At 55.1% G+C, this 115343-nt stretch carries 87 protein-coding genes, 1 tRNA gene and 1 pseudogene (2 of these 89 running past the window's edge); 40 read left to right on the top strand and 49 right to left on the bottom strand.

The genetic code is table 11. The features are described 5' to 3' along the window. The 12 genes from GGE09_RS07060 to GGE09_RS07115 all read left to right on the top strand — a co-directional run. Nucleotides 1-494 carry the end of a VWA domain-containing protein gene (locus GGE09_RS07060; protein WP_309745310.1) on the top strand. The gene continues 691 nt to the left of window position 1, outside the view, so 494 of the gene's 1185 nt are visible here — the last part of the coding sequence; its start codon lies off the left edge, out of view; its stop codon occupies nt 492-494. Nucleotides 495-563: 69 nt separating this feature from the next. After that, nucleotides 564-1136: a hypothetical protein gene (locus GGE09_RS07065; protein ID WP_309745311.1), complete on the top strand. Its 573-nt coding sequence runs from the start codon at nt 564-566 to the stop codon at nt 1134-1136. Between the two features lie 96 nt (nt 1137-1232). Beyond that, nucleotides 1233-2393 (top strand): cytochrome P450, encoded by a 1161-nt coding sequence (locus GGE09_RS07070; RefSeq protein WP_309745313.1) that lies wholly within the window; start codon nt 1233-1235, stop codon nt 2391-2393. 33 nt (nt 2394-2426) lie between these two features. Continuing rightward, nucleotides 2427-3104 (top strand): M48 family metalloprotease, encoded by a 678-nt coding sequence (locus GGE09_RS07075; RefSeq protein ID WP_309745315.1) that lies wholly within the window; start codon nt 2427-2429, stop codon nt 3102-3104. Between the two features lie 76 nt (nt 3105-3180). Continuing rightward, nucleotides 3181-3741: a BLUF domain-containing protein gene (locus tag GGE09_RS07080; protein WP_309745317.1), complete on the top strand. Its 561-nt coding sequence runs from the start codon at nt 3181-3183 to the stop codon at nt 3739-3741. Between the two features lie 298 nt (nt 3742-4039). Beyond that, entirely contained in the window at nt 4040-5590 is a 1551-nt protein-coding gene (locus GGE09_RS07085) for a 2-isopropylmalate synthase (RefSeq protein WP_309745319.1), read from the top strand. Nucleotides 5591-5810: 220 nt separating this feature from the next. Next, nucleotides 5811-6851 (top strand): rod shape-determining protein, encoded by a 1041-nt coding sequence (locus GGE09_RS07090; RefSeq protein WP_309745321.1) that lies wholly within the window; start codon nt 5811-5813, stop codon nt 6849-6851. Nucleotides 6852-6869: 18 nt separating this feature from the next. After that, nucleotides 6870-7763, top strand: coding sequence for a rod shape-determining protein MreC (gene mreC / locus GGE09_RS07095; protein ID WP_309745323.1), 894 nt, complete (start codon nt 6870-6872; stop codon nt 7761-7763). Beyond that, complete coding sequence (locus GGE09_RS07100) at nt 7753-8295, top strand: hypothetical protein (RefSeq protein ID WP_309745325.1); 543 nt, start codon at nt 7753-7755, stop codon at nt 8293-8295. Before mreC ends, GGE09_RS07100 begins: the two co-directional genes overlap by 11 nt. Next, nucleotides 8292-10190: a penicillin-binding protein 2 gene (gene mrdA / locus GGE09_RS07105; protein WP_309745327.1), complete on the top strand. Its 1899-nt coding sequence runs from the start codon at nt 8292-8294 to the stop codon at nt 10188-10190. Before GGE09_RS07100 ends, mrdA begins: the two co-directional genes overlap by 4 nt. Further along, nucleotides 10187-11326 (top strand): rod shape-determining protein RodA, encoded by a 1140-nt coding sequence (gene rodA, locus GGE09_RS07110; RefSeq protein WP_309745328.1) that lies wholly within the window; start codon nt 10187-10189, stop codon nt 11324-11326. The genes mrdA and rodA overlap by 4 nt, the downstream gene beginning before the upstream one ends. Nucleotides 11327-11335: 9 nt before the next feature. Further along, the gene (locus GGE09_RS07115) at nt 11336-12271 is read left to right on the top strand and encodes a glyoxylate/hydroxypyruvate reductase A (protein WP_309745330.1); all 936 of its coding nucleotides are present in this window, start codon (nt 11336-11338) and stop codon (nt 12269-12271) included. A 100-nt stretch (nt 12272-12371) separates the two neighbouring features. On the opposite strand, the gene GGE09_RS07120 is transcribed toward GGE09_RS07115, so the two are convergent. Further along, complete coding sequence (locus GGE09_RS07120) at nt 12372-13154, bottom strand: SseB family protein (RefSeq protein WP_309745332.1); 783 nt, start codon at nt 13152-13154, stop codon at nt 12372-12374. Further along, complete coding sequence (locus GGE09_RS07125) at nt 13151-13738, bottom strand: uracil-DNA glycosylase family protein (protein WP_309745334.1); 588 nt, start codon at nt 13736-13738, stop codon at nt 13151-13153. The genes GGE09_RS07120 and GGE09_RS07125 overlap by 4 nt, the downstream gene beginning before the upstream one ends. A 116-nt stretch (nt 13739-13854) precedes the next feature. On the opposite strand from GGE09_RS07125, the gene GGE09_RS07130 reads away from it, so the two are divergent. Then, nucleotides 13855-14208, top strand: a complete 354-nt coding sequence (locus tag GGE09_RS07130) for a metalloregulator ArsR/SmtB family transcription factor (protein ID WP_309745336.1) — start codon at nt 13855-13857, stop codon at nt 14206-14208. Next, a complete protein-coding gene (locus tag GGE09_RS07135; RefSeq protein ID WP_309745338.1) occupies nt 14201-15229 on the top strand; it encodes a permease in 1029 nt (342 codons plus the stop codon). Before GGE09_RS07130 ends, GGE09_RS07135 begins: the two co-directional genes overlap by 8 nt. 110 nt (nt 15230-15339) lie before the next feature. Here the strand turns inward: GGE09_RS07135 and GGE09_RS07140 are convergent, their stop codons facing one another. From GGE09_RS07140 to GGE09_RS07190, 11 genes are read right to left on the bottom strand one after another with little or no spacing between them, the layout of a single operon-like run. Further along, entirely contained in the window at nt 15340-17034 is a 1695-nt protein-coding gene (locus tag GGE09_RS07140) for a Na(+)/H(+) antiporter subunit D (RefSeq protein WP_309745340.1), read from the bottom strand. Beyond that, nucleotides 17027-17455: a hypothetical protein gene (locus GGE09_RS07145; RefSeq protein WP_309745342.1), complete on the bottom strand. Its 429-nt coding sequence runs from the start codon at nt 17453-17455 to the stop codon at nt 17027-17029. The genes GGE09_RS07140 and GGE09_RS07145 overlap by 8 nt, the downstream gene beginning before the upstream one ends. 3 nt (nt 17456-17458) lie before the next feature. Beyond that, nucleotides 17459-17788 (bottom strand): hypothetical protein, encoded by a 330-nt coding sequence (locus tag GGE09_RS07150; RefSeq protein ID WP_309745344.1) that lies wholly within the window; start codon nt 17786-17788, stop codon nt 17459-17461. After that, complete coding sequence (locus tag GGE09_RS07155; RefSeq protein WP_309745346.1) at nt 17789-19252, bottom strand: monovalent cation/H+ antiporter subunit D family protein; 1464 nt, start codon at nt 19250-19252, stop codon at nt 17789-17791. Between the two features lie 9 nt (nt 19253-19261). Next, entirely contained in the window at nt 19262-20830 is a 1569-nt protein-coding gene (locus GGE09_RS07160) for a monovalent cation/H+ antiporter subunit D family protein (RefSeq protein ID WP_309745348.1), read from the bottom strand. Further along, the gene (locus GGE09_RS07165) at nt 20830-21267 is read right to left on the bottom strand and encodes a cation:proton antiporter subunit C (protein WP_309745350.1); all 438 of its coding nucleotides are present in this window, start codon (nt 21265-21267) and stop codon (nt 20830-20832) included. Before GGE09_RS07165 ends, GGE09_RS07160 begins: the two co-directional genes overlap by 1 nt. 6 nt (nt 21268-21273) lie before the next feature. Continuing rightward, complete coding sequence (locus tag GGE09_RS07170; RefSeq protein WP_309745352.1) at nt 21274-21717, bottom strand: Na(+)/H(+) antiporter subunit B; 444 nt, start codon at nt 21715-21717, stop codon at nt 21274-21276. Continuing rightward, nucleotides 21714-22307 carry a DUF4040 domain-containing protein gene (locus GGE09_RS07175; RefSeq protein ID WP_309745354.1) on the bottom strand — a complete coding sequence of 198 codons (594 nt, stop codon included), beginning with the start codon at nt 22305-22307 and terminating at the stop codon, nt 21714-21716. The genes GGE09_RS07170 and GGE09_RS07175 overlap by 4 nt, the downstream gene beginning before the upstream one ends. Then, the gene (mnhG, locus tag GGE09_RS07180) at nt 22307-22666 is read right to left on the bottom strand and encodes a monovalent cation/H(+) antiporter subunit G (RefSeq protein ID WP_309745355.1); all 360 of its coding nucleotides are present in this window, start codon (nt 22664-22666) and stop codon (nt 22307-22309) included. The genes GGE09_RS07175 and mnhG overlap by 1 nt, the downstream gene beginning before the upstream one ends. 17 nt (nt 22667-22683) lie before the next feature. Continuing rightward, complete coding sequence (locus GGE09_RS07185; protein WP_309745357.1) at nt 22684-22971, bottom strand: monovalent cation/H+ antiporter complex subunit F; 288 nt, start codon at nt 22969-22971, stop codon at nt 22684-22686. Next, nucleotides 22968-23447, bottom strand: coding sequence for a Na+/H+ antiporter subunit E (locus tag GGE09_RS07190; RefSeq protein ID WP_309745359.1), 480 nt, complete (start codon nt 23445-23447; stop codon nt 22968-22970). Before GGE09_RS07190 ends, GGE09_RS07185 begins: the two co-directional genes overlap by 4 nt. Before the next feature lie 328 nt (nt 23448-23775). Here GGE09_RS07190 and GGE09_RS07195 point away from each other — a divergent pair, with 328 nt between their 5' ends. The 5 genes from GGE09_RS07195 (at nt 23776) to GGE09_RS07215 (ending at nt 29864) form a co-directional block, all read left to right on the top strand. Further along, a complete protein-coding gene (locus tag GGE09_RS07195) occupies nt 23776-24429 on the top strand; it encodes an ATP-binding cassette domain-containing protein (protein WP_309745361.1) in 654 nt (217 codons plus the stop codon). 88 nt (nt 24430-24517) lie between these two features. Further along, nucleotides 24518-26065 (top strand): capsule biosynthesis protein, encoded by a 1548-nt coding sequence (locus GGE09_RS07200; RefSeq protein ID WP_309745363.1) that lies wholly within the window; start codon nt 24518-24520, stop codon nt 26063-26065. Beyond that, nucleotides 26065-26898, top strand: a complete 834-nt coding sequence (kdsA, locus tag GGE09_RS07205) for a 3-deoxy-8-phosphooctulonate synthase (RefSeq protein ID WP_309745365.1) — start codon at nt 26065-26067, stop codon at nt 26896-26898. Before GGE09_RS07200 ends, kdsA begins: the two co-directional genes overlap by 1 nt. Before the next feature lie 24 nt (nt 26899-26922). After that, nucleotides 26923-28419, top strand: coding sequence for a phosphomannomutase/phosphoglucomutase (locus GGE09_RS07210; RefSeq protein ID WP_309745367.1), 1497 nt, complete (start codon nt 26923-26925; stop codon nt 28417-28419). Between the two features lie 131 nt (nt 28420-28550). Continuing rightward, on the top strand, nt 28551-29864 hold the full coding sequence (locus GGE09_RS07215) for a mechanosensitive ion channel family protein (RefSeq protein ID WP_309745369.1): 1314 nt from the start codon (nt 28551-28553) through the stop codon (nt 29862-29864). On the opposite strand, the gene GGE09_RS07220 is transcribed toward GGE09_RS07215, so the two are convergent. Beyond that, nucleotides 29865-31052 (bottom strand): NAD(P)/FAD-dependent oxidoreductase, encoded by a 1188-nt coding sequence (locus GGE09_RS07220; protein WP_309745797.1) that lies wholly within the window; start codon nt 31050-31052, stop codon nt 29865-29867. Nucleotides 31053-31151: 99 nt separating this feature from the next. Between GGE09_RS07220 and GGE09_RS07225 the strand changes: the two genes are divergently transcribed. Beyond that, nucleotides 31152-31226: transfer RNA gene (locus tag GGE09_RS07225), tRNA-Gln, on the top strand. A gap of 1016 nt (nt 31227-32242) precedes the next feature. Here GGE09_RS07225 and GGE09_RS07230 read toward each other — a convergent pair. The 3 genes from GGE09_RS07230 to GGE09_RS07240 are packed head-to-tail and all read right to left on the bottom strand — an operon-like array spanning nt 32243 to nt 36854. Next, nucleotides 32243-33886 carry a sulfatase-like hydrolase/transferase gene (locus tag GGE09_RS07230; protein WP_309745372.1) on the bottom strand — a complete coding sequence of 548 codons (1644 nt, stop codon included), beginning with the start codon at nt 33884-33886 and terminating at the stop codon, nt 32243-32245. 54 nt (nt 33887-33940) lie between these two features. Continuing rightward, a complete protein-coding gene (locus GGE09_RS07235) occupies nt 33941-34972 on the bottom strand; it encodes a TAXI family TRAP transporter solute-binding subunit (RefSeq protein ID WP_309745374.1) in 1032 nt (343 codons plus the stop codon). A 19-nt stretch (nt 34973-34991) separates the two neighbouring features. Then, nucleotides 34992-36854, bottom strand: coding sequence for a TRAP transporter fused permease subunit (locus tag GGE09_RS07240; RefSeq protein WP_309745376.1), 1863 nt, complete (start codon nt 36852-36854; stop codon nt 34992-34994). 128 nt (nt 36855-36982) lie between these two features. Here GGE09_RS07240 and GGE09_RS07245 point away from each other — a divergent pair, with 128 nt between their 5' ends. Continuing rightward, complete coding sequence (locus tag GGE09_RS07245; RefSeq protein ID WP_309745378.1) at nt 36983-37765, top strand: helix-turn-helix domain-containing protein; 783 nt, start codon at nt 36983-36985, stop codon at nt 37763-37765. Between the two features lie 379 nt (nt 37766-38144). Next, nucleotides 38145-39335, top strand: a pseudogene (locus tag GGE09_RS07250) (IS3 family transposase). Between the two features lie 116 nt (nt 39336-39451). Here GGE09_RS07250 and GGE09_RS07255 read toward each other — a convergent pair. The 4 genes from GGE09_RS07255 to GGE09_RS07270 form a co-directional block, all read right to left on the bottom strand. Further along, nucleotides 39452-41038 carry an acetolactate synthase large subunit gene (locus GGE09_RS07255; protein WP_309745380.1) on the bottom strand — a complete coding sequence of 529 codons (1587 nt, stop codon included), beginning with the start codon at nt 41036-41038 and terminating at the stop codon, nt 39452-39454. A 16-nt stretch (nt 41039-41054) separates the two neighbouring features. Then, nucleotides 41055-42623 (bottom strand): class I adenylate-forming enzyme family protein, encoded by a 1569-nt coding sequence (locus GGE09_RS07260; RefSeq protein WP_309745382.1) that lies wholly within the window; start codon nt 42621-42623, stop codon nt 41055-41057. Between the two features lie 12 nt (nt 42624-42635). Beyond that, nucleotides 42636-44615 carry a TRAP transporter fused permease subunit gene (locus GGE09_RS07265; protein WP_309745384.1) on the bottom strand — a complete coding sequence of 660 codons (1980 nt, stop codon included), beginning with the start codon at nt 44613-44615 and terminating at the stop codon, nt 42636-42638. A 79-nt stretch (nt 44616-44694) separates the two neighbouring features. Beyond that, nucleotides 44695-45831 (bottom strand): TAXI family TRAP transporter solute-binding subunit, encoded by a 1137-nt coding sequence (locus tag GGE09_RS07270; protein ID WP_309745387.1) that lies wholly within the window; start codon nt 45829-45831, stop codon nt 44695-44697. Nucleotides 45832-46295: 464 nt separating this feature from the next. Here GGE09_RS07270 and GGE09_RS07275 point away from each other — a divergent pair, with 464 nt between their 5' ends. Genes GGE09_RS07275 through GGE09_RS07285 form a run of 3 tightly spaced genes read left to right on the top strand, consistent with a single transcriptional unit; the run spans nt 46296 to nt 48480 of the window. Then, on the top strand, nt 46296-47048 hold the full coding sequence (locus tag GGE09_RS07275; RefSeq protein ID WP_309745389.1) for an amino acid ABC transporter substrate-binding protein: 753 nt from the start codon (nt 46296-46298) through the stop codon (nt 47046-47048). Between the two features lie 5 nt (nt 47049-47053). Next, nucleotides 47054-47728, top strand: coding sequence for an amino acid ABC transporter permease (locus GGE09_RS07280; RefSeq protein ID WP_309745391.1), 675 nt, complete (start codon nt 47054-47056; stop codon nt 47726-47728). Then, nucleotides 47725-48480, top strand: coding sequence for an amino acid ABC transporter ATP-binding protein (locus GGE09_RS07285; protein WP_309745393.1), 756 nt, complete (start codon nt 47725-47727; stop codon nt 48478-48480). Before GGE09_RS07280 ends, GGE09_RS07285 begins: the two co-directional genes overlap by 4 nt. A gap of 74 nt (nt 48481-48554) precedes the next feature. Here GGE09_RS07285 and GGE09_RS07290 read toward each other — a convergent pair whose 3' ends face one another. Continuing rightward, a complete protein-coding gene (locus GGE09_RS07290) occupies nt 48555-48941 on the bottom strand; it encodes a response regulator (protein WP_309745395.1) in 387 nt (128 codons plus the stop codon). Nucleotides 48942-48980: 39 nt separating this feature from the next. Further along, nucleotides 48981-50366: a HAMP domain-containing sensor histidine kinase gene (locus GGE09_RS07295; RefSeq protein ID WP_309745397.1), complete on the bottom strand. Its 1386-nt coding sequence runs from the start codon at nt 50364-50366 to the stop codon at nt 48981-48983. 461 nt (nt 50367-50827) lie between these two features. On the opposite strand from GGE09_RS07295, the gene GGE09_RS07300 reads away from it, so the two are divergent. The 7 genes from GGE09_RS07300 to GGE09_RS07330 all read left to right on the top strand — a co-directional run bounded on the left by GGE09_RS07300 (nt 50828) and on the right by GGE09_RS07330 (nt 59071). Further along, nucleotides 50828-51574 (top strand): acyl-homoserine-lactone synthase, encoded by a 747-nt coding sequence (locus GGE09_RS07300; RefSeq protein ID WP_309745399.1) that lies wholly within the window; start codon nt 50828-50830, stop codon nt 51572-51574. A 237-nt stretch (nt 51575-51811) separates the two neighbouring features. Continuing rightward, nucleotides 51812-54001 carry an NADP-dependent isocitrate dehydrogenase gene (locus GGE09_RS07305; protein WP_309745401.1) on the top strand — a complete coding sequence of 730 codons (2190 nt, stop codon included), beginning with the start codon at nt 51812-51814 and terminating at the stop codon, nt 53999-54001. A 177-nt stretch (nt 54002-54178) separates the two neighbouring features. Then, the gene (locus tag GGE09_RS07310) at nt 54179-55837 is read left to right on the top strand and encodes a phosphoethanolamine--lipid A transferase (RefSeq protein ID WP_309745403.1); all 1659 of its coding nucleotides are present in this window, start codon (nt 54179-54181) and stop codon (nt 55835-55837) included. 3 nt (nt 55838-55840) lie between these two features. After that, nucleotides 55841-56233, top strand: a complete 393-nt coding sequence (locus GGE09_RS07315; protein WP_309745405.1) for a diacylglycerol kinase — start codon at nt 55841-55843, stop codon at nt 56231-56233. Nucleotides 56234-56302: 69 nt separating this feature from the next. Continuing rightward, nucleotides 56303-57055 (top strand): phosphatidylcholine/phosphatidylserine synthase, encoded by a 753-nt coding sequence (locus GGE09_RS07320; protein ID WP_309745406.1) that lies wholly within the window; start codon nt 56303-56305, stop codon nt 57053-57055. Nucleotides 57056-57074: 19 nt separating this feature from the next. Continuing rightward, nucleotides 57075-57731 (top strand): response regulator transcription factor, encoded by a 657-nt coding sequence (locus GGE09_RS07325; protein WP_309745408.1) that lies wholly within the window; start codon nt 57075-57077, stop codon nt 57729-57731. Beyond that, the gene (locus tag GGE09_RS07330) at nt 57728-59071 is read left to right on the top strand and encodes a HAMP domain-containing sensor histidine kinase (protein ID WP_309745411.1); all 1344 of its coding nucleotides are present in this window, start codon (nt 57728-57730) and stop codon (nt 59069-59071) included. The genes GGE09_RS07325 and GGE09_RS07330 overlap by 4 nt, the downstream gene beginning before the upstream one ends. A 25-nt stretch (nt 59072-59096) precedes the next feature. Here the strand turns inward: GGE09_RS07330 and ilvA are convergent, their stop codons facing one another. Beyond that, a complete protein-coding gene (gene ilvA / locus GGE09_RS07335; protein WP_309745413.1) occupies nt 59097-60338 on the bottom strand; it encodes a threonine ammonia-lyase IlvA in 1242 nt (413 codons plus the stop codon). A 189-nt stretch (nt 60339-60527) separates the two neighbouring features. Here ilvA and GGE09_RS07340 point away from each other — a divergent pair, with 189 nt between their 5' ends. Then, nucleotides 60528-61214, top strand: a complete 687-nt coding sequence (locus GGE09_RS07340) for a GntR family transcriptional regulator (RefSeq protein WP_309745414.1) — start codon at nt 60528-60530, stop codon at nt 61212-61214. A gap of 9 nt (nt 61215-61223) precedes the next feature. Here the strand turns inward: GGE09_RS07340 and GGE09_RS07345 are convergent, their stop codons facing one another. From GGE09_RS07345 to GGE09_RS07385, 9 genes are all read right to left on the bottom strand, one after another. Beyond that, nucleotides 61224-61688 (bottom strand): type II 3-dehydroquinate dehydratase, encoded by a 465-nt coding sequence (locus tag GGE09_RS07345; protein WP_309745416.1) that lies wholly within the window; start codon nt 61686-61688, stop codon nt 61224-61226. A gap of 11 nt (nt 61689-61699) precedes the next feature. Then, nucleotides 61700-62995 carry a TRAP transporter large permease gene (locus GGE09_RS07350; protein WP_309745418.1) on the bottom strand — a complete coding sequence of 432 codons (1296 nt, stop codon included), beginning with the start codon at nt 62993-62995 and terminating at the stop codon, nt 61700-61702. Beyond that, entirely contained in the window at nt 62992-63510 is a 519-nt protein-coding gene (locus tag GGE09_RS07355; RefSeq protein ID WP_309745420.1) for a TRAP transporter small permease subunit, read from the bottom strand. The genes GGE09_RS07350 and GGE09_RS07355 overlap by 4 nt, the downstream gene beginning before the upstream one ends. A gap of 61 nt (nt 63511-63571) precedes the next feature. Next, nucleotides 63572-64558, bottom strand: coding sequence for a TRAP transporter substrate-binding protein DctP (gene dctP / locus GGE09_RS07360; protein ID WP_309745422.1), 987 nt, complete (start codon nt 64556-64558; stop codon nt 63572-63574). Between the two features lie 393 nt (nt 64559-64951). Then, a complete protein-coding gene (locus GGE09_RS07365) occupies nt 64952-65746 on the bottom strand; it encodes a lytic murein transglycosylase (protein ID WP_309745424.1) in 795 nt (264 codons plus the stop codon). A 91-nt stretch (nt 65747-65837) separates the two neighbouring features. After that, a complete protein-coding gene (locus GGE09_RS07370) occupies nt 65838-68909 on the bottom strand; it encodes an efflux RND transporter permease subunit (RefSeq protein ID WP_309745426.1) in 3072 nt (1023 codons plus the stop codon). Beyond that, on the bottom strand, nt 68906-69970 hold the full coding sequence (locus GGE09_RS07375; RefSeq protein WP_309745427.1) for an efflux RND transporter periplasmic adaptor subunit: 1065 nt from the start codon (nt 69968-69970) through the stop codon (nt 68906-68908). Before GGE09_RS07375 ends, GGE09_RS07370 begins: the two co-directional genes overlap by 4 nt. Further along, a complete protein-coding gene (locus GGE09_RS07380) occupies nt 69967-71022 on the bottom strand; it encodes an efflux RND transporter periplasmic adaptor subunit (protein WP_309745429.1) in 1056 nt (351 codons plus the stop codon). The genes GGE09_RS07375 and GGE09_RS07380 overlap by 4 nt, the downstream gene beginning before the upstream one ends. Nucleotides 71023-71214: 192 nt before the next feature. Continuing rightward, on the bottom strand, nt 71215-73569 hold the full coding sequence (locus GGE09_RS07385; protein WP_309745431.1) for a hypothetical protein: 2355 nt from the start codon (nt 73567-73569) through the stop codon (nt 71215-71217). A gap of 298 nt (nt 73570-73867) precedes the next feature. Between GGE09_RS07385 and GGE09_RS07390 the strand changes: the two genes are divergently transcribed. From GGE09_RS07390 to GGE09_RS07410, 5 genes are all read left to right on the top strand, one after another. After that, nucleotides 73868-75580: a hypothetical protein gene (locus tag GGE09_RS07390; protein ID WP_309745433.1), complete on the top strand. Its 1713-nt coding sequence runs from the start codon at nt 73868-73870 to the stop codon at nt 75578-75580. Nucleotides 75581-75695: 115 nt separating this feature from the next. After that, complete coding sequence (locus GGE09_RS07395; RefSeq protein ID WP_309745435.1) at nt 75696-76928, top strand: glycosyltransferase; 1233 nt, start codon at nt 75696-75698, stop codon at nt 76926-76928. A 60-nt stretch (nt 76929-76988) separates the two neighbouring features. After that, nucleotides 76989-78389 carry a hypothetical protein gene (locus GGE09_RS07400; RefSeq protein ID WP_309745437.1) on the top strand — a complete coding sequence of 467 codons (1401 nt, stop codon included), beginning with the start codon at nt 76989-76991 and terminating at the stop codon, nt 78387-78389. Nucleotides 78390-78510: 121 nt separating this feature from the next. After that, complete coding sequence (locus GGE09_RS07405; protein WP_309745439.1) at nt 78511-80706, top strand: polysaccharide biosynthesis tyrosine autokinase; 2196 nt, start codon at nt 78511-78513, stop codon at nt 80704-80706. Then, nucleotides 80696-81886 carry a glycosyltransferase gene (locus tag GGE09_RS07410; protein WP_309745441.1) on the top strand — a complete coding sequence of 397 codons (1191 nt, stop codon included), beginning with the start codon at nt 80696-80698 and terminating at the stop codon, nt 81884-81886. The genes GGE09_RS07405 and GGE09_RS07410 overlap by 11 nt, the downstream gene beginning before the upstream one ends. An 82-nt stretch (nt 81887-81968) precedes the next feature. On the opposite strand, the gene GGE09_RS07415 is transcribed toward GGE09_RS07410, so the two are convergent. Beyond that, nucleotides 81969-83780 carry a CocE/NonD family hydrolase gene (locus GGE09_RS07415; RefSeq protein WP_309745443.1) on the bottom strand — a complete coding sequence of 604 codons (1812 nt, stop codon included), beginning with the start codon at nt 83778-83780 and terminating at the stop codon, nt 81969-81971. A gap of 35 nt (nt 83781-83815) precedes the next feature. Between GGE09_RS07415 and GGE09_RS07420 the strand changes: the two genes are divergently transcribed. Continuing rightward, on the top strand, nt 83816-84553 hold the full coding sequence (locus tag GGE09_RS07420; protein ID WP_309745445.1) for a 4'-phosphopantetheinyl transferase superfamily protein: 738 nt from the start codon (nt 83816-83818) through the stop codon (nt 84551-84553). Here the strand turns inward: GGE09_RS07420 and GGE09_RS07425 are convergent. From GGE09_RS07425 to GGE09_RS07440, 4 genes are all read right to left on the bottom strand, one after another. Further along, the gene (locus GGE09_RS07425; RefSeq protein ID WP_309745449.1) at nt 84536-87283 is read right to left on the bottom strand and encodes a condensation domain-containing protein; all 2748 of its coding nucleotides are present in this window, start codon (nt 87281-87283) and stop codon (nt 84536-84538) included. The genes GGE09_RS07420 and GGE09_RS07425 overlap by 18 nt on opposite strands. Then, nucleotides 87280-95550, bottom strand: coding sequence for a non-ribosomal peptide synthetase/type I polyketide synthase (locus GGE09_RS07430; protein ID WP_309745451.1), 8271 nt, complete (start codon nt 95548-95550; stop codon nt 87280-87282). The genes GGE09_RS07425 and GGE09_RS07430 overlap by 4 nt, the downstream gene beginning before the upstream one ends. Nucleotides 95551-96092: 542 nt before the next feature. After that, nucleotides 96093-97052, bottom strand: coding sequence for a glycosyltransferase (locus GGE09_RS07435; protein ID WP_309745453.1), 960 nt, complete (start codon nt 97050-97052; stop codon nt 96093-96095). A gap of 225 nt (nt 97053-97277) precedes the next feature. Then, a complete protein-coding gene (locus GGE09_RS07440; protein WP_309745455.1) occupies nt 97278-97979 on the bottom strand; it encodes a sugar transferase in 702 nt (233 codons plus the stop codon). Nucleotides 97980-98340: 361 nt separating this feature from the next. Here GGE09_RS07440 and GGE09_RS07445 point away from each other — a divergent pair, with 361 nt between their 5' ends. Further along, a complete protein-coding gene (locus GGE09_RS07445; protein ID WP_309745457.1) occupies nt 98341-99828 on the top strand; it encodes an oligosaccharide flippase family protein in 1488 nt (495 codons plus the stop codon). A 53-nt stretch (nt 99829-99881) separates the two neighbouring features. Here GGE09_RS07445 and GGE09_RS07450 read toward each other — a convergent pair whose 3' ends face one another. The 11 genes from GGE09_RS07450 to GGE09_RS07500 form a co-directional block, all read right to left on the bottom strand. After that, entirely contained in the window at nt 99882-100844 is a 963-nt protein-coding gene (locus GGE09_RS07450; protein WP_309745459.1) for a dipeptide ABC transporter ATP-binding protein, read from the bottom strand. Then, nucleotides 100841-101818, bottom strand: a complete 978-nt coding sequence (locus tag GGE09_RS07455) for an ABC transporter ATP-binding protein (RefSeq protein ID WP_309745461.1) — start codon at nt 101816-101818, stop codon at nt 100841-100843. Before GGE09_RS07455 ends, GGE09_RS07450 begins: the two co-directional genes overlap by 4 nt. A 3-nt stretch (nt 101819-101821) precedes the next feature. After that, complete coding sequence (locus GGE09_RS07460; RefSeq protein ID WP_309745463.1) at nt 101822-102733, bottom strand: ABC transporter permease subunit; 912 nt, start codon at nt 102731-102733, stop codon at nt 101822-101824. After that, nucleotides 102733-103740 carry an ABC transporter permease subunit gene (locus tag GGE09_RS07465; RefSeq protein ID WP_309745465.1) on the bottom strand — a complete coding sequence of 336 codons (1008 nt, stop codon included), beginning with the start codon at nt 103738-103740 and terminating at the stop codon, nt 102733-102735. Before GGE09_RS07465 ends, GGE09_RS07460 begins: the two co-directional genes overlap by 1 nt. Continuing rightward, entirely contained in the window at nt 103734-104843 is a 1110-nt protein-coding gene (locus GGE09_RS07470) for a Xaa-Pro peptidase family protein (protein WP_309745467.1), read from the bottom strand. The genes GGE09_RS07465 and GGE09_RS07470 overlap by 7 nt, the downstream gene beginning before the upstream one ends. Before the next feature lie 78 nt (nt 104844-104921). Continuing rightward, complete coding sequence (locus GGE09_RS07475) at nt 104922-106511, bottom strand: ABC transporter substrate-binding protein (protein ID WP_309745469.1); 1590 nt, start codon at nt 106509-106511, stop codon at nt 104922-104924. Nucleotides 106512-106585: 74 nt separating this feature from the next. After that, nucleotides 106586-107236 (bottom strand): XRE family transcriptional regulator, encoded by a 651-nt coding sequence (locus GGE09_RS07480; protein WP_309745470.1) that lies wholly within the window; start codon nt 107234-107236, stop codon nt 106586-106588. 190 nt (nt 107237-107426) lie between these two features. Then, nucleotides 107427-111041, bottom strand: a complete 3615-nt coding sequence (locus GGE09_RS07485) for a translocation/assembly module TamB domain-containing protein (RefSeq protein ID WP_309745472.1) — start codon at nt 111039-111041, stop codon at nt 107427-107429. Further along, nucleotides 111038-112819, bottom strand: coding sequence for an autotransporter assembly complex family protein (locus GGE09_RS07490; RefSeq protein WP_309745474.1), 1782 nt, complete (start codon nt 112817-112819; stop codon nt 111038-111040). Before GGE09_RS07490 ends, GGE09_RS07485 begins: the two co-directional genes overlap by 4 nt. 241 nt (nt 112820-113060) lie before the next feature. Further along, entirely contained in the window at nt 113061-114230 is a 1170-nt protein-coding gene (locus tag GGE09_RS07495) for an HPP family protein (RefSeq protein ID WP_309745476.1), read from the bottom strand. A 141-nt stretch (nt 114231-114371) separates the two neighbouring features. Further along, nucleotides 114372-115343, bottom strand: the 3' portion of a protein-coding gene (locus tag GGE09_RS07500; RefSeq protein ID WP_309745478.1) for an FAD-binding oxidoreductase. Its footprint extends 330 nt past the window's final position; the window shows 972 of its 1302 coding nt (coding positions 331-1302); its start codon lies off the right edge, out of view — the gene reads right to left on this strand; its stop codon occupies nt 114372-114374.

Genomic DNA, 115343 nt, shown 5'->3' on the forward strand with positions numbered 1-115343 from the left:
GCAACGCTGTGAAAGTGCTGTTGTTTCTGGATGTTGGCGGGTCAATGGACAGCTATATCAAGCTGATCGAAGAGTTGTTTTCTGCGGCCAAGACCGAATTCAAACACATGGAATATTTCTACTTTCACAACTGCCTTTACGAAGGAGTGTGGAAAGACAACAAACGCCGCTGGACCGAGCAAACTTCGACCCATGAAGTTTTACGCACCTACGGGTCCGACTATAAATGCATCTTCGTGGGCGACGCCGCCATGAGCCCCTATGAAATCGTCTATAAAGGCGGGGCGAATGAACATTGGAACGAAGAACCGGGCCAGGTCTGGCTGGAACGCGCCCAAGAACAGTGGCCGGGGTCTGTCTGGATCAACCCTGTGAAGGAACAATACTGGCAATACACCCATTCAACGGTTCTGATGCAGGAAATCTTCAAAAACCGCATGTATCCGATGACCCTGAAAGGGATTGAGGCCGCGATGAAAGAACTGGGGCGCTAGGCCCTGCCCTGATCCGCTACACAGTTTGGTGAATTGACAGGCCACATCCTCTGCAGGCAGGTTTGGCGTATGAAACTCCTGTTCACCAAAGCCCTGTACACAGTCGTTTTATGCGCAATGCCCCATTTGGCGATGGCCGAATGCCCTGCATTTGTTGCGCAAACAGAACCGCGCCAATCGCTGCTAGAAAACCTGGCCCGGTCCACAAACCAAGCGCAAGGGCGGGACGCCGCAAATGCGCTGTGGCAGTACTGGCACAAAGCCCCCGATGAAACTGCCCAGGAATTGTTGAACGCAGGCGTCACCGCAATTCGCTACGGCGATTACCTAAGGGCCGAAGACGTTTTATCCCGTCTTGTCACCTATTGCCCGACATACAGTGAGGGCTACAACCAACTGGCCTTTGCCTATTTCCTGCAACGGCGGGACGCCCCGTCCTTAGACTTGTTGGAAAAAACCCTCGCCTTGGAACCAGCCCATTTCGGAGCACTTTCCGGCATCGGCCTGATCCATATCCGCGCCGGTAAACCCGCGCTTGGCCAGATATTCCTGCGCCGCGCGGTGGCTATTAACCCTTGGTTGAACGAACGTAGTCTGTTGGAACAATCCGTCGAAGGCGGCATGAATAATAACGAGTTGTGAGCTTCCAGCAAAAAGAGCATGTGCGGATTTAATCTTGTCAAACAGTATGGCAAGGCTGTTAATGTGTTAACGACACAAAGCAGACACAGGTGCAGAATGTCTACGGCCCCAAAGTTTGAAATTGATCCTGTTGCATTTAAGGCAGACCCTTATCCCACGCTCGCTGAATTGCGCAAAAACGGTGGAATACATTTTGTGCCTCAACTGGGCGCGACCCTGTTTACCAAACGTGCGGACATTTTCACCTGCGAAAAGAATATTGCGGTGTTTTCCAGCGTCCAGCCCGAAGGATTGATGAACAAACTGATGGGCCTGAATATGATGCGCAAGGACGGGCCCGAGCATGCGGCCGAGCGTAAGGCCACCTTCCCAGCCCTTAGCCCGCGCACGGTGATGGACGCTTGGCTTCCCGAATTCCAAGCCGCCGCTGATGCGTTGCTAGACCAGCTTGAACCGATAGGCCAAGCGGATCTGGTGCGTGATTATGCACTGCCCCTGTCTGGTGCGGCGCTTGGCGTGATCACCGGGCTGACCAATATGACCCCGCAGGAAATGGATCGCACCAGTCAGGGCATGATCGACGGCATCGCCAATTACGCAAATGACCCCGCGGTCGAATCCCATTGCCATGACTGCACTGCCAGCATTGACCGTCACATCGACGCGATGAAACCTGTACTACAGGCATCCCCGAACAAAAGCCTGCTGTCGGTACAGATGCAGGCAGGTCTGTCCGACGCCACCACCCGCGCCAATGTGAAACTGGCTATTTCAGGTGGGCAAAACGAGCCTCGCGATGCCATTGCAGGGGCTGCTTGGGCTTTGCTGTCCCATCCTGATCAGTTGGCCATGGTGCAAAACGGAGATACCGATTGGCGCGCCGCATTTGAAGAATACGCCCGCTGGATTTCACCTATTGGCATGTCGCCGCGCCGCATTGCCGAAGCATTTGATTATAATGGAGTAAACTTCGCCCCAGAAGACCGCGTCTTTTTCATGTTCGGGTCCGCCAACCGCGACGAAACGGTGTTTGATGCCCCCGAAGATTTCGACATTACCCGCAACACCAGCCCCGCCATCGCCTTTGGAGCAGGCCCGCATTTCTGCGCAGGCGCTGCCGCAAGCCGCGTACTGATCGCACAGGTCGCCCTGCCCCGCCTGTTTGCGCGCCTGAAAAACCTGCGCGTCACCCATCCCCCTGTTTTCACCGGTTGGGCTTTTCGCGGACCATTGCACCTGAACTGTCGCTGGGACTAGATTTACCCAAAGTTTACCCCCATATCCTAACCTATGCTGAAACTGACCCCAATCCTTTTGGCCGTGCTTTACGGTCTTATCTATTACCGGTTTTCCGTGTGGCGCACGCAGGCGGAACTGGATGAAAAATCGACCGAGTTGGCCGACCCAAAGTTGCGCAAATTATGCACCCAAATGGCAGATGTGCTCGATCTGGCGCAGGTGAAAGTGCATATCTACGAAATTGAACCGGTAAATGGACTGGCCGCACCGGACGGGCGGATTTTTATCACCCGCGGTTTTTACCAAAAATACCGCGATGGTGACGTCAGTGCCGAAGAAATTGCCAGCGTTATCGCCCATGAACTCGGCCATGTGGCGCTGGGGCATTCGCGGCGGCGGATGATTGATTTTTCAGGACAAAACGCCATTCGCGTGGCTCTGGGAATGATTTTGGGGCGGATTATTCCCGGAATTGGAGTCTGGATTGCGGGGATGCTGTCAGGCCTGTTGGCTGCGCGCCTATCGCGTCAGGACGAGTATGAGGCTGACGCCTATGCCGCCGCGCTGTTAACCAAGTCTGGAATTGGTGCTGGCCCGCAAAAATCCCTGCTTTCAAAACTAGAGACTCTTGCAGGCAGCAATGGCCAACCCTTTGCATGGTTGCTAAGCCACCCGAAAACCGCCGAACGTATTGCCGCCATTGAAAAACTAGAATCCCGCTGGCAATAATCCGACCCTCTGTTTACCCCGCGTTTACGATCTGCCTGTTAAGGTTCTGGCAATCAGACCTTGAAAGGCAGGGTGAATGTTGAATCGGATCTATTACGAAAGCCGGATCACCGGACGATTTGGGCCACTGGCATTGTTGGCGCTGCAAAAAAGATGTGTTCGGCGCAACCTCGAAGCCAATATCACCAGCTTTATGTTTTTTGACAAAACCCGTATCTTTCAGGTGCTTGAAGGGGATGCAGCGGCCATTGATGCCACAATGAAACGTATTGTGGACAATAAGATGCACAGCGACGTGAAAATTCGCGCCATTATGCGCTGCCCCGAACGCCAGTTCGCCCATTGGCCTTTTGGTGCCACCACCGTGCATGACGCTGATTTCAAACGGGTAATGAATGCCAGTCAGCAAAACGATTTCTTTGCGCTTGATGTATTACAGGCCGAACGGTTCCTGGGAATCATAGCCTCCCGCAAACGTCGCGCGGTTCGAATGGACGAATTCACCGCGAAGTCTCGTAATTTCTGCTCGCCTAAAAAATCCAGTAAGTTTTTTTCCAAGCCAGATAAGGGCACCATTCAAAATAAGGGATTGGTTCACATCCCGGGTATGCTCCGCTCCCAATCTGCAGACGCATAAATTAAGGTCTTTTGCCTCGGTGGAAACACATGGGGGATCCGTCGGAAATGGTATCAAACGCCCGTTGGACAGCGCTGCAGCTTTTTTGCCTTTTCATAGCCAAAAAACTGCGTATAAAGACAGCATGAACACGCACAAGCATATCCCCACACACGCCACCTCTTCAGGTGCGATTGCTGCTGCGCTTCTACTACTTAGCCGCCTCTGAGCGTGTCGGGGTCCGGCGCGTGCGCTCAGGGGAGTGAAATTCGCGCTGGAATGAACCCCAAAAGCTAGGTAAATCAAAGAGATCCAGAACATGACCAATACAGCCAAACAAGACCGCGTCTTGATTTTTGACACAACCCTGCGTGACGGAGAGCAATCCCCCGGCGCGACTATGAGCCATGACGAGAAACTGGAAATCGCCCAGTTGCTTGATGAAATGGGTGTGGACATTATCGAGGCGGGCTTTCCGATTGCCAGTGAAGGTGATTTTAATGCCGTCAGCGAAATCGCGGCACGGTCCAAAAATGCGGTAATCTGCGGGCTCGCCCGTGCCGATCTGCGCGACATTGACCGCTGCTGGGAGGCGGTAAAACACGCCAGACAGCCACGGATTCACACGTTTATTGGCACTTCGCCGCTGCACCGCGCGATCCCGAACCTGACCCAAGACGAAATGGTTGAACGGATTCACCAAACCGTAACCCATGCACGCAACCTGTGTGACAACGTGCAATGGTCCCCGATGGATGCCACCCGCACCGAGGAAGATTACCTGTGTCGTGTGGTCGAAGTTGCGATCAAGGCAGGTGCGACCACCATCAACATTCCCGATACTGTTGGCTACACCGCACCGCGCGAGAGTGCGCAGTTGATCCAGACCTTGCTGGAAAAAGTACCCGGCGCCGATGAAATTATCTTTGCCACCCATTGCCACAATGACCTTGGCATGGCGACCGCCAACTCGCTCGCCGCGGTAGAGGCTGGCGCCCGTCAGGTGGAATGCACCATCAACGGGCTGGGGGAACGGGCCGGCAACACAGCCTTGGAAGAAGTCGTGATGGCGCTGAAGGTGCGCAATGACATCATGCCATATCGCACCGATATCGACACCACCAAGATCATGAACATCAGCCGCCGTGTGGCGACTGTTTCAGGATTTCAGGTGCAATATAACAAAGCCATCGTCGGCAAAAACGCCTTCGCCCATGAAAGCGGCATCCATCAGGACGGTATGTTGAAGAATGCCGAAACCTTCGAAATCATGCGCCCCGAAGACGTGGGTCTGTCTGAAACAAACATCGTGATGGGCAAACATTCAGGCCGCGCCGCGCTGCGCTCCAAGTTGAAAGACCTCGGGTATGAACTGGGCGACAATCAGTTGAAAGACGTGTTTGTCCGCTTCAAAGCGCTGGCTGATCGTAAAAAGGAAATCTACGACGACGACCTTTTGGCGCTGATGAATGATGAGGGTACAAATGCCGCCAACGACCGGATTCAAGTGAAATCTTTGCGGGTAGTCTGTGGCACTGAAGGCCCGCAAGAGGCCGCTTTGACCCTGTCGATTGACGGCACCGATCACAGTGTCACCGCGACAGGTGACGGACCGGTTGATGCTTCCTTTAACGCGGTAAAAGCACTGTTCCCCCACAGTGCCACATTGCAATTGTACAACGTGCATGCCGTCACCGAAGGCACCGATGCGCAGGCAACTGTTTCCGTGCGAATGGAGGAAGCGGGCAAAATCGTTGTGGGTCAATCCGCGGATACAGACACAGTTGTGGCCAGCGCCAAAGCCTATGTTAACGCGCTGAACAAGCTGTTGGTCCGGCGCGAAAAAACGGCACCTGCTGCGACCAGCTGATTCTGTTACAGACAACGGGTGGAAATTAATTTTCTGCCCGTTGTTCGATATGTGCAAGTAATTAGTGAAAGAACGGCCCTGTGCCCCCCTTTCTTGGCGCGATAACGCCTATTTATTTTTGCCCCCACCTTTACCCTTTGCCTGCAAGGTCGCTATAACACGAGCTTCTGAACCGTGTATTCAGACGGTTCCAATTCGTGCAAGCAAAAGGCGGCAGCGCATGTTCGGAAAAATCAAAGGTCTCTTTTCTGTAGATATGGCAATCGACTTGGGCACAGCCAACACGCTGGTCTATGTCAAAGGCAAAGGGATCGTTTTGAATGAACCTTCTGTGGTCGCCTATCATATAAAAGACGGTGTCAAACGTGTGCTTGCGGTCGGCGAAGATGCCAAGCTGATGCTGGGCCGTACCCCCGGTTCGATCGAGGCAATCCGCCCGATGCGCGACGGTGTGATTGCCGATTTTGATGTTGCCGAAGAAATGATCAAACACTTTATTCGCAAGGTACACAAACGCTCTACCTTGACCAAACCGCGGGTCATTGTTTGCGTTCCTTTCGGGGCGACTCCGGTAGAAAAACGGGCCATTCGCCAGTCGGTTCTGTCCGCTGGGGCACGCAAGGCAGGGTTGATCGCCGAACCCATCGCTGCGGCCATTGGCGCTGGCATGCCGATCACCGATCCTACAGGCAGCATGGTTGTGGACATCGGCGGCGGTACGACCGAAGTTGCGGTTCTGTCGCTGGGCGACATTGTTTATGCCCGCTCGGTTCGCGTTGGCGGGGATCGCATGGATGAGGCGATTATTTCCTATTTGCGCCGGCAGCAGAACCTGTTGATCGGTGAAAGCACCGCCGAGCGGATCAAAACGACTATTGGCACAGCGCGGATGCCCGAAGACGGCCGTGGCACGTCGCTTGAAATTCGCGGGCGAGATCTGCTGAACGGTGTGCCAAAGGAAATCGAAATTACTCAGGCCCAAGTGGCCGAGGCCTTGGCCGAACCCGTGCAGCAAATCTGCGAAGCGGTAATGACGGCGCTGGAAAGTACACCGCCTGATCTGGCCGCAGATATTGTGGATCGCGGCGTAATGCTGACAGGTGGCGGCGCGCTGCTGGGTGAACTTGATCTGGCACTGCGGGAACAAACAGGTCTGGCGATTTCCGTAGCCGATGAAAGCCTGAATTGCGTTGCTCTTGGCACAGGCAAATCGCTGGAATATGAAAAACAACTTCTTCATGTTATTGATTTCGACAGCTAAACCCAGTGGCGGACGTAAATGGCTCAACAAAATGACAGCGAGGTCTATTTTCGCCGTGTCGTAAGGCGCGTGTTGATCTCTGTCTTGTTGGTCTTTCTGGTCGCTACATTTATGATATGGCGCATAGATAACCCCCGTGCGGAACGGTTTCGCATGGCGGTCATTGACAGGGTTGTGCCCAATCTGGAATGGGTTTTTGCGCCCGTCGCCCATATGTCGAATATGATTTCAGATTTTCAATCCTATTCCCGTATTTACCAACAAAACCAAGAGCTTCGTCGCGAATTACAGCAGATGAAAGCCTGGAAAGAGGCGGCAATCCAGCTAGAACAAAAGAACGCCAAGCTGCTGGATTTGAACAACGTCAAACTGAACCCGAAACTGACCTACACCACAGGTGTTGTATTAACGGACAGCGGCAGCCCGTTCCGCCAATCCGCCCTGATCAACATCGGCAAACATGACGGTGTGGTTGATGGCTGGGCGGCCATGGACGGTTTGGGCCTTGTCGGGCGGATTTCTGGTGTCGGCAATAACTCCGCCCGTGTTTTGTTCCTGACCGACAGTTCCAGCCGCATTCCGGTTGAAGTCACGCCCGCTGGCCAGAAAGCCATTCTAGCAGGGGATAACACGCCCCTGCCCCCGCTGGAATTCATTGACGGTGTCGATCAGGTCCGCGCGGGCGACCGCGTTGTCACAACAGGCGATGGTGGTGTTTTCCCGCCCGGCTTGCTGGCAGGCACGGTTTTTCTAAGTGGTGACGGACGCTTACGGGTCAAACTGGCCGCAGACTACCGCCGGCTAGAGTTCCTACGGGTGATCCGCCACCTCCCCTCAGCCCCCATATCAGAGCCAGGGCGCTTGGTCGGCCCGACCCTGCCCGGACAAGTCAGCGCGGGCAATGATGGATGACATCGCGCCTTTTCGCCTTTGGCTGTGCCGTGCCTATTATTTGGGCATTGGATTGCTGTTGGTGTTGTGGTCAATCGTTCCGTTTGATCTAACCGCAGGGTCTTGGCCAAGACCCGATATATTTTATTGCATTACAATAGCTTACGTGGTGCGCAAACCCGAATGGGCCCCCGTTTGGGCCGTGTTCTTTGTGTTCTTCATGCGCGATGTTCTAACGCTCGCCCCACTCGGCTTGTTCACCCTTTTGATCGTTCTAGGGAGCGAGGTCGTGCGCGGAAACATACAGGCTTTCCGCGAATATAGTTTTGGACTGGAATGGTTGTGGATGGGTGCTATCTTTACAGCCATCACCATCGTTCAACAGATCTTGCTGCTTTTGATGCTGGCGCAAACACCAAGATTTGTAGAGCAAATCTATCTAATCGTTTTCACCATCATGGCCTATCCTGTTATTGTGGGGGCGATGAAATACGGATTTGGCTTCACGCGCCCGCGCCCGGGCGAGCTTGACGCCTGGGGGAAAAGGCTATGAAACGCCCTGTTAAACCTGCACGTCTGCGTAAACTGCTTACACGGCGGACCATTTTTCTGGCTGGGTTACAGGCCGGTATAATTGGCACGCTTGGGGTTCAAATGCGGCGGATTGCGGTGGAACAGAACCAGTCTTTCCGCCTGCTGGCCGAGGAAAACCGCGTCAACATCCGCCTGATCCCACCTGTGCGCGGCCTGATTTTTGATCGCCTTGGCAAACCATTGGCCTATAACGAACCGAACTATAAAATCGACATGGTGCGTGAACAATCCGGCGACCCCGAGGCTGTTTTACGGCGTTTGGCCACGATCATTCCCATTACCGAAGACGGTATCAAAGCCGCCTTGGAAGAGATGAGCAAACGGCGTGGTTTTGTCCCTGTGACCGTGGCCGAGGATCTGGACTGGGAGCACATCGCCGCAGTCAGCGCCAACGCCCCTGCATTACCCGGGATCACACCAGAGTTGGGGCACTATAGAATCTACCCGCAAGCCGATGATTTTGCACATATTATCGGGTTTGTTGGCCCAGTATCCGATTACGATCTTAGCCAGATAGACGACGATGACCCCCTGCTGTTGATCCCCCGATTCCAGATCGGTAAGAACGGAATCGAACGTCGGATTGAGCTGCCGTTGCGCGGGAAGTCCGGCATAAAACGTATTGAGGTCAACGCTATCGGGCGCGTCATGCGTGTTCTTGGCCGCGAGGAAAGCCACCCCGGCGCAAACGTGCAACTGACCATCGACAACCGTCTGCAACGCTACGCAATGGAACGCCTTGGCGACAATAGCGCGGCGGCTGTGGTGATGGATGTGCGCAACGGCGATATTCTGGCACTGGCTTCAGCCCCCAGCTTTGACCCCAATAAATTTGTGCGCGGCATTTCGACCACCGACTGGACTGCACTGAACACAGATGACCATAAACCGATGCTGAACAAGACGGTGACTGGCACCTATCCTCCGGGGTCAACGTACAAACTGGTCACGGCTTTGGCAGCCCTAAAAGGCGGCTTTGTCACCCCGAAAGACAAAGTTTATTGCGGTGGCTACACTGAAATTTACAACAGGCGGTTCCACTGCTGGCGCAGGGGCGGGCATGGTAAAGTCGATCTGCACAACAGCCTGAAACAATCCTGCGATGTCTATTACTACGAGATATCCCAAGACGTTGGCATTGAGAATATCTCGGAAATGGCCAAGGAACTGGGTATTGGTGTGCAGCACGATCTGGAACTTCCAGCGGTGCGCGAAGGTCTGGCACCCACCAAACAGTGGAAGAAATTGCGCAAGGATGCAGATTGGGTGATCGGCGATACGTTGAACGCGTCAATCGGCCAGGGTTTTGTACTCGCCTCGCCTATGCAACTGGCGGTAATGGCAGCACGGGTCGGCTCTGGCACCAAGATTTCCCCGAGGCTGGTCAATGCCGTTGACAACCGCCCCAACCCTGTCAAAGGCCGCGAACCGCTTGATATTGATGTAGAACACCTGAATGCCGTGCGCAGCGGAATGTTCGGTGTGGTCAATGAACGGGGGGGCACTGCCGGTGGGTCAGCCATCCGTCACAAAGGTTGGGAAATGGCTGGTAAAACCGGCACCAGTCAGGTGCGCTTTATCACCAAAGAGGAACGCGCCCGCGGCGTCACCCGCAACGAAGACCTGCCATGGGAACGGCGCGACCACGCTCTCTTCGTCGCCTACGCCCCTGCGGATAACCCACGATTCTCAATCTCGGTGGTGGTGGAACACGGCGGCGGCGGCTCCTCGGTTGCGGCCCCGATTGCACGCGACATCATGTTAACCGCGCTCGAGTTGGCCGAGGATATGGACTACCGCGCCCTGCCCACAGATGCGCGCGCAGCCCGCAGCCAACCGGACGACAAAGCATGAGCTATCTTGAGCAGAACATCCGCACTATTCCCACCGGCCTGTCCAAAGTGCTCTATTTCAACTGGCCCTTGGCGCTGTTGTTGACGGCAGTGGCAAGCACGGGTTTTTTGATGCTGTATTCTGTGTCAGGCGGGGATATCCACCGCTGGGCACAACCCCAGATCATCCGGTTTTGCCTTGGCATGGGTGTGATGATCTTCATGGCCTTTATTCCCATCAATTTCTGGCGCGAAATCAGTGGGATAGCCTATCTCGCGGGGATAGCCATGCTGCTGGCCGTACCCTATATCGGGCAAACCCGTGGGGGGGCACAACGCTGGATCGACCTGAAATTCATGACGCTACAGCCGTCAGAACTGATGAAAGTCGGCGTGGTTATGGCCCTTGCGCTCTATTATGACTGGCTCGATGAACGTCGCGTCTCGCGCCCGTTGTGGGTGGCGATACCGATTGCTCTGATCCTGCTGCCGACCTTCCTTGTTCTGGGCCAGCCCGACCTCGGCACCGCCCTTTTGATCACCGCAGGGGGCGCAATTATGATGTTCATCGCGGGGGTCAGTTTGTGGTATTTCGGGGTGGCTTTCCTGTCGATTGCCCTGCTTCTTACGGGGGTATTTGCGTCGAAAGGCACTGAATATCAGATGCTGAAGGATTATCAGTACAAGCGGATTGAAACCTTTATGGACCCGTCGTCCGATCCACTGGGATCAGGCTATCACATCACCCAATCCAAAATTGCTCTCGGGTCTGGCGGGCTGACCGGGCGCGGCTTTATGCAAGGCACTCAGCAACGGCTGAACTTTCTGCCTGAAAAACACACCGATTTTATTTTCACCACCTTGGGGGAAGAATTCGGCTTTGTCGGCGGTATCGTCCTGTTGGTGCTTTACGGGCTGATCCTGATATTCTGCTATGTTTCAGCCCTGTCCAACAGGGATCGATACGGATCTTTGGTGACAATCGGCGTGGGAACCACGTTTTTCTTCTACTTCGCGGTGAACATGTCCATGGTGATGGGCCTCGCCCCTGTGGTGGGCGTGCCATTGCCGCTGGTCAGTTACGGCGGATCGGCCATGATGGTCTTGCTGATGGCGTTCGGACTGGTACAAAGTGCCCATGTTCACCGTCCAAGATAAGGTTTCCCCATGATCAATGCCCTGTTTTCCGCCCGCGAGGCGCTCTGGCCCGTCTATCGCCCGATCCTCGAATCTGCTTTTGCCGATCAAGGCCTGGAAGTGGCACTGACAAACAAAACCGACCGCCCTGAAACCATGGACTATTTGATCTACGCCCCTGCACGCGAAGACGACGACCTAAGCATATACCCCAACCTGAAGCTGATCCAAAGCCTGTGGGCTGGCCCCGATAAATTGATGCGGAACAAGACTTTAACCAAGCCAATGGCGCGGATGGTAGACCCTGGTATGACACAGGGCATGGTGGATTACGTGTTCGGCCACATCATGCGCCACCACCTTGATGTCAACCGTTTCAGCAATGCAAAACCCGGGGAATGGCTGCTGGACTGGGGCCCCTCCCTGCCCGCAGATCGCACAGTTGCCGTGCTGGGTATCGGCGCACTTGGCATGGCCTGCGCACAGGCCGCCCATGATTATGGCTTCAAGGTTCTCGGCTGGAGCCGCACACAAAAAGACGGCGCGCCCTTCACCTGTTATGCAGGCCAAGACGGCCTGAAAACAGTATTGGAACAAGCCGATATTGTGGTGACTTTGCTGCCAAACACCCCCGCTACGGAAAACCTGATCGACGGTGAAACCCTATCTATCATGAAAGATGGCGCGGCCTTGATCAACCCTGGCCGTGGCCAACTGATCGACGATGACGCGCTGCTGGCAGCCCTGAACAGCGGCAAAATCATCGGCGCGACATTGGACGTGTTTCGCATTGAACCCCTGCCTGCCGATCACCCCTATTGGCACCACCCCAATGTACTGGTCACACCCCATGTGGCGTCAGAAACCCGCCCTTCGACGGCTTGCATTGTTGTAGCTGACAATATGGCCCGTGTTGAACGGGGCGAAACCGCCCTGCACCTGATCGACCCCGACCTGAAATACTAACTCGGCATCGGGGGCGGCCTGCCCCCGACCTCCCAAACTCATCGCCCGACACCATTTTGTTTTCCCAATATCCCCGCCGGAGGCTAACTTCTTTTGCACGCTAGCGCAAAATTGGCGGCTTATCGGGATCAGACCCTGGGATTTCCACACGGCGCTCTTTTTGTTTGGGCGGTTCGGGTAAATCAAATCGCAGCCCGTGTTTTGCCAATGACCCGCTGAGCGGGTTTTGTGCCGTCAGGAAAATTACATCCAACGACCCAGCCTCAATGCCTGAAAACGTCAAAGCCTCGGATATGGCCGAGGCCATGGCAGATTCAGCCTCGGGGATTGCGGCGATAAACGCGAGCACATGGCTACGGGGGCGGTTTTCATATTCGATTTGCGCCAGATAGGCGTATTTAGCCATGCCAGCCATTGTTGCCATCTTCGCATCTAACGCGGAAATTAAGGTTTCAGGCAATTGCCCCGGAGGGTAAATCGCACTTGGGGTGGCTTCTTGGGCCTCTGGCCCCGCGCCCAAGGTCTGTTGCAACCAGTCAACGGCAGTCGCTGGCAGTAACATGGACGACGGTGCCACAGCGAGGTTCACACCAAGACCAATCCCTTTTCCTGCCAACATCGCAGTGATTTGACGCCCCGAGGCCGCCAGATAAGGCGTCGCAGCCTGTGTAAATTCGCTCATCCGCGCGTCAGTATCAAACACCAACGCATATTTTTCAGCCTCTACTTCAAAAACTGCGGGGATGAATTTATCGTCAACGGGTTCGGTTTCAAGCACTAGAAACAGTTCGCTGTCGGTAACGCGTTCATAAAACGCCATGCGTTTTGTGGTGTCTTCGGGCGCGGCCTCCATGGCGGCATGGGCGGTGTCTAAAAGGGTCATATATGCTCCGATATGCGGTTGCGCAGATGGGGGATCAGGTCGGTTTCAAACCAAGGGTTTTTCTTGATCCAACTGGTATTGCGCCAGCTTGGATGTGGCAACGGGATAATGTCTGGATCGTATTTCTGCCAGTTTTTTACCGTATCAGTCACGTTTCTCGTCTTTAAATGCCAGCTTTGTGCATATCCGCCGATCAACAAGGTCAACCGTATCTGCGGCATCAACGCCAATGTAGAGGCTCTCCATGTGGTCGCACAAATCTTTGGCGGCGCCAGATCGGAGCCTTTGGCATTATAGCCCGGAAAACAAAAGGCCATTGGAAAGATCGCCAGCCTGCTGCGATCGTAGAATTTGGCCTCGTCTATCCCCATCCAGTCACGCAATCTGTCACCCGATGGGTCGGTAAACGGTCGTCCGCTTTCGTGTACCCGCGCGCCCGGAGCCTGCCCGATGATCATGACTTTTGCGGTTTGGGACAACCAGACAACAGGTCTAGGGGCATGGGCGGTCTTGGTCCTTGCAAAGCGATCTGCACACAGTCTGCAGGCGCTGATCTGATCCATATGGGTTTCAAAAGCTGACATGAAATAGCGTCTATCAAGGATAATGACTGAGGCAAAGTCTGCTGTTCAACCAATCATTTCGATGATTGTCGAAATAATCGATTGACTCATTTCTATAAATCTAGAAATATAGTTACATGACACATACACCAGAAAAACAGATAAGCATCGAGGACGCAGCGCAAGCCTTTGCAGCCCTCGGATCGGAACAACGCCTTGGCGTGTTACAGGTTTTAGTCCGCGCAGGGCCGAAAGGTCTTTCCATGGGGGAATTGGGCAAACGCACAGGTGTTCCCGGATCGACCCTAAACCACCATCTGCGGTTTCTGGTTCATGCGGGGCTGGTGGAACAGGCCAAACAGGGGCGCAGTATCATCTGTTCTTCGGTGGCCTATGACATGACGCAGGCTCTTTCGAATTTCATCCTGAAAAACTGCTGTGCTGATGCACAACAAACTGATGCAAACCATAAGGAAATATCCGATGACTGACCTCTCCTCTCGCCTTGATCCGTGGAAGGGGCGCAAGATTGATAAGGCTTGGCTGGCCATAATCCTGGTCTTTGTGGCGGTGGCAGCCCTTGTGCCGCAAGATTTTTGGGAGGTAGGACAAGCAACCGTTCGATCTGTCCTAAGCACCGCACCGTTTATCGCTTTTGCTGTGGCAACGGTGGCCTATCTAAAAGCCACAGGGGCCGAGGGCATTGTAGCGCAGGCCTTTAAAGGCAGCCCCGTGCGGATGATTGTTCTGGCAGCAATGGTGGGCGGGATCGCCCCGTTTTGTTCGTGCGAAGTCATCCCTTTTGTTGCCGCTTTGCTGGCCATGGGCGTGCCTTTGGCGGCGGTGATGGCGTTTTGGTTATCCTCGCCCATTATGGACCCGCCGATGTTTATCATCACCAGCAGCGCGCTGGGGGTGGATTTTGCCATTGCAAAAACCATCGCGGCAGTCTGCTTCGGGTTATTCGGTGGATTTGCTGTCATGGCGTTTAACCGAACCACCCTTTTCACCGATCCCCTACGCGAAACCGCGCAAGAGGGGGGCTGTGGCTGCGGCACAAATCCCTTTACTGGCAAACCCGTCTGGGCCTTCTGGAGCGATCCTGAAAGGGTGCAAATGTTCCGCACAACGGCCGTCAGCAATGCGCTGTTCCTGCTAAAATGGCTGACGCTGGCTTATACCATTGAGGCCGTGATGGTGCGCTATGTCCCAGCCGAATGGATCGCCAATATTCTGGGGGGGGAAGGGTTCGGACCGATCCTGCTGGGTGCTTTGGTTGGGGGGCCAGCCTATCTGAACGGCTATGCCGCCGCGCCGTTGGTGGGGGGACTGATCGGTCAGGGAATGAGCCAAGGCGCTGCCATGAGCTTTATGATGGCGGGGTCGGTCAGTTGCATTCCTGCGGCCATCGCAGTTTGGGCGCTGGTTAAGCCCAAGGTATTCTTGGCTTATATCGGCTTTGGCTTTACCGGATCGTTAATGGCTGGTTTGCTATGGGCTGCTTGGGTTTAATAGGAGTGTGTATATAGCGGTGTATTCCCGCAAGGGGTGTTTTGGGGGCTTCGCCCCCGCACCTGCGGCGCTCCCCCAAGGTATTTCACCTCAAAAGAAGGGCATTCTGGTTAGAAGAAGTTGACCAGTAGGGCTGCGGCCAGAAGGGCAGCGATCCAGAGCACCATTGAGCCTGTGGGCCAGACGCGGGCAATGCGCCCCTCTGGTCCATAGGATTTATACAGGCCAGTGGTTATTTCCTGAAAGCGGTTCAGGCCGAAGGTCAACAACCTGTTCCAAAGAGTTGCCACAACCCACGCGCAGTATGACAGAACGGCAGGCAAAGCCCTGCGATAGCTCCAGTCCGTATCCAGAATGACCGATTTAATAACCTGCGGGTAAATTCCAGACTTCATCAGCACGACAAAGGCCAAGGCCGCAAAGAACAACAGTTGAATCTGGGTGATGACGTGGGTGGTCGTGTAAGGCACATAATCCACATCAAACGGCAACAACCCATAGAGCATGCCCGGAAATACACCGATAAAAATACACAGGAAAGATGTAACTCCCATGGCCAGCAGCATATGAAAAGGTGCCTCTTTGGGCCGCAGACCACTGTCTTTGGCAAAGAATGCAAAATACGGAACCTTGATGCCCGTGTGCAAAAACACCCCGATAGACGCAAACAACAGGATGCCCCAAACAACGTAATACCCGTCATGGGATGCCGCCGATAGGATCAGCGACTTTGAAATGAACCCCGAAAATAGCGGAAATGCTGAGACCGATGCCGCACCGATCACGCAAAAGAGCATGGTCTGCGGCATAGTTTTATAAAGCCCGCCAAGTTCGGATGCTTTGGAAGTGCCAGTCCGGAACAAAACCGCGCCAATGCTCATGAACAAAAGCTCTTTATAAAGGATACCGGCAAGCGCATAGGCTGCAGTACCGTTCAGCGAAAGTTCGGTTCCAATGCCGATTCCCACAACCATAAAGCCCAGCTGGGTGTTCAGCGAATACGTCAAAACACGCCGCAAATCATTCTCGATCACCGCAAAGAAGAGCGGGAACAGGGTCATCACAGCGCCGATATAGATCAAAGCCTCTGTGCCCGGAAAACCCCGCGCCAAAGCATAAATCGCCAGTTTCGTGGTGAAAGCCGATAAAACCACCGATCCCGTGATAGTGGCCGCAGGGTAAGAATCTTGCAGCCAGTTGTTAAGCAGTGGAAAGGCAGATTTGATCCCGAACGCCAGAAAAATAAGCCATGTGCCAAAGCTGCCCAAGGTCATTTTATCAAAGGTCAACGATCCCGTTTCACGCCAGAACAGCACGGCCCCAGCCAATAGCAGAACACCTGACGTAATCTGGATAATAAGATAGCGCATGCCAGTGTGATAGGCGCCTTCGGTGCCTCTGGCCCAGATCAGAAACACAGATGTGATTGCAGTGCCTTCCCAGAACAAAAACAGCGTGATCAAATCCCCCGCAAAAACCGCGCCAATCGCGGAACCTGCATATACAAGGGCTGCGATCTGTTGCACAGAGTCCTTAACGTGCCACGCATAAAGGTTGCCCAGAAACGCCGCGACACAGAAGATCAGTCCGAAAATGCGGGACAATCTGTCCACACGCATAAAGTCCAGATCCAGCCCCATCAGGTTGACCGACCACAAGTTTCCCTCGGGCAAATACCAAATCACAACCAATGTGATCAGCGGCGCGATCAACAGCAAACCTGCGCGGATCGGGCCGCGTGGCAGTGCCATCAGCAGGATTGCTGCGGCAAAGAACACAAAAGCGACGGGGAAGAACTCAGGCATTATGGGACTCCCGATCCAAATCGTCTTCGGGGTAGGCTTCGGCTTCTACATCGTAAGGGGCGTAATAATCTGCGCCCCGTTTCAGGAAGATCCGCATGAGTTTGGCACAGACAACCAAAGCGGCGCACATGAAGAACCCGTAAAGCGCGTAAAAGCCCGGAATGTCTTCAATCGCGACATAGGTGTGTTTGTGATAGAGGAAATCCGCAAGAAACAAGCCCGCACACAAAATACAAAGGCCGTAAACAATCTTATCGACGTTTTTAGGGTTATCCACAAACATCATCCGCCGCCCCAATGCAGGATAGGTCGAAGTATCTTCGCCTCCCTTGTTCGCAACCTGATCCCCTTGGGCAAGAGTCGCGTCAGGGTTTGAGGACACAGATTTCTGCGATGTCGATTGTTTCTCTTGCTCGGACATATGTCAGTCCTCTGTTTCTGCGGCGAGGATGGTCTGAGACCAGACCAGCGCGTCTTCTTTGGAAATGGTCAGGGATTTGGTGATCCGCCAGGCAAATCGGTTTTCGTTCAGATCCGGAAACCGTTGGCGCAGAGCAACCAATTCGCGGTGACGGGCTTCGGGGTAGTTGCTGCCAGCGTCGATCACTTCGGCCAAGGTCAGGTCGAAATGGGTGCGTAGGGCTTTGCGCAAATACAGCTCGCGCGCGCCCTCATGTTCCAGTCTTGCACCGTATTCAACCGAGGTTTCCCCCTTTTTCGGTGTTTCTTTAGCAAAGTCAGCGTGGATAGCCATCTAGCTGCCCCCTGTTATGGGCATCAGGAAGTCAACCAATGCACCGGCGTAAAAGAAAAGCACCAGACAGCCGAGCGCTGTCAATGCAGGTGGAAGATAGCACATCAGCGGCGCCTCTTTGACACCGGTATAGGGGTTTTGATCGGAGGACAGGAAAAAGCCCTTGCCAACGATGGGCAACAGATAGGCGACATTCAAAAGCGATGACAGCATTAACACGGCAATCATGATCTGTTGGCCAGCATCCGCCGCCCCCACCATCAAAAGCCATTTTGACCAGCTGCCGCCAAGGGGTGGCAGGCCGATAATGCTGAGCGCAGCAATGCCAAAGGCCGCGAATGTGATCGGCATGGTGCGGCCAAGGCCGGTCATCTGGCTGATATCTGTCTTATGGGTGGCCACATATATTGCGCCTGCGCACATGAACAAGGTGATCTTACCCATTGCGTGCATCACAATATGCACCCCGCCACCAATCGCGCCCATTTGGGTGGCCAGCGCCACCCCAAGCGTGATGTACCCCAGTTGCGACACGGTGGAATAGGCCAGACGCCGTTTCAGATTATCCTGTTGCAGCGCAATGATCGAGCTGGCCAGAATAGTATAGGCCGCAACCCACATCAGCCATTCCGACGCGCCGGTTTCAGCCAGAAAATCTATGCCAAAGATATAGATCCCCACCTTCAGTATGGTGAATACACCCGCTTTTACCACCGCAACCGCGTGCAACAAGGCTGACACAGGTGTGGGCGCGACCATCGCGGCAGGCAGCCAGCGGTGGAACGGCATCAGCGCCGCTTTACCGATACCAAAGGCAAACAGACCCAGCAGGATCGCAACCAATGCGCCCTCGACTTTACCTTGCAGAATACCGCCCGGAACAAAATCCAGGGTGCCTGCCAAAGTGTAGGTCCAGATGATCGCCGTCAGGAACAGCGCGATTGAGGTGCCGATCAGCACGCCCAGATAGGTGCGCGCGCCACGGATCGCTTCGGGTGTGCCTTTATGGGCAACCAGTGGATAGGTAGAAACGGTCAGGATTTCGTAAAACAGGAACAATGTCAGCAGGTTGGCGGAAAATGCAATACCGATGGCTGCGGAAATGGCTACGGAAAAACACGCAAAGAAACGGGCGTGATGTTTTTCATTGTTGCCGCGCATATAGCCCAGCCCATAGACGTGGGTGACGATCCACAGCCCCGATGCGACCATGGCAAACATCAGGCCAAGCGGTTCCACCTGAAGTGCAATCCGCAGACCGGGCAGTATTTCCAGCAGCACGATTTCCTGGGAAGTAGTGTTGCCAAGGTTGGCCAGTATCCCCAGCACCGCGCCAAAGGTCAGGATGGCACAGACAAAGGTAAACCCGTCGCGCAGATTGGGCTGGCGGGCGAAAGCCATATTGCCTGTCATCGCCAGCGTTGGCAGCAACAAAGCTAGAAAGATCAGTGTATTTGTGTCCATGATCCTACCCTAATGCCCCGCGCCAAAAACTGTGCCCGCCGTGGGCGTTAGTGCCATTCCCGCAGAGCCGTGCATCAGCCCCTCAGCCGCTGTTGTGGATGCGCCCAGCGTCAGGCTGGTATCAAAGCCGAACCAGATACAGGCCGCCGCTGCGATCCACATGGGGATCAACATGCTGATGGGCGCCTCTTGTTTGGTGGCTTCGGGGTGGGGTTCGCGTAAGTAAAGAACCTCTACCACACGCCAGACGTATAGAACCGCCAGCAGCGAAGAGGCGACGATCAGCAAGGCAACCCACCACAGGCCCGCCTCGAATGCGGCCTGAACCAGCACCCATTTAGAAATGAACCCCGCCGTGCCCGGCACACCAATCAGTGACAGGCCCCCGACAACAACTGCGGCCCCCGTGAAGGGCATCACGCGGCCCATGCCTGCTATCCGGTCATAGAAAGTGGTTCCTGCCCGCAGTACCAAGGCCCCAACCGCCATGAACAACGCCGCTTTGGTGATGCCGTGGTTGAACAGATGCACCATTGTGGCGGTCAGCCCTGTTACGGAAAATAGCGAGATCCCCAGCAGCATATAGCCGATCTGCGCAATGGAACTATAGGCGAGCATCCGTTTGAAGTTGGTCTGGAACACCGCAATCAGGCTGGCCGCGAACATGGCCAGCAGCGCGAAAGGTGCAAAAATCCACAACAGAATGTTGGAATCAAAAACGAATTCCGGCTGGAATACCGAAAACATAAACCGCAGCAGCACATAGACCGCCGCCTTGGTCGATGTGGATGCCAGAAACACCGTCACAGCCGAAGGCGCATAGTTATAGGCCGCAGGCAGCCACAAATGCAGAGGATAGATCGCCACTTTCAGACCCATCCCCACAACGATAAAGGCAAACGCCGCCTGAACCGTGCGATTGCCGCCCTGCCCTACAAGCCGATCCGCCATATCCGCCATATTCAGCGTGCCCGTGGTCATATACAAAAGGCCGATGCCGATCACAAAGAATGTGGCCCCGATGGTGCCCATGATCAGATAATCATAAGCCGCCGAAAGCGCCCGTTTGTCGCGGTAGCTGCCTTGGGACACCAGAACATAGGTGGACAGCGAAGACACTTCTAGAAACACAAACACGTTGAAGGCATCTCCGGTGATCACAACCCCCAGCAGACCAGTGACACACAGTATAAAGCAGGCGTAAAACAGCGTGTGATTGCGTTCCGGAATTTCCGCTGCGACCGAGCGGAGGGCAAAGGGCAAAACCAGCGTGGCGGTGGCCGAAATCAGCAGCAACACAAAGGCATTGGCCGCATCAACACGGTATTCAATCCCCACAGGTGGTGCCCAGCCCCCCAGATGATAACTGATATAGCCGCCATCCATCACCTGCATCAGCAGGGCAAAGGAAATAACCAGCGACAAAACCGATGCGGCAAAGGCCAGCGGCCATGCCAGCCGACGCCCGCCCAGCAGAACGATCAGCGGTGCGGTACAAAACGGAATGATAATTTGCAGGATCGGTAGTTGATCCCGCAGGGTCAGTGCGATGTGTTGCACCTCGGTCGCGGTCGCCATTATGCGCGGCCCCCCATAGCTTCGCCGTACTCGGCATTCTCTTTGCGGGCCATTTCGGCGTCTATGGCTAGAATATCATCTTCCTCGATGGTGTCGTATTCTTCACGGATGCGCACGATCAGGGCCAACCCCAGGGACGTGGTGGCAATGCCAACCACAATAGCCGTCAGGATCAGAACATGGGGCAGCGGGTTGGAATAGACGATGTCAGGATCAGCTTTGATCTTGCCTAAACTATCGGTCGGAAAAATAGGCGCAGTGCCGCCCGTGACCTTGCCGATGGAAATATAAAGCATAAACACCGCCACCTGAAAGATATTCAGGCCAACGATCTTTTTCACCAGATTGCCGCAGGACACCACAATGTAAAAGCCCGTCATCATCAGCACGATGAACAGCCAGTAATTGATGTGGCCAATAAAAAATTCGAGTGTCATTGCGCGCTACCAGTCATCATCGCCAAGACGCGGTGTGCGCCCAGCGAATGCATAATAAATGGCGACCATAACGCCGGTTACGGTGATGCCGACACCAGCTTCGACATAAAGAATGCCGCTGTGTTGGCCGTGGGACATATGTTCGGGATTAAAGCTGCCGTAATGCAGGAATTCATACCCCAGCATCATGTTCCAAACGCCCGTGCCCGCATAGACCAGCACCCCTAGGGCGACCAGTTTGTGAACAACCCAAGGCGGGAACACGCGCTGGACTTCGTCCAGACCGAAAACGATACCGTACAGGATAAAGGCCACAGCCATGATTACGCCCGCTTGAAAGCCGCCTCCGGGCGAAAAATCCCCGTGGAACTGCACATAAAAGGCGAACAGGATGATTGTGCCGACCAAAAGCTTGGTCACGACACGCAGGATCAGGTGATGCTCCTTCATGCGTCTTCTCCCTCTGCGCGTTTTTCCTCTGTGTCTTTTTCTCTGCTTAAAACCTTGCGGCGGCGGCGATGCAGCCCGGACAGGATCATCAAAACGCCAATACCTGCCGCAAACACAACAGCGGTTTCCCCCATGGTATCAAAGCCCCGATAGCTGGCCAGAATGCTGGTCACCACATTGGGAACGTCGATTTCTTCTATGGATTTGGTAAGGTAATGGGGCGCAAGATGCACATTTGCAGGGGCCGCCGGATCACCGAAATTCGGCATATCTAGCGTGCCATAAACCAGCGCCGCCCCCGTAATCACCACCATCAACAAAGGCAGCGCATTTGAACGTGACGTAGGTTTCGTCCCGCGCGAGGTCAGCGCGATGGTGCCCAGCATCAGCACAGTCGAAATACCTGCGCCTACAGCGGCTTCGGTAAAGGCCACGTCAACCGCATCAAGGGTAACAAACAGCATGGCCGTCAGCAGGGAAAACACGCCTGACAGCATGATGATTGTGAACAGGCGGTCCTGCCAGACAATTGCAAGGGCCGTGGCCACCAGCATGGAAAACAGGGCAAAATTGATAATTGTTTCAATCATTAGCCGCGCACCGTTGGTTCAGGAAGATTGGCATAAGGCACACCGTCTTCTGGTTCCAGATCAGGCGCGGTTTTTGGCCGCCAGCCCGTAACCAAAGCCGCATTGGCCACCGCATGTGTGGCGGTTGGGCCTGTGATAAACAGAAAAGCCCCGATTATGATCAGCTTCACAGTAACCAGCGTCAGCCCGGATTGCAGGCACATCCCCAGAATCAACAACAGCATCCCCCCGCTATCCCCGACCGAGGCCGCGTGCAGCCGGGACCAGAAATCAGGAAACCGCAGGATACCAATCGCACTGACGATCATCAGGAAACTGCCCACAACAATACTAACCCACGAAAGAATCTCTATAATCATATCAACCGCTCCCATGCTCAGCGCTCCTGCTCTGGGACTTGCCCAATGTCGCCAAGCCCGCGGTAGCGGAAAAACTTTAGGATGGCGATTGTGCCCACAAAGTTGATCAACGCATAGAGCAGAGCAATATCGAGAAAATCAGGCCGTTCCGTCAAAAACCCCAGCACGGCGATGAACAAAACTGTGGCCGTGCCGAAAAAATTCACCGCCAGAACGCGGTCATAGACGATAGGGCCTGCGTAAAGCCGCACCAGCACCAAAACCATCGACACAAACAATGCTATTGCCGCAACCAGAAACATCATGCCGCCCCCGTTTCCAGCGCAGTGACGCGCCGATCCATATCCGCCAAGGCCTCGTGGTCGCTTTCATCATAGCTGACCGCATGCACCCAAAAAGCATCACTTTCCGTTTCAACGGTAATTGTGCCCGGGGTCAAAGTGATGGAATTGGCGAAAATCACCTCGGCCAGTTCGGATTTTTGAGTGTTGGGAACATGAAAGATATGTTGCCGCACACCCATCCTCGGGGACAGAATCATCTTGGTTACCGTGATGTTGGATTTCACGATCTCCCACATCAACCAAAGCAGATACCCTAATAATTTCAACGGGTTCAGCGGGATCTTTAAGTGATCCTGATCCACTTGATCCATCCGCCGCACCACCAGAACCGCAATGAGTGCAGAAACCAGACCAAAGCCGACGATCATCGGCTTATAGATGCCGGACATCAGCAACCACAGTGCAAATAAGGTCAGAACAGACAAAAGTATGCGCATGTATGTTCCAACTCCCCAGTGGTATTTTCCCAATGGGTTATAGCAACCGCTTGGCCCAAGGAAAACCGTAATAGGTACGCAAGCGTGATGGAAAAATGCCGCACCACCTATCACAGGCCCTGAACCAAGCCCCCAATCGCCTTTATATAGGGGGTATATTTGCCTTTTCAGCAACGTTGCGCCTTATTCTTCCCCAAAATTAACCATATTTTATTGCAATCCCGTATTAGTAGCGGGCATATTGAGCACCAAGTGGCACCGAGCAACCTTGTGCCCGAACAAGTACGCCCAAGCGTCGTTCAATTGAGGTAATCAGGGGCATCCCCGGATGATTGAGTTTAGAAATGTAAGCAAGTCCTTTTGGACGGGCACACAACGCAAGGTCATTCTGGATCAGGCGTCATTCCGCATCAACCTTGGTGGGTCGGTGGGCATACTTGCACCCAACGGCACCGGTAAAACCACGTTGATCAACATGATGTCGGGCTTGGAAAAACCGGATGAAGGCGAAATCGTCCGTTCTTCGCGGATTTCTTTTCCGCTGGGTTATATGGGCGGTGTTTTGCCCAAACTGAATGCGGTTGAAAATTCCCGTTATATCGCACGACTTTACGGGCTAGACCCCGATTACATCGAAAGTTTTTGCCGCTATATCTGTGGCTTGGACGAATATTTCGAAATGCCGATTGCCACTTATTCCAAAGGGATGCGCGCACGGTTCATGATGGCGTTGTTGCTGGCACTGGAGTTTGATATCTACCTGATTGACGAAGGAATGCCCTCCTCTACGGATGCTGAATTCAATCGTAAGGCGGGATCGGTGCTGCGCCAAAGATTGCAAAGCGCCACAGTTGTCATCGTGTCGCATCAAGTCGGCATCCTTGAAAAATTCTGCCAAAGTGCAGCGGTGCTGCGTAATGGCCGGCTGACAATGTATGACACCTTGGAAGAGGCAAAACAGGTTTACAATTATGCCCAGTAGTCCAAAAAACTTTCGAATTTTGCGAAGCAGCGCACAACCAGCCCCGCCTTCTGCGCCAGAGCCGGAAACCACCCCGCAACAGCCGCAAATGTCTCATCAAAGACAGGCCGAGGTGCGCCGTCACACACAGCAAGTGCAAGATCACGAACCAGACGCTGCTTCACCTAGTGCATCGAATGGCGGAACCGTGACCAATCAGCTCACCGCCCGCGAAGAAATCGAACAGATCAAGAAAGAAAACCTGACAGGGCGTCAATTGCGCATCGCACGCCGATTGGCCCAACGCAGCAACCTTTCCCCCACATCCGATCTGGATGCGGTCCGCCTGTTGCGCCGCCAAGGCATTGATCCCTTTGGTAAACAAGACATCGGAAACGTTCTGACCCCCGTGGATGCAGACAGCGAGCCCGGAACTGGCGTGGCCCTGCCCGCAACCGTACGCAAAACTGCGGTGTCCGATCACAAACCCCAAGTGATCGACGACGACAGCCGCGAACGTGAAGTGCGCAAAATTCAGCGCGATCTTGTGAAACGCCGCCGCAAACGGCTGGGCATTCTGATCCTCAAACTTGCCTGTTATGTAATGCTGCCCAGCATCATCGCAGGGTATTATTTCTATAAAGTGGCGACACCAATGTATGCCACCTACACCGAATTCGTCATCCAAAGCGCGGACGCCCCCGGTGTGACAGGCGCGGCAGGTTTGTTTTCAGGCTCGCCCTTGGAAACTGTCACAGACAGTATCACGGTTCAGGGCTACCTGACGTCGCGCGATGCCATGTTGCGACTAGATGAACAGCCTGGTTTCCGCCAGTTGTTCCAAGACAAAAGCGTCGATGTTCTGCAACGTCTTGACGAAAACGCAACCAACGAAGATGCCTATAAAATCTACAAAAAACGGGTGATTATCGGCTTTGATCCCACCGAGGGCGTCATCAAAATGGAGGTCGTGGCCCCCTCACCCGATGCGTCTAAAGCGATTTCACAGGCCTTGATCAGCTACGCCGAAGAACAAGTAGACCAACTGACCGCCCGCCTGCGCGGCGACCAGATGACGGGTGCGCGCGAAATCTATGAAGAGGCTGAGGCTAAGATGGAGGCCGCTTATGACGAGGTTGCCCGCTTGCAACGCCAGACAGCCACGCTGGACACAGCAGGTGAAAACGCGTTGATCATGGGCCAAATCGGCGAATTGGAAAGCCAGATCACATCAAAACAGCTGGAACTGGCGCGGCTTAGGGCGAACACACGTCCAAACGTGACCAAAGTGCGTGTTCTCGAAGAAGAAATCCAACTTCTGCAAGGTAAAGTAGACGAGAAACGCAGCGATGTTTCCCAAGGCTCTGGCTCCAACGATTCCCTTGTGGATATCAACGCGGATCTGAACAAAGCCCAAAGCAAGCTGCTGGTGCGCCAGCAATTGGTGGCCGCAGCCTTGCAAAATCTGGAAAGCGCGCGGATCGAGGCCAGTCGCCAAACCCGCTATATTTCACGGGGTGTGTCCCCTGTGACACCAGATAAGGCAACCTACCCTCGCGCGTTTGAAAACACCCTCTTGGCGATCATCGTTTTCGCCGGGATTTATCTGATGCTGTCCCTGACGGTCAGCATCCTGAAGGAACAGGTAACGACATAATGCAAAGTTTTGACATCGGAAACGTCACCGTTGGGAATGACCAACCCCTTGTGGTGATCGCTGGCCCCTGTCAGTTGGAAAGCAGCGACCATGCCTTGATGATTGCCACAGAAATGGCGGCAGTCTGTGCGGCAGTTGGTGCTGGATTCATCTTCAAAGGATCTTTTGACAAAGCAAACCGCACTTCCCTTAGTGGCAAACGGGGTTTGGGCATTGCCGCAGGCTTGCAGGTGATGGCCGATGTAAAATCCAAAATCGGCTGCCCTGTGATTACAGACGTGCATCTGCCTGACCAATGCGCCCAAGTGGCCGAGGTTGTGGACGTTTTGCAAATCCCCGCGTTCTTGTGCCGCCAGACCGATCTGTTGCTGGCGGCCGGGGAAACAGGTGCTGCGATCAACGTGAAAAAGGGCCAGTTCCTGAGCCCTTGGGAAATGCCGAATGTTCTGGAAAAAGTTGCAAGCACCGGAAATACACGTGTGATGGCCTGCGAACGGGGCACATCGTTTGGGTATAACACATTGGTCGCTGATATGCGCGCCCTGCCCCAGATGGCCGCAACCGGGCATCCGGTGATCATGGACGCCACCCATTCCGTGCAACAACCAGGCGGCAAAGGCGGTTCCAGCGGCGGACAACGGGAGTTCGCCCCCCTGATGGCCCGCTGCGCTGTCAGCACAGGCATTGCCGGCGTCTTTATCGAAACCCACGAAGAGCCGGATCACGCGCCTTCAGATGGGCCGAACATGATCCCGCTTGACCAGATGCGCAGAGTCCTAGAAAGCCTTATGGCATTCGACCGGCTTGCAAAATCAGACCCATTCAGACTGTAACACTATAATATTGGAGTATTTTCCATGACGAAACCTGCGGCAACTGTGGCCCAGAACACGTGGGAATTCCTGCGCGATGCGATGATCACCCCCACGGGGTTCCGTGAATATGACGCGCGCTGGAAATATCCTGACGACATCAACCTGCCGGGCGTTACCGCGCTTGGCATGGGCCTTGGCACCCAGATGTATGAAGCGGGCATCGAACCCGTTATCGCCGTGGGCAACGACTATCGCGATTATTCCCTGACGATCAAAAACGCCTTGATTATCGGCCTGATGCGCGCGGGTATCCGTGTGCGCGATATTGGCCCTGCCGTTTCGCCCATGGCCTATTTCAGCCAATTTCATCTGGATGCCCCCGCCGTGGCAATGGTGACGGCCAGCCACAATCCAAACGGCTGGACAGGTGTGAAAATGGGATTTGAACGCCCGCTCACCCATGGCCCCGAGGAAATGGGCCGTCTGCGCGAGATCGTTTTGAACGGCGAACAGGTTGCCCGCGAGGGCGGCGCGTATGAATTTGTCGACGGTGTGCGCGAGGCTTACATCGACGATCTGTGCGGCGACTTTAAGATGACCCGTAAACTGCGGATTGTCTGCGCCACAGGCAACGGCACTGCCAGCGCCTTTGCCCCGATGATTCTGGAACGTATCGGGGTTGAGGTGGTTCCTTCACACAACACGCTTGACTACACCTTCCCCCATTATAACCCCAACCCCGAAGCGATGGAGATGCTGCACGATATGGCGGATTCGGTGCGCGACAGCGGCGCGGATCTGGCCCTTGGCTTTGACGGCGACGGTGATCGCTGCGGTGTGGTCGATAATGAAGGCGAGGAAATCTTTGCCGATAAAGTCGGCGTCATCATGGCGCGTGATCTGTCCAAACTTTACCCAAATTCCACCTTTGTGGCTGATGTGAAATCCACCGGTCTTTTCGCCAGCGACCCCGAACTGAAAAAGCTGGGTGCCAAGGCGGATTATTGGAAAACCGGCCACAGCCACATGAAACGGCGGGTTAAGGAACTGGGCGCTTTGGCGGGTTTCGAAAAATCCGGCCACTACTTTTTGGCGGAACCGGTTGGCCGCGGCTATGATTGCGGCATGCGGGTTGCCGTTGAAATGTGTAAGCTGCTGGACCGTAACCCTGACATGTCCATGGCCGATCTGCGCCGCGCATTACCTGTGACTTATGCCACACCAACCATGTCACCTTATTGTTCTGACACGGAAAAATACGATGTACTTGCGCGACTGGTTGATAAACTTGTGGCTTTGGGTGATGAGGGTGGCAGCCTTGGCGGGCGTAAGATCGAAAGCATTGTCACTGTAAACGGTGCGCGCGTGATGTTGGAAAATGGCGCTTGGGGGTTGGTTCGGGCCTCTTCCAACACACCAAATCTGGTTGTTGTCTGTGAAAGCCCAGAAAGCGACGCTGAAATGCGCGCGATCTTTGCTGATCTGGATACGATCATCCGCACAGAACCTGCCGTGGGCGACTATGATCAAACCATTTAGGTCTGTGGGTCTTTCAAACTGAATTCAGGGTTGCCAACATTATTGGCAGCCCTTTTTCATGCGAAACGTTTGACATGATATGGGGTTATGCGGTCTTTTCAAACCAAGTCATTTTATCCAAGAGACATCTTATGCGCCTTTTCCTGATCCTGCCGCTGCTGTTTGCCTTAGCAGCCCCGATTTCCGCCCAAACCAACGAGACCGAGCAACCCACAGGCAAAATCGCCGTTGAAGATAGCGCAGAGACCGATGCCGCCATCGCTGTGCGCATCCGCGATATACTGGAAGAGTTGAAAGACTATTCCAAAGTCAGCGTTACAGTCAGCAACGGCATCGTTTTGTTGCGCGGAACCACGCTAGACGGTGCATCTGTCATCAAAGTGGGCGATCTGGTCAGCCGCGTTGAGGGCGTTGTAGCCGTGGAAAACCGTGTTACCGAAAGCACTGACCTGATTGAACGGCTCGATCCTTTGCTAGACCGGTTTGCCGATAGAATGGCGCGCACCATCGCCTATCTACCCCTTCTATTGGTAGCGATTGCCGCGTTTTTACTGGTTTCAGCCCTTGGAATTCTGTTGGCGCGGATGAAACAGCCTTGGGATCGACTGGCCCCAAATATGTTCATCGCCGACATCTATCGCCAGATTCTGCGGCTGATCTTTATCATTGCAGGCGTGGTGGTCGCCTTGGATATATTGAACGCCACGGCCCTGCTTTCCACCATTCTTGGGGCTGCAGGGATCATCGGTTTGGCCATCGGCTTTGCTGTGCGCGATACTGTCGAAAACTTTATCGCATCGATTATGTTGTCAATCCGCCAACCGTTTCGCCCCAATGACAGCATCGAAATCAACGGGGATGAAGGCATGGTGATCCGCCTGACCAGCCGCGCCACGATCCTTTTGTCCTTTGATGGCAATCACATACGGATTCCCAATTCGACCGTGTTCAAAAGCCGCATTCTAAATTATTCGCGCAATGCAGAACGGCGCTTTGTGATCGACTTTGGAGTGGCCAGCGATACTGATCTCACCTCAGCCCGCGAGGTGGCCTTGAGCGCACTTAATAACCTCCCATTTGTGATAGACACGCCAGCTGCCAATGTTTGGGTTCACGGTCTTGGGGACAGCACGATTACACTGCGGTGTGCAGGCTGGGTTGATCAGCGCGAAAGCTCGCTTGTGCTGGCCAAAGGCGAGGCGATTCAGGTGATCAAAACCGCACTGGAAACCGCAGGCGTAGAAATGCCCGAACCCAGTTATCGGTTGCTGACCGACAGCGCCGCACCCGCGCAAAAACACAAACAATCCCCGCCGCAAAAGAAAAGTGAAACCGTTGCACTGGAAGATGTGCGCGCGGATGCTGCGCTGGATGACATCGTCAACGAGGAACGGGATGCCCAGCAAGACAGCGATCTGTTGACCCGTAAAGCCCCCGAGGAGTGATCACGCCACCTGCCCCGCTGCCCATCCGGACGACCAAGCCCATTGAAAATTATACCCGCCAAGCCAGCCCGTGACGTCCACGACCTCACCAATGAAGAACAAATTGGGCACTTTGCGCGCCTGCATAGTCTTTGCATCCAGTGCCGCCGTATCCACACCACCCAACGTCACCTCGGCGGTGCGATACCCTTCGGAGCCGACAGGTTTCACCGCCCAAGCGTGCACCCGGTCGTGTAGTTTTTGCAGCGCCGCATCATTTTGGTCTGCCAAATTCCCTTTTGCCCCAAAATCGTTAAGAATCTGTTCCGCCAAACGGGACGGAACCAAGGCGGACAGGGCTTTTCCAAGCGATACCCGCCCCTTTTCCGAACGCGCCCTGCGTAGCGCATCAAATGTATTCAACCCTGCTGCCAGATCCACAAAAATCTCTTGGCCTTCGCGCCAGTAGGATGAAATTTGCAAGATCGACGGCCCCGACAAACCGCGATGGGTGAACAACATTCCCTCATCAAAGCCAATCTGTGGCGTGCTGACGCGCGCGGTCACAGAAACCCCTGCCAGCGGTTTTGTGCGTTGCAATTCCTGCTCGGCAAAGGTCAAAGGCACCAAGCTGGGCCGTGTTTCCACTATAGGCAGCCCGAATTGCGCAGCCAGTTGATAGCCCCAACCCGTAGCGCCCATCTTGGGAATGGATTTCCCGCCCGTTGCCACCACAACGGACTCTGCGCGGATCATTCCGCCTGTTGTTTGCAGCGTAAATCCCTGCCCGACGACCCCGGATTGAACCACAGATTCCACCGAGGTATTCAGCCGCAGCACCCCACCCGCATCGCGCAGCTCATCCAGTAGCATCTGGATGATTTCCTTTGCAGAAGTATCGCAAAACAGCTGCCCCAGCGTTTTTTCGTGGTAGCTGATTCTATGACGTTTCACTTTGTCGATGAAATCAAATTGCGAATATCGACTTAACGCGGATTTCGCGAAATGGGGGTTCTGCGACAAAAACCGTTCCGGACGAATATCCAGATTGGTAAAATTACACCGCCCCCCGCCCGAGATGCGAATTTTCTCGGCCGGAGTGGCACTATGGTCCAATAAAACAACGGATCTGCCCCGCCTGCCCGACTCAATCGCACAGATCAACCCCGCAGCCCCTGCGCCAATAATACAAACGTCGTATTTTTCCATGCCCTGACTTAGCCAGCGAAAAGGTTCAAAACAAGACATGATTTTTTCTCGATTTTGGGCTTGCAGCCTGAAACCACTAACGCTAAATACACCCTCAGTTGGGTCGTGGCCTAGTGGTAGGGCAACGCTTTTTGGTAGCGCAGATCGTAGGTTCGAATCCTACCGACCCAGCCAACATCACTGTCTTATTAGTTCCTTAGCGCCTCTGGGCTGCTTTAGGCACAAAATGCCCCCAATAATGCCCCTACATAGGTTTCCCCCTATGTATCCCTAAACATGGTGATTATTTGGCTCTGGTGGGCTGCTGGGGACCAAGGCGAGGTATCCTACCGCTGAGAGAAGACCTGTGCTGGTCATCATCCCCTAATAGGAAAGATTACTATAAGAGATACTACTATCTAATAGGTATAAGTAATGAATAAGAAAGAAGAAGAAAGACAGAGGGGACCCTAAGAGGAGACTATAGGAGGACTATCCTAAGCTAAGTACCTGATAAGAGGTTGTCTTCTCTGTTATTATCGTTTCTGTTCCTTGGGCATTCCAAAGGACGGTTCCCCGAACATGGCTGAAATAGAAAACCCTCAGTATTCACGACCTATAGATGTTCATCGCTGGTCAGATCACCCTGAGGTGAAGGCTAGCTGTCGTTCGTGTAAAATACGTGCAATGATCGTAGCCTGCCTAAAGCAGATATGACCTTTCTACTGTATGGGTGTATTCTGTTGGAAAACTCGGTCTTTAGCAAACTGGGGGCATTTTGGCGGAACACTGTCCCGCAAACGAGCCATCCCCGAATATTGTTTGCCACACTCGCATTCACAAAACATTTGATCCTAAGATCTGGCAACGTATTTCTCGCGCGCGAGTTCTTTAACAGAATGGGCGGAAAGCGGAAGTTCGCTGCGGTGGCAAGTGTGAAGTGCGGTCTTCGCAAAGCAGCCATTCCCGCCCGAAAACATTGAAGCCTTCCAATCAAAGGACGCAACGGACGTTTTATTGAAATTGACGCTTGCCATTCGAACAGCAATAAACTGCGGCTTCTTTTTCGTCGTGTCTCCGCGGCGATAGTGGCGTCGATAATGGTGAACTGCCTTTCAGTAATGAGCAGTTGTGCAATTATCGAAAAGTCGGAACGCTAAAGGAGTACTGAAAACCGCTGGCGGAAAAGCACGTTCGCGCCGACCTTAGTATCAGAGCGTTTTACGCAGCGTTTTGGCGTTGTGTTCGGCTTGGTCCAGCACTTCGCGTAGCTCGTCTTCGTTGCGATACCCGATCAGGATGCCTGCCTTGGCTTCGCCCAACGTTGCATCCCGGGCGGCGATCTGGGTATCCGAAATCGTCGTACGTTGGGAGTTTCGCCGTGCCCAGCCAAAGAAGAGCCGCTCGAGCCGTGCAGCGTCTTGGGCATGGACCGGATCAGCACCCAGATCGCTCAGCTCAAACGGGTCTGCCCCGAGATCAAAGAGCATGGGCCGAAACCCTTCGGCAAAGATGTATTTCCATTGGCCGTCGAACAGCATCGTTAGCTTGGCATCCTTGACCTCGACTCCGAGCCGCTTGCGCACGTCGCGCAACGAATAATCGTACTCGGACACGGCAAAGTCCCTCAGCGTCGTAGCCTCACCGTGCAGGAGCGGCAGCAGGGATTTACCTTCGATGATGTGGGGCACCGCTGCGCCCCCGAAGAAGTCGAGGATCGTCGGGACAACATCAATCGCCTCGACCAGAGCCGATGATTTGATCCCGCGCGTTGCGTCGGCCTGCGGGTCGGGGTCGACGACGATCAGCGGGATGCGCGCGGAGGCATCGTGGAACAGTTCCTTTTCGCCCATCCAGTGATCGCCGAGGTAATCTCCATGGTCGGAGGTGAATACGATCATCGTATCGTCCGCGATCCCGTGTTCTTCAACAAAGGTCATGAGCCGTCCGATCTGGTCATCGAGCTGCTTTATCAGGCCCATGTAGGCGGTCAGGACACGCGCGCGCGCGGTATCGTCGCTGAACGCTTTTGACACCCGCTCTTGCATGAAGGCACCGTAGACGGGATGCGGATCGGTCTTTTCACCGGCGCTGCGTACAGGGGCCAGATGGGTCTCGGGGCCGTACATGTCGTGGTAGGGCGCAGGCACAATATAAGGCCAGTGCGGCTTGATATAGCTCAGGTGCAGGCACCACGGCGTATCGCCGGCCTCGCGGATAAAATCCATCGCGCGTCCGGTGATATAGGGGGTCTCGCTCTCTTTGTCGGCGGCGCGGGCGGGTTTGTCGGCATTGTCGAGGAACCAGCCGCTGAGGATGTTGCCGTCATCGTCCTCCGCGCTGTTAGCGACCGTTTCCCAAGGGTTTTCGTCGGGCCAGCCGCATGCTTTCATGTGGCTGTCATAGGCCTCATTGCGGGCATAACGCGGGCCGTCCGGATGCAGGCCATCGTCGCGCTCGAAGGGCTCGAACCCGCATTCGGACACCAGCACGCCGATTTCGCTGTCTGGCGCGAGACCAAGGCGGCGCATTCCCTCTACGTCGGCGGCCATGTGGGTCTTGCCGCAGAGTGCTGTGCGCACGCCCAAAGGGCGCAGGTGATCGCCCAGCGTCATCTCGCCGACCTTCAGCGGAATGTTGTTCCATGTGGAGCCATGCGAGCTGACGTAGCGCCCGGTATAAAACGACATGCGCGAGGGGCCGCAGATCGGCGACTGCACATAGGCGCGATCGAACAGGACACCGCGTTTTGCCAGCGCGTCGATGTGTGGCGTGTGCAGGTGCGGGTGCCCCGTGCAGGAGAGATAATCCCAGCGAAGCTGGTCACACATGATGAATAGGACATTCTTCGCCATAGAGGGGATTACCTGAGTAAATGTCCGGGGTGACAGCACCCCGGACCGTTTCGTTTAGCTGCGGCCAACGTCGGGGATGGTCACACCCATTTCTTCGAGCGCGCGCAAAGCGCCCGAATGCAGCGGCATGTTGAGGTCGGCGACTGCACCCTCGGGGTTCACCGCCTTGAGCCATGGCGCACTTTCACCCATTTCTGCCACACCCGCAAAGAAGGTCTTGGTCATCTCATAGACCATCTCTTCGTCTGCGGTCTCATTCGTCACGATGCCGACGGTCACGCGCAGCGTGGTCGTGTCACCGTCGTTTTTCTGGTTTTCGCCGTAGGTGCCAGCGGACAAAATGCCAAGACCAAAGCCGGGCCGGTTGACCAGCGCCTTGACCCCTTCGACTTCCAGCTTGTCCTCTGGAATGCCAAGGAAACGGACCGCGTTTGTCACGGCGATCTGCGTCAGCACAGGGCTGGGCGCGTTTGTCGGGTTGCAATAAACATCAAGGTTACCGTCCTGAAACGACGCCGCAGCAGCGTCCCAACCCAGTTTCACCGCTTCATAGTCCGTGCCAGCCTCAAGACCGGTAACAGCCTGAAACAGCCGTTCCATCGTGGAGTAAGCCGCTCCGCCTGGAGGGCCGAGGAACACCCGCTTGCCTGCAATGTCGTTCAACGACGTGATGCCTGAAGATTCGTAAACGGCGATATGATAGACACCCATCGGGAAATTCAGCACAGCGCGGAGTTTCTTGGCCAGCTCCGGCGCCTGATCCATCTTTGCATACATCGCTTTTTGATTAGCCATCAATGCGTTGACCGAAGGCGATGACATGCAAAACGCCGTCTTGCCTGCTGCGACTTCCAGCACGTGGCGCGTGGCCGCACCTGTCGCGTTGACCTGGATCTCGTAGTCCGGCAGCTCGCGATTAACTATGTTGGCGAAGGTCGTCATAACAAGGTTCGGCGTGGTGCCGGGGCCCAGCGTTGACATGCGTAACAATTCCTTGGCCATGGCTGCACGAGGTAGTGCTGCCAGCGCCGAAGCTGCTACAGCGCTGGCCAGCACCGAGCGACGATTGAGTTTTGTAGTTTTCATGGATTGGTCCTCCCTATTGTTATGAAATCGCATTCTTGGTTTTCGGTTCGAGACTGTCGAAATACATCAAGCCGATAGCGGCAGCGGCCGCAATCCACGACGCGAGTGCACCAAAGAAGATAAGCGCTGCGGCTAGCGCCAGTCCGACTGGCACCATGTACAGTTTTCCGCGGCGGGGATAGCATGCTCGCGAGATCAGGATCGTGGCAAGCATTACGAAGAAAATCGCCTGAACCGATTGCTCGACAGGATAGCCGGTGCCCAGCAAAAGCGCGGGCTTATAGATGAACGCGAACGGAATAACGAAACCCGGTAAAGCGAGCCGCGATGCCTCAATTGCGGTACCCATCGGGGACGCTCCCGCAATTGGAGCTGCAGCGAAGGCGGCTAGCGCCACAGGGGGGGTGATCGCCGACAGAACGCCGAAATAGAGCACGAACATATGTGTATGGACAATCGGCACGCCCAGCTTTTGCAGCGACGGCCCCATCACCAGCACAATAATCAGATAGGCTGGAACAGTCGGCATCCCCATCCCCAGGAGCAAACAGGCGATGGCCATCAGGATCAGCGACAGGATCAACTGGTCTTCGGCGAGGCTCGACAACAGCGAAGCAAAGCGAAGGCCTACGCCGGTCAAGTTGAGAACACCGATGACGATCCCCACCGCGCCCACAATTACCACCAGCTGTGCCGAGATCAGACCGGCGGAGCGGACGAACCTGAGCCATGCCTGCCAATTAAACAGCAGGTCCGGTCGAATGGCAAAGCCCAACACGGCGGCCAACGCAACACCGACAAAGCCTGCGTAAGCCGGCGAGGCACCGCCAACCATTGTCACGACGATCCCGGCAAGCGAGATCACAAAAACGAGCATCTGAACCAGCTCACGCCAGTTGAATACGACTTTCGATTGGGCTTCGTCGGCCAAACCCATGTTGCGCGCGGCGCTGGAGATGGCGACGAACAGGCCGCCGTAGTACAGCAGCGCCGGCACGGCGGCGGCGGCGCAGATGGTCAGGTAAGGCACGTTCGTCACGTCGGCCATAATGAAGGCGACAGCGCCCATGATCGGCGGCGTAATCTGACCCCCGCTTGAGGCCGCAGATTCTACCGCCGCCGCAAAACGCGGCGAGAACCCACGTTTCTTGATTAACGGAATGGTGATGACCCCCGTCCCCACTACGTTTGCCACCGCACTGCCCGAAATCGTGCCGAACAGCCCGCTTGCCACAGTGGCGGCCGCCGCCGGCCCCGAGCGCATCCGTCCCGTCGCGGCCAGCGCAAGGCGGACAAGCACAAGGTCAATGGCCAGAAGTTCGAGCAACGCGCCGAACATGATGAAGATCAGGATGGTCGAGACCACCGTGGCCATCGGGCGGCCAAAGACACCGTCGAAAGAGAACCACAGCACCGTCATCAACTCTTCGCCGGAAATACCCGCATGCCGTAGGAACCCGGGTGCCATGTCTCCGAATGCGCCATAGAGCAGCACGATTCCCGCCACCAATGCCATCACCAGCCCGACCGACCTGCGCGTCAATTCTATGACAGCGATCAGGCCGAGCATGCCCATCCAGATATCGGTCGCGTTCAGGAAATATAGACCGGTTTCGATCTCTTCGGCGGCACGAAAATATTGAAGAACGCTCAGGATCAGCGCAGTGGCGGTGAGCGCCAGCAGCGTGCGGTCCCAAAATTTCCCGGACCGTCCGAAGCCTGTCAGGATCACCAGCAAACCACCGACCAGCAGCATACCAACGCGCAGATAGGAATCCGAGAATACGCCAAAGAGCGAGACGTAGAACACAACACTGATCACGATCAGCGATAGCAGTACGACGGTATAGTCCACAGCTGCGGACGGTTTCAGAATTATCACGGCATCCTCCCAAGCGCGTACTGATTTTGTCCGCCTTGATCTCCCTTCAAGGCGCAGCACGCTTCTGACATTGATATTGGACAACCGCATCCTTGTCGAGTACACGTTTCACAGGGTGGAACGTTACGATGACAAAGCTAAACAGATCAATCGACCGCGGACTGACCGTCCTCGAGGTCGTCCATAGTGTCGGCACCAGCTCGTTGGCAGGTCTAGCGGCCCGCACAGGTCTGCCGAAACCGACCTTGTTACGCATCTGCAAATCACTTGAAGCGCGTCGTTGGCTGTTTCGGCGATCAAGCGACGGTAAGTACCAGCTCGGCTCCGCCTTCCCGCGGTCCGGTGGCATGCCGAACCGTGTCGACAGCCTTGTGGCCGTCGGCAAGGAAGAAATCGTGCGCCTGAGCCTTGAGACCGGTCTGGCCAGCGATCTCGCCGCTGGAATCGGCGGAGGAAGGGTTGAAATTGTCGACACAACGCGCTCATACAAACAGCACGCCATTTATCCGGACACCGTGGGTTTCCGACCATCGCCGATACTGTCGGCATTGGGAACGGCATATATGTTTACCTTGCCGGATAGTGACCGGGTCCAAGCCTTGCAGGAACTCGCCGACCAGCTGCCACGAGAGGAAGTTAAAGCTCTTCCCCTGCTCGGGAAGGTACTGAGTGATATCAGGGCACGGGGCTATGCCATCCGCTCGCTGGATCACTGGGGCCGTGCAGTAGATTATGGCGCGCTTCCAGCGGCAATCGCGGTTCCTATCCTTGCGGGCGACAAGCCGGTCGGCGCCATAAATCTGGTCTGGAACGCAAGCGCGCATCGTGTGGAGACGGTCGCCCGAGATCACTTGCAACGTCTTAGATCTGCGGCGCAGACCATCGGCCAGACTTACGCCGATCAGATGTGACCCGCAGCGCGAAGCAGACGGTCCGTCGACGACCTGCACTAAGCGTCGACTGGCTACAGCCCCTGTTGGAAAGCTATTACGACGTTCTGTGCGTTGAACAACTAAAAAGCTCCCAGTCGCGTATCTAACTCTGCTTTGTCGCTTTGAACAGCAGGCTGGGGTTTTCGACGGCGCGACGTCTCAGATGTCGAGCGTATCAAAGACTTCAAGGATGGCATCGAACGCGATGGTGGCGAGGAGGATGACAATACCTGCCGTGATCGCTTGTTCGTGCAATGCGCGGTCACGCATCTCGTAGTTGAGCTACCCCCCGAAATTCGGACAGTGACGTAAGCTACGATTTGCAGTCTGCTGATCTTCGACGAGAAGGGACTCAGAGATGTCGAAACGCAAACAACATGCGCCTGAGTTTAAGCCGAAGGTCGCGCTGGAAGGCCTGAAGGGCGAGGAGACCGCCGCCGAGCTGGCGAGCCGGTACAGGGTGCATCCGACGATGATCCATCAATGGAAACGTGCGCTCCTTGAGGGCGCCTCCGGCGTGTTTGAACGCGGTGGCAGAAAGAAGCCCGAGATTAATGAGGAGCGGGTGAAAGAGCTCCACGCCAAGATCGGGGAGCTGGCCGTGGCGAATGATTTTTTGTCACGAAAGCTCGAACCATGGACCGGCAAGTGAGGCGCGACATGATTGAGCCGAATAATTCCATTTTGTCCATTGGGCAGCAATGCAGATTGCTGTCGATCTCGCGCTCGTCTTTCTATTACAAGCCTAAGGGCGAGACCGAGCAGAACCTCGGCCTGATGCGGCGGATCGATGAGCAGTTTCTGGAGACGCCGTTCTTCGGTGTCCGCCAGATGACTTGGCATTTGCGCAACGACGGCCATTTGGTGAACGAGAAACGGACACGCCGGCTGATGCGCATGATGGGGCTGATGCCGATCGACCAAAAGCCCAACACCAGCAGGCCTGCGAAAGGCACAAGACGTATCCCTACCTGCTGAGAGGTCTGCGGCTGGAGCGTCCGAACCAAGGTTTCTTCTGGCACATGTAAACATGTGCTGCCGGGCAAGTGGGTGCTCAGATATTACCTAACTGCCCATGCGCCGAGCGTTCCTGTATCTGGTCGCCATTATGGATTGGCACACCCGTAGTGTGCTGGCTTGGCGCATCTCGAATACTCTGGAGGCGGACTTCTGCGTTCAGGCACTGAACGAGGCCACCCACAAGTTCGGTCCGCCCGAGATCATGAATACCGATCAAGGATCTCAGTTCACGTCCCTCGCCTGGCCCGACCGGCTCCGCCGATCGGGCGTGCGTATCTCAATGGATGGGAAGGGCCGCTTCCTAGACAACATCTTCATCGAGAGGCTCTGGCGAACCCTGAAATACGAGTGCGTCAACCTGCATGCTTGGGAGACCGGAGCAGAAGCAAAAGCTGGCGTCAGAAAGTGGATCGAGTTCTACAATCACAAGCGCCCGCATTTTGCACTTGGCGGCCAACCACCTGCCGCGGTCTATTGGCAGAGAAACGAAACAACCAACCCCGATCAGCAGGTGCAAAAAGTAGCTTAATTTATGCCAGATCCTGTCCAACTAATGGGGAGTAGCTCACAGTTTCACAATGGAGAGGCGCAGCTCCGAAAATGGTCGATTTCGGAGCTGCATTTGAAGGGCTAAACAGCCCTCCCCTAAAGCATAACCTCAATCAGGTTCGGGCCGTTACTTTCCAGCCCGTCCGCCATTGCGTTTTCCAGTTGGGTGCAGTCAGTCACGCGGCTGGCCTCCACCCCCATAGAGCGGGCCATGTGTACCCAATCAAGCGTGGGACGGTCCAAGCTGAGCATGTCTATGGCGCGGGGACCGGGGTTTTGGACGCCGACGTTGGTTAATTCCCCCCGTAGGATTTGATAGCTTTGGTTGGCGAAAATCAGAACTGTGATATCCAGATTTTCCCGCGCCATGGTCCACAGCGCTTGCACAGTATACATGGCCGATCCGTCACCGGTCAGCGCCATGACTTTGCGATCCGGACAGGCGATTGCCGCACCGATTGCAACGGGCATGCCATAGCCGATCGACCCCCCGCAATTATTCAGCCAAGTGTGCTTTGGCGCCCCTTTGGTGACCGGCGAAAAGGCCCGCCCTGTTGTGACGGATTCATCCACAATGATGGCGTTATCAGGGATTGCGCGGGCGATCAGGGCTGCAAGACTATCAAGATTGATCGGCCCCGTGGGGCGTTCTGGCAGCGCCGCCTTGGCAACATGGGCGGGCGGGGTTTGTTCAGCGCCAGTTGCATGACACAGGGCTGAAAGGGCCGCTGTCAGGTCTGCGCCTGCATCTGCCAAGGTTACAATATCCGCGCCTTCCCGCGTTAGGACTGCGGGTTTTCCCGGGTAGGCGAAAAATCCGATGGGGGCGCGGGCCCCGACCAGAACGATGCGTTTATAGGGCTTCAGCGCCTCAAGCGCGATGTCGATAGGATAAGGCACACGCCCCACAGCAACGCGCCCTGCGCCGCGTTCCATCCGCGCGTTCGCCCATTCGGACAGCAGTTTACACCCAGTCTCTGCCGCAATGCGTCCGGCAACTTCAAGGTTACTTTCGCTCAGCGCTGCACCGCCCAGCAACAGCAGGCTTTCGGGACCGTCCAAGGCTTTGGCCGCCTGTTCAAGGGCGCTTTCATCAAAGGCTGTTGGTTTGGGTGTTTCAAGCGCGTCCTGCACCGCGCCGCCCGCGTTCCAAGCGGTATCGCTGGGCAAGATCAGGGATGCGATTTGACCCGGCGGGATCATTGCGGCCTGCACCGCCTCGGCGGCGTCTTTGCCAACGGTTTGCGCCAGCGGGGACGTGCGCACCCAGTGGGATACGGGCTGCGCGATGCCGTTAATGTCGGATGTCAGCGGCGCGTCCAGTTCGATATGGGTCGAGGCGTGTTCTCCGATGATATTCACTACACCAGAGCCCGCTTTTTTCGCGTTATGCAGGTTGGACAGACCGTTGGCCAAGCCTGGCCCCAAGTGCAACAACGTCGAGGCGGGCTTGCCTGCCATGCGGTAATACCCATCCGCCGCACCTGTGGCGACGCCTTCTTGCAGGGCCAGCACGGATCGCATTCCGGGGATGTGATCCAGCGCCGCGACAAAGTGCATTTCCGATGTGCCAGGGTTGGTGAAACACACCTCAACCCCGTTATTAAGCAGGGTCTGCACAAGGCTTTCAGCCCCATTTAATGCGGCGTTATTCTGTGTGCTGTTCTTTTGATCGTCGCTCACATCTTGTCCTTTTGTATTACGCCTGAGTCGCGTCCCAATAAGGCGCGCGCAGGTCTTTCTTCAGTATTTTGCCTATGGTGCTACGGGGCAACGTTTCACGAATCTCTAGCTCCGACAAGCGCTGGCTTTTGCCCAGACGGGCGTTAGCTTGGGTCAGGATATCGGCGGCGGTGCGGCTGGCCCCGTCCCGTGTGACCACCAGTCCCAACGGGGTTTCGCCCCATGCCTCGGACGGGATGCCGATGACTGCGGCGTCGATCACATCGGGGTCTTCAAGCAGAACCAGTTCCAGATCATTGGCGTAGATGTTCAAGCCACCTGAAATGATCATGTCTTTCTTACGATCCGACAAAACAAGGAACCCGTCTTCGTCAAAGGCCCCCATGTCGCCAGAGCGGAAATAGACCAGCCCTTCGGCATCGCGCCAGATATAATCGGCGGTCAGGTCATCACGGCCAAAATACCCCGCCATCATGGTCGGACCACGTCCGCAGATTTCCCCCACCGTACCTTTGGGAACCTCGTTGCCCGCAGCATCAATCAAACGAATGTCATTGCCCGGTGCCAAAGTCCCTACGGTGTGCAGTTTTGTCGGGTGCTCATCCGCTACCAAGACTGTGACGCCGCCACCTTCGGTCAGGCCGTAGTATTCTACCAGTTTCCCCGGAAACCGCTCCAGAACATCCCGCTTCACATCGGCCCGCAGCGGCGCAGAGGTCGAAAATTTCAGCCGCATAGAGGTCAGATCGAAGCTGTCAAAATCAGGCACATCCATGATGCGTTTGTATTGCACGGGCACCAGCATGGTGTGGGTGATTTTTTCACGCTCGGCAATTTGCAGATAGGTTCTGGCGTCAAATTTCGCCATCAGATGCACGGTTGAACCGCCAAACAGCGTCGGGATAAAGGAAACGATGGTTGTGTTGGAATAAAGCGGCGTGGAAATCAGGGTGCGGGCCTCGGCGTCATACCCGTTGGGGGACACGCGATCCATCTGGGCGGCGCGCATCCAATGATTGTGTAAGATACCCTTGGGCGTTCCTGTGGTACCAGAGGAATAGATCAGGTTGAACGCATCCTCCATCTGGATCGGGACCAGCGGGTCGGTTGTGGGCGAATGTGCCAGTGCGGTTTCATAATCGCTGAAACTGGCGTGGGTAAAGTCAATCGCAAAGCGGGCAATCGGCAGGTCTGAAATGAACCCGTCCACAAGGCCAAGGTATTGCTCTGCCACAAAAATCGCTTTGGCGCCGCAATCCACCAGCATCTTTTGCAACGCTTCTGGCGCGGCCATAGAAGACAACGGCGTAACACAGGCCCCTGCCCGCAGGATCCCCATAAACAACTCTGCATATGGGATGGAATTGGGCGAAATAATCGCGATGTTATCGCCCGTCCCGAACCCTTGTTGCACCATCAGATTGGCAACGCGGTTGATACGCAGATCAAACTGCCCCCATGACAAACTGTCCGAACCACAGACAATCGCCAGCCGTTCGGGATTAGCCGAAGCATTGGTGCGAATGCGGGCGACAACAGTTTCGGTGGGCGGTGCGTCAGAAACAGGTGGCGTAATTTTCAACATCTTCAATCCCCGTCAAGCTGTAGCGGCAGGTGCGCGCCAAGCCAAAAAGACCGGAACCGCACATAAAGCCGCGCCAAGGATAAACGACAGGCCATAACCCATGTCCACCAAGCCGTTTTGCGGCATGGCAATCAGCACACCGCCAAAGAACAACAAGATGCGCAAAGGATATTCCAGCGCGCCTTGGACCGGTCCCACCAGACTGATATAGCCTTGCAGCGCCGAGGAAATCAGCGCCACACCGATCAGCGCACAACTAAGTGCAACAGCAACCTCCCACGCGGGGGCCTGCCCGATCAGCGCGGGGTTCAGCACAAAGAAGAAAGGCGCGATATAGATCACTCCGCCAAGGCGCATCGCCTCAAACCCTGTGGCAATCGGATTGGACCCCGCCATGGTCGAGGCCGCAAACGCGCCCAAAGCCACAGGCGGTGTGATATAGCTTACCATACCCCAATACAAAATGAACAAATGAACAGCCAGTTGGTTCAACCCGCCCGCTTCCAATGCGGGGGCCAGAACCACCGCAAGGAAGATATAACAGGCGGTGACCGTCATCCCCATGCCAAAGATAAACGCTGTCAGCGCCCCCATCAGCAGCAGAACCAACGTGTTATCCCCTGCCATAAACACCAGTTCATTTACCAGTGTGCCTGCCAGACCCGTGGCCGAAAACGACCCGACAATCAGGCCAACCCCCAACAGGATCGCAGTCAATTCAGCCAGCCCCATACCAACCCCAACAATCATATTGCCCAACCGCTGACGGTTCAGGCGGAAACGGGCGCGGAACTGGTTGACCACCAGCAGCAGCACCGTGGCATAAAACGGCGCCGAGGATTCCTGACGCAAGCCAATCATCATGTACAACAACAGCGCAAAAACGAAAATATAGGGCCAGCCCTCGCGCATCACCTCTTTCAGGCGTGGTAGATCGGGCTTGGGCAAACCGCGCAACCCGCGTTTGGCGGAATAGGCGTCAATCTGGGCAAACAGGCTCCAGTAATACAGGATACTTGGGATCGCTGCGGCCAGCGCAATTTCCACGTAAGGGCGCGACAGGAACGACGCCATAATAAAGGCCGTGGCCCCCATGATCGGCGGCATCAACACCCCACCAGTTGAGGCACAAGCCTCTGTCGCGGCGGCGGTTTTGGCGGAAAATCCGGTTTTGCGCATGGCAGGGATCGAAACAGCCCCCGTGGTCAACACATTTGAAATCACCGAGCCTGACATGGACCCCATAAAGCCACTGGCAAAGATAGAGACCTTGGCCGCCCCACCGCGATACCCGCCAACCAACCCAAGTGCGAGGTCATTGAAAAACTGCCCGCCGCCGGTGCGTTGTAGCACGGCGCCAAACAGGATGAAGCCGATAACCACGCCGCCAAAGGCCTTCATCGGGATGCCAAAAGAGCTTTCAGCCGAAAAGATATGATACGGCACAGTTTGCATGAAGGTGCTCTGAAACCCTGAAAACGGGTCCGGCACATGGCCTGCGAATGTGGGGTAAAAGGCGAATAACGTGACGATGCAAAACAGCACCAAACCACCTGCGCGGCGCGTTGCTTCCAAAATCAGAAAGAAGAAAGCCACCGAAACATATTGTGCAAATTCAGGCGCGGCATATTCCCAGCCTTGGGACAGATTGACCTGTGCTGTCTGCGCCAGATAGCCAGAACAGAAAATGGAAATCGCAAACAGCGCCCAGTCCAGCAAAGAAGGCACGCCCCCTTTGCCGCCGCGCATCTGAAAAATCAGAAAGCTAAGCGACAGGAACAACCCGCCAAGGATGTACAGATAGCGCCCGTCAATCAGCACGATGCCTAAAATCTGGATGTTAAACAATTGGTTCACCACCAAAACCAGCGCCAGCAACGTGCCCAGCACAACGGCCCAGCGGGCTGGCCCTGAAATACGTTCTGCGGGGGTGGCCCCATCAATGGCAACTTGCTCCAGCCCGTCGAGGGCCGCGGTTTTCTGATCTGTCATGGGAATACTCTTGGCGGGGGTGCACAGGGAAAACGGGCCAGCGGTTAGGCCAGCCCGTTTGGATCACAGTGTCGTTGGTTTAAAAGACGACTTTAAAGCCGCCGTCTGCCAGTGCTTTGCGGCGCGCTTCGCTCCAAGCGGCTTCCCAGTCGGACGGGTTTGTCGCCTTGGTGGCTTCCCACGCGGCGGCCAAGGCGGCCTGACGGGCGATCAGATTGTCGTTATGGGCTTGGGCTGCATCATTCCAAAGGCCCCGCTCTTTGTAAAAACGGATAGACCCTTCGTGGTAAGGCACCACCCATTCCATGTTTTGTTTATCCACGGACCAACCGCCAATACCCGGTGCTTTGCCGTCATACTGGGGGAACAGATCAACCATCGCTTTGGTCATGTTATAGACCAGATCGTCTTCTGTTGCGGCCATCGCTGTCAGAACCGGATAGGCATAACCCGCCCCTTGATAGCCGTCTGTGCCATCAATGGTCGCGCCGACTTTTGCTTTGTTCAACTGAAAGAACGGCGCAATTGCCAGCATTTTTTCAAAGCCTTCGGTGTTTTCCGGATCAACCGGTGGCCAGAACAACCCCCGTGGTCCTGCCTCTGCCTCATAGGCTTTGCCTGAGTTGGTAGAGGCAAAAGCCGCATCGACCTGACCTTCGATCAGTCCGTTCCAGCTGGCACCGTAGCCGCCGAAATCAACACGTTCCACATCATCCCATGTCAGCCCGCCATAAGCCAGATAGGCCTCGGTGTTTACGTTCAGCGCAGGTGCGCCAACGATAAAGGCCACCCGTTTGCCTTTGAGGTCTGCATAGGTTTTGATACCCAGATCATTGGCCACCCCAACCGACAGGTTGATCGCGCCGCCGTTGTTGGCCATCAACACACGAACCGATTGTGGCCCCCAGTTTTCCGCACCAAAGTCAAAGACGCCTTCTTGCGCCATAAAGCTGCCACCCACACCCGTGGCCGAGAATTGCACCCGCCCCTGACGCAGCGGCTCTGTGCGCGATACGTCATTTTTGCCAGGCAAAACGCGCAGGTTCACGCCTGTCGCATCTTGCAAAGCTGCACCAATAGCCACCGCCTGATTATACCCGGCCGAGCCGGTGCCATAGGCTGTCCAGCTAAGTTGTTTCGGCAAATCAATGTCTTGCGCTGTGACCATTGAAGTGGACAGACCTACCACGGCAACGGCTGAAAATAGATATTTCATGTTTTCCTCCCAGAAAAAACGCTGGGGCCTGCGCCAAGCACGGCAGCGGCCCCTATTTTACGATCTCTCGCTAGCGGAATTCAGTTCCGCACTACGGAATAGGTTAAGAACCTTGGCTTGGATGTGTCAACACAGCATCCAATTTGCCGTTGGGTCACTTTGCGCCATACCTTTCTTTTGGCGCTCTTTCTTGAATCTTCCGCCGTGTTCGACCCGTTTAAAACCGTGCAAAGGAGTGGCGCAGACAGATTCGAAAGGAATACGTGGCAATACAGCCCCAATCCTGCCATTTCCTGCCTTTTGCGGGGTCGGAATTTTTGCTGTTTGCGTTCTGCCAAACTCTGCCGACGGAGAACAATATTCCACCCTGACAGGTAAATCGGCACCACCAGACTTGTCGTATTGCCCCCCATTGACGCAGGCTTTTGCAATGTTATCTGCGGTACAACCCTACGGAGATTATCATGAAAAAAGCACTCGCTCTTACCGCATTCGCCTTGGCCACCAGTTTTGGCACAGCCCAAGCTGACACACTGAACGTTGGCATGTCTGGCGGATATTTCCCATTCACTTTCGTCAAACTGGACGTGTTGCAAGGCTTTGAAGTGGATTTCATCAATGCCATTGCCGAAGAAACCGGCGACGAGGTTGAATTTGTCACCATGTCCTTTTCCGGCTTGATCGGCGCGCTGGAAGCAGGCCGCATCGACACGATTGCCAACCAGATCACCATCACCCCGGAACGCGAGGCCAAATTCGCCTTTTCCCAGCCTTATGTCTTTGACGGCGCACAGGTTGTCGTCAAAAAGGGCAACGAAGAAACAGTAAAAACTGTGGACGATCTTAGCGGGAAAACCGTTGCGGTGAACCTTGGGTCGAACTTTGAAACCCTGTTGAAAGAGCTGCCAAATGCGGCAGATATCGACATCCGGACGTATGAAAGCAACATCGCACAAGACACCGCCCTTGGCCGTGTGGATGCCTTTGTGATGGACCGTGTGTCCTCGGCCCAGTTGATCGCAGAAAGCCCGTTGCCGTTGGCATTGGCAGGCAAGCCATTTAGCCAGATCCGCAACGCCCTGCCCTTTCGCAACGATGCAGACGGGCTTGCCAAACGGGACCAAATCAACGCCGCCATCGCCACCCTGAAGGAAAACGGTACTCTGGCTGAAATTTCCCAAAAATGGTTTGGCACTGACATCACAGTGGCCGAGTAAATCTGATGCGGGCACTGGACTTAGACTATATGTGGAGCCTGGTGCCCGTGCTGCTGGGCTATGTTCCGCTGACATTATTCATGGCGCTGGTTGGCATGATCTGCGCCTTGGTGCTGGCTTCGATCCTTGCGGTAGAGCGGGTGTTTCGCGTGCCGGTTCTGGACCTGTTCGTGCGGCTGTTCATCAGCTTTTTCCGCGGCACACCGTTGTTGGTACAATTGTTTCTGTTTTACTACGGCTTGCCACAGGTCTTGGCATTCCTGACCAATATCAACGGTGTAACCGCCACAATCATGGGGCTGACCCTGCATTTTTCCGCCTATATGGCCGAAAGCATCCGCGCCGCCATCATCGGCGTGGATCGCAGCCAGTGGGAGGCCGCGCAGGCCGTGGGTATGACCCAAGGCCAGATGATGCGTCAGATCATCCTGCCCCAAGCTGCCCGTGTGGCGGCCCCGACATTGGTGAATTATTTCATCGACATGATCAAAGGCACCTCGCTGGCCTTTACCCTTGGGGTGACCGAATTGATGGGCGCGACCCAAAAAGAAGCGGCCAGCAGCTTTTTATACTTTGAGGCGTTTCTGGTGGTGGCCGCGATCTATTGGATCTTGGTCGAGGTGCTGGCCTTCGCGCAGCGCCATCTAGAGGTCTATTTGAACAAGGCGCATACACGATGAACACCGTAGAAACCCCGTCCGGCATTTCCATTTCGGGCCTGAACAAGGCTTTTGGCGACACAAAGGTGTTAAAAGATATCTCGCTAGACATTGCGCCCGGGGAACGGGTTGTGGTGATCGGTCCTTCTGGAACGGGCAAATCCACCTTGCTGCGCTGTCTGAACTTTCTGGATCGCCCTGACAGCGGCACCATTAGGGTTGGCGATTTAACGGTGGATGCAAACAAGGCGTCACGAGCCGAGATTTTGGCCCTGCGTCGTCGCACGTCTTTTGTGTTTCAAAACTATGCGCTGTTCGCCAATAAAACCGCGCGCCAAAATATCACACAGGCGCTGATCACCGTCAAAGGTCTGTCTAAAGCCGAAGCCATCACCCGCGCAGATGCTATTCTGCTGGAAACCGGTTTGGCCGAAAAAGCCAATTCCTATCCCGCCGCCCTGTCTGGCGGACAGCAGCAACGGGTTGGCATCGGGCGGGCTATGGCGCTGGATGCGGATTTGATGTTGTTTGACGAACCCACCTCTGCCCTAGATCCCGAATGGGTCGGCGAGGTGCTGGATCTGATGCGGCGTGTGGCTGAAAAAAGCCAGACCATGCTGATCGTCACCCATGAAATGCAATTCGCCCGTGAAATTGCGGATCGGATTATTTTTATGGCCGACGGGCATATTGTGGAACAAGGATCGCCCAAACAACTGCTTGAAAATCCACAAGATCCAAGGACCAAAGCATTTCTGCGCCGTGTTGCCTAGGTATTTTGTAACGGCCATACCGCGCGGGATACGACTCCCGCGGCCGAACTGGCCACAGGCGCAAACTGCTTAAGTCAGCCTTGGGAGTCCGTCCAGAATTTCCCAATTAGGTCACCCATTTCCCCTGCTTCAAAGGGTTTGGTGATCACGCCAAGCGCGCCGGAATCGGACAGTCGGTCGATTGTGCTGCGCTCTGCTTTGGCGGTCATGAAAATCGCAGGGGTGCCAGCCAAACCGTTTAATGCGGACAGCCGCTCCCATGTTTCTTCGCCGTCCATTTCCGGCATCATAAAGTCGAGAAGGAACAGTTGCGGCTGAAAAGCCTCTGCCTGCGCAAGCGCTTCGGCACCGGACGCACAAGACAACACCTCATACCCCCCTGACATTTCCAAGGCGATCTGAACGATGAAGCGGATGTCATCTTCGTCATCCACATGCAGAATCCGTTTAAGCTCGGCCATTTTTTCTCCTAAGATCTTCTTGCACTGCGCAGCTAAGACTTAAAAACCCTTTGCAGTACTGATCTTCTCCTTCTTTAGCATCTTGAAAGTAACAGTAAACGTCGTTCCGACTCCTACAGTGCTTTCATACCCGATTGTGCCCCCCATCTTAGCCAAAATGGACTTCGCAAGGAACAGGCCCATACCAATGCCCCCTGCTTTGCGGATATCCGATGCGTCAACCTGCGAAAAGCTGGAAAACACGATATCCTCTTGTCCGGCTGGAATACCTTCCCCTTCATCAGCGACCGTCAGGCAAGCTTCGGTGTCGCGGGTCGATAGTCCCAAAGTGATTGTGCTCTTGTCATTGGAAAACTTGATCGCATTGGTCACAAGCCCGTCCAGTATTTTATCAAGGCGCTTTCTGTCGGCCAGCACGTGAATATCGCTCGCTATCTCGGACATCTCCAAGCTGCGTCCAGCGGCGCTGACCTTCGGCGCATTCCGCTCATGGGCTGCGGTCAACACAGCCTGCAGATCAACAGGGTCTTTCCTTAAGACCAGTTCGTCTGCTTCCAGGCTTTGAACATCCAGCACATCATTGACCAATTCGGTCAGATTTTTGATATTTTTATCCGCAATCCCAAGCGCATATTTCTGCTTGTCAGACAGATCGCCCATGGCTTGATTGCCCAACAATGAAATCGCCCCCCCGACCGACGTCAAAGGCGTGCGCAATTCGTGACTGATGGTCGAAAGAAACCGCGATTTCGCAATCAAAGCTGCCGTGGCCTTTTCTTTTTCATCAATAAGACTTTCGAGTTGATCCAAGTTACTACGATACAATTTCAAGTAAATCATAGAGCTATCAACAACAAAGAAAAGCACAAAGACAACCGTAAACAATTGCAGCCAGTGTTGTGACGCAAGGGCGGCATGGACCTCGATAATGTCAATAATGGGAATCGCTAGAAACGTGGTGGTATAAATCGCCAGACGAATAATCAGCAATGGCAGCAGCTGGTGATTGTTCATCGCGGCAAAAAGAGCCGCTGCAAAAAGAAAGAACATCGGCGTGAAATGTGAAATATTACCCTCTTGTCGGGCTATCACAAAAACGAAAAAACTGATGGCAAAGGCGCTGAATATAGAGTTGGTAAACAGCAAGGAGTAAAGTTTCTTTACCCGCGCCGTCGAGGTTTCGCCGTCAAGCTTCTGGATCTTACGGGCAAGAATAATATCAAGGATTTCAGCAGTTTGCACCATGGAGTAACACCCCATCGCAATCCAGAAATCGAAATAAGTTGCCGCAAGAATTGTGACCGAAAGGTAAATCGCCTGCCTTTGACCGATCAAACGCAGTGTCCCGCCCACGTAATCCACCATTTGCCGCTGCAAACGCTTTAAAGACTTGGCGTCTGTCGGAATTCTGAAGATGGATCGCATTGGCACGGTCGCACTTTGCCTGTTTGGACTGTCGGTTTATAGCGCCGCCCAAGTGGATCGGAACCCCGCCTGTAGCAACCCGTAGCAAGTAACATGATCTTTAAGCGGCTACCGCACTTCAGTTTACTACTTTCAACTTTAAATACACGAAGTGACAATTTGAACACTGGCCCCTTCGGGCAAAACATAGCGCCGGTAAGGAATGTGTTAATTTTGGGGCGATTATTTGGCGAGTGTGTGTTTTAAGACTATCATATTGATTTACATCATATATACTCAGATTTAGGGGCGAAAACAGTCGGAAATCCATAGGCCGTCGCCCTGCCCCAAGGCCAGATTTCAGTGTTAACGCGCGAAGAAAGAGCATTTAATACAACCGAATCAGGAATTACGACTTTGTCTCGGACTCAATCTATGATGTTACTGAAATCAACCCTAAGAACCCCAAGTGAGACTGCTTCATGAAGTCCTTTCGCAATCACTTCTCTGTTCCGGTAGAACCGGCAAGACCGTCGGATTTTTCAACCCTGCTGGGACTTTTGAACGACGAGCGTGAATCCGAGAAGGCTTCACTGGCAAAACCTCGCGCCCCAAAAGAGACTTCGAAACGGGGGCGGATCAGGGTCAGCACCCTGTCTTTTGCCAATATGCACAAGTATGGCGAAATGTTTCATGATCTGATGCAAGTCAGAAGACAGGTGTTCATTGAAAAGCGGGGGTGGGAACTGCCCACGGTGGATGGCTATGAGTTTGACCAATATGACAACCCATTCAGCAGATGGCTGGTGCTGCACCGCTATGGGGAAATCCTTGCGGGGGTACGCCTGACGCCGACGACGGCCCAATGCGGGATCTATTCTTATATGATCCGTGACGCACAGCGCGGGTTTCTAGCGAATATTCCGTCTGATCTATTGATCTGTGAAGCCCCTGTTAGCCCGACAGTCTGGGAAGCCTCGCGTATTTTTGTCACCGATGATGTGCCTTCGCGCGACAGATTGGCCGTGCAAGCTCAGTTGTTACAATCCATCGCCGAAGCTGCGGGTAAAGAAGGCGGCCAATTTGTTATCGGCATTGTCCCCTATGTGTGGAAACGCTGGAGCAGACGGTTGCAGCTTGATGCAGGTGCATTCGGGCCGAAACGGGAAATCGCTGGCGAAATGTGTCAGGTTGCCTTGATGAAAACCCAACTGCCAGACAACAGCTAAGTCACCACCATAAGTGGTGATTTCAAATATACATCTAAAATGCAACGCGGGTGCCAGCCGTTGCATGACCCCGCACAACATTAACCCTGCCAATTGCGCGCCAAAGCCCCATACGTGGCCCCCATCCGCGGTATTTTGCCCTGATCCAGAGAATTCATTCCGTATACAACGGTATACTATCGACAATATTCAACACATCCGCTATGGAACAGCCGAGCAACTTTCAAGAGGTTTTCCATGTCAGATATCATCTACACCAAAGTGGACGAAGCGCCTGAGCTGGCTTCCGCATCTTTCCTGCCGATCATCCAGAAATTCGCCGCTGCGGCTGGCGTTTCTGTGGGGACTAAGGACATCAGCCTTGCGGGCCGTATTCTCGCGACTTTCCCAGAGCATCTGAAAGAAGACCAGCGCCAGTCGGACGATCTGGCGGAACTGGGCCGTTTGGTGAAAACAGCCGACGCCAATGTGATCAAACTGCCAAATATTTCCGCCTCTGTGCCCCAATTGGTGGCGGCGATCAAAGAATTGCAATCCCAAGGCTACGCGCTGCCGGATTATCCCGAAACACCTGCCACAGACGCTGAAAAAGCTGTGCGTGCGAAATATGACGGGCTGAAAGGCTCGGCTGTGAATCCTGTTCTGCGCGAAGGTAACTCTGATCGTCGGGCGGCCAAAGCCGTGAAAAGCTTTGCACAAAGCAACCCGCACCGTATGGGGGACTGGTCCGCTGATAGCAAAACCCGCGTGGCGGCCATGTCGGGCGGTGATTTCTTCTCAAACGAGGTTTCCGCCACTTTGGCCAGTGAAACCACCGCCAAGATCGTGCTGGAAACAGCCAACGGCGAAACGGTTCTGAAGGACGGCCTGTCCTATCCTGCGGGCACTGTTGTGGACGCTACATTCATGAGCGCGAAAGCCCTTGATGCATTTCTTGCGGAAGAAATCGAAAAAACCAAAGCCGAAGGCACGCTGTTTTCGCTGCATATGAAGGCCACGATGATGAAGGTTTCCGACCCGATCATCTTTGGCCATGCGGTCAAAGCCTTTCTTGCACCTGTGTTTGAAAAACACGGCGCGGCCATGGCGGAACTGGGTGTGAACCCGAATTCCGGTCTGGGTGATCTGCTGAACCGCGTGAAAGACAACGCCGCGATCATGGCTGATATTGACGCCTGCATGGCCGAGCGTCCGCCAATGTACATGGTTGATTCCGATAAGGGCCTGACCAACCTGCACGTGCCTTCTGATGTGATCATCGACGCATCCATGCCCGCGCTGATCCGCGCTGGCGGCAAGGGCTGGGGACCGGACGGCAAGGAATCAGACGCAAATTGCGTGATCCCTGACAATTCCTACGCCCCTGTTTACGACGAAACAGTGAAGTTCTTTAAAGAGAACGGCAAACTGAACCCGGCCACGGCGGGTACGGTTCAAAACGTTGGTTTGATGGCGCAAAAAGCCGAAGAATACGGCTCTCACCCAACCACATTTGAAATTGCCGAAGCGGGCACTGTGAAAATGATCCTCGAAGACGGCACTGTGCTGCACAGCCACGCCGTTGAAGCGGGCGACATCTGGCGCTCTGCCTCTGCCCGTAAAGCCCCGATCGAAGACTGGGTGAAACTGGCCATTGACCGTCAAAAAGCCGAGGGCTCTAACGCGATTTTCTGGCTGGACGAAAACCGTGCCCATGACGCCGAACTGATCGCTTATGTGAAACCGATCCTTGAAGCCAATGGCGTTTCTGACAAGTTCAAGATCATGGCCCCCCGCGAAGCCACCCGCGCCTCGCTTGAAATCATCACAGAGGGTAAAAACAGCATCGCCATCACCGGCAACGTGTTGCGCGACTATCTGACTGACCTGTTCCCGATCCTGGAACTGGCCACATCAGCTAAAATGCTGTCGATTGTGAAGCTGATGAACGGCGGCGGCTTGTTTGAAACCGGTGCTGGTGGGTCCGCCCCGAAACACGTGCAGCAACTGGTTGAAGAAAACCACCTGCGCTGGGACAGCCTTGGCGAATTCTGCGCGCTTGGGGAAAGCCTGACGTTCCTTGCGGATGCCAAAGGCAACGAAAAAGCCCGCGTTCTGGGCCAAGCGGTGGATGCCGCGACCCAAGGTATTCTGGACAACAGCCATTCGCCTTCGCGCAAAGTGGGCGAGCCGGACAACCGCAACAGCCACTATTGGTTTGCTCGCTACTGGGCCGAGGCTTTGGCCAAACAAAACAGTGACGCAGAGCTGGCTGAATTCTTTGCCCCGATTGCAAAAGCACTGGGCGATAATGAAGAGAAGATCATTGCCGAACTGATCGCAGCCCAAGGGCCAGCGGTTGATTTGGGCGGGTATTATCACGGCGATGATGCAAAAACCGCGGCTGTGATGCGGCCTTCAGAAACATTAAATGCGATCATCGGGTAAACCGACCGCCTTTGAAAATATCAGGGCCGCGCTTTTCTGTAAAAGCGCGGCCCTTTTTTGTGGTTGCTAGGTCCACCAAAACCCGCCCTATTAAAAAACGTCCTCCGTCAGGTTCCGTAAGGTTGCCGTAAGCTAACTACGTCAAATGCTGCGCAACACAGGACACGGAGAGATTCCTTGAGCGATGTAACCTTACCCTTTCAGCAGTTCTTCCAGACACGCGGCAAGCCACTGCACCTGAGCCCCCTCACCCTAAGTGCTGCCGTTGGCCTGTTTGTGATGCTGGCGGATAACGCAACCTTCTGGACCATCGGAGCCGAGGTTTTCTCGGGTCATATGCCCCTGCTCGGTATCTTCGCAGTTGCGCTGTTTTTCCTGTTCCTTGCGTTTTTGGCGCTGTTCAGTTTTCGCCCGATTGTGCGCCCCGCATTGGCGATCATCCTGATCCTAAGCGCTGTCACGTCATTCTACATGGATAAACTGGGCGTGTTTATTGATCGCGAGATGATCCAGAACGTTGTGACAACCACGTTCACGGAATCCAAACATCTGATTACGCTACAATTTATCAGCCACGTGATATTTTTTGGCGTCTTACCTGCATTGGCGCTGTTTTGGGTCAAGGTTAAGAAACAGTCGCTGCTGGTCAGTCTGGGCACGCCGCTTCTGGTCGGTGTGGTCAGTCTTGCGCTGTGTCTCGGGCTGCTGTTAACCAATTACAAAGCCTATTCCGCAGTTCTACGGGAACGCAAAGACCTGATGAGCAGCTTTCAACCGGGTGCACCGATTGTTGGCACTGTGCGCTATGTCAAAATGGTAACGCGCGCGGCCAATGCACCAATCATGCCGCTTGGGCTTGATGCCCATAAGGGGGCGGCCTACGTCCAAGGGGCCAAACCCGTACTGACGATCATTGTAGCCGGCGAAACTGCGCGGGCTGAAAATTTCAGCCTGAACGGATACGCTGTCGACACCAACCCCGAGCTGGCCAAACAACCGATCACCTATTTCACCAATGTGTCGTCCTGTGGCACGGCAACGGCTGTATCCCTGCCCTGCATGTTTTCAAATTTCACCCGCAAGGATTATTCCTACGAAAAAGGTGTTTCAAACGAAAACCTGCTGGATGTGCTTGATCATGCAGGATTTTCTGTAACTTGGTGGGACAATAACACCGGCGACAAAGGTTTGGCCAAACGACAGGATTTTCGCAGCTTTGAAGGCACCAAAGACGCTGAATTTTGTGCGCGCGGAGAATGTGATGACGGTGTTTTTATGAAACCCTTGCAGAATTTCGCGGCCTCGATCACTCAAGATACAGTATTGGTGCTGCACCAGATCGGCAGCCACGGCCCCACCTATAAATTGCGCTACCCCGAAGGGTTTGCCAAATTCACCCCTGATTGTCAGACTGCAGAATTTAAGAACTGCACCCAGCAGGAAATTGTGAACGCTTATGACAACACCATCGCCTATACGGATCATGTGCTGAGCCAGACCATTGATTTCCTGACCACGCAAACCAATTTGGCAACGTCTTTGATTTATGTGTCCGATCACGGGGAATCATTGGGGGAAAACGGGTTGTACCTGCACGGTGCGCCGTATTTTCTAGCCCCAAGCCAGCAAACCCATGTGCCAATGGTGGTTTGGATGTCACCCAGCTATCAAAAGCAGTTTTCCATCGAAACAGCCTGTTTACAACAAAAAGCCGACCAAGCGCTAAGCCACGACAATCTGTTCCATTCGGTGCTTGGGTTGTTGGATGTGCAAACCACAGACTACAACGCGGCACAGGACATTTTTGCCACCTGCAAGACCCGGAAAGACAGCTAAATCATGGAACAGACAACACGTCCAAAACCCGCCCCCGTCCACGGCCTGCGCCATATTTTTGCCGCCGCTGGCTATTCTTTGGGGGGGCTGCGCCGCTTGATGCAGGAAACCGCGTTTCGCCTTGAAGTTTGTGCCTGTGGGGGCGGAATTCTGCTGTTTGCGCTTTCGGGTGCTGAAATCTGGGAATATGCCCTTCTGGGCTGTTTGTTTTTGCTGCTGATCGCGGTAGAGGCACTGAACACGGCTGTAGAATGTCTGGTGGATCACCTTGCCCCTGACTGGCAAGAGTTCGCACGGGATGCTAAGGATCTGGGATCATTGGCCGTGCTTTGTGTGCTGCTGATCTGCGGCGGGTTCATCGGGTTAACCGCCCTTCGCCATCTCTGCGGGCTATAAGGAAAGAAAAATGAAGACGACGCGCATCCTGCGCCCTATCGGGCCCATCCTCCACTGCAAGGCTTTGGCATGAGCACGAGTAAACCGGTGAAACTGCGCCACATCGTACCAAATCTGGTGACAGTCTTTGCGCTCTGTGTCGGGCTGACGTCGTTGCGGATGAGCATGTCTGGCAATCTGGAACTGGCGCTGTATCTGATTGTTCTGGCGACGTTTCTGGATGCCGCCGACGGGAAACTGGCGCGGTTTCTGGATACTGCCAGTCCGTTTGGGGCGGAACTGGATTCCCTGTCGGATTTCTTTAACTTCGGGATTGCGCCGGGCGTGTTGATCTTCAACGCTTTTTACGCCGATACGCCCAATGCCAATATCGGCTGGCTTGGCTGTCTGGCCCTTGCAGTGGCCTGCGCGCTGCGTCTGGCGCGGTTCAATCTGGGGCTGACGGACACCAAGGTTTCGGCCAAACAAAGCGACTATTTTGTAGGCGTCCCTGCCCCCGCGCTGGCCTGTCTGGCCCTGCTGCCTGCTTATCTGTATCTGGTGGGCTGGTGGGCGGCGGATCAGTATCTGGGGATTGCGGCGCTTTATATGGTTGGCACGGCGGCGCTGGCGATCAGCACCTTGCCGACCTATTCGATCAAACATGCCTCGGTTCCCAGAAGACACCTGCCGCTGGTGATCGGAGGTTCGATGGCTACGGTGGTTTTACTGGTGTCCTACCCGTGGCAAACCTTGATTTTGGCGGATCTGGCCTATCTGATCTCTATCCCGTTTGCGGTGGCCCAATACAAGCGGGACCACACCGAAGACACCCCCGAATAACCCCTGCGGAGTCCGGCCAATGCGACTGCTGTTAGTCGAAGACGAAGCCCCGCTGGCACGCGCGCTGGTCGAGCATCTGAAATCCGAAAACCACCTGTGTGACTGGTTTGACAACCTGACAGAAGCCCGCCTTGCTGCGGAGGCCAGCGATTATGATCTGGTTTTGCTGGATTTACAGCTGCCAGACGGGGATGGGCTGACCCTGCTCAGCACAGTGCGGGGGTATTCCCACTACATCCCGATTATCATCATGACAGCGCGGGATAAAATCAGCGACCGGATCAAAGGGCTGAATCTGGGTGCGGATGACTATGTGATCAAACCTTTTGATTTGCAGGAATTATCCGCGCGGATTCATACAGTTACCCGCCGCAATCTGGAAAACGCATCCCAACTAATCAAACTGGGTCCACTGGAATTTGATCTGGAACGGCGCAGTTCCCTACGCGATGGCCAGCCTGTGCAACTGACCGCGAAAGAGTGGTCCCTGCTGGAATTCCTGCTGCGACGCGCCAATAACGTCATCGCAAAATCCGCATTGGAAGAGGCGCTGTATTCATTTGAAGGCGACATAGAAAGCAATGCAATCGAGGCCCATATCAGTCGCCTGCGCGCTAAACTCGGCAAAGACGTGATATTGACACACCGCGGCCTTGGCTACAGCATCACCCGATGACGCAACACGCCACCAGCCTGTCCAAAATGCTAACCCGCAGGCTGTTGGTGGCCTGTGGAGTGGCGTTTTTAGTGGGGATACTGGCCACCAACTACATTGCGCGGGACGAATATGACGAATTGCTCGACATCAGCTTGCAAGCCAAGGCTAACCTGCTGTTGCCGCTGCTGACATTACACCCTGCATCTACTGACAAGACACAGATTTTTGACACCACTTTGATTGATGACCTCAGTCTGGATGAAGATGAAAAGGCCTTTTTCTGGCTGCTGAACCAGCAAGGCAATTTGGCGGTTGTCTCGTCGTTCATGCCGTTGGAATCCTTCCCTGAACTGGGCAAGTCCCACGGCTTTACCACCCTGCACAACTTTCGTTTTTACACAACAAAACCAGATAGTTCCGGCAACATCTTATACGTCGGCGAACCCTTGACCGAACGCAATGAGGCAATGCGCGACGGGTTGATCGGCACCACAGTTAGCATGGCGATGATCGTGCTGATCGCTTTTGGCGTCATGCGCTATGCCATCACCCAGATGCAACGATCCGTCATGCAGCTTGGCAATGAAATCAGTCAGAAACACGAGGGCAATCTGACCCCGATCGACGACAGCCAGACCTTTATTGAAATGGCCCCTGCGGTCAAAAACCTGAACCGTCTGTTATCCCGTCTGGACAAAGCGGTCGAGGCAGAACGCCGTTTCGCAACCACCGCAGCCCATGAATTGCGCACGCCATTGGCCGTGTCTCTGGCCCATACCCAGCGTTTGATAGCCCAAAGCAACCAACCGCAGGTGCTTGAAAACGCAAGCGAAATCGAAACCAGCCTCAAGAGATTGATCCATCAAGTGGAACGTTTGCTGCAATTTTCCCGTGCCCAATCCGGCATTGGAACAGTAGAGCACAGATCCGATATTAACTTGGTGATCCGGCTGATGTTTGATGAAGCAACCCGCCAGACCAAAACCGACAACAGTTTTGAAATTCACCCGCCCGAAGGCGCGTTTGACAGCAGCATCGACCCGGATGCGCTGGCGATAATTCTGTCCAACCTGCTGGACAATGCCTGCAAATATTCCAGCGGTTTGCACCCCGTGGTTCTGGACGCTCGCAGCCCCGGCGTGATTAGTATTTCCAACGACTGCGATCCCCTAAATGATGCTGATCTATCGGCAATTCGGGAAAGATTTGTGCGTAAATCCAACGCCTTGGACGGATTTGGCCTGGGTCTTTCCATCGTCAACACCCTGTGCGAACAATCAGGCACCGCATTGGAAATCAAATCCCCACGGGCGGATTCTGACCGTGGATTTTCAGTAATCCTGACCCTACCGACCTGATTTGCACACCTTAAGGGGCACAAATTTAGATCAGAAAATCGGCAATCGCCGCATCTTTGGTGATGTCGCGCAGGTCAAACCCCGCTTGCGTAATCCGCGCGTCCAGATTGCCAAAATTCGCAGGATCATCGGTCTCGATCCCGATCAAAACTGTTCCGAAATTGCGGGCGGATTTTTTCAGGTATTCAAAGCGGGCAATGTCATCTTTTGGCCCAAGCAGCCCAAGGAAATCTTTCAAGGCACCGGGGCGTTGCGGCAGACGCAGGATGAAGTATTTTTTCAGCCCAAGAAAGCGCTGCGCCCTTTCTTTCACCTCTGGCAGGCGTTCAAAATCAAAATTTCCGCCAGAACTGACACAGACCACGGTTTTACCTTTGATCTGATCGGCTATATCGGCCAAGACGTCGATGGACAGCGCGCCAGCGGGCTCTAGAACAATACCCTCGATGTTCAACATCTCGATCATCGTGGTGCACAGACGGTCCTCGTCCACGGGGTAAACCTGATCCGCGCTGACATCCTGTAGCACAGCAAAATTACGATCCCCGATCCGCGCCACAGCCGCCCCGTCCACAAAATTATCCACCTTTTGCAGCGTAACCTGTGTGCCTGCGCGCAATGCCGCCTTTAAACTGGCACCCCCCGCAGGTTCGGCAAAAATCAATTCCGGTCCCTGCCCGCCAAAGTAGGATTTTATCCCCGCCGAAAGCCCGCCACCGCCCACTGGCAGCACGACCATATCGGGCAGAACCTGCATGTTCCGTGCAATTTCCACCGCAACCGAGGCTTGGCCTTCGATCACGTCGTCATCGTCAAAAGGCGACAGAAAATGCGCGCCTTTAGCGGTGCAATAGGCCTGCGCCTCGGCCAATGTGTCATCAAAATAATCGCCCTTGAGAACGATTTCGATGTTAGAGCCACCAAAAATGCGGGTCTTTTCAATCTTTTGTGCCGGCGTTGTAACCGGCATAAAAATCACCCCACGCACGTCGAAATGACGGCAGACATAGGCCATCCCCTGCGCGTGATTGCCCGCACTGGCGCAGACAAAGGTGGTTTGATCAGGTTGCGCCGCACGGGCCTTGCGCAGGGCGTTAAAGGCCCCGCGAATTTTATAAGACCGCACTGGCGACAGGTCTTCGCGTTTTAACCAGATATCCGCGTCGTATTTCAGGGACAGGTGGTCATTGCGTTGCAGGGGTGTTTCCTCAAACAAAGCCCGCATTTCATCGCAAGCTTGCTGCGCAGCGGCGCGAAAATCGGTCATCGGGAACACTCCTTTGTCTTTTTCCGCCCGCAATTCCGCAGGGCAGTTGCGCCTGTCCTAGCGCAAAGCACACGGCAGGGCCAGCGTTGCACAATCAGGCTTTGAAAGCCCTCCCAAACACGTTAATCTCTGGCAAAGTTAATAATACATGCTGCAACGCACCAAATCAGACAGATTGGATCATACTTCGTGGAAAGCAAAAGCTTCTTTGAACCCCGAGAAAACGAAACCATCGGTGATGTGGCTTATCGTCGGATCAAATCTGACATCATACGGGGCTATTTGAAACCCGGGGAAAAGCTGAAAATCGACGCTTTGAAAGAACGGTATGCCGTAGGGGTTAGCACCGTGCGCGAAATCCTGACGCGGCTTTGGGTGGAACAGTTGATCCACGCCGAAGGCCAGCGCGGGTTTGAAGTTGCGGGTGTATCACAGGCCGGTCTGCGGGACGTGGCAGCTTTGCGTTTGCTGTTGGAAACACAAGCCTTGCGCCAATCCATCGCCGCTGGTGATTTGCGCTGGGAGGCAGACGTGGTCCGCGCCCATTATATGCTGAGCACGGTTGAGGAAAAGATCATCGAGGGTGACTTATCCATGGTCAACGCATGGGTCCAGCAGGATTGGGAATTCCACCACGCCACCATTTCGGCCTGCGCCTCCCCTGCGATCATGGCCGCCCATTCCAGCGCCTTTGACCGGTTCATCCGCTATCACATGTTGGTGCTTGAATTCAGAGGCCGCCCCGCCGCCGTTGACCACAGCGAGTTGCGCGATCTGGTGGTGGCCCGCAAGGCGGATGCGGCGGTCAAACTGTTGACCAACCACATCCAAAGCGGGCTTGATCTTGTGCTCAGCACGGGGCGGATACCGCTTTAGGCCCCGTCTTTAGTCAGTGTCTTTAGGCGTGTCGATCAGCTCTGCCATGGCGTGAACCGCATGCACATATCCACGCGCGCCCAGCCCGGCAATCACCGATGTAACAACCCCTGACATATAAGAATTGTGGTAGATCGCCTCGCGTCGGTGAATGTTCGAAATGTGTAATTCTATTGACGGGCGTGGAAACATTTTCAGCGCATCCATAATCGCCATTGAAGTAAAAGTGAAAGCTGCGGGGTTGATAATCAGCCCTGCTGCCGTATCCGTTGCATCATGGATCCACTCAATCAACTGTTGTTCGGAATTACTTTGGCGAAATTCCAGCGGGCGGTCCCCTGCCGCCCTGCGCGCCATAGTTTCAATATCCGCCAGCGTAGTGGTCCCGTAGATTTGCGGCTCTCGGGTGCCAAGTCGGTTCAGGTTCGGACCATTCAGAATATGAATGGCCGTAAACGGCGCGTGCGTGGTCATGGGGGGAGTCCTTATCCAGTATAGCCAAGAAGTCTCGGAAGCCACAGCACAAGGCCGGGAACGAGTGTTATCAGTAAAAGCGAGGCGAGCATGGTGATCAAAAACGGCATCACTTCACGCGCGATGGCCCGCAGGGGTTGCCCCGAAATACTGGTCATCACAAACAGCAACAGACCATAAGGGGGCGTGATCAGGCCGATCATAATATTGACCACGCAGATCACCCCGAAATGCACCATATCAATGCCAAGCGCCTGTGCTGTCGGGATGAAAACCGGCACAATCACCAGCAGGATGGTAGTGCCTTCCAGCAAACACCCAAGGGACAGCAGGATGACATTGACCGCCAGCAAAAAACCTGTGGCCGTCAGATCAAATTCCGCCAGAAACCTGCTTAAAGATGTGGGGATATTTTCCACTGTCACCACGTAATTGAACACCAGCGCCCCTGCGATCAGCATCCCGATAGAGGCCGTGGTCCGCCCGCTTGATTGCAGCGCGTCATACAGGCTGGACCAGGAAACGCTGCGGTATAGCAGGGCCGAGGCAAGCAGGGCATAGAGGGCTGCGACAGCGGCCGCCTCGGTCGGGGTGGTGACGCCGCCATAGATTCCGCCCAGCAAAACAACCGGCATCATCAATGCGGGAAACGCAGTCACGGTGATGCGCGGCAATGCACGCAGCGGCACTGGGGGTTCGATAGGAAAATTACGCCGTTTGGCGGTGGTCAAGATGATCGTCGCCTGCCCCAGCCCCATAATCAACCCAGGCACTACCCCTGCCAGAAACAGATACCCGATCGAGGCATCCGAAACCAAAGCATAGATCACCATCGGGATAGAGGGCGGGATAATCGGCCCGATCACCGCCGAAGCTGCGGTCAATGCGGCGGCAAAGGCGGGTGGGTATTTGCCCCCCTCCGTCATCATGCGCTGCATCATCTTGCCCGTCCCCGCCGCATCGGCAATGGCAGAGCCGGACATGCCCGCGAAGATGATGCTTTGCACCACATTCACCAGCGCCAGCCCGCCCGGAAACCGCCCGACGATGGCATTGCAAAACGTCAAAAGCCGCAGGGTTAACGAGCCTGAATTCATCAGCTCTGCCGCAAGAATAAACAGCGGCACTGCCAGCAGGATATAGCTGGAAAACATGCCGTTCAGCAATTGCTCGGCTGCGGTTCCCATATCCAGCCCCGCCAGCATCAGATACAGGATCGACGACGCAATCATCGCATGGCCGATGGGCAATCCAAGTAGGCTTAGCAATAAAATAGACAGGATGCAGGCGACAAACGGGTCGATCATTGCTTTGATCCTTTTTCACTGCGCCCGATATCTTTGAGGATATTGCATCCGCCGAGCGTTTTGAAAAGGATCGCCAGATAGCGGATCAGAACCGCGCCCACAAACAGGATATAGATCGAAAACAGCCAGTCGAACCGGATATCCAGATAAGATGTTTTCTGGATGCGCATAAAGGTCACATAGTCCCAAACCGCAGGCAGCGAATAGCCGTAAAGCGCCAGCAACGCGATTGCGCTGATGGCGGTCATAGCCCGCTGCCCCCGCAGGCCAAACAGCCCGTAAACCACATCAAAGCGGATTTCCTCTCGCTCGCGCAGCACAAAACCAGCGCCCCAAAGGACCAGCCACAGCCACATAATAATGGTCAGTTCAGACGCGCCGCCAAGTGAGAAATTGAACAAATACCGACTGGCCACCTGAACAATGAAAGCGCCAAACATGACCGCAATCATCAGGGCGAGAACGTTTTCCGCCCGACGGTGCAGCCAACCCGCTGCATGCATCATCCTATCCATTTCATTCCCCCAGCCGGTCCTTGGTATCAGGCGGCAGGGCAATCCCGCCGCCAGATTGCGATCAAAGCGCGTTGATTTTATCCAACATGCCCGCTGGCCAATCCTTGGACAGATCAGAATCCAGATATTTCGCCTGCGCAAACGCGCGGAAGGCATCTACATCGGGTGTATAAATCTCAATGCCTTTCTCCTTGAAGAAAGCGACAAGGTTTTCCTCCCGTTTCAGGTGCTGCTCGGTACTCCATGCGATGGCGTCATCGGCGGCTTGTTGAAAGGCGGCCTGCTGATCTGCATCCATGGCATCCCAGACCTTTTTGGACACGACCAACAGGTCATATCCCACCAAATGCGAGGTCTGGACGATCTGTTTTGTAACCTCGTAGAACTTCATGTTTTCCACGTTGGGCAGCGGGTTATCCTGCCCGTCAATGGCGCCAGTTTGCAGGCCAGTATAAACCTCGGCATAGGCCATCGGCGTTGGATTTGCGCCCAAGGCCTGCCCAAGGAACTGCCAAGCATCCCCCCCCGGCATCCGCAGCTTTACGCCGGCCATATCCGCAGGTGTGTTAATCTTTTTGTCGATCCGCAGACCTAATTGACGGGTCCCAAAATAGGTTGGCCCCAAAATTTTGATGCCCAACTGGTCTTCGGCCAAAGCTTTCATTTCGGTGCCTGCATCACTGGCAAAAAAGGCCTTCAGATGGGCCGCGTCGCGGAACAGATAGGCAGAGGTCAGGATGGAAAAGGCCGGAACCTGATTGGATATATCCTGCGGTGCCACGTTGCCCATTTCCAGATTTCCGCGCTGGATTGCCACGATCTCAGTGGTCTGTTTGAACAAAGTCCCCCCGTAATAGGGCTTTAGATCATACCCTTCGCCGATCCCTGCGGCGAATTTCTTCATCATTTCTGCGCGGATGTCTTGTTCCGAAAATACCGCAGAAAAGCGTAATTCGACCTTGTCTTGCGCCAGAGCCGGAACAGCCAAAGCTGCGGTTGAAAGGGTCAGGAGCGCCAAAACGCTACGGCGGTTAAGTTTAAGTGTCATGATAGTCCTCCCGTTAATCATGTAAAATCAAAAATAGCAGATATTATCATTTTTGTATGCTAAATTATGTTTTCAGTAAAGGCAGTTTTCATGCCTTCCCCCTGAGTGCCCCATTCCAGACCATGCCCCGATCCGTTTTCAAAAATTTTTCGTTTGTCTGTATTGACTTGGAATGGTCAGGAACCTTGGGCATACCCCTAATAACAACGGGACCACCCAGCAGAGTTCGAAGAAAGAATGCCAGAAACTTCAGGCAACAATTGGGAATCAGCCCTCGCAAGCGCTACGCCTGTAGGAAAGGCACGCTGTAAAGCCGCCCTTAAATCAGAATACTATTGGTCTTAACGGGGATATTCGGCGACAGCCAAAGCCCCTTTTAGGAAAGGAAAAACGTTACTTGTCGATCCGTGCGCCCATAATGGCGATGGCTTTTTGATAGACGGTAGCGTCATTCCACTGTTTGATCACCGCAAAATTCGGTTGGCCTTCCTGATAGCCCTGCCCCGGCTTCCAGCCCTTTTGACGCAGGAAATTCGCGGTTGAGGCCAGTGCGTCGGTTTGGTTGTAAAAATCAACCCGCCCGTCCCCGTTGCCATCCACACCATAGGTCAGTGCATTGCCGGGCAGGAATTGCGTATGCCCCAATTCCCCGTGTTTGGCGCCTTTCGTGCTCGCTGTAATAGCCCCCTGATCCACTAGTTTTAACGCACCGATAGCATGGGGCTGGAAAAACGCCGAGCGGCGGCAATCATAGGTCAGGGTTGTAATCGCCGAGACCACATTTGATTTCCCCATAAACCCGCCAAAAGCCGTTTCCATGCCATGAATCGCAATAATAACCCCCGCAGGCACTCCGTAAATCCGTTCAAGGGCAGAAAACACCTGCGGATTTCTGGCCTTGCGTTTGCGCCCTTGGCTGACAATTGTGTCGGCCCCACGCAGTTTCATGAATTTATCGAGCGAATATTTGAACGACTTTTGATTGCGATCCGCTGCAATTGTTCCAGATGCATATTGCGCCGAGGCCAAGGCCTGTAATCCGCGCTTTTGCACCCCCGCTTGCTTTGCTTCTTGGGCAAATTCCGATTTCCACGCGGTAAATCCGGCGCTGGTATTGCCACAAGAAGCGGCAGTTACGGGCGCGGCAAACCCCAATGCCAATGCGAAAACCAAAGGACGTGTGAACATGGGAACTCTTTCTGTTAACGGTCCCGTTCATCATACCCGTAAGTGAAAACGCGACAAGCTTTTCGTTTGCCGCGTTGCTTAGTAGTGAATTTCAAGCGGTTTCAGCTTCTTCCTGCGGTGCGGACCCATCCGGTTTTTCAACGCGAAACACAGCAAGATACAGGGCTGGCACAAAGACCAGCGTAATGATCGTGCCTACGATAATCCCGCCCATCATGGCATAGGCCATTGGCCCCCAGAAAATTTGCCGTGAAATCGGGATCAACGCCAGACTGGCCGCAGCGGCGGTCAGCAGGATCGGCCGCGCGCGGCTGTCGCTGGCTTCAAAGACCGCATCCCATGCGGTGCGGCCCTTTTCGCGCAGAACCTCTATTTCATGGACCAGAATTATGGAATTGCGGATCAAAATCCCGATCAGCGCCAGCACCCCGAGAATGGCCACAAACCCAAGCGGCGCGCCTGATGGCACCAGCGCGGCAACCACGCCAATCAATCCCAAAGGCGCCGCACATAACACCACAAAGGTCAGGCGGAAGCCCTGCATCTGCACCATGCTAAGGGTCAGCATGATCAGGATCATCAAGGGCACCACTGCCGCAATCGGGGCCTGACTGTCGGCACTTGCTTCAACCGAACCACCGACAACGGCGCTGTAGCCAAGGGGGAGGTTTTCATTAAAATCAGCCACTTTCGCCGTCAGGTCCCGCACGATTGAATCCGGCTGGTCCTTGGTAGAAATCGCGGCCTTCACCGTGATTGTCGGTGTGCGATTGCGTTGATGGATCACCGGCTGTTCGGTGCCATAGTCAAAGGTCGCAACGGCCCGCAGCGGGATCACTGCCCCGCTGGAAGCTGTAAGTTGCAGGTTGGCAAGCCCTTCGACCGATTTGCGAGCCTCGTCATCGCCGCGTCCGACAATGTCGATCAGATAGGCTTGATCGCGCAGTTGCGTCACCGAAAGCCCGTCATAAATCGCATTCAGCGCCGAGGCGATATCCGTCGCCGTGATCCCCAATTGGCGGGCCTTATCCTGAAGTATATTCACGTGGATCACGCGGGCGGGTTCATTCCAATCCAACACGATACTGGTCAGACGCGCATCCCTAGCAATGACCGAGGCCAGTTCGCGGGCTTTGTCGCGCAGCAGATTGATATCAGGCCCACTGACGCGGTATTGCACAGGACGCCCGACGGGGGGGCCAATTTCCAGCAGCTTGATAAAGTTATCAACGCCCGGAAATTCGGTCTCGGCCACATGGTTCAACTGGGCGCGCAGGGCATCGCGGGCGGCAACATTGGGGGTTTGAATGACGATCTGGCCTGTGTTTGCCCCGGCTGTGGGCACATCAAAAGCCAACAGGAATCGCGGCGCACCACGCCCAACATAAGACGACCAGAACAGCACGTTCTCATTGTCTTTCAGGTGGACCTCCATCCGATCCATTTCGGTGCGCGTTGCCTCTATAGTGGCATTTTGCGGCAGGGTCATGTCGACGATCAACTCGGTACGATCCGAATTGGGGAAAAACTGTTGTTCCACAAACCGCATACTGTAGATCGAGAACGCAAAGACCAGCAAGGTTGCTACAATCGTCACCCAACGGAACCGCATGGCAAGGCGCAAGAAGCCATGGAAAGCACGGCGGAACCGGCCCGGAGCCACATTGTGATGCTTCATGCGCGCAGGCAGCAGGGTAACACCAATCAGCGGTGCAAACAGCACAGCAACGATCCACGACACCACCAAAGCCACTGCGATCACCACGAACAAGGAAAAGGTAAACTCCCCCGCAGCCGAGGTATTCAGCCCGATTGGAATAAATCCAGCAACCGTAATCAACGTGCCTGTCAGCATCGGAAAGGCGATTGATGTCCAAGCGTAAGACGCTGCTTTTGTTAGGCTTTCACCGATTTCCAACCGCGAGATCATGGTTTCAATGGCGATCATCGCATCGTCCACCAACAAACCAAGCGCGATAATCAGCGCACCAAGGGAAATCCGTTGCAGCGTGATCCCGTAATATTCCATCACCACAAATGTAATCGCCAGAACCAGCGGAATCGTCAGGGTTACGACCAGACCTGCCCGTAATCCAAGACTGATAAAACTGACGGCAAGCACGATCAGGATCGCCTCGATCAGGGCTTTGATAAAATGATTTACCGCTTCTTCAACCACAACGGGTTGATCTGCCACTTGATGGATTTCCAACCCGATGGGCAGTTCTGCGCGGGCTTTTTCGATAACGTTTTTCAGCTTTTCACCGTATTCAACGATGTTGGCCCCCGTGCGCATGCCCACAGACAGGCCGATGGCCTCTTGCCCTTTGTAGCGGAACAGGCTGCTGGGCGGGTCTTCGTAGCCCCGTTTGATTTCAGCCACATCTGTCAGGCGGAAGAACCGGTCCCCGACGCGCAGATTGATATCTTCCAAGCTGCCTGCATCGGCGAACTGGCCTTCCACCCGCACCAAAACCCGTTCCGGCCCTGAATCAATCACACCGGATGGGATAATCGCGTTTTGTGCGGCCAAAGTGGCCTGAACAGCCTGCTGGTTCAACCCAAGCGCGGCAAGGCGTTCGGTGGAATATTCCAGATAGATGACTTCTTCACGAGTGCCAAAAATCTCGACCTTGCCCGCATCATCCAGCGCTTGCACTTCTTGGCGGACACGTTCGACAAAATCACGTGTCTCTCGCGGGGAAAACCCGTCAGAGGTAAAGGCGTAGATGTTGCCAAACACATCGCCGAAACTGTCGTTAAACTGGAAACCGCGGAATTCTTCGGGGAATTCGCCACTGATATCCCCCATCATATTGCGGACTTTTTGCCAGATCAGCGGCAGTTGGTCCGCTTTGGTGGTGGGCAGCAGTTCAAGGTAAACAATCGCCTGTCCCGGCCGTGTGATCGAGCGGGTAAAATCAAGGGAATCAAGGTCTTCCAGTTTTTTCTCAATCCGGTCGGTCACCTGTGTCAGGGTTTCTTGCGTATCCGCACCCGGTAAAGACCCGGAAATCACCATAACCTTGATCGAGAAATTGGGATCTTCTTCCCGTCCGATATTCAAATAAGACATAGCACCGGCTACCAGTGCGATGATCATCAGGAACCAGACGAAAGACCGGTGGTTCAACGCCCAGTCAGAGAGATTAAATCGGGTCATGGGTGCATTTGCGGGCCGACAGTCTGCCCGTCCTTCAGAGAATATATACCTTTGAGAACAATCTCATCGCCCGCTTTCAGGCCGCTTTTGATGCGAACCCGCTCGGCGAAGGTCATCCCAAGGGTTACGGATTTGCTGGACACTGTATTTGTGGCGCGATCCACGACCCAAACCTCGGCCATATCGCCTTTGGTTCGGATGGCAGAAAGTGGAATGCTCAGCCCTGCCTCGGATGTTGTCACAAGCGAGACTTTGGCCAAGGCCCCAAGACGAAAACTTGGCGGCGCATCGTCCAGCGTCAAATGCAGGCGGCGGGTGCGAGTGGTGCGTTCGGCAACGGGGTCAATACGGTATAATTTGGCGGTCACCGAAATTTCAGGCATGGCGGCCAGCACCACGTCAAATTCTGCCCCGATATCCAAGGAAGCAATGTCCTGTTCGATCAAATCCACGACAATTTCACGCCCCTCTGTGCCGGTCAGGCGCACAATCGGTTGCCCCCCTGTAAGCGAAGCGCCAGATTCCGCGTAAACTACTGTAATTACGCCGTTTTGAGGTGCAGTTAAAGTGGCAAGCCCGCGCATGTCACGGGCGCGGGCCAAGGTCGCCTCGGCCTGTTCCATGCGGGCTTTGGCGGCGGCCAATGCGCTGGTGGCGTCTTCAAGGCGGGTGCTGGCATCCACGCCCCGTTCCGCCAGATCACGCGCCCGTTTTTCCGCATCTGTGGCAGCACGCAACTGGGTGCGGGCAATCAAAACGCCCGCTTCACCTGTGCTGACATCTGCATCCAGATCTTCGGGGTCAAGTTGGGCAATCAAATCGCCTTTTTCCACCAGTTGCCCCACATCCACAGGGCGGCTGGCCACGGTGCCAGCGATGGGAAAACCAAGATCCGCCTCGGTTTTTGCGGCAACTTCCCCCACAAAATTCGGACGGGTTAAAGCTGTCAGGCTGACAATTTCGGATACCACAGGACGCGGCTCGGCCAGCTTTAACGCATCACTTGTTTCATCGCCCAGCGCAGGAAGCGCCAGCATCAGCCAGAAAAGGGCCGTTCTCATTGCGTCGGGTCCAGTATTTTCACAACGCGCCCCGGGTACAAAAGTTGCGCCCCCCGGGTTACGATGATGGTTCCATCCGCTATTCCGCCGCGCAGGATAAACCTGCCGGTTTCATAGCGATCCAGTTCTACGGTTTTAAGCGAGACTGTGTCGGTAGCGGGGTCTACCACCCAAACGGCAGGACCGTCAGCAGTGGCGGAAATGGCGGAAAATGGCAGGACGATGTGATCCCCGCCTTCAAAGCGCACCATACCACGCACCGCATCGCCGTAACTGGTGCCTGCCGGGGCCTCGGACACAGCCAAAGTAACCTCGACCGTGCCCGTGGCCGGATCGACCAGCGGGGAAATACGGCGCAGCTTACCCACAAAGGGCTGTGCAGGTTTGTCCAACAGCGACAGGGTGATGCCTTTGTCGTCGTCGTTGCTTTGCACCAAGATCGCCTCTGGCACAGCAAAAACCGCATCCAGCCCATCGCCCAGCGCCAGTTCAAATGCCGCTTGCGCTGCGCCAACCACCTGCCCCGGTTCGACCAGACGCGCGGTCACAGTCGCCGCCGTCGTGGCGCGCAATATGGTGTCATCCAGCGATTTCTGTGCGCGATCCAGATCAGCGCGGGCTTGGGTCAGGCTGCCCTCAACCACGTTCAACTCGTCATCGGCGGCATCTTTGCTAATCCGCGTGGTTGCCCCCCGTTCCAGCAAGGCCGTTTGGCGTTCCAGATTTTCCTGAGCCTGTTTGTAATCTGCTTCGGCGGTTACAAGGCCGGCTTCGGCGGCACGCAGGGCTTGGGATTGTTGCACCGATTCCATCTGCGCCAGAATTGCCCCGGCCTTGACCTTATCCCCAACCTCAAAGGCGACAGAGGTGATCCGCCCTCCAGCAGGGAATGAAGCTGTTAGCGTGTCCCGCGCGATGATTTCGCCGATCAGAACGTTAATTCTTGTATTGGGCGTTGATTTTGCGGTGATCACATCCACCCCCAGCGGGGTGTCCGCCAGCGCAGGGACTGACAGCAAGAGGAATGCGCAAATGGCTTTGATTTTTATCATCTCATCCTCTTGGGGAGAAACATAAATAGGGCGACGCTTGGCCACCAGACTAGCGGTTACGATAGGACCCCTACACTTAGGGTCAATGGCCAAACGCGCCAAAACATTAGAAAATTACGCGGCACCACTTACGTTAACCGCAAGTGTTAAGGCGTTATTATGGGGGACTTATATCATAAATTGTGAAAAGGATCAGGCCCCATCCATCACGATGGCCAGTTCAAGGCTGGTCAAATCCCCATCCGTGATCGCAAAGACCCCGTCCAGCAACACCTTATCTTTTGTGTCATAGCTGATCATTGTACCTGATGCGGTTTCCTTAACGCTATAGTCCTGTGCATCCAGAAAATGCAGTTCATCCTGTGACAGATTGAAATCCGTCACCACATCAACACCATCGCCCGTTTTGAAGACAAAACTGTCTTGGCCTTCGCCGCCTTTTAGTATGTCTTTGCCTTTGTTGCCCTGCAAAACATCGTCGCCTTGCCCGCCAGACAGATCATCCCGACCGCCGCCACCCAGCAGAATATCAGCGCCGTTATTGCCAACCAACTGATCCGCGCCTTGCGCACCTTTCAATTTATCCTTGCCACCGCCACCGAACAGGATGTCATCGCCCTGCCCGCCAAAAATCACGTCATTGCCTTTGTAGCCATAAACCGTGTCATCCCCGGACAGACCAAACACACGATCCGCGCCGTTTGACACGCCCTCCCCCTGTGCGTCTTCATAGGCGCCTGCACCGATCAGATCAGCCGAGACCGTACCAGAGATTTTGCCGTCTTCGGGGCGTGCCCCGACAAAGCTTTGGGCAGATAAAGCTGACAGTTTCACATTTAGCAGGGTCAGACTGGCCCGCCCGCCCAAAGAAACCTCTACATCATCCCGAACCCCGTCGGCATCCCCGTCCACGCGGGTCAGGTTTTCAGATATCTCTGCCCAATCCGCATACACGCCTTGCAGGTCCACCATATCCTGTTTGACCGAGAAATCAGTTACAACGTCCTGGCCTTTGCCATCCGTGACAAACACATCATTCCCTTTGCCCCCGTGCATCTGGTCATAGCCTTTACCCCCAACCAGACGATCATTCCCCGATCCCCCGTACAGATGGTTCACCCCGCTTGTGACGATCAAAACATCGTTGTCTTGCTGGCCGAACAAGAAGTCATCCCCTCCCTTGCCCAGCAGCCTGTCATTGCCATAGCCGCCATAGGCAAAATCGTTAGACAGGCTGGTCCCGACAAGTGTGTCGTCCCCTTCAAAGGCGAAAGCGGTGCCAAGCAGTTCCTCGGTATCAAAGGCGCCGTCGTTGTAATCGCTCTCATAGGTCTCATTGCGCAGGCGGCCTTCAATCAGGGTGACGTCGATCCTGTCATCCCCTGAAAGGGCTGCATCCCGATCCCCCAGCGAAAAGGCATTCATCCCGTGGGCATAAGAATGTTGGTGCAAGAACCGCAGGGAGCCGTTTTGATCAATAACCACAAAGTTCGCGCCGCCTGTCTCGGCACCGGGGAACCAGCCGATGCCTATGTCATTATCGGCGAACCATTCATACATGGTGACGAAGAAATCGGTGATATCCTCCCCCCCGATGATGTTATCCACCAAACCATGGGCGTTGGTTTCGGTAATCAGCACATCGTCTTGGGCAATTACCGAAAAATGATCTTTCAGGATTTGCGTCAGGTCTTTGGTCGAAATCGCATCATTCGTGCCGACCCACCCCGGATAGAGATGTGCCGACCAGACCAGCGCATCCCCAACCCCGTCGCGAATGTAATCCAGCGCCGATTGGCCCGTTTTGTCATTCAAAACCGTGTTTTCCAGCGTGGCGAAATCACCTGAATACCCCCAGCCCCCCACAAGAACCTTTGCATCAGCACGGGCCTGAATGGTATCGGACAGTTCAATGGCGTGATCTGCATACAACTTTACGAAATCGGCATAGTCATAGCCGTCCCCCGTGCCGTTCTCTTTGATGCTACGACGATAGCCAGCCGCTTCATTCATCAACTCATAACCGTAAACACCGGCTTGAACCCCGGGCGCACCATCCAACCAGTCCAGCAACGCATCCCACGCGCCTTGCACATCGGTAAAGTTCTCTTCCAGTGCGGCATAAGCCTGCGCATTTGTCAGGCTTTCATGCCCCCAAGCAGAGCCGCCGTTGCCAATATTTTGCGCATCCCCGCCGCCATAAACAAAAGTGATCTCAAACCCTTGCTTCACCGATTCTTCTAGAAAAGCTTTGTATTGTTCGTGAAATTCACCGTTTTTATCAAAAGAGTTTTCGTTAAACAAAAGCCGCAGGTTGTTCACCTCGGGCAATGATTCCCGAAGTTTTTGGGCAAATTGTTCAGGCTTTCCGTCCATACCCAGCGGAATGGTTTGAAAGTCACTTTGCCAGGAATAAAATTTGGAATTCCCCGCAATATTCTGTTCATAAAGCGTTTTTCCAGTCGCCTTATCCACAATAGATTGATCCAGCGCAATTTGATCGACAGCAATAACCTGTAGGTTGATCATATTAACTTCAGATGTCATCCCTTGGGATCCCCACTCATTAAACGGCAAACCGACTTTGATCTGCAAAACAGTTGAAAAAACATCGCAAAACACGCCCATAGCAGCACAGGCTGGCGACCCTGCATATTTGGTCTAAGATCTGGGCGGAAATGCGACAATTCCACGGCAAGAACATTTTGAGATTGCTCTATTTGAGTATAATTTTCGTAACTTCCGTCCCTACGCGCTTCTAATGGAAACAATCCCGATTTTATGTTAGCCAGTGTCCCATATGGCAGGGCGACGCGGGCACTTGCGCTTTAGAATCGATGGTAAAATGAGTTGTTTAGTTAAATGCGCGGTATCTGCACTGTGTCTTGGGTTATTTTCGACCCAGATGCAGGCGCAAACCCTGATCGGGCCGGATTTGGCTGTGGCGTCGAATTTCAGTCAGGGTTGGCGGCCAGATATTCTGGAGGGCACCGCTGACGTGCCAGTGCGTGATTTTCGCGACACAGTGCATTGGTCTGTTGTGGAAAAAGACGGACAGCGGTTTGATTATCGCAACTGGCGCGCCGCCTTTCCGGGAATTTTGCGTGCCCGTGACCTGAAGATGAGCCTTTTTGTTAACGCCTTTCACCCCTCCTATGACGGGGGCGACACGGCCCATACGCCAAAAGCAGTCGTCGCCTTTGGCAATTACGCCCGCCAAACCGTCGAGCACTACCCGAACATCCACTCTGTCGAAGTGGGGAATGAGTTCAACGGCGAGGATTTTGTCAAAGGCCCCGCCCGCACCCAAGACCTTGAAGCCCGCGCAGGCTATTACGTGGCCCTGTTGAAATCTGTCTATGAACAGGTGAAAACCGCCAACCCCGCAATTCGCATTGTGGGCGGCGGAGTGCATTCGATCCCTGTCGGTTATCTGGCCATGACCTACGCCAAAGGGGCTGCGGCCTATATGGATGCGCTGGCGCTTCATACATATGACACGCCTGCCGAACATTTATTGCGCCAAATCAACGTATTGCGCCGCCTTCCCGAAGCTGAAACCATCCCGATTGAAATCACCGAGTTTGGCACATTAAATGCCCAAGACGCCCCTGGCTACTTGTTGCGCAATTATTGTCAGATGGCCTTGGCGGGGGTGGACCGCGCGGTTTGGTATCCGATGCACCCGCGCGGTGACGGGTTAATTCCGGTGGTGGATGACACTGGCGCAGTCACCCGAACGGGACGCGCCTACGGTTTTGCCCAGCAGGAATTTACAGGCAAATCCGTGCGCCGTTTTCAGCCAGATCCCTTCACTTATGGCTGTGTCTTTGATAACAAAAAACTGGTGATCTGGGGTGTGCCGCGCAGTCTGGTTGTTTCAAACGAGCTTCAAGTCTTTGATCCTGCGGGCAAACCTTTGCCCCTCGAAGGTCTGGAACTGTCAAATAACGAGCCTTTGGTGCTGATTGCAGATCACCCGCTGGATGTAGAGGCTGACATTACATTGGGGCAGCAGACCGTGCTGGCCGACAGCTATCATCAACTAAGCTACCCTGACCCAAACACCCCCGCGCCGCCTTCGCCTTGGGTAAACACCATACAGGCCAACGGCGCACAGTTTCCTTTTCAGACCATGCCCGGACAGGAACGCCAAGGGGTGCCTTGGGTGCCTTACCTCGGCCATAAGGATTACGCAGATCTGCGTCTTTCGGCCACTTATCTGGTCCCCACGGGTCAGGCAGATGCCCCAATAGAGGTCGTGCAGAGCTATACTGCCGATCAGCCGCGCGCTGTCGGGATTGATGCCTATTGGCAGGTCAGTACAGATAGCGACGACGGAATTTCTGTCGCAATTTACCTGAACGACACCCTATTGTTCTGGACCGTCACAACAGACCTCCTAGCCCTGAAAAACCGCCGTGTACTGATGCAGGCAGGTGATATTCTGGCGTTCCACGTTGGCCCCAATCAAACCCCTTGGGGGGATTACACAGAACACCGGATTATCCTGACGAATGCGCCGCCCAGTAATTTCCTTTTGTTATCTGACGATTAGAAAGTCGCACACCCTGCGTATTTTTTATTCAAATCCAAGCCATCCCATAATTCCGCCATTTTTGCCCTCTAACCCTACGCCAAAATTGTAAAGACATTCTAAAGGTATTCAGCCTATGACCTGTGAGCGGGTTGTTATCATCAACGACTTTAGTCTTGCCCGTGGCGGTGCAACTGCGCTGGCGCTGTTGTCGGCACGGCTGTTCCGCGCTCGTGGGTTGCCCGTGACCCTGTTTTGCGGGGATGACGCCTGCAACAGCACGTTGGATGGTCTGGGTATCAAAATCGTGCCTGTTGGTGGCAAACCCTTGCTGGAACAGGGAAAATTGCAGGCCATGGCCAGCGGGCTGTATAATACCAAGGCCAAATCCGCCCTAGAAACGCTGATCGCGGAGCATGACACACCTCAGACGATTTACCATGTACACGCGTGGTCGCTGATCCTGTCTCCCAGCATTTTCAGCGCGTTACAAGCGGTCGCCCCCCGCGTGATTGTGCATTCCCATGATCAGTTTCTAGCCTGCCCCAACGGTGTGTTTTACGACTTCCAAAAAGGTGTGTCTTGCAGCCGCACTCCGCTTGGGATGTCTTGCATGACCACCCATTGCGACAAGCGGTCCTACATCCACAAGGGCTGGCGCGTAGCGCGGCAGGCGCTGCTTGGGCGCAGTTTTGGCGATCAATATCCGTGGGGTGCGATTGCGATTATTCACCCGCGAATGGAACAGCGGCTCAAGACCTTTGGCTATAAAAACAGCAACATGGTCACAGTTCGCAATCCAGTAGCCCCTTTTACAAATCAACGGGTTAAGGTCGAAAACAACAGCGCGTTTTTCTTTGTTGGCCGCATGGAGCCGGACAAAGGCGTGGTAGAACTGGCCCGCGCTGCACAAACCGCTGGCGTGCCCTTAGTAACCATCGGCGAAGGCCCGTTAACTGCGCAGTTTACGCAGGAATTCCCCGCAGTGCGCCAAGAGGGTTGGTGTGATAAACCCCGTCTGCAAACGCTGTTGCAAAGCGCTCGTGCGGTTGTGATGCCCAGCCTGTTTGCCGAGCCCTTTGGCATGGTCGCAATTGAGGCCCAGCAAAGCGGGATTCCGGTGATCATCCCCCACAATGCGTTTCTGGCCGATGAAATCACCAATCTGGGCTTGGGGCTTTCGTGTAACATCCACAACAGCGATGAATTCGCGCAGACCTTAACGAAATTGAAAGACATGCCCGCCACACAGATCAAACAGATGAGCGAGACCGCTTTTGCCAATGCGACCCCGCTTGCATTGGATGAACAGGCGTGGGGGGATGCTTTGCTGGATCTCTATACCTCGGTTCTGGCCAAGGCAGCCTGACGCAACGCGATGCAGATTGTCCCAAGCACCCTTCTTGCCCTGCTTTTGGTGGTGATGCTGATGAAACAAGGCCCCCTGCGCGGGATGCATTGGTTTTTCATCATGTCCCCCTTTGGCGCTGCAGCCGCCTTTAACATGCCAGCGGTGGGCGGGGCGACCATCGGGATCATTGATCTGGGTGCTTTGGTGCTGTTCGCTTTGGTATTTTCCGGCCCCAATGGACCGGGGCGGATTGCAGGTTCTATGCGGCCCGGGCAGCCCGGATTTTACCTGCTGCTGCTGACGTTTTACTGCATCGTCGCCACCATGGTTTTCCCCCGCCTTTTTGCAGGCCAGACCGAGGTTTTCGGCATTTCGCGCGACGACAACAAGACCGAAATCATATCGGTGTTCTTACGCCCGACCACAGGCAATATCACGCAATTGTTCCGCCTGATGCTGGATGTTCTGGCCTTTTTCGCAGCCGCCACATTGTTCCGCGCCAAACCCGATTTCAAAGTGGTACTTTCTTCCATGATCGCCGCCACAATTGTGAATATTGTACTGGGTTGGGCCGATGTTCTAACCTTTGCCGTTGGGCTGCCTGAAATCCTCGATCCGATCCGCACGGCCAATTATTCCATGCTGATTGATCACCGTATGGGCGGACTTAAACGAATGATCGGCGGCTTCCCCGAGGCATCTTCGTTTGGGTTCTATACGCTGGGGCTGTTCGGGTTCTGGCTGCGCTATTGGATTTCTGGCCCGCCGTCCCGCGCAGCGCTTTGGTGCCTGATCGGAACGGCAATTGTGATGATACGCTCGACCTCTTCGTCCACCTATGTGGCGGTTGTCGCGTTGCTGTTGGTGATGGGGATTTTCGCCTTTATTGACAGCCTGCAAGGCCGCGTGCGCAAACAGGCGATGATTGTGACGTTGATCGTCTTGCTTGCGGTCTGGCTGTTCATGATGTTCGGCTTTGCCGCCTATCAGTTCGTCCAGCCCGTCACCGATTTTCTGGATACCGTGCTTTTTGACAAAGCGGACAGCCAGTCCGGCGTTGAGCGGATGAGCTGGAATGTGCAGGCCTATCAGAATTTCCTCGACACTTGGATGATGGGCGCGGGACTTGGCAGTATTCGCGCATCGAACTGGTTTTTGGCCTGTCTGGGCAGCATCGGGCTAATCGGAACCGCACTTTACCTGCTGTTCTTGTGGACCCTGTCCCGCCTGAAACTGCGAAACGGCGACCTGCAAAACACCGCAATTCTGGACAGCCTGAAATGTGCTTGCCTTGCCTTGCTGATTTCGGCCACTCTGACCACGCCGACACCAGATTTAGGCATCTTCTTTTTCGTACTCGCTGGAATGATTGCGGGTCTGGCCCGTGGCACGGCAAAAGAATCACCTGTGACAAATCCATCAATCCCCCCGCGCACTGTTGCGGGAAACGGAACAATTCAACGCCAGAAATTCCTTTGACATAACTGGCGAAACAATAGCCGAGAAAAAATAGCAACCATTTGACTTTAAAAAGAGAAACCTTCAAATCAAATGAGTTGTGTATCTGTGTAGTGTTTTGATTAGTGAGTAGGAGATTGTCATGTACAATCGCAAGCCTCCATTTGAAGACGGTTTTTTTCCGATGAAACGGATCGGGTCTGACGATCGCGATATGGTTGATCTGAAGCATCTGGCGCGGATGATTTGGCGTCGGCGCAATATTATCATCTTGTCGACGGTTCTTTGCGGGCTGCTGGCGTTTATTCTCGTTTCACAGATCACTCCGACCTATACAGCGCAATCCAGCGTCATGCTTGATCCACGCAAAAGTCAGGTAACAATCGGGCCCGAAGTGGTGTCTGATCTGGATATCAGCGATCAGGTGGTTGTCAGCGAAACCTCGGTGATCCAATCCAATATTCTGATTGAATCCGTGATCAACCAGATTGGTTTCGCCCGTCTGGAAAACCTTGATCCAGCGAATGCGCCGCCTTCGATCAAAAGCCGGATCAAATCATTTTTACGTACACTGGGCTTGGGCAAAACCCCCAAACCAGTGACAGCAGAACAGGCAGAGCGCAACAAAATCGAACGTCTGGTCTATGTCATTCGCAAAAACCTAAAGGTGCGGCGTGAAGGCAAATCCTTTGTCATCAGCATCATTGCCACGACAGAAAACCCCGAATTGTCGATGATTTTGGCCCGCACCATTGCGGAAAAATACATCGAACAACAGTTGGAAACCCGCCAGAACGTGGCAAAACAAGCCACCGCTTGGATCGAAGACCGACTGAAAATCCTGCGCAAAGAGCTGGAAGAGGCACAGGCCGCTGGCGTGCGCACCCGCATGGCCAATCTGGCTGCCGATGGCACCAGCCTGCAATCTATTTCCCAACAGTTGTTTGAACTGACCACGAAACTGTCCGACGCCCAAGCAGAACGCACCATTGCCGAGGCTGGTTTGAAACAACTGCAACTGATTGTGCAGGAAAAAGGCATCACCAAAGCGGGCACTTTGCTAACCTCACCGCAGCTAGAAGTGTTAAACGGCGAGCGGGTCAAACTGACCATCGAAGACGGGGTTTGGGCGCGCAATTATGATGAAACCCACCCTTCGCGTAAACGGCTGCGCAGCCAGATTGACGTGATCGAGGCCGAGATGACCTCGGAGGTGGAAAAAATCATCGAACAGCGCAAAGGCGAGGTGCAACTGGCCCAAGCCCGCGAGGCGTCGATCCAGCAAAACATGGACCGGATGCAAGAACGGGTGATCTCTATTTCCACCAACGAACTGGATCAGGAAGAACTGCAACGCAAGACCAACTCGGCGCGATTGGCCTATGAACAACTGCTGAACCGCTTGACCGAAACCCGCAGTCAGGAGCAGCTGCAAAAAGCCGATGCGCGGATCATCGAACAGGCCACTATTCCGGGCGCGCCTTCGGCCCCGCGCCCCAAACTTATTGCGGTTCTGGGCGCGATGCTGGGCATGGCTATCGGCTTTGGCACCGTATTTTATCTGGAACTGTCTTCGGCCAGTTATCGCAGCGAAGACGACATTGAAAATGACACAGGCCTGCCGGTTCTGGCATCCTTGCAAGCGGGCGAATGGGACAACCCTGTCGATAGCTATCTGGATGTGATGTATGCGCCCAACAGCGAATATGCGGAACGGGTCCGCCAGTTGCGCACATCGCTGTTGATGCAGGTGCCCAGCAAAAAAGCCCAGACGATCCTTGTCACTTCCTCCACCCCGAATGAGGGGAAAACCACCACCACGCTGAACCTTGCGTCCATGATTGCAAAATCGGGGAAATCGGTGGTTTTGGTCGATTGCGATTTGCGCCGGTCCGGACTGGCCAAAGAATTCGGCTGGGACATGACACACGGCCTGTCTGACTATCTGGATGATGCCTGTGACCTGCAAGATGCGATCTATTCCGACACCCATATGCCCTTTGATATTCTAACCTCCAATGGTTCGCACGCGCAAACGGTTGACGCACTGAGCAAAGACAAACTGGCGGAAATGATGCGTATGTTGGAACAGGTATATGACGTGGTGATCATCGATTCCCCGCCTATTCTGGCCGTTTCTGACGCACTGATGTTGGCCCAGGCCGTGGACAGTGTGGTCTTTGTGGTGCGCTGGCATGAAACCCCGAAACAAGCGGTGAAAAAGGCGCTGTCTATGCTAAGCGACGCCAGATCCCGCCCTGCGGGCATTGTGTTCAATATGGTGGACCCAAAAGAGTACAGCACAGAATTTGTCGGGGGCTACAGCTATGAAGAGTAACGGTTTTTATGTGGTGCGCGAACAGCCTGACATGCGCCGCGGCCCCTCCATTCGCCAAACCCCTGTAGGCAGCCAACCGCGTGTTGCGATCATCCACTACTGGTTGGTAGGTATGCGCGGCGGTGAAAAAGTGCTGGAATCCCTGTGCCGCATGTATCCGCAGGCGGATATTTACACCCATGTTTACACGCCAGACACCATCAGCGATCTGATCAACGGGCATAGCGTCAAAACCACATCAGTGTCGCGCCTTCCGATGGCGACGAAAATGTACCAGAAGTACCTGCCCTTTATGCCCCGCGCGTTGGAGGAAATTGATCTCACGGGCTATGATCTCGTGATCTCAAGCGAGGCAGGCCCAGCCAAAGGCATCATCGCCCCCCCCGAAGCGCCACACCTGTGCTACTGCCACTCGCCCATGCGCTATCTTTGGGATCAGTACCACACCTATCGCAACGGCGCGGGCCTGATCACCCGCACCCTGATGCCCCATCTGGCCCATGGATTGCGGTCATGGGACGTGACCAGTGCGGCCCGCGTGGACGGATTTGCCGCCAATTCCAATCATGTGGCAGCCCGCATCCAAAAATACTGGCGTCGTGATGCCGATGTGGTGCATCCCCCCGTCGCAGTCGCAGATTTCGCGCCGGTTCCTGATACCGAACTTGGTGATTTTTACCTGTGGGCAGGCGAACTGGCCTCGTACAAGCGCCCCGACATCGCGATAGAGGCGTTCCGCCAGTTGAAAAAACCGCTGCTCGTTATCGGCGGCCCTGACAAAACATGGAAGAAACTGGCCCGCACAGCACCAGACAACGTCACCTTCCTTGGCAAAGTGCCGTTCCAAACACTCAAAGACCATATGGCACGCTGCAAAGCCCTTATTTTCCCGGGCGAAGAAGATTTCGGTATTGTTCCCGTTGAGGTTATGGCATCGGGCCGCCCCGTCATCGCCTATGGCCGCGGCGGCGCATTGGACACTGTGCTGGACCGCCAAACCGGTCTGCTGTTCCAAGACAACTCAGCCGAAGGTCTGGCCCAAGCTGTGCGCGATTTTGAAGCCGAAAAGCTGGATCAGCTAGACCCGTTAAATCTGGTCGCCCACGCCAGTCGCTTTGATGAGTCCGCCTTTCAAACAGGCATCACAAAAAGCCTCGCAAACCTCGGCTTCGTCGCCTAATCAAGCCAGCCCCAAGCGGTCTTTGTTGTCCAAATACCTAGATCAGCACCCTCGCCAAACGCTAAGTCTGGCGAGGGTGAGCCTACTTCCCTAAATTGTCAGCGGGCATCACAAACATCTCTACCCGACTGTCAAACCGGCCCCCCGAATGCAGCGTAATATTCGCGACACGGGGCGTGCTTTCCAAATTCGGATCACCGCCTGTGTTCATATTGCGCGCCAAACGGGGGAAACTGCTGCCCGCAATATGCAGCCGCAACTTATGCCCCGCAGCCAACTGATAGGCGATGTGGCGCAATGAGACCTGGACCTGATAAATTTGATCGGGCTGCATCAATTCCGGCACGCCAAATCCGTTCCGATAACGCAACCGCAAAGCGCCCTCTTGTATCAAAACAGAGCGGCCATCCGGAGAAACATCGCTTAAACGCACCACCAGATCAGTATCAGGCACATCGGTTGACACGGCCAAATGGGCCATCAAAGGCCCTGCAATTTCAAGAGGTTGCTCAAAAAGATCAGAAGTAAAAAGCAACAAATCCTTGCGGTCTTCGATGGGGGATTGATCAAGCGGGCCGGCACGGCTTTCAGGATCACCCGTGCAACAGATCGCACCACCAACCGTTGGCACGGGATCGGCGGGGTCAGATCGAAAACTACGGGTCTGCGCATTGGTCGGCGGCGCATCACCCAACGTTTCCCCGCCCAGATAAAACACCCGTTTCTGCGCTGTCTCGGGTGGCCAGCTTTGGCTCTTCAACCAGCGGTCCTGGTTCAGCATGTAGGTCTGAAATCGCGGAAAGGAAAACAGGCCCTTGCCTTTAAGCTGATGATCCATGAAGCCCAAGTATATATCGTCAAACGGGATTGCGGCATCCTTGGCGACCGGCACATCCCCCACAGCGCCGTTGCGAAACGGCCCCGCCATATCACAGTGGGTTGCTGGGGCGACCAGCAGGTGGGTTTTCGGATTCGCCGCACCAATCATCTGGTTCAACTGAAAACTGAAACCGATGCCATAGTCATACCACGTGTCCACCATCAAAGACGGCACGTCAAAACGATCCGCGTCCGAAATATATCCCCAACTGTCATGAACAGCAGGGTCATCAAAGCCGGATAACAACTCTTCAAAATCTGTGTCGTCCTCGCGGTAACGGGACACGGCATTGATCACAGGCAGGGTCTTTAAAGCCTGCCCATACTCTACATCAGGAGCATGCATGGCATCGCCCGTTTTACCGCCTTGCCCCAGAAACCAGCCAAAGCCAGAGGCTAACGTCATGATACCGCCTTCATAAAACCCAAAGAAGCCGTAAGCACCTTTTGCCGTGCCAATTGCCCCGCCAGCCCCCATCGGGATCATGGCGCGGTGGGCGGGGTGACGTTCAGCCGCCAATAGAATTTGCGCTTCGCCCAAAGCGGAACAACCGATGGTACCCACGCGGTCTTGCGCCCAAGGTTGTTTGACAATCCAGTCAAGCGTAGCAACACCGTCCTTACCCTCATTCGGGTAAGGCGAAAACACCCCTTCCGAGCCATAACGCCCACGCATATCCTGCACCACAACGGCGTAGTCATGGGCGCTGAACAGGCGTACCCAGTGCAATGCCTCCCCATACAGGCGTTTTCCATAGGGCAAGCGCACAAGAATTACTGGCTTACGCGCAGCACCACCTGTTGGAATGTAAACATCTGTGGCCAGATGCACCCCATCCGGCATTTCCACCTTATATTCCGCCAGATCACTTTCCACCGGTAGGCCGGCCACAAAGGCCCTGAATTCGATCACATGCTTAATGGGACGCAATAACGCACGCCCGGGTTCCGTCAGGACAAGCCCGCCCGCGACCAGCCCCAGACACAGCATGACAGGAAAGAATAAACGTTTCATGAACACTTGCGCCCCCTCGACGCGGAAAAATATCCGTGACACAGTTCGCGAAAGTATCCGAGCATTGGGAAAACTGTCATTTGACCCTGAACATTGATCTTTGGACGTGGAATTTGGATCATCCGCTGAACGCGGTAAATTGTGTTATGACTTCCGACGAACAAACCCGCGCGGCCAGATTTGTTCAGCAAATTCATCAAGATAGGTTTGCAAACGGCCGTAACAGATTGCGTCATATTCTGGCAGGATATCTGGACAAACCGCCACAAGATTTGCAGTTCAGCTATGGTGCAAATGGCAAGCCCGAACTGGCGGGATTGTTGCGGTTCAACCTCAGCCACTCTGAAAACCACGCAGCCCTTGCGGTGGTCAACAGCTTGGATAATGACGCGGAAATCGGCCTTGATATTCAACAGTACCGCCCCGTTGAAGCCGATGTCGCCAAACGGTTTTTCTCGACAACAGAGCAAGCAGAGCTGGCACAATTGCCCTCCGCGCAGTGGAACGACGGATTTTACCGCTGCTGGACCCGAAAAGAGGCGATTGTAAAGGCGCTCGGTACGGGATTGACGCTGGAGTTGGACAGTTTTGATGTCACCTTGACGCCGCACGCCCCCGTACGTTTGACCCGTTTTGCCACGGATCCCACTATCACAAATGCCCTGTCTTTGCATCATTTCGATCTTGCACCGGATCTGGTGGGCGCCATCGCTGTTTTCAGCCATGGCCGCCCTGTTAAAATCACCCATCGTCGATTACCGGTCGAGAAATGACTCAATCTCGCGGGCCAAAGCATCGGTGCCGGTGATCTGGCCTTTGACCGTTGAAACATCCTCAATACTGACGGTTCTCAACGACTTACCCGCGATACGTTCCCAGCCTATTGACGGTAAAAATCCTTTGCCTGTCGGGGTGATTTTTGTGACCACATGCAGGATCGGAAAGTCCAGAGGTTGAGGGCGATAGACGTTCCGCGCCTCTGAAATATAGGCGACAAACCCTTCTTGTTCCGCAGTCATATCCGTTGAACGGACGCGGTCCACCAGCCCCATTTTAACGGCCAGCGTCAGCAGCCCGGATTTGCGAATAACACGGTAGCTGCCCAGCATAGCGGCCAGCGACAGACGCCCGTTGCGCACCTGACGGATGCGATTGAACAGCGCATAATTACGTTCGCGGCGGCGTTGTTTCTTGTCATTGCTGATCCTTTCCGCATAACCCGGCTCCCAGCAATCCTTGATCACAACGCCTTGAATTTCATGGCCTTTTTCTTGCAAATATCGGGCGACTTCCAACGCGATATTCCCGTGGACACAGGCCCCAAAGAACAGATACGGGCCTTGGGGTTGGGTCTGTTCAATCACTTTGGCGTATTCAATCGCGATTTCTTGAAAGCTGCGTTTGGATTGATCAATGCCGCGTTTTCCATCGAACAAGCGCACACAAACCGAAGGGCGCGCCTGTTTGAAATGATCCGAGGCAGAGAGGATCAGGCTGATGTCATTCACCGCAACAATCGGCTGCCCCGTGCCATCGGTGCGGATCGGCTCCACCCGCCAATCGGTTTCAACCGTTGTTGTGACAGGCGCAATTTGGGGGGTCAGATGGGCCACCAGATCGGCAATCGTCGGGGTTTCATAAACTGCTGACACCCCAAGGTTCACGTTCCACGCCTTGCGGATGCGCGCAACCATGCGCACGGCCAGCAGGGAATGCCCGCCCAACTCGAAAAAGCTTTTGTCGGTGGGGATTGTGTCGCGCTCCAGCAACTCTTGCCAAAGGGTGATCAGACCCTGCTCAAGGTCAGCGGGCTGAGGAGCAGAATCGGCCGTTTTATCTGTCAGAGCTTGTACCGGATTTGGCAAATCTTCCAGTTTAACAGCCCCCGTCCCGTCCAGTGGAAATTCAGCCAGAACGCTGATCCCAGCCAGACCATGCTCGCCGTTTGCGTTAACCGTATAGTGCTGCATTAGAATGGCAGGCAATGTTTCCAACGCCATCAAAGGCGACGGGTTTGCCGTGACAAAGCCCCAGTGCCCGCGTTCCTGCGTAACGGTTACGGCATGGGCCACAAAGGGATGGCTTTGCAAAATATCTGCGATGGCGTCGTCGGGTTGGGCGGGCACAGCTACATCAGCACTTTTTGGCATCACCAATGCCAAGTCACCAAGGGTAAAGTCAGGATTATCAAAAGCATAAGCAAAGCTTTGCTTGATCAAATCCAGCAGCGCCGTGATGGTTTCAGCTTTATACAGATGGGGAGAATACTCAATATTCAGCCGCCAGCCTGTGGGCCGCCCGATGATGACAATGTCCAAATCCCGCGCTGCCCCTGGTGTATGGGTCGGCTTGGACACCATGCCAAACGCGCCATAGGTCTGATCCTCCATGAACACATGTTGCAGGTTGAAGTTCATCGAAATCAACGGCGCACGGGACGCATCGCGCACCGGATTAACCAGTTCCACCAGTTTGCTGAACGGCAGGTTCTGATGGACCATCGCCCCTTCGACAACCTGTTTCGCCTGTCCTACATGATCTGCAAAGCTCTGGTCTTTGCGGGTGTGCAACCGCAGCACTTGTGTGTTGATGAAGGGGCCGATCAGGGGTTCCAGTTCAACCTCATGGCGGCCCACAATCGGCGTGCCAAACAACACCTCATCCGCGCCGGTCACACGATGCAGCGCCGCCGAGGCAATCGCCGCCCCGACAACAAACGGCGAGGTGCTGTTGCGCTTGGCCAGTCTGTCGATTTGATCTGCAAAATCGCCTTGTAGCGCAAGGTTCAGATATTTGATTTCCGTATTGCGTGCTTTGGGCCGGGGAAAATCCGTTGGTACCTCAAAATAGGGCGCATCCTTCATCTGCGCGCGCCAGTAATCGGCGTCCTCTTTCAGCACCCCAGAATCGAGGTACTCTTGCTGCCACAGGCTGAAATCTCCGTATTGCAGCGGCAGTTCGGCCAGATTGGGCGTCTGCCCAGCGTCATAAGCCGCGGCGGCCAAACCAATTTCCCGCCCCATAACACCGATGGAAAACCCGTCATAAACGCTGTGATGGGCCACAGTCAGCAAACGGGCACGGTCATTCGCCAGATGCACCAAAGTTGCGCGGATCAAACCCGTATTGGAAAGATCAAACGGGTGACGGGCGACCTCGGCAGCGATTTCAGCCAGTCGATCTTCTTGGGTTTGTCCGTGCAGGTGGCGAATGTCTTCTTCATCCAGATCGAAATCCGCAAATTCCAGCACTTGCTGCACAGGCAGCCCGTCCTTTTCCACAAAGCGGGTGCGCAAGATTTCGTGGCGCGCAATCACCAGACGATAAGCCCGTTCAATGCTGCGAGGCGTAAATTTGCCCTGAACTTCCCAACTGATCGCCACGTTCAATGCGGGATTGCCCGGATGCAACTGGTCTAGGAACCAGAATTGCTGTTGTGTCGTAGACAAGGGAAATTCGGCGACCACATGATCGGGCTCAAACTTGGAATTAACCACATTCATGTCGTGATCCCTATGCTGCGACGCGCGCCGTTGCGGAAATCCTTTAGCGAAGGCGCGGCGGGCTTGCTCGGCTCGGTTGCGCGGCTGTCGGCAAATGTGGCCAAAGCTTTAATCGTGGGATGATCCAGCAGATGCTTCGCCTCTAGGTTCAGGCCCGCTTCGGTCATGCGCGCAGCGATGCGAAACACCGTCAGGGAATCGGCCCCCAGATCAAACAACGTATCGGTGGTGGACAGGGTTTCAGTGCCCAGCACCGCACCCCAAATTTCCATAAGCTGTTGTTCTGTGGCACTATTCGCCGATGTCGGGCTTTGTGTGACGACTGGTGCGGCTTGGGCCGTGCTGTCTGGATCAGGCAAGGATTTGCGATCCAGCTTGCCGTTCGCAGTTTGTGGCAAAGCGGGCAAGGTCACATAGGCCTGCGGCACCATATAGTTCGGCAGTACCGCCGATAATGCTGAACGCAAGGCCTTGCTGTCCACAACAGCGTCACTTTCAGCCACCAAATAGGCAACCAACTGACGATCCCCGTTTGCGCGGGTTTTCACATCAACTGCAGCCTTGTGAACACCATCCATGGTCCGCAAGCGGCTTTCGATTTCTCCAAGTTCAATACGGAAGCCGCGCAGTTTGACTTGTGTATCGATGCGGCCCAAAACCTCAACCGTGCTATCATCGCGCAGCTTGGCCAGATCGCCCGTGCGGTACAACATCTGCGGCTGCCCGCCTAGATCAACGGGGCGAAACGCCTTTTCTGTCAGATCAGTGCGGTTGAAATAGCCTTTGGCCAGCCCGTCCCCGCCGATGTTCAATTCCCCCACAACACCGATGGGTGCCACGCGGTTCTGTGCGTCCAGAATGACCAGCGAGGTGTTGGCGATCGGGTGGCCGATGGTAATTGGCTTGCCCTGTTCGATCTGTTGCACTGCCGACCAGATGGTGGTTTCCGTGGGGCCGTACATGTTCCACAACGCCGCCCCATGCGCCATCAAACGCTGGGCAAGGTCATTTGGCAAAGGTTCACCCCCTGCCAGAATTTTTAGCCCTGCTTTTGGGGTGAAACCGGCATCCAGCAGCATATCCCAAAGGGTCGGCGTGGCCTGCATCACAGTAATGTCGCCCGCCTCCAACCGATCCACCAGCGCGTAGCCGTCCAGCACTTGGATGGTGCCCGCAATCACTGTTTTTGCACCAACGGTCAGGGGCAGGAACAGTTCAAGCACCGCAATATCAAACATCACAGTCGTGACTGAAAGCAGCGTGTCATGTTCCGAAAGCCCTGGTTTCTGCGCCATAGAAGTCAGGAAATTCACCACCGCACGATGGGGGATTTCCACGCCTTTGGGCGTTCCCGTGGTGCCGGACGTGAAGATCACATAGGCAGTCGACTCGGGGTCTTGGGGCACCGCTTCGGGCTCTCCCCCAACAGGGGCCAGCACTGGGTCAATCACTTGCAGACCCAAATCCGCGGCAAATCCTACCGAGTCTGGCGCATCCGTCACAATCCCTGCCACTTGCGCGGTTTCAAGGATCAGGCGCAGACGCGCGGCTGGCTGTGTGGGATCAAGCGGCAGATAGGCATGCCCCGCTTTCAGGATCGCCAGCAACGTCACCACCATCTGAACCGAGCGGTCCATCGCAACGGCAACACGCCCGTTCGTCCCCTGAATTTGCTGCTGGATAAAGGCCGCCAGCGCATCACTTTGCTGTTCCAGCGCCTGATAAGTCAGCGTGGTTTTCCCATCATCCAGCGCAATGGCCTGCGGATGGGCAGCAACGCTTTTGGTGATCAGCTTCTGGATCATCGCACTGCGATCAAAATCGGCATAGCCTTCGGCTTTTACCGTGGTCAGGACTTGATCGCCCACCAGTTGCACATCCTCAATCGCCTGTGTGCTGTCTTGTGCAATGGCACGCAGGACCTGTTCAAAATGCCCGACCCAACGTTTGATCGTCGCATCCGAATACACATCACTGTTATAATCCACGTCGATGCGCAAACCTTGTTTGGACTCTATCACGTTGAAGAACATATCAAAATTCGAGGCGGCTTTGGCATTGGGTGCCACGCACATTTGCACGTCGCCCATATCCAGATCCTCTGGTACGGTTTCCAGATTGAACTGGATTTCAGTCAATGGCAGTCGGTTCAGGCTGCGGGGCAGTTCCAAATCCTGAACCATCGTCCCAAAGGTGTATTCCTGATGGTCAAAGGCATCCATCACCGCACGACTGACGGTTTTTAGATGGGTGCTTACAGGGGCTGTCGGATCGAATGCAGCGCGGATCGGCAGAAAATTGACGCAATGGCCGATCAGGTTTTGCGCATCCAACATCGCCTGCCCGCTGGTGGGCACGCCAATCACCACATCAGACGCATCGCTGAGCCGTCCAAGCGTGATCTGCAGCCCTGCAAACAGCGTGGCAAACAAGGTGCAGCCCTGTTTTGCACCAGCTTTGCGGGTAGATTTCATCACTTCGGCATCTACAAACGACGTCACAGTTGCCCCGTTAAAAGTCTTGCGCAGCGGGCGGAGTTGATCCAATGGCAGCTCTAGCAGCTCTGGCACGTCAGCGAATTGCTGTTGCCAAAAAGCACGGGTTTCCGGCGCAACCCGCGCGTCCTTACTGTTGATCGCATGCGCGGCAAAAGACACGGGCGCGTCTAAATCTGCCGCCTGCCCTGTAGTTTGTGCCCGATACAGCGCGGCCAATTCTTCAAAGACAATGTTATACGACCAACCGTCACAGATGATGTGGTGGGCGTTCAGGATCAACACATGGCTTTGCGCCCCTGTTTGCACCAGATGGGCGCGAAATGCAGGGTTGTCGGTCAGATCGAACGGGCGGCGGGCCTCTGCATCAGCCAGTTCGGTAACCAGCGCCGCGCCTGCGTTCGGCTCCGCCGCAATGGTGTTAAGGTCAAGATGATATGGCGCCACTACGTCAAAGCTTTCGCCTGATTTGTGGAAAACAGACCGCAGGGCATCATGGCGGGCGATCACCTGATCCAGCGCGGCTGACAGCGCATCCACATCAAGCGGTCCATCCAGTTGTAAAACCGCCCCTTCGTTAAAACTGCAAGACGCCATGTCCCCCAACTGGTTAGCCATCCAGATTTCCCGTTGGCTTTCGGTCAGGGGGATGTTTTTCATTGGCACGGCCTGCGCCAGCGATGCGTCTTTCATCACGGGTGGCGCGCTGATCTCTCCCGTGCCGATCAGGATACCCTGCTCTTGCAGCGTTATTACCGCCTGTTCAAAACACTCGGCCACGGCAGTTACTTCGGCATCGCCGTGCTGCGTGGTCAGGAACCCGCAGAACCCGTCCATCAGGTGAACCCCGTTGAAGCGCATTAGCGCATAAAGCAGCGTGGCGCGGGGATCAAAAGAGGTCACATTTGGCACGATCCAACTGGAATGCCCCGTCACCAGTTCGGGCAAGCCACGGCTGACCAAAAAGGCGTTCATCCGTTTGCGTAGCCCTTGCGCCCGTGCAGCCGTGTCTTTCCACAGCAGATCGCCGTGGTTTTCCATATGTTCCAGCGTGGCATCAATAGCGGCCAACACCAACGGGTGGCGCACAAACGTGCCTGCCACATAGGTAGGCGCGACTTCGGGTTTGCTATCATCGCCATAGCCCCAAAAACCACCGTCCAACGCATCCAGATAGCGTTTGTCGCCTGCCAGAACACCGATGGGCATCCCGCCCCCAACGACCTTGCCATAGGTGGCCATATCGCCCTGAATGCCCCATTCCCCCTGCACGCCTTTGGCATGCGTGCGAAAGCCGGTAACGACCTCATCAAACACCAGTGCCGCGTCGATCTCGGTGGTGAGTTTGCGCAAGTTCCGTACAAATTCAACCGGTTGAACTTCGGGGTGGCGGCTTTGGATCGGTTCAATGATCACCGCGGCCACATCTTTGGCATTCTCCTTGATCCAGTCAAGCGAGGTTTCAGCCCCGTATTCCAGCACGATCATATTTGTCAGGCTAGAACGTGGAATACCCGATGCCACGGGCAGCGCCGCAGGATCGCCACCACGGGATTTACCCTTGATCAGAACCTCGTCAAACTGGCCGTGGTAATCGTTGCCAAACACCACAACCTTGTCGCGTCCTGTGACCGAACGGGCCAAGCGCATGGCAGACATGACGGCCTCGGACCCGGTGTTGCAAAAGGTCACCCGTTCATGGTCAACCATTTTGGCGAAACGTTCGGCCACGGCCCCTGCAATTTCGGATTGCGGGCCGATGGGATAGCCCCGTTCCATCTGTGCTTGCACCGCTTTGGTGACAAAATCAGGCGAGTGGCCAAAAGCGGTTTGGCCAAAGCCGTTCACCAGATCAATGAATGTATTACCGTCAATGTCCCATAAATGCGCCCCTTTGGCGCGGTCTGCGACCACGGGGAAGGCCATTTCCTTCCAGCTTGGGTGAAAACCGGACACGGTGCGCGGGTCCGCATGAACCCCGCGATATTTCTGCGCCAGCGCCTTGGATTTCGGGAATTTCGCACTGTAACGCGCTGCTAAGTCCTGTGCAAAGGCCAGTTGGCCCGCGTTTAATTCTGCCCCTGCCAGATTTGGGCCACGACCCACTTTGAACCCTGCCGGCTTTTCAGATGCGAGTACTGGTTTTGCTTCGGCTTTAGGCTTCGCGGGTGCATCAGAGGCTGGTGTTTGAACAGCGGCCACGGGCGCAACCGCACCTTGCGGCGCGGCACCAAGGGCCTGTAATTGCTGGCTGAACACGGCTTGCATGGTTTGCATCTGCGCCTGCATCACACTGGCCGCATCACTGGTCATTGATCTGGCGACGGGCAAGCCAACAGCGGTCTGCATTGGGGCGACAGTGGCCACGCCAGAAACAGCAGGCGCAGGCGTTTCAGCAAGCGCTTCAACAGGCGCTTCTACTGGCGCGGGGGGCGCATCCGCTGGCAGGGTTTCATCCAGCTTGCGGGCCAGATCGGCAATAGTCGGATATTCGGTCAACAAGCTGCGGAAGGTTAATGTAACATCATATTCCCGCAACAAGGCCTGTGACACCTGCCCCAAAAACAAGGAATCAAACCCCAGTTCCAGATAGGTGACATCCACATCAGCGGGGTTCAGATCCTCGCCCGACAGATCAGATAAAAGGGCAATCAATTCAGCGCAATAACGCTCGGTTCGCGCGATAGGGGCAATATTTGCAGTCATTGTCATCACCGGTTCACTCTTTACATTTACAAAATCCGCCGCCGTGTTCAGGGCCACGCTTGATTTGGTTAAGTCTTGATCTTGGCAATTTTTAGGCTCGATCCAGTGGCGTTTGCGCTGAAAGGCGTAGCCTGGCAGGGAGACATGACGCGCCCCTCGTGGACCGAATGCAGGCCAGTCCACCGGAACGCCAGCACGCCAAAGGTTCGAAAATGCGGTAGCCATGGTAATCTCGTCTTCAGATGTTTGGGTGTGATCTGACAGAGACTGAAAAATTCCACCATGGCTACCGCGCTCTAAAGTCTGCGCAGCAAAGGCTGAAAGGGTGCGGCCAGCGCCCACTTCCAGCAATACAGCGGACTTTATTTCACAGGCGGTGCGAAGTGCCGCCTGAAAGTTCACACAAGCCCGCGCTTGGGACGCCCAATAGGCAGGGTCCGTGGCCTGTGTGTCTGAAATCCATTCCCCTGTGACGCAAGACACATAGGGGATTTGCGGTTGTTTCAGTGTAAATTGGGTAAATTCCTGTTCCAGCGCCTGCATCACAGGGTCCATCATACGGGAATGAAACGCATGGGACGTATGCAAATGGGTGCAGGCAAATCCCGCCTGAACCAGTGCAGCCTCGAGCGATTGAACAGCAGCTTCCGGCCCCGCCAAAACCTGCAGTTTCGGCGCATTCAGTGCGGCAATGTCAACGGCGTCGGTCAGGAAAGGTTTGATGTCTTCAAGCGGTGCACGCACAGACAGCATGGCGCCAGCAGGCTGGTCCTGCATCAATTGGCCCCGCTTGGCGATCATTTTCAGGCCGGTTTCAAAGTCGATAACGCCAGAAACAGCCGCAGCCGCAAATTCCCCGACCGAATGGCCGATCATCGCGTCCGGCTTGATCCCCCGCGCGCGCCACAATTGCGCATTGGCATATTGGGTCAGAAACAGCGCGGGCTGGGTCAGACGGGTATCGCGCAAAGCACGCGCGGCAACGGCATCAGACACATCGCCCAGACACATGATTTCATTGATGTCCAAGCCCAGCAACGGGCGCAGGATTTCAGCACCTTGGTCGATCCAGCGGGCGAATTCAGGTTGGCTGTGATACAGCCCCCGCGCCATGCCCGGGTATTGTGAACCCTGCCCCGGAAACATGAAAACAACTGCGGGGGGCATGTCCGGACTAGCGGTTTTCACCGCTGGCAGTTTGCGTAAGGCTTGGGCTGCATCTTCTTTCGTGGATGCCGCCACTGCCGCGCGGTAATCAAAGCTGCTGCGCCCCTCTTGCAAGGTAAAGGCAGCATCGGCCAGCGTGGGGGCATTGGGATCCTCTAGCGTTGCGGCCAGATTTTGGGCCATCTCGGCCAAAGCTTCGGGCGATTTGGCAGACAATGGCAGGATTTGCGGGGCAGCCACATCAGACTGCGCTTCAATATGCGGGGCTTCTTCCAAAACCAGATGGGCATTTGTGCCCCCGATCCCGAAGGAACTGACACCTGCACGCCGCGGGCCATTGGCGATCCAGTCTTGCAGGCCATCTGGCACAAAAAACGGACCTTCCGCAAAGTCTATATTCGGATTTGGGCTGGTATAATTGGCCACTGGAATGATCTTTTTATGGCGTAACATCAGGGCTGTTTTAATCACGCCGACAACGCCCGCAGCCGCATCCAGATGGCCGATATTGCCTTTGACAGACCCAAGCGCACAGCGGTTCGGGGATTGGGTGCCAAAGGCCGTAGACAGGCCGCGCACCTCTATCGGGTCACCAAGTGGCGTGGCGGTGCCATGGCATTCCACATAGGAAATACTGTCCGCCGTCACCCCCGCATCCGCATGGGCGCGGCGGATCGCTTCGGCTTGCCCCTCGACTGATGGCGCTGTGTAGGAAATCTTGTTTGAGCCGTCATTGTTCAATCCGACGCCGCGAATGGTGGCATAGATTTGATCCCCTGCAGCCAAAGCGTCCGACAGGCGTTTAAGAACCACAACCCCGGCCCCGTGCCCGAACACCGTACCATTGGCAGCTGCATCAAACGGGCGGCAAACCCCGTCTTCGGATGCCATGCCGCCCTCTTGGCTGACATAGCCGCGTTTTTGTGGGAAGGTGATCGAAACACCCCCCGCAAGCGCCACATCCGATTGCCCCAAACGCAACGATCCGCAGGCCTGTGCGATGGCGGTCAAGGACGTGGAACAGGCCGTGCCAAGGGATATGGCAGGCCCTTTCAGGTTCATCTTATATGCCACGCGGGTGGCCAGACTGTCAGCAAGATTGCCTGTGAAAGTCGCGTAATTGCCAATCTGGAATTGCGAAGTAAAATCCGCCAGCGCCGCGCTATCCGACAGGATATTGGCCAACATATAGGTGCTCATGGACGCGCCCGCAAAAACCCCGATGGCGTCTTTGGTCCGTTCGGGGTCAATACCCGCGTCTTCCAACGCATGAGCGCATATTTCCAGAAACACCCGCGCTTGGGGGTCCATCAAAGCGGCCTCTTTGGGCAGGATGCCAAAGTATTTGGCGTCAAACATATCCACATCGTCCAATATCGGACGTACGGCCAGATAGTTGGGCTTGGCGCGGTCTGCGGGCGAAACCGCATCTTCCATTTCGCTGGCATCAAAGCGGGAAATCAAATCTTGGCCCTGACACAGCTTATCCCAGAAATCAGCCACAGAAGTGGATTTCGGGAAGCGCCCCGACAGACCGACAATCGCAATATCCCGATCCGAAACATCCACACGATCACTGGGCTCGGCAGCTTGCGGCGTGGCTGTTTCAGCCTGCATAAGACCTGACAATTTTTGCGCCAATGCCCCCAGTTGCGGGGTTTCAAACAGTTGCGTCATGCTGATGCGCTGGCCGACAAGCTGTTCAATCATCAAACGGGCTTCAAACAACTGTAGCGAGTTCCCCCCGGCATCAAAAAACGTATCCTGATCACGCGGCGGCGCGCAGTTCAGAACCGCCTGCCAAATGGCGGCTATTTTTTCGCGAAGAAGAGAAACGTCAGAGCGTGCACGTCGGCTGGCGCCCACAGGTCTACGGTCAGGAAATACATCATGTGACATAGCGGTACTCTCAAATAGCATCAAAAAACGATGCAAACACTCAGTCACCCTTGTGACCTAATTACTCTGCGGCCGAATAAAGACCTTTACGTTAAGCAATCTATCGGCAAATCGGCTTCGTTCAAAGGAAAAAGCGAAGATTTCGTTAAAAACGCCATTTCCAATGCATAGCTAAACCATTGTATTTAAATAATAAATATTTCAAATTGTGTTTGAAATGGAAACAATCCATCTGAACACAGCCCGTTTTCCATGCTTGATAGTACAACCGGAAATACTTGACCTATGACTTGCTTCCCTTTGAAAACATTAACCGAAACGGATTGGAGAAAAAAATTGGTTAATTTTCCATTGTTGCGGTTTTGGATATAGTCGCGGCGGGGGCATTTTCGCTTAAGGCGCGATAAACGGATCAAAAGTTCCAGAAATAAATTCCCGTAAAAACTGGGAATTGCCCCATGTCAGGGGGGATTTTGCCGTGACTGTGGCCCGTTTCGTAGATTACCGATTCTCTCTGCCAGCCCTTTGACTGGGCAGGCAGGTCATTTGGTAAACTGTATCACCTTTGTTGGCGTCAGTTTCCCACAGATCAAATCCCCCAGCCCAAGCAGGTTACCGTACAGGCGGCCACGACGATCGACCCAAGGTTCTGGGCGCAGGGACTTGATACAATTGGCCACAATATTGCGCAGCATCATCTTAAGCGCGCGGCTGGGGATCATGGTGCCTTTGTCCATCAGATACAGCGGGTTTGAAATTTGCGAATACCCGAAGGACTTGCCGTTGGTCCGGCCCTTTTTCGTGCCCAGATGCACCCCCGTCAGACTGTTTGATTTCACAATCCGCCCATAGGCAGACAATTGACGCGAGAAATCCACGTCTTCCAGCCACGCATAAAACGGCAGGGTTTCATCAAAGCGCAACCCGTGATCCACCACTGGCGAGGTGCGGAACGCCATATTGCAACCATAGCCATTGTAGGACGGTGAAAGCGTGAAATCTTCCAAATCCGCCTGGAATTGGGCTAAAATCTCCATGCCGAAATCATGGGAAATCCCGGGGCCGGAAATCCCGTCTGCCAGAACTTCCCCCGTTGTCATGACCACGTCAGGATGGGTTGTGAACACATTGCCCACCCGTTCCAAGTAACTGTCAGCCATCAAGAAATCATCATCAATGAAAAGCACTACATCATTCGGCGTGATCAATTCCAGCACACGGTTGCGTTGATGGCAGGCCCCTTTCGGGCCGATCTTTACTTCTACCGGACAGGGCAAGGTTTCCAGAACAGCGCGGTCAATATCGGACTCTGAAGCAATGGAAAGAACCAGCAAATCGGGCTGAACAGTCTGGCGATGCAAATGAGACAAGGTTCTGGACAGCACATCTTTGCGCCCCGTCGTAGCAATTGCCAACAAGACCCGATGAACGTGCCGTTTGGGCACAACACAGCCGGATTCACTTTTTTCAATTTGCTGAAAGTTCGTGACTTGGTTACACATATTTTTACTCTTTGATCATTTACTCAGATGTAAAAGGACTGCAGATCGACTACGGGAAACGAAAAAATGACTCTATCAAACTGGGGATGGCGGTGGCTTATGCGGCTTGAACGTCGAACCGTTTGGTGGGCTGTCGTCCTGTTCTGCCTGTTGTTTTGGGTCGGCATCGGCATGTTGATCTGGTAGAAAGACCACACACGCCCCTGCTTTTGACCCAAGCCAATTTTATCGCGCGCCCTGCCCCCCAAGAACCACAGACACGGTTTTCAGCACGATCTTTAGATCCCCGAAAAATGAATTGTTCTGAACATAATCAACATCCAGCGCCACGCGCTCTTCATAGGTGGTGTCCGAGCGACCGCTGATCTGCCACGCCCCGGTCAAACCTGGACGCACCGATTTATACTCGGCAAAGCTGGCGCGGTAGTGTTTCGCCTCGGCTGCCACAATCGGACGCGGACCAACCATAGACATATCGCCGCGCAGAACGTTCCAAAGCTGGGGAAGTTCGTCCAAACTGGTCTTACGCAGAATTTGCCCTGTGGCCGTCAAACGCGGATCATGGGTCAGCTTTTGCGTCAGCTCCCATTCCGCCCGCGCCACCGGATCATTTTGCAACATCTGCGCCAGCCGCACATCCGCATCAATACACATGGTGCGGAACTTCAGGCAGTTGAACGGCTGGCCATTGCGTCCCACACGGGTATGGGCAAAAATGACTTTCTTACGATCGGAAACCCAGATCGTCGTGGCAATTAGCACCATAAAAGGCACAAAAAAGATCAACAGCGCAGTCGCACAAACAATGTCAAACACCCGCTTGGAAATCCGGTTCCGCGCGAACGGGCGGCGATTGACGATGGACTGTAGCTCTTCGATCCGGACGCGCGTGCCTTCCAGATCGCTAGACTTAACATGATAAACCATTCTACTCTTACTCCGAACTCACACACTCAAAACAGTCACATCAGAATCACACCCTGCTACAAAAATACCTTTTTCTGGGAAAGATTGCCTGTGAAATGTGGCACGCACATCTTAGGGTTGTTTCAATTAAAACTGTAATTAAATGTTTAAAATCATGATATTAAACAACACCCACAGAAAATTCCTTGGTTCCAATTCGGAAACAATAGGTTTCCGCCTTAACTAGACCATCTTTTTGCCCTTTTTCAGGCCAAAGGGAGGGGCCACAGGTAAATGGTTAAAAAATAGTTTCCTTTCCCGCGCCCCAAAGGTGCAGGTAGTTCGAAATCGGCAGTAGTAGGTTCAAGGCGCGTACCCACAGATGAGTAATAGAAAAGACCCAAATCCGAACCGCCGCGCTTTGTCCGATGGTATGTGGACAGTAATGGAGCGGGTCCTCTCGCAATTCGGTCAACTCGCCATCTTTGTGACAGCCGCGCGGGTGTTGACCCCCGCCGAATTTGGCATTTTTGCCCTGACCTCTGCCTGCGCCATCCTGCTGCTGCGCTTTGCCGAGGTCGGTTGGGCCCAGTATATCATGTCATGGTCCGGCACCGATGAAATCCCCCGACAGGTTCTTTTCGTCGCAATAGTTTTCGGGGCCTGCGCCGCCCTGCTGGGCCTGTTGGTCGGGCTGGGCTTTAGCCTGTTTGAAACCACCCCTGATGCCGGCATCCTGATCATGCTGTTTGCCATCTGGGTCCTGCTGGCCACCACATCGTCTGCGCAAAAAGGCATATTGATCTGGCAAAACAAACTGCGGGCTTCGGCCATTTGTGAAATTGCAGGGGAAATTACAGGGCTCGCCGTGGCGCTAAGCGCCCTGATTTCGGGCTATGGGGTTCTGGCACTGGTGTTTGGCCGCATCGCTATGCAATCGGTCCACCTCGGGCTTAGTTTTGCCTTCACCCGTCTGTCGCCCAAAAGGGGCATGTCCGCCGATCAACTGCGGGATCTAAAAGACTATTCCATCCCGCTGTTTTCCAGCCGCATGACGGTAAACTTCCGCCTGTATGCCGCGACCTTTATTATCGGGGGATTTCTGGGCACCGCCGCAGTGGGTTATTACCGCGCCGCCGAACGGCTGGTTAGCGCGTTAACCGAGGTGGTCGCAGTCCCCTCTCAAGTCCTGGCCTGGAGCCTGTTTCGCCAAGCCCGCGAAAACCACAACGGTACATTGGCAGGCTTCCAAAAACAGGCCGAGGTGTACTTCCACGTGTTGTTCCTGACAGCCCTGCCGATTTTCGTCTGGGCGTCTGTCTTTGCCAAAGACCTGATCAACGGGCTGCTTGGCCCCGAATGGCAACCCGCCATCCCGATTGTGATTATCCTCGCTTTAGCGCGGGCAATTTCCCTGCCGACATTTGCATCCGAACCGATCCTGTCTCTGGCTGGCGAGATACGCCGCCTGCCGAAAGTTTCGGTGATTTTCCTGATCCTCACCATCGTACTGAACCTGATTGCCAGCCCTTTTGGCATGGTGGCAGTGGCTTGGGCGCAGGTGATCGGATCTGTCATTGTAACCGTGATCATGCTTTGGCTTACCCGCGTGTACGGGGCGGTGGTTTGGCGCGATGTGGTGATCTACAGCCGCCGCATCATCCCACCGCTGATACTGTCCACCGTGGTGTTAATCCTGCTACGCGACCTTAATGTATTCGCTGAACTTCCCGGCCTCCTGCGCATCACAGCCGCTTCAATCCCGACAGTTCTGCTCTATGCCGCAGCCCTTTGCGTCTTCGATCCAAACCTGCGAAGCGCTGCCACATCCTACGTCAAACGCAAAACAGGCAGCGCCCCGAAACCCTAGTCCCACCGCTTCTTTAGAGCAGAAATAACTCCCGCGCGGAGCGCAAGATAGTTTTAACCCTCATGCTCAGGATAAAAACAAGCCGCAGTATGGGGCGCTGCCCCCAGTTCGGGCCGTTCAACCCGACACCGATCCTGCGTCTTCCAACAGCGCGGCGCAAATGGGCAGCCATCGGGCACAGCCAAAGGCGAGGGCAACTCCCCTTTCAGCTTGATCTGGCGCTTTTTATTGGCTGGGTCAGCCTGCGGCGTCGCAGACAATAGCGCGTTGGTATAAGGGTGCATTGGCCCTTCAAACAGATCAGCCTTGCTGCCCTTTTCAACCGCGCGCCCCAGATACATCACGATCACTTCATCCGCCACATGGCGCACCACGCTTAGGTCGTGGCTGATGAACAGATAGGCCAGTTGCATCTTTTCCTGCAAGTCCACCAACAGGTTCAGAACCGACGACTGGATTGACAGATCAAGGGCCGACACAGGTTCATCCAGCACCAGAACCTTTGGGTCCAGCATCAAAGCCCGCGCAATGGCGATGCGCTGGCGTTGACCGCCCGAAAACATATGGGGGTAGCGGTCGTAATGTTCAGGCCGCAGCCCCACCAGTGACAGGATTTCACGGGCCTTGGCCTCGCGCTCGGTCTTGGAAATATCGGGGCGGTTGATGATCAGCGGCTCTTGCAGGATCTGACCGATCCGCTGGCGCGGGTTCAGCGATCCATAGGGGTCTTGAAACACAATCTGCACCGATTTGCGCAAACTGGCCCAATCGCTGCGCACCACAGGTTTTCCATCCAGCGTCAGGCTGCCCGATGTGGGTTCCTCGATCATCGTCACCAAACGTGCCAGTGTGGATTTCCCACAGCCGCTTTCCCCCACCACCGCAAGGGTTTTTCCGGGGTAAAGCGCGAAATCCACGCCGCCGACCGCCTTTAGCACGTTGGGTTTGCGCAGCAGGCCCGCGCTCACCTCATAGTGGCGCTGAAGGGCTTCAGCTTTCAGGACGGGTGCATTCATGACGCAATCCTCTGGTCTGTATTCAACGGATAGAAACAACGGGCCTGCCCCAGTTCAGCCCCCAAGGCCGCAGGGGACTGGGCCTTGCATTTGTCATCCGCAAACTTGCAGCGCGGTGAAAACAGGCACCCTGCCGGGCGGTCGAATTGCCCCGGAACCATACCCGGAATGGTCGGCAGGTGTTTTTCCGTGGCCCGTTCGGGCAACGCATCTAACAGGGCGGCTGTATAGGGGTGGTGCGGGCTGTGAAACAGCGGCAGGACGGGCTGTTCCTCAATCTTTTGACCGGCGTATTGCACGCTGACCCGTTCGGCGGTTTCGGCCACGACGCCCATATCATGGGTGATCAACACCAGCCCCATACCGTTTTCGTCGCGCAGGCTGGTCAGCAGGTCCAGAATTTGCGCCTGAATCGTCACATCAAGTGCGGTCGTAGGTTCATCGGCAATCAGCAATTTGGGTTTGCAGGCAATCGCCATGGCGATCATCACCCGCTGGTTCATCCCGCCCGACATCTGGTGTGGAAAAGCCGACAGGCGGCGTTCAGGATCGGGGATGCCCACTTGTTCAAACAGTTCAACCGCGCGGGCATGACAGGCTTTGCGCCCCAGTTTCAGATGGACACGCAGGGTTTCCTTGATCTGCCATCCCACAGTGAAACAGGGGTTCAGGGAAGACATGGGTTCCTGAAAGATCATCGCGAGATCTTTGCCCACCACACGGCGGCGCTCTCGTTTACCTATGGTTAACAGGTCATGACCGTCAAAGGTCATTTCATCGGCGCTGACAGTGGCTGTCCAAGGCAGCAAGCCCATCATTGCCAGCATAGACACGGATTTACCCGAGCCGCTTTCGCCTACAATGGCAAGGATTTCGCCGGTGTTAACGTCTTGATCAACCCCGTCCACCGCACGGAATTTCCCCGATGCGGTGGCAAAATCGACACTTAGGTTTCGGATGCGTAACAAAGACATGGTTCAGCTCCGCTTTAGTTTGGGATCAAGCGCATCGCGCAGGCCGTCGCCCAGCAGGTTGATGGCCAGAACGGTGATCAGAATGGCTAGGCCCGGGAAGGTCACAACCCACCACGCCCGCAGGATGAATTCGCGGGCCTCGGCCAGCATGGTGCCCCATTCAGGGGTCGGCGGTTGCGCCCCCATACCCAGAAACCCCAGCGCCGCCGCATCAAGGATCGCGGTGGAAAACGACAGCGCCGCTTGTACGATGATCGGTGACAGGCAGTTGGGCAGCACGGTGATAAACATCAGCCGCAGCACCCCTGCCCCCACCACGCGGGCCGAGGTCACATAGTCTTTTTGCAACTCAGACATCACGCTGGCGCGGGTCAGGCGCACGTAATGGGGTTGCAGCACAATGGCGATGGCGATCATCGCGTTGATCAGCGACGGCCCCAGAACCGCCACCAAAACCAGCGCCAGCAGCAGCGAGGGAAAGGCCAGAATGATATCCATAATCCGCATGATAATCGTATCAAGCCATTTTGGCGCGAACCCTGCTAAAAGGCCGATCAATATCCCGCCGGATGCCGCGATGCTGACCACAACAATCCCCACGAAGAAGGAAAACCGTGCGCCCACGATCAGGCGGGACAGCATATCGCGCCCCAATGGATCGGTGCCCAAAAGGAACTGGGTGGTGCCGCCTTCTTCCCAGAACGGGGGTTGCAGGGCGTTGCTGCGGAATTGTTCGGTCGCGTCATGGGGGGCAATCCACGGGCCGAAAATCGCCAAAATCGCAAAGATGGCAAAAATCCACAGGCCGATTACAGCGCCGCGGTTTTCGCGGAAGTAGAACCAGAACTCTTTCAGACGGGATGGACGGTCTTCGTTGATGGCGGTTGCTGTCTGTGTTGAAGAAGCGTCAGTCATTACCGTTTCCTGATTTTCGGGTTAATTAGACCGTAAAGCATATCCACAGTCAGGTTCACGATCATCACCATCACGGCGATCAAAAGCAGGCCACCCTGCACCACAGGATAGTCGCGGCGGAAGATGCTATCCACCATCCACTTGCCGATCCCCGGCCAGCTAAAGATGGTTTCCGTCAGGATCGCCCCCGCCAGCAACGTGCCAACAGACAGGCCGATCACAGTGATCACAGGAATAAGCGCATTGCGCAGAGCGTGGATCGAATTGATCCGCCCCGACGACATGCCTTTGGCCCGCGCGGTTCGAACGTAATCTTCACCCAAAACTTCCAGCATGGCGGAACGGGTTTGGCGTGCAATCACAGCCAGCGGGATGGTACCCAGAACAACAGTAGGCAGGATCAGGTGGCGGATTGCCGACCAAAACGCGCCCTTTTGCCCCGATGCCAGACTGTCAATCAGCATAAATCCTGTGGGATCGGGGAAATAATACAAAAGGTCTATCCGCCCAGATACAGGCGTCCAGCCCAGATTACCGGAAAACACGATGATCAGCAGCAAGGCCCACCAGAAAATCGGCATGGAATAGCCAATCAGGGCTGTGGACATCAAGGCACGGTCAAAGAATTTGCCCCGGTTCACAGCCGCAATCACACCCGCGGGCAGCCCCAAAAGGATCGCCAGCACCATGGCGCATAGCGACAGTTCCAGCGTCGCCGGAAACAGCGCAAAGAATTCATCCCAGACCGGTTTCTTGGTGACAAAGCTGTTGCCCAGATCCCCCTGCAAAACGCCTGTGAAATACTCCCAGAACTGCACATACATGGGGCGATCAAAGCCGAATTGCGCGGCCAGTTGGTCATAGCGTTCCTGCCCGATCCCCCGCTCGCCCGCCATGACGATAATCGGATCCCCCGGCAAGGCGCGGATGAAGCCAAAGGAAATCAGGGTCACGCCGAAAAACGTCGGCACAAAGGTTAATAGTCGGCTTAGGACATAGTTCAGCACGGCAGCACCATCAGCTCTTTGGGGAAGTGGGTCAGCAATCTGTACCCGTCTTCGGTGATCAAAACGTCATCTTCGATGCGCACACCGAAATTGCCGATTTCATACAGGCCCGGTTCATTGGTATAGACCGTTCCCGCAGGCAGGGTCATGTGATTGCCCCGCATGATATACGGCGCCTCGTGCACCGAACGGCCCAGACCGTGGCCCGTTTTGGTGCGGATGCGATCCGCATAGGGTGAATTTTCCAGCACGCTGATCACCGCATCGTCGATGTCATGGGCGGTGACCCCTGCGCGTGTGGCGGCAAGCCCTGCCAGATTGGCGCGCAACACAGTGTCATAGACCGCGCGGCCCTCATCCGTGGCATGGCCCAGAAAGAACGTGCGGGTGATATCGGCGGTGAACCCGTCTTTCACAGCGCCAAAGTCGATCAACAGCGCATCCCCTGCCTTGACCGCGTAATCGGCGCGGGCATGGGCATGCGGGCGGGCAGATCCGTCGCCTGCGGCCACAATCGGGCTGAACGACAACTCGTCCGCGCCCTCGGCAAACAGCATCTGCACCAGCTTGCGTTCGATCTCTTTTTCGCTTTGGCCCAATTTGACCGTATCAAGCGTGCGGTGCAGCGCCCGTTCGGACAGGGTGATGGCCAGTTGCAGGGCTTCGATATCTTTTTCGGTTTTGATCATACGCAGGGCGGAAATCTCACGCTCGGCATCTATGATGCGCAGGTCTGGCTGGGCGGTCATCAGGGCGTGATGCACAAAAACCCGCATCACCTGCCCCTCGACCCCAAGGGACGTAATATTGAGATGCGCCATCAACTTGGCAAAGGCATCGCCGTATCCCGTCTGGTCGCGCCAATCAAACACCGCGCCGTCAAAGCCGACCAATTCCCAACTGCCCAGTTCCAGATTTGGCACAAGTGCTGCGGGCGGGCCGTTTGCAGGGATCACCAGCACAAATGGCCGCTCATGGCTCATGAAACTGTGGTCCACCGCGCGGGTGAAATTTGGTCCGGGCACAAGGGCCACGGCGTCAACGCCAAGATCGGCCGCAACTGCGGCATAAGGGGCAAGGCGGTCTGAAAGGGAGTTTGTCACGTGCGTGTCACCCGGGATGTGATGGGTAAAAGGAATGAGGGCGGCACCTGAATGCCGCCCCCGTGTCAGGTGGTCCGCTTATTGCGACAGACCAACCTCGTTAAAGATGTGGCTGCCCAGCGGGTGCACAACATAGCCTTCAACTTCGGGGCGCATGGTCATGTAGACAACCGAATGGGCGATAGTGGCCCAAGGCGCTTGGTCTTTGAACACTTCTTGTGCCTGTTTGTACAAGTCTGCGCGTTCCTCTTGGGATGGCAGAACTTTGGCTTTCTGGATCAGCGCATCGAAATCTTCGTTGCACCATTGTGCGCGGTTGGATTTGCCAACGCCGTCACAGCCCAGCAGAACCGCCAGGAAGTTATCTGGATCACCATTGTCCCCTGTCCAACCCAGCAGAACAGCACCGTCACGGTCCAGTTCTTTGGAACGGGACAGATATTCACCCCACTCGTAAGACACGATTTCCACGTTGACGCCAACTTTAGAGAAGTCTTCCTGCATCAGCTCGGCCATACGGCGTGCATTGGGGTTATAGGGACGCTGAACCGGCATCGCCCAGATTTTCATGGACAGATCAGTCACGCCTTCAGCTTCCAACATGGCTTTGGCAGCTTCGGGATTGTATTCGTCGTCTTTTACATCCGTGTTATAAGACCACATGGTCGGCGGGATCGGGTTTTTGGCAATTTGGCCAGACCCTTGGAACACCACGTCGATGATGGACTGCTTGTCGATTGCCATGTTCAGGGCCTTGCGGACCTTGGCGTTGTCAAACGGTGCAACTTGGGTGTTATAGGCCAGATAGCCCACGTTCAGACCCTCTTGTTCCATAACAACGATGCCGTCAGTGGTTTTCATCGACGCAACATCGGCAGGGTTTGGATAGGCCATGACGTGGCATTCGCCCGCCTGTACCTTTTGATAGCGCACAGAAGCATCCGGTGTAATCGCAAAGATCAGCGATTCAACTTTGGCTTGATTGCCCCAATACGCATCGTTGCGCAGATAGCGGATCACCGCATCTTTTTGATAGGCTTGAAACGAAAACGGACCCGTACCAATCGGCGCTTGGTTCAGCATTTCCGGTGTGCCGGCTTCCAGCATCGCATCCGCGTATTCTTTGGAAACGATTGACGCGAAATCCATTGCCATGTTGGCGATGAAAGGTGCTTCAGGGCGGGTCAGGTTAAAGACAACGGTGTAATCATCGGTCTTTTCGATGCTTTCCACCAGATCTGGCATGGACATGCCGCCGTAATATTCCCAAGTGCCGCCCGATACTTTGTTGTAAGGGTTTTCGGCATTGCCTTGACGATCAAAAGTGAAAATCACGTCATCTGCGTTGAAATCACGTGTTGGCGTGAAAGATGCGTTTGAGTGGAATTTCACACCTTTGCGCAGGTGGAAGGTGATTTTCTTGCCGTCCTCGGACACGTCCCAGCTTTCAGCAAGGCCCGGAACGGTTTCGGTAGTGCCAGTTTTGAATTCGGCCAAACGGTTATAAATCGGCTGGCTGGACGCATCAAATGTGGTGCCGGCTGTGTAAAGTGCGGGGTCAAACCCTTCGGGTGAACCTTCCGAGCAATAGACCAGCGATTGTGCAAATGCACCGCTGCCCAGCGAGGCGAGCAACAGCCCAGAGGCCAATGTGTTTCTAAGTGACATAATATATATATTCTCCGTTGGTTTGGTGTTTCAGTCAGGGCAGCAGATTTTTCTGTCTGCGGTTTTGCGCCCCGTTAAGGGCGCAGTGGGACGAGTTCTTTGGCAGGAATACCGTTTTCAGCAGCCCCCTGCGCCAGATCGCCCGACTTTTGGTATTGCATCCGACCCACCCAAAGAATGCGGGCTGGATGGTCTGTTTTATTGGACCAGCTGTGGGGTTTTTCCCCCAGATAATGCAGACTGTCGCCTTGGGTCATGATGTATTCACGCCCCCCGACCCGCTGCGCGATCTCGCCTTCCAGAATATAGATGATCTCTTCGCCGATGTGTTTGACCTGCTCGGATTCATAGCCGGGCGGCACGTTCAAAACGAAAGACGTCATCTCATGGCCGGGCATATTAACGCCCACCTGTTCGTATTCCACCGACGATCCGGATACCGAAAACCGCGGGCGGGTGCCGTCACGGGTAAAGCTGTCAGCCACTTCGGGGGTGCGGATGAAATAATCGACATTCTGGCCCAAAGCCTGCGCGATCTGGGACAATGTGCCAAGGGTTGGCGTGGCGCGATCCCGCTCGACCTGACTAAGATAACCCACAGAAACACCCGAGGCCGCACCAAGCTGTTGCAACGTCATCGACTGGCGTTGCCGCTGACGCCGCATGCGCGCACCAAGACCGTTCACGTCTTTACGTTGTTCGGTTTTTTGTTGCTCTGTACTCACAGAATCCCCCAAGGCCATCAGCCTGCGCCGATGTAAGCGCCTAGGGTGCGATCAAAGAAAGTTTACGTCAACAATAAAAATTATTGTGATGGGAATAACCCAGAAAAAACACCACCACAAAGCGTGCTTTGTTCAACGGGGACAAAGACTTACGAAGGGCAATTTTTTTCTGCGCTATTCGGGATACGTTTTAATAATCCCGCTCAAAGAACACGCCCAGTTTACTTTCGCCCGTGCTGGACACAGATCCCCGTGCCGTGATGGACGGCGTCAGATCAATGTTCAACGAAACCGAGGCCCCGGCCGTACCCGCCGTCACATCCGAATAGACATTATCCGAGATGTATTTGCCCGCCCGCCCGCTTGTGTTGCCATCTTCGTCGGTCACAATATCCAGATCATCCAGCCCCAAGCCGCCGCGCAGCCGAGACACGATAGATTCGCCGCCCTTGCCAGCCAATGTGCGAACGGCATTTACCAGTTGTAGCGCTTGAAACGGCGACAACTGACCGATGTCTCGGCCAAAAAAGATATTCGCCAAAATCTCATCCTGCGGTGCCTCGGGCGAAGATTCAAACAGAACTTCAGGGCTTGATGCAAGCCCTTCAACGATGATGCTGGCGGTGCCTGTGGTGGTGGTGGTGCTGGCCACAAACCGAATATAGGGATCAAGATCGCCCTGCATCTGCACGCTGCCCTCATCCAGTTCAAAACGCTTGGTCAGCAGGTCAAGCCGTCCGCGAATTAGATCGAACCGCCCCGCCGAAATCACATTTTGTGTGGTGCCCGTCAGGCGTAACTGGCCGCCCAATTCCGCGTCAATCCCGCGCCCGCGCACAAAAATACGCGCAGGGGCGCTGACGCTGACATCCAGTCCGAACACAGCGCCGCTGCTTTCAGATCCGGCATCATCGCCCCCCAAAAGCCCCGCCCGATCCTGTGTGATGCGCACGCTTTGGGATGCACCCTGATGCACAATATCAGGTAGAATGGTAAAGCCGGACGCCCCCGTTGATGGTACGGTGATACTGGTTTCCCCCAGATCAATCCGTCCCTTGATTAACGCGCCGCCGCTGAGCGGCCCGCTGATGCGCAAATCGCCGTCAATGGTTGTGCGATACAGCTTCGGGTCCGCCAGTGAAACCGATTGCAACAAAATGCGCAGATCGGTTTCCATCCCGCCAGTCAGGTTTACTGGACCTTCAACAGATACCCGCCCGCCAGACGAAACTGCGCCATTGACCGAAACAGCTGCCCGCCCCTGACTAAGGGTCACATTGGCCGCAATATCAGATAGTGTTAACTGCAATTCAGGGGCTGAAAGTCGCGCACCTTGCGCCGAAATGGTGCCAGAAACCGACCCTAAGGCGGGCTTGCCACGCACGGCCAGATCAAAATTCGCCTGCCCTGCCAGACTGCGCGGCCGCAAGAACCGGTCGCTGATTTCCAGCGGCAGACTGCCGTTGGTTGTCATGTTCAGATCACCGCTGGTGGACACACTGCCCTGCACACGGGCGCGCATCCCACCCGGGCCTGTCAGCCCTGTATCCACCTGCCATAGATCCCCTACCTGCGCCGCCGTCCCCGTGGCCGACAAAGGCCCGCTGATCTTTGGCACAAACGGGTTAATGTCAGGCAGGCTTGCCACATAGGTCAGCATCGGGCTGTCGCCTGTGGCAAGCCCCGATACCGTTGCTTCCAGCCCGTAAGGACCGTCGATTTCTGTGGCAATCCGCCAGCCTTTGGGCGATTGCGCGGCCCTGCCCTCTACGGCTAAAGGTCCAGAATACTCTGGCACCAAAGGTTTGATGTCCGGCACGCTGGCTTTAAAGGTCACATTTGCCTCTGGCCCCGTCACCAGCCCTGCGATTTCGGCTTTGCCCCCAATCGGCCCCGCAGCATCCAGATCAACGCGCCAGCCTTGGGCGTCCAATGTGGCGGTTCCGTTCACGGTTGCTGGGCCAGGAAGCCGCGGATCAAAATCCGCGAACTCCGTCAGTCGCAGCGCATAAGTCGCCTGTGCATTGCCCGTGGCAAACCGTCCGTTTGCGGCCAGTGACACTTGGTTGTTTTCGATTTCGGCGTTTTTCAACTGGGTACCCGTACCATCCCGCTTGGCTTGGGCGGCGAAACGGGTTCTGCCTTTCAACAGTATATCCGCTTGGGTCTGATCCACAGCCAAATCGTTCAATTCACCCTGCAAATCCAGATCAAACGTGCCGCCAAGGGCAACCGCACCCTTTAGGCGTACCCCCATAGAGCCGCGCAAATCACGGGCCGCCAGCCCCGAGAATTTTGACAGATCATCAGATACAAGCCGCGCATCCAAAAGGGTTTCAAAGGCCTCGTCCAGCGATTTGATGCTGGCTTTCCCCGTCAAATGCGCCGTTTGCGTGCGCAGGTTCATATGGGTCAACTCAAGCGGCTTTCCTTCGGAATAATCCAGCGTCAAAGCCCCTGACACCGATGGCCCGATGGCTTGCGCTAGGGCTGGATCGGCAAAGACAAACTGATCCGCTGCCAGTTTCAAATCCGCCGTGACTTGACCAAGCGTGCCTATGTCGTCGCGCAAAATACCCATTGCCGACAGGTCAAGCTGGCCCATTTCAATGCCGTCCCGTTTCAGGTCGCGAATGCTCAACTGACCTGTCCAGTCACTGCCCTGCTCACGGTCATATTTCACCGACAATGCTGCGCGATCCACCTCTGTTTCCGCGCCTGAAATCGGCAACAGAACCGCATCTTCGCCGTCCAGAACCGCAGTCAGGTCAATCTTGGTCGGCCAGTAATCGGCGTTCAGGGTGGTGGTCCCTTCCAGCGACAATTCGCGGGTTTTCAGCCGCAGTTGCGACAGGTCCAGCGTGCCATCGCCATCCCGTTGGCCCACCACGCGCAATTGTAGTGAGTCGCCGAAAAAGTCGCGGTATTGGGGGGCAAACAGGGCGGTGATATCGCCTTTGATGTCAGCCTCAAAACCCCGTGTCGGGGGCGTTGTGGGGTCCACATCCGCGCCCTCTTCAGGGGCGAGTTCTGTCAGCCTGACATGCCCGCCCAGCCGTTCTGTGCCATCCGTAGCAATCTGGATATCGCTTTGAAAATCGTTCAGTGGCCCCGTGCCCTTGATGGTCATATCGACCGACGGCGTGTCGGGAAGGTTCAACAATCGCGCGGCAATGCCGTCTTTGCCCTCTTGCAAGGCGATGTCCAGGGTCAGGTCTTGATCTGTGCCTTTAAACCCGGCCGTAATTGCAAAGACGCCGGTCTGCCCGTCGGTGCGCTGCGCGGTCAAAGACACATCCGCCGTTGACCCGGACAATTGCGCCGAAGCGTTAAGCTGCAACACAACAGGAGAGCCCAGAACGGGCGCGCCAAGCGAGATTTGCTCGGCAGTTAGCGCGCCCAAATTGATGGACACAGGCAGTTCCGGCAAAGAAAACGGCTGCGCCTCGGCGGCAGGCAATCCGTCATCCTGTGCAACTGGCAGGCGGTCCAGCTGGATCGCGCGCGCCGCCAAAAGTTCAATATCCACACGTCCGCTGAGCAAGGCACGGCGGTTCCATTTCATCGTCAGATCGCTAAGGGTCAGCCAGACGCCCGTGGTATCTGCCACAGTGATTTCGTCAATCTGGGCTGTGCTGCTGAGCGCGCCGCGAAAACCGGTGATGGAAACAACGCGCCCTTCACCGCCCAAGCTGTCTTGCAACAACTCTGTCAGAAACCCTTTGTCGGCTTCTGTGTCTTGGGCCAATGCCGGGGTGAACAGGCAGATGAATACGCCGATCAGAAGTGTACGAAACCTGCTCAAAACGATTGCCCTATCCCGATGTAAAATTCCACGCCCGAATTGTCACCCGGGCCGCTGACAGGCACTGCCACATCCAGCCGCAAGGGGCCAAGCCCCGTGTTATAGCGCAGGCCAAGCCCAGCCCCCGAATGCCATTCACCCGATTTTCCGTCGGGAAAAGCCTCGGTTCCGATATAGCCTGCGTCGTAAAAACCAACTGCCGCGATTGTGTCGGTGATCTTATAGCGGGTTTCCGCAGACAACCCCATGAAAGAGCGACCGCCGACAATGTTGCCACCGCCTAAATCCACCGAAAGGGACTGGTATTTCTGCCCGCGCACTGTGCCCCCCCCGCCGGAATAAAACAGGAAATCCCCCGGTGCAGTGCTTAGGTCCGGCCCTGCGAGCGAGCCGATCTGCCCCCGCAGCGCGAAGGTTAGTTTTTCCGCCGCGCCGACAGTTTTATAGCCGCGCAAATCCAACTTGCTTAGCACGCCGCTGTCTGTTCCGCGCAGGGCGAAAAACGGAGTTACGTTGGCTTTGACATAAAACCCCGATTTCGCATCCAGCGGATCATCGCGGTAGTCAAATGTGGCCGAGGTCGGGGCCGTCAGGATCGCATAGGAATGTTGCCCGAAAGCATCCGTGATGTCGGAATAGCGATATCCCAAACCAAAGGAATACTCCCGTTGCTCAGAGGCATAGCGCTTGATGCCTGTTTCAATCTCAAAACTTTTGGATGTGTAATTTTCTTCAAACAGTCGTTCTACTTCGGTGGCGATGTAATAATCCGTATCCTCGTTAAAGGTTGCGGGGCGATCAAAACGCAGGGCAAGCCGATAATCCGTGCCCGCGGTCTGCCCGCCGATGCCCGAAACCTCACCCTCAACCCGCAGTCGTTCTGCGCCGCCAAACAGGTTGCGGTGCAGCCAGAACCCTGACACCCCCGCCCCGTCAAGGGACGAAATCTCGGCCCCGAAACCAAAGCGGCGCGGCGGGGCCTCGGCCAGTTGGGCGGTCACGTCGAGGGTGTTGTTCGGTCCGATCTGTTCGGCCTCTTGCAGGGACACCACGCGAAAGGTGCCCGTGCGGCGCAGGCGGGTTGCAACGCGGTCCAGTTCATCGGGAGAAAACACATGGCCTTCGGGGAAACCTGCGATGTCATGGATGCGTTTGGTGCGCACAGCCTGATTGCCAGTCACGCTGAGGCGGCCAAAGGTCAGGCGTGGACCGGGAGCAAGGCGGATATCCGCATCCAATGCGCCCTGTTGATGGCGGGCAGAGATGTTTTGGCGGCTCAAAGTGGCCTTGGCAAAGCCGACCGCACGCCACCGTTTGACGCCCGCATCGACGGTTTCTTGCAGCACGTCCACTTTGGCAGGCTGGTTCGGGGCAAAGCCTTCGGGAAGTTCAGTTCCGGGCGCAAGCGGAGCAATAGATGCGCGGCCAAAGCGGAACGCGCGCCCTGATTTCACCCGAATCTCCACTTTCTCAATGGATTTCGGGCTGTAAAACGGCGACAGGCTGCTGGCCTCGCGCCCGTCCAGACGAATTTCTACAACCGGCGCGTAATAGGCCTGTTGATAAAGCGCCGTAACGATACGTTCATAATCGGCCCGCGCCGTTGCGATGATGTCTTGAACCTCAATCGTGTCACGAGCCTGAAGCGCCACCAGAAGCGAGGCATTTTTCAGCGCCTGAGCCAGATCGTCATTTGTTTGGGCCAGCGTGATCCGCAAATCATATGCAGAGGCTGGAATGCCAAGACACACCGCAACCGCTGTTGCGCCAACAGCCATGCGGGTCTTGAGAAAATTGAAAAATCGAATGCCTGTCACGCGAAAGAAAACCCTACCTGAACGGCATGGGGAAATGGTACAGCCGTTCCATATTATTCACCGCGCCTCTTGCCCGATGATGCCCTATCCTATGGCACTGTCACAGGATATTATACCGCTGATTAATCACCTTACCGTCAGACAATCCAGTCTCTTGGCCCCAAAACGACCAATCGGCCCGAAACCGCCGCTTTTACAGGGTTCATCCCTGCCGCAGGCTTTCGGATGCCAAAGCAGCGATCAGATCGTTGCGCGTGACAATCCCCACAATGCGCCCGGATTCGAGCACGGGAACCGCGTCGCAGCTCCCCTCGGCAAGGATAGGCAGCAGGGCTGCCAAGGGGGTGTCTGGGGAAACGCAGGGCGTTGTGACGGCCATGATCTGCCCCGCACGCACGGGTGATGCACCGTCAGCCGTCATCAAGCGGCGCAAAGCCGAGCTAAAGCGGCGGTTCCCGCGCAAAGCGTCTTCGCGGGCGCGGCGGATCAGGTGAATTTGAAAGATCACGCCAAGGTAGCTGTCGTCCTTGCCAATCACAGGCAAAGTGGTGAACCCGTGCTGGCGAAACAGGTCTGCCACATCCGACAATTTGGTTTCAGCGCCCACGGTCACAAGATCACGAGACATAATATCCGCCGCAGAAATCGGCCCTCTGCGATGGCTTGCAGCTTGTAATTGCGCAGCGCCGATCAACCGTGCCAAGTCTTCGACCCCAAGGTTCAGGGACTGGCGGTAGCGTTGCAAAATATCGTTTAGATCGTCTTCACTTAGTCCCAAACGCTCCATCGCGGGGGCGTCAGTGGTGCCACTGGTGTTTTCATCATCGAAATGGCGAAAGGGATAGTGCCGCCCTGTCAGTTGGGCATAGATCACTGCCGCCAAAACCAGCAGCGCAGTGCCCGCTGCCACTGGCAACAGCGCGAAATGATAGCCCATATCCTGAACCAGCGCAGGGTTCAGTGCCGCTGTCATGGCAACCGCCCCACCCGGGGGATGCACCGCACGAGTCAGCATCATCGCAACCATAGACAGGGCCACCGCAAGGGCAACACTGAGCGTTGGATCGGGTACCAGCAGACTGACCGTCACACCGACAACCGCAGAAACCGTGTTACCCACCAACGCCGCCCATGGCTGTGCCAGCGGAGAGTTCGGCACTCCGAACAGCAACACCGCACTGGCCCCGAATGGTGCGATCAGGATCAAACCATGTTGCGGGTCCGCAAAGGTCAAAACCAGCAACCCCGCCGCGCCAAGGCCGATCAAGGCCCCAATTCCTGCACGCAAGGACTCCCCCACGGGAATCGCTGAAATGGCAGGGCCAAGCCCCCGCACCCATTGGGTCCAGTTGATCGTGTGACGCATGCGCATGGTTTCCTCCCACCTGCTTGGCCTAGGGCATTAAAACAAAATACCACAAGACGCCTGAGGACGCGGCGGGCAGATATATACCCCACAGGTCCCAGTGCAAGGGCCGTTTCCCTAGGGTAAGCGCAGAGGGGCGCTTTCGGGTCAGAAACCCAAGCGGTCTTTAATCCGGTATGCCATGACAGAAGGCGCCAAAAACCAAGGGTTCCCCGTATAAAACGGCCGTGTCGGGAAGGGAATTTTGTTAAACGCGGTCATGCCTTCGGGGTTATCAGCCGCCTGTTGGCCGATCCGCATGCCCATGTAACTGGCCATCCCCACACCAGAACCGCAATAGCCCATAGCGTAAAACAGGCCGTTATCCTGCCCCGCATGCATCAGCGTATCAAAGGTGTAGCCAACCATCCCCGTCCATGAATGGCTGATTTTGGTCTTGGCCAGTTCGGGGAACAGATGCACCAGTTCGGCGTGCAAACGGGGACCGGTGATTTTGGGATCGGATTCCTGCAACGACACCCGCCCGCCGAAAAGGATGCGTTTGCGATCTGGTGAGGGGCGATAGTAATAGACCAGCTTTCGGGTGTCCGACAGGATGCGATCCGTGGGCATCAAGCGGTCCATCAGTTCTGTGGGCAACTCCTCGGTTGCGATAATATACGAGCCGATCGGGATCACGCGGCGCTGTTGCCACGGGGTAATCCCGCTGGTGTAGCCATTGGTCGCAAGGATCACGCGGCGCGCCTGAACCGGCCCGTTTGCCGTGTCGAGCGTGAACAATCCCCCCGCCTGACGGGCGATCCCGTTCACCCGACAATGGGACACAACCTGCGCCCCCGCCCCTTGCGCCACCCCGAGCAGGCCTTTGTGATACAGGGCTGGATGCAGGCTGGCGTGATGGGGAAACACCACGCCGCCGTAATAGGCATCGGTGCCAAGGGCGCTGTGTTGATCGCTGCGCGGCACCATAAAAGCGTCTGTTTTCAGGATGCCAGCGGCGGCGGACTCTCGGGCCAAGATGTCATAGTATTTGGCGGTATGGGCACCGTGAAACCGTCCGGGCACCTGAAAATGGCAGTTGATGCCTTCGGATGTGATGAAGTCCTCAACATAATCCCG

The organism is Roseobacter sp. N2S, from assembly GCF_031454055.1.
In the GTDB taxonomy this organism is placed as follows: Bacteria; Pseudomonadota; Alphaproteobacteria; order Rhodobacterales; family Rhodobacteraceae; genus Amylibacter.

Excerpts from the sequence above, each read along its gene's own strand:
- GGE09_RS07475 (WP_309745469.1), bottom strand. The coding sequence starts at position 106,511 with ATGTCACTTAGAAACACATTGGCCTCTGGGCTGTTGCTCGCCTCGCTG.
- GGE09_RS07185 (WP_309745357.1), bottom strand. The coding sequence starts at position 22,971 with ATGATGTTTCTGGTTGCGGCAATAGCATTGTTTGTGTCGATGGTTTTG.
- GGE09_RS07380 (WP_309745429.1), bottom strand. The coding sequence starts at position 71,022 with ATGATAAAAATCAAAGCCATTTGCGCATTCCTCTTGCTGTCAGTCCCT.
- GGE09_RS07070 (WP_309745313.1), top strand. The coding sequence starts at position 1,233 with ATGTCTACGGCCCCAAAGTTTGAAATTGATCCTGTTGCATTTAAGGCA.
- GGE09_RS07445 (WP_309745457.1), top strand. The coding sequence starts at position 98,341 with ATGAGTAATAGAAAAGACCCAAATCCGAACCGCCGCGCTTTGTCCGAT.
- GGE09_RS07305 (WP_309745401.1), top strand. The coding sequence starts at position 51,812 with ATGTCAGATATCATCTACACCAAAGTGGACGAAGCGCCTGAGCTGGCT.
- GGE09_RS07345 (WP_309745416.1), bottom strand. The coding sequence starts at position 61,688 with ATGACCACGCACGCGCCGTTTACGGCCATTCATATTCTGAATGGTCCG.
- GGE09_RS07195 (WP_309745361.1), top strand. The coding sequence starts at position 23,776 with ATGATTGAGTTTAGAAATGTAAGCAAGTCCTTTTGGACGGGCACACAA.
- GGE09_RS07135 (WP_309745338.1), top strand. The coding sequence starts at position 14,201 with ATGACTGACCTCTCCTCTCGCCTTGATCCGTGGAAGGGGCGCAAGATT.
- GGE09_RS07490 (WP_309745474.1), bottom strand. The coding sequence starts at position 112,819 with ATGGCTGTTGGCGCAACAGCGGTTGCGGTGTGTCTTGGCATTCCAGCC.
- GGE09_RS07355 (WP_309745420.1), bottom strand. The coding sequence starts at position 63,510 with ATGGATAGGATGATGCATGCAGCGGGTTGGCTGCACCGTCGGGCGGAA.
- GGE09_RS07390 (WP_309745433.1), top strand. The coding sequence starts at position 73,868 with ATGAGTTGTTTAGTTAAATGCGCGGTATCTGCACTGTGTCTTGGGTTA.
- GGE09_RS07430 (WP_309745451.1), bottom strand. The coding sequence starts at position 95,550 with ATGTCACATGATGTATTTCCTGACCGTAGACCTGTGGGCGCCAGCCGA.
- GGE09_RS07080 (WP_309745317.1), top strand. The coding sequence starts at position 3,181 with ATGTTGAATCGGATCTATTACGAAAGCCGGATCACCGGACGATTTGGG.
- GGE09_RS07315 (WP_309745405.1), top strand. The coding sequence starts at position 55,841 with ATGGAACAGACAACACGTCCAAAACCCGCCCCCGTCCACGGCCTGCGC.
- kdsA (WP_309745365.1), top strand. The coding sequence starts at position 26,065 with ATGCAAAGTTTTGACATCGGAAACGTCACCGTTGGGAATGACCAACCC.
- GGE09_RS07150 (WP_309745344.1), bottom strand. The coding sequence starts at position 17,788 with ATGGCTATCCACGCTGACTTTGCTAAAGAAACACCGAAAAAGGGGGAA.
- mnhG (WP_309745355.1), bottom strand. The coding sequence starts at position 22,666 with ATGATTATAGAGATTCTTTCGTGGGTTAGTATTGTTGTGGGCAGTTTC.
- GGE09_RS07425 (WP_309745449.1), bottom strand. The coding sequence starts at position 87,283 with ATGAATGTGGTTAATTCCAAGTTTGAGCCCGATCATGTGGTCGCCGAA.
- GGE09_RS07295 (WP_309745397.1), bottom strand. The coding sequence starts at position 50,366 with ATGCGATCCATCTTCAGAATTCCGACAGACGCCAAGTCTTTAAAGCGT.
- GGE09_RS07280 (WP_309745391.1), top strand. The coding sequence starts at position 47,054 with ATGCGGGCACTGGACTTAGACTATATGTGGAGCCTGGTGCCCGTGCTG.
- GGE09_RS07285 (WP_309745393.1), top strand. The coding sequence starts at position 47,725 with ATGAACACCGTAGAAACCCCGTCCGGCATTTCCATTTCGGGCCTGAAC.
- GGE09_RS07275 (WP_309745389.1), top strand. The coding sequence starts at position 46,296 with ATGAAAAAAGCACTCGCTCTTACCGCATTCGCCTTGGCCACCAGTTTT.
- GGE09_RS07365 (WP_309745424.1), bottom strand. The coding sequence starts at position 65,746 with ATGTTCACACGTCCTTTGGTTTTCGCATTGGCATTGGGGTTTGCCGCG.
- GGE09_RS07460 (WP_309745463.1), bottom strand. The coding sequence starts at position 102,733 with ATGACTGACGCTTCTTCAACACAGACAGCAACCGCCATCAACGAAGAC.
- GGE09_RS07155 (WP_309745346.1), bottom strand. The coding sequence starts at position 19,252 with ATGGACACAAATACACTGATCTTTCTAGCTTTGTTGCTGCCAACGCTG.
- GGE09_RS07170 (WP_309745352.1), bottom strand. The coding sequence starts at position 21,717 with ATGAAGGAGCATCACCTGATCCTGCGTGTCGTGACCAAGCTTTTGGTC.
- GGE09_RS07495 (WP_309745476.1), bottom strand. The coding sequence starts at position 114,230 with ATGCGCATGCGTCACACGATCAACTGGACCCAATGGGTGCGGGGGCTT.
- GGE09_RS07440 (WP_309745455.1), bottom strand. The coding sequence starts at position 97,979 with ATGGTTTATCATGTTAAGTCTAGCGATCTGGAAGGCACGCGCGTCCGG.
- rodA (WP_309745328.1), top strand. The coding sequence starts at position 10,187 with ATGAGCTATCTTGAGCAGAACATCCGCACTATTCCCACCGGCCTGTCC.
- GGE09_RS07395 (WP_309745435.1), top strand. The coding sequence starts at position 75,696 with ATGACCTGTGAGCGGGTTGTTATCATCAACGACTTTAGTCTTGCCCGT.
- GGE09_RS07385 (WP_309745431.1), bottom strand. The coding sequence starts at position 73,569 with ATGACATCTGAAGTTAATATGATCAACCTACAGGTTATTGCTGTCGAT.
- GGE09_RS07405 (WP_309745439.1), top strand. The coding sequence starts at position 78,511 with ATGTACAATCGCAAGCCTCCATTTGAAGACGGTTTTTTTCCGATGAAA.
- GGE09_RS07220 (WP_309745797.1), bottom strand. The coding sequence starts at position 31,052 with ATGGAAAAATACGACGTTTGTATTATTGGCGCAGGGGCTGCGGGGTTG.
- mrdA (WP_309745327.1), top strand. The coding sequence starts at position 8,292 with ATGAAACGCCCTGTTAAACCTGCACGTCTGCGTAAACTGCTTACACGG.
- mreC (WP_309745323.1), top strand. The coding sequence starts at position 6,870 with ATGGCTCAACAAAATGACAGCGAGGTCTATTTTCGCCGTGTCGTAAGG.
- GGE09_RS07265 (WP_309745384.1), bottom strand. The coding sequence starts at position 44,615 with ATGACAGATCAGAAAACCGCGGCCCTCGACGGGCTGGAGCAAGTTGCC.
- GGE09_RS07325 (WP_309745408.1), top strand. The coding sequence starts at position 57,075 with ATGCGACTGCTGTTAGTCGAAGACGAAGCCCCGCTGGCACGCGCGCTG.
- GGE09_RS07245 (WP_309745378.1), top strand. The coding sequence starts at position 36,983 with ATGACAAAGCTAAACAGATCAATCGACCGCGGACTGACCGTCCTCGAG.
- GGE09_RS07125 (WP_309745334.1), bottom strand. The coding sequence starts at position 13,738 with ATGTCAGCTTTTGAAACCCATATGGATCAGATCAGCGCCTGCAGACTG.
- GGE09_RS07300 (WP_309745399.1), top strand. The coding sequence starts at position 50,828 with ATGAAGTCCTTTCGCAATCACTTCTCTGTTCCGGTAGAACCGGCAAGA.
- GGE09_RS07450 (WP_309745459.1), bottom strand. The coding sequence starts at position 100,844 with ATGAATGCACCCGTCCTGAAAGCTGAAGCCCTTCAGCGCCACTATGAG.
- GGE09_RS07435 (WP_309745453.1), bottom strand. The coding sequence starts at position 97,052 with ATGTGTAACCAAGTCACGAACTTTCAGCAAATTGAAAAAAGTGAATCC.
- GGE09_RS07090 (WP_309745321.1), top strand. The coding sequence starts at position 5,811 with ATGTTCGGAAAAATCAAAGGTCTCTTTTCTGTAGATATGGCAATCGAC.
- dctP (WP_309745422.1), bottom strand. The coding sequence starts at position 64,558 with ATGACACTTAAACTTAACCGCCGTAGCGTTTTGGCGCTCCTGACCCTT.
- GGE09_RS07350 (WP_309745418.1), bottom strand. The coding sequence starts at position 62,995 with ATGATCGACCCGTTTGTCGCCTGCATCCTGTCTATTTTATTGCTAAGC.
- GGE09_RS07130 (WP_309745336.1), top strand. The coding sequence starts at position 13,855 with ATGACACATACACCAGAAAAACAGATAAGCATCGAGGACGCAGCGCAA.
- GGE09_RS07190 (WP_309745359.1), bottom strand. The coding sequence starts at position 23,447 with ATGCGCATACTTTTGTCTGTTCTGACCTTATTTGCACTGTGGTTGCTG.
- GGE09_RS07235 (WP_309745374.1), bottom strand. The coding sequence starts at position 34,972 with ATGAAAACTACAAAACTCAATCGTCGCTCGGTGCTGGCCAGCGCTGTA.
- GGE09_RS07455 (WP_309745461.1), bottom strand. The coding sequence starts at position 101,818 with ATGTCTTTGTTACGCATCCGAAACCTAAGTGTCGATTTTGCCACCGCA.
- GGE09_RS07085 (WP_309745319.1), top strand. The coding sequence starts at position 4,040 with ATGACCAATACAGCCAAACAAGACCGCGTCTTGATTTTTGACACAACC.
- GGE09_RS07120 (WP_309745332.1), bottom strand. The coding sequence starts at position 13,154 with ATGACCCTTTTAGACACCGCCCATGCCGCCATGGAGGCCGCGCCCGAA.
- GGE09_RS07115 (WP_309745330.1), top strand. The coding sequence starts at position 11,336 with ATGATCAATGCCCTGTTTTCCGCCCGCGAGGCGCTCTGGCCCGTCTAT.
- GGE09_RS07320 (WP_309745406.1), top strand. The coding sequence starts at position 56,303 with ATGAGCACGAGTAAACCGGTGAAACTGCGCCACATCGTACCAAATCTG.
- GGE09_RS07260 (WP_309745382.1), bottom strand. The coding sequence starts at position 42,623 with ATGTTGAAAATTACGCCACCTGTTTCTGACGCACCGCCCACCGAAACT.
- GGE09_RS07375 (WP_309745427.1), bottom strand. The coding sequence starts at position 69,970 with ATGAGAACGGCCCTTTTCTGGCTGATGCTGGCGCTTCCTGCGCTGGGC.
- GGE09_RS07160 (WP_309745348.1), bottom strand. The coding sequence starts at position 20,830 with ATGGCGACCGCGACCGAGGTGCAACACATCGCACTGACCCTGCGGGAT.
- GGE09_RS07165 (WP_309745350.1), bottom strand. The coding sequence starts at position 21,267 with ATGACACTCGAATTTTTTATTGGCCACATCAATTACTGGCTGTTCATC.
- GGE09_RS07065 (WP_309745311.1), top strand. The coding sequence starts at position 564 with ATGAAACTCCTGTTCACCAAAGCCCTGTACACAGTCGTTTTATGCGCA.
- GGE09_RS07400 (WP_309745437.1), top strand. The coding sequence starts at position 76,989 with ATGAAACAAGGCCCCCTGCGCGGGATGCATTGGTTTTTCATCATGTCC.
- GGE09_RS07290 (WP_309745395.1), bottom strand. The coding sequence starts at position 48,941 with ATGGCCGAGCTTAAACGGATTCTGCATGTGGATGACGAAGATGACATC.
- GGE09_RS07410 (WP_309745441.1), top strand. The coding sequence starts at position 80,696 with ATGAAGAGTAACGGTTTTTATGTGGTGCGCGAACAGCCTGACATGCGC.
- GGE09_RS07330 (WP_309745411.1), top strand. The coding sequence starts at position 57,728 with ATGACGCAACACGCCACCAGCCTGTCCAAAATGCTAACCCGCAGGCTG.
- GGE09_RS07145 (WP_309745342.1), bottom strand. The coding sequence starts at position 17,455 with ATGTCCGAGCAAGAGAAACAATCGACATCGCAGAAATCTGTGTCCTCA.
- GGE09_RS07270 (WP_309745387.1), bottom strand. The coding sequence starts at position 45,831 with ATGAAATATCTATTTTCAGCCGTTGCCGTGGTAGGTCTGTCCACTTCA.
- GGE09_RS07200 (WP_309745363.1), top strand. The coding sequence starts at position 24,518 with ATGTCTCATCAAAGACAGGCCGAGGTGCGCCGTCACACACAGCAAGTG.
- GGE09_RS07175 (WP_309745354.1), bottom strand. The coding sequence starts at position 22,307 with ATGATTGAAACAATTATCAATTTTGCCCTGTTTTCCATGCTGGTGGCC.
- GGE09_RS07075 (WP_309745315.1), top strand. The coding sequence starts at position 2,427 with ATGCTGAAACTGACCCCAATCCTTTTGGCCGTGCTTTACGGTCTTATC.
- GGE09_RS07140 (WP_309745340.1), bottom strand. The coding sequence starts at position 17,034 with ATGCCTGAGTTCTTCCCCGTCGCTTTTGTGTTCTTTGCCGCAGCAATC.
- ilvA (WP_309745413.1), bottom strand. The coding sequence starts at position 60,338 with ATGACCGATTTTCGCGCCGCTGCGCAGCAAGCTTGCGATGAAATGCGG.
- GGE09_RS07215 (WP_309745369.1), top strand. The coding sequence starts at position 28,551 with ATGCGCCTTTTCCTGATCCTGCCGCTGCTGTTTGCCTTAGCAGCCCCG.
- GGE09_RS07415 (WP_309745443.1), bottom strand. The coding sequence starts at position 83,780 with ATGAAACGTTTATTCTTTCCTGTCATGCTGTGTCTGGGGCTGGTCGCG.
- GGE09_RS07100 (WP_309745325.1), top strand. The coding sequence starts at position 7,753 with ATGATGGATGACATCGCGCCTTTTCGCCTTTGGCTGTGCCGTGCCTAT.
- GGE09_RS07370 (WP_309745426.1), bottom strand. The coding sequence starts at position 68,909 with ATGACCCGATTTAATCTCTCTGACTGGGCGTTGAACCACCGGTCTTTC.
- GGE09_RS07230 (WP_309745372.1), bottom strand. The coding sequence starts at position 33,886 with ATGGCGAAGAATGTCCTATTCATCATGTGTGACCAGCTTCGCTGGGAT.
- GGE09_RS07210 (WP_309745367.1), top strand. The coding sequence starts at position 26,923 with ATGACGAAACCTGCGGCAACTGTGGCCCAGAACACGTGGGAATTCCTG.